91 protein-coding genes and 1 pseudogene (1 of these 92 cut by a window edge) are annotated in these 114,198 nt (G+C 72.8%); 47 read left to right on the forward strand and 45 right to left on the reverse strand.

Annotated elements, in window-relative coordinates; all coding sequences use genetic code 11:
- A protein-coding gene (locus tag ACK8N7_RS24045; protein ID WP_032758494.1) for a carboxyl transferase domain-containing protein crosses the window boundary here: on the reverse strand, positions 1-751 show its 5' portion. 872 nt of this gene lie to the left of the window's left edge; only the first 751 of its 1,623 coding nucleotides appear in the window; it begins with the start codon at positions 749-751; the stop codon falls past the left edge of the window.
- A 138-nt stretch (positions 752-889) separates the two neighbouring features.
- On the opposite strand from ACK8N7_RS24045, the gene ACK8N7_RS24050 reads away from it, so the two are divergent.
- The 3 genes from ACK8N7_RS24050 (at position 890) to ACK8N7_RS24060 (ending at position 3,520) form a co-directional block, all read left to right on the forward strand.
- Entirely contained in the window at positions 890-1,510 is a 621-nt protein-coding gene (locus ACK8N7_RS24050; RefSeq protein WP_403213014.1) for an SACE_7040 family transcriptional regulator, read from the forward strand.
- Positions 1,511-1,625: 115 nt separating this feature from the next.
- Complete coding sequence (locus ACK8N7_RS24055) at positions 1,626-2,291, forward strand: GOLPH3/VPS74 family protein (protein ID WP_500444116.1); 666 nt, start codon at positions 1,626-1,628, stop codon at positions 2,289-2,291.
- On the forward strand, positions 2,288-3,520 hold the full coding sequence (locus tag ACK8N7_RS24060; protein WP_403213010.1) for a DUF418 domain-containing protein: 1,233 nt from the start codon (positions 2,288-2,290) through the stop codon (positions 3,518-3,520). The genes ACK8N7_RS24055 and ACK8N7_RS24060 overlap by 4 nt, the downstream gene beginning before the upstream one ends.
- Before the next feature lie 298 nt (positions 3,521-3,818).
- On the opposite strand, the gene ACK8N7_RS24065 is transcribed toward ACK8N7_RS24060, so the two are convergent.
- Positions 3,819-4,727 carry an NmrA family NAD(P)-binding protein gene (locus ACK8N7_RS24065; protein ID WP_403213008.1) on the reverse strand — a complete coding sequence of 303 codons (909 nt, stop codon included), beginning with the start codon at positions 4,725-4,727 and terminating at the stop codon, positions 3,819-3,821.
- 138 nt (positions 4,728-4,865) lie between these two features.
- On the opposite strand from ACK8N7_RS24065, the gene ACK8N7_RS24070 reads away from it, so the two are divergent.
- The gene (locus ACK8N7_RS24070) at positions 4,866-5,450 is read left to right on the forward strand and encodes a TetR/AcrR family transcriptional regulator (RefSeq protein ID WP_500444117.1); all 585 of its coding nucleotides are present in this window, start codon (positions 4,866-4,868) and stop codon (positions 5,448-5,450) included.
- 50 nt (positions 5,451-5,500) lie between these two features.
- Here the strand turns inward: ACK8N7_RS24070 and ACK8N7_RS24075 are convergent, their stop codons facing one another.
- Both ACK8N7_RS24075 and ACK8N7_RS24080 read right to left on the reverse strand, forming a co-directional pair.
- On the reverse strand, positions 5,501-8,500 hold the full coding sequence (locus tag ACK8N7_RS24075) for an SGNH hydrolase domain-containing protein (protein WP_500444118.1): 3,000 nt from the start codon (positions 8,498-8,500) through the stop codon (positions 5,501-5,503).
- A gap of 14 nt (positions 8,501-8,514) precedes the next feature.
- Positions 8,515-10,236, reverse strand: a complete 1,722-nt coding sequence (locus ACK8N7_RS24080) for a glycosyltransferase family 2 protein (protein ID WP_403213002.1) — start codon at positions 10,234-10,236, stop codon at positions 8,515-8,517.
- Positions 10,237-10,553: 317 nt separating this feature from the next.
- Here ACK8N7_RS24080 and ACK8N7_RS24085 point away from each other — a divergent pair, with 317 nt between their 5' ends.
- On the forward strand, positions 10,554-11,393 hold the full coding sequence (locus ACK8N7_RS24085) for a phosphatase (RefSeq protein ID WP_403213000.1): 840 nt from the start codon (positions 10,554-10,556) through the stop codon (positions 11,391-11,393).
- 61 nt (positions 11,394-11,454) lie between these two features.
- On the opposite strand, the gene ACK8N7_RS24090 is transcribed toward ACK8N7_RS24085, so the two are convergent.
- From ACK8N7_RS24090 to ACK8N7_RS24100, 3 genes are read right to left on the reverse strand one after another with little or no spacing between them, the layout of a single operon-like run.
- Positions 11,455-12,435, reverse strand: a complete 981-nt coding sequence (locus ACK8N7_RS24090; RefSeq protein ID WP_403212998.1) for a cation diffusion facilitator family transporter — start codon at positions 12,433-12,435, stop codon at positions 11,455-11,457.
- Positions 12,436-12,462: 27 nt separating this feature from the next.
- Positions 12,463-13,356 carry an acyl-CoA thioesterase gene (locus ACK8N7_RS24095; RefSeq protein ID WP_403212996.1) on the reverse strand — a complete coding sequence of 298 codons (894 nt, stop codon included), beginning with the start codon at positions 13,354-13,356 and terminating at the stop codon, positions 12,463-12,465.
- A gap of 39 nt (positions 13,357-13,395) precedes the next feature.
- Entirely contained in the window at positions 13,396-14,553 is a 1,158-nt protein-coding gene (locus ACK8N7_RS24100; protein WP_319349036.1) for an acyl-CoA dehydrogenase family protein, read from the reverse strand.
- Positions 14,554-14,823: 270 nt separating this feature from the next.
- Between ACK8N7_RS24100 and ACK8N7_RS24105 the strand changes: the two genes are divergently transcribed.
- Positions 14,824-15,165, forward strand: a complete 342-nt coding sequence (locus tag ACK8N7_RS24105) for a DUF5713 family protein (RefSeq protein WP_403212994.1) — start codon at positions 14,824-14,826, stop codon at positions 15,163-15,165.
- A 52-nt stretch (positions 15,166-15,217) separates the two neighbouring features.
- Here ACK8N7_RS24105 and ACK8N7_RS24110 read toward each other — a convergent pair whose 3' ends face one another.
- Complete coding sequence (locus ACK8N7_RS24110; protein ID WP_403212992.1) at positions 15,218-15,700, reverse strand: MarR family winged helix-turn-helix transcriptional regulator; 483 nt, start codon at positions 15,698-15,700, stop codon at positions 15,218-15,220.
- A 346-nt stretch (positions 15,701-16,046) separates the two neighbouring features.
- Between ACK8N7_RS24110 and ACK8N7_RS24115 the strand changes: the two genes are divergently transcribed.
- A complete protein-coding gene (locus ACK8N7_RS24115; RefSeq protein WP_403212990.1) occupies positions 16,047-16,400 on the forward strand; it encodes a PRC-barrel domain-containing protein in 354 nt (117 codons plus the stop codon).
- 319 nt (positions 16,401-16,719) lie between these two features.
- On the forward strand, positions 16,720-18,150 hold the full coding sequence (locus tag ACK8N7_RS24120; protein ID WP_500444119.1) for an FG-GAP and VCBS repeat-containing protein: 1,431 nt from the start codon (positions 16,720-16,722) through the stop codon (positions 18,148-18,150).
- A gap of 57 nt (positions 18,151-18,207) precedes the next feature.
- Here ACK8N7_RS24120 and ACK8N7_RS24125 read toward each other — a convergent pair whose 3' ends face one another.
- Complete coding sequence (locus ACK8N7_RS24125) at positions 18,208-19,725, reverse strand: PucR family transcriptional regulator (RefSeq protein ID WP_500444120.1); 1,518 nt, start codon at positions 19,723-19,725, stop codon at positions 18,208-18,210.
- 129 nt (positions 19,726-19,854) lie between these two features.
- Here ACK8N7_RS24125 and ACK8N7_RS24130 point away from each other — a divergent pair, with 129 nt between their 5' ends.
- From ACK8N7_RS24130 to ACK8N7_RS24140, 3 genes are all read left to right on the forward strand, one after another.
- Positions 19,855-21,336, forward strand: a complete 1,482-nt coding sequence (locus ACK8N7_RS24130) for a sodium:solute symporter family protein (protein WP_500444121.1) — start codon at positions 19,855-19,857, stop codon at positions 21,334-21,336.
- A gap of 157 nt (positions 21,337-21,493) precedes the next feature.
- Complete coding sequence (speB, locus tag ACK8N7_RS24135) at positions 21,494-22,474, forward strand: agmatinase (RefSeq protein ID WP_319348739.1); 981 nt, start codon at positions 21,494-21,496, stop codon at positions 22,472-22,474.
- The gene (locus ACK8N7_RS24140; protein WP_403212980.1) at positions 22,471-24,153 is read left to right on the forward strand and encodes a thiamine pyrophosphate-binding protein; all 1,683 of its coding nucleotides are present in this window, start codon (positions 22,471-22,473) and stop codon (positions 24,151-24,153) included. The genes speB and ACK8N7_RS24140 overlap by 4 nt, the downstream gene beginning before the upstream one ends.
- Before the next feature lie 22 nt (positions 24,154-24,175).
- On the opposite strand, the gene ACK8N7_RS24145 is transcribed toward ACK8N7_RS24140, so the two are convergent.
- Together ACK8N7_RS24145 and ACK8N7_RS24150 are read right to left on the reverse strand one after the other, a co-directional pair.
- Positions 24,176-24,625: a helix-turn-helix domain-containing protein gene (locus tag ACK8N7_RS24145; RefSeq protein ID WP_500444122.1), complete on the reverse strand. Its 450-nt coding sequence runs from the start codon at positions 24,623-24,625 to the stop codon at positions 24,176-24,178.
- Positions 24,625-25,014: a type II toxin-antitoxin system RelE/ParE family toxin gene (locus ACK8N7_RS24150; protein WP_500444123.1), complete on the reverse strand. Its 390-nt coding sequence runs from the start codon at positions 25,012-25,014 to the stop codon at positions 24,625-24,627. The genes ACK8N7_RS24145 and ACK8N7_RS24150 overlap by 1 nt, the downstream gene beginning before the upstream one ends.
- 219 nt (positions 25,015-25,233) lie before the next feature.
- On the opposite strand from ACK8N7_RS24150, the gene ACK8N7_RS24155 reads away from it, so the two are divergent.
- From ACK8N7_RS24155 to ACK8N7_RS24165, 3 genes are all read left to right on the forward strand, one after another.
- Entirely contained in the window at positions 25,234-28,977 is a 3,744-nt protein-coding gene (locus tag ACK8N7_RS24155) for an ABC transporter ATP-binding protein (protein ID WP_500444124.1), read from the forward strand.
- A 151-nt stretch (positions 28,978-29,128) separates the two neighbouring features.
- Positions 29,129-29,497 (forward strand): hypothetical protein, encoded by a 369-nt coding sequence (locus ACK8N7_RS24160; RefSeq protein WP_403212972.1) that lies wholly within the window; start codon positions 29,129-29,131, stop codon positions 29,495-29,497.
- A 133-nt stretch (positions 29,498-29,630) separates the two neighbouring features.
- Positions 29,631-31,118, forward strand: a complete 1,488-nt coding sequence (locus ACK8N7_RS24165) for a S28 family serine protease (protein WP_500444125.1) — start codon at positions 29,631-29,633, stop codon at positions 31,116-31,118.
- 83 nt (positions 31,119-31,201) lie between these two features.
- Here the strand turns inward: ACK8N7_RS24165 and ACK8N7_RS24170 are convergent, their stop codons facing one another.
- The 8 genes from ACK8N7_RS24170 to ACK8N7_RS24205 form a co-directional block, all read right to left on the reverse strand.
- A complete protein-coding gene (locus ACK8N7_RS24170; protein WP_403212968.1) occupies positions 31,202-33,034 on the reverse strand; it encodes a glycoside hydrolase family 3 protein in 1,833 nt (610 codons plus the stop codon).
- A gap of 124 nt (positions 33,035-33,158) precedes the next feature.
- Positions 33,159-34,427 (reverse strand): beta-ketoacyl-[acyl-carrier-protein] synthase family protein, encoded by a 1,269-nt coding sequence (locus tag ACK8N7_RS24175; protein ID WP_500444126.1) that lies wholly within the window; start codon positions 34,425-34,427, stop codon positions 33,159-33,161.
- Positions 34,424-34,687 carry a phosphopantetheine-binding protein gene (locus tag ACK8N7_RS24180; protein ID WP_403212964.1) on the reverse strand — a complete coding sequence of 88 codons (264 nt, stop codon included), beginning with the start codon at positions 34,685-34,687 and terminating at the stop codon, positions 34,424-34,426. Before ACK8N7_RS24180 ends, ACK8N7_RS24175 begins: the two co-directional genes overlap by 4 nt.
- Entirely contained in the window at positions 34,660-35,793 is a 1,134-nt protein-coding gene (locus ACK8N7_RS24185; protein WP_500444127.1) for a beta-ketoacyl-ACP synthase III, read from the reverse strand. The genes ACK8N7_RS24180 and ACK8N7_RS24185 overlap by 28 nt, the downstream gene beginning before the upstream one ends.
- Before the next feature lie 2 nt (positions 35,794-35,795).
- Entirely contained in the window at positions 35,796-36,638 is an 843-nt protein-coding gene (locus tag ACK8N7_RS24190) for an SDR family NAD(P)-dependent oxidoreductase (RefSeq protein WP_403212960.1), read from the reverse strand.
- Positions 36,635-37,705 (reverse strand): 3-oxoacyl-ACP synthase III family protein, encoded by a 1,071-nt coding sequence (locus tag ACK8N7_RS24195; protein WP_403212958.1) that lies wholly within the window; start codon positions 37,703-37,705, stop codon positions 36,635-36,637. The genes ACK8N7_RS24190 and ACK8N7_RS24195 overlap by 4 nt, the downstream gene beginning before the upstream one ends.
- Entirely contained in the window at positions 37,702-39,549 is a 1,848-nt protein-coding gene (locus tag ACK8N7_RS24200) for an acyl-CoA dehydrogenase family protein (protein ID WP_500444128.1), read from the reverse strand. Before ACK8N7_RS24200 ends, ACK8N7_RS24195 begins: the two co-directional genes overlap by 4 nt.
- A 126-nt stretch (positions 39,550-39,675) precedes the next feature.
- Positions 39,676-40,674, reverse strand: a complete 999-nt coding sequence (locus tag ACK8N7_RS24205) for an acyltransferase domain-containing protein (protein ID WP_403212954.1) — start codon at positions 40,672-40,674, stop codon at positions 39,676-39,678.
- A 313-nt stretch (positions 40,675-40,987) separates the two neighbouring features.
- On the opposite strand from ACK8N7_RS24205, the gene ACK8N7_RS24210 reads away from it, so the two are divergent.
- Together ACK8N7_RS24210 and ACK8N7_RS24215 are read left to right on the forward strand one after the other, a co-directional pair.
- Complete coding sequence (locus ACK8N7_RS24210; protein ID WP_500444129.1) at positions 40,988-42,421, forward strand: NsdA family TPR-like regulatory protein; 1,434 nt, start codon at positions 40,988-40,990, stop codon at positions 42,419-42,421.
- A 149-nt stretch (positions 42,422-42,570) separates the two neighbouring features.
- Complete coding sequence (locus ACK8N7_RS24215; RefSeq protein ID WP_500444130.1) at positions 42,571-43,764, forward strand: 4-hydroxy-3-methylbut-2-enyl diphosphate reductase; 1,194 nt, start codon at positions 42,571-42,573, stop codon at positions 43,762-43,764.
- Between the two features lie 11 nt (positions 43,765-43,775).
- Here the strand turns inward: ACK8N7_RS24215 and ACK8N7_RS24220 are convergent, their stop codons facing one another.
- From ACK8N7_RS24220 to ACK8N7_RS24250, 7 genes are all read right to left on the reverse strand, one after another.
- The gene (locus ACK8N7_RS24220; protein WP_500444131.1) at positions 43,776-44,564 is read right to left on the reverse strand and encodes a sugar phosphate isomerase/epimerase family protein; all 789 of its coding nucleotides are present in this window, start codon (positions 44,562-44,564) and stop codon (positions 43,776-43,778) included.
- A gap of 119 nt (positions 44,565-44,683) precedes the next feature.
- Positions 44,684-45,280: a GAF domain-containing protein gene (locus ACK8N7_RS24225; protein ID WP_032758575.1), complete on the reverse strand. Its 597-nt coding sequence runs from the start codon at positions 45,278-45,280 to the stop codon at positions 44,684-44,686.
- Complete coding sequence (locus ACK8N7_RS24230) at positions 45,264-46,178, reverse strand: S8 family peptidase (protein WP_403212944.1); 915 nt, start codon at positions 46,176-46,178, stop codon at positions 45,264-45,266. The genes ACK8N7_RS24225 and ACK8N7_RS24230 overlap by 17 nt, the downstream gene beginning before the upstream one ends.
- Positions 46,179-46,181: 3 nt before the next feature.
- Positions 46,182-49,397, reverse strand: a complete 3,216-nt coding sequence (locus ACK8N7_RS24235) for an adenylate/guanylate cyclase domain-containing protein (protein ID WP_500444132.1) — start codon at positions 49,395-49,397, stop codon at positions 46,182-46,184.
- 128 nt (positions 49,398-49,525) lie between these two features.
- On the reverse strand, positions 49,526-49,747 hold the full coding sequence (locus ACK8N7_RS24240; RefSeq protein WP_403212940.1) for an aroma-sacti cluster domain-containing protein: 222 nt from the start codon (positions 49,745-49,747) through the stop codon (positions 49,526-49,528).
- Positions 49,744-50,457, reverse strand: coding sequence for an iron-containing redox enzyme family protein (locus ACK8N7_RS24245; protein ID WP_403213398.1), 714 nt, complete (start codon positions 50,455-50,457; stop codon positions 49,744-49,746). Before ACK8N7_RS24245 ends, ACK8N7_RS24240 begins: the two co-directional genes overlap by 4 nt.
- Before the next feature lie 11 nt (positions 50,458-50,468).
- On the reverse strand, positions 50,469-51,539 hold the full coding sequence (locus ACK8N7_RS24250; RefSeq protein ID WP_403212938.1) for a radical SAM protein: 1,071 nt from the start codon (positions 51,537-51,539) through the stop codon (positions 50,469-50,471).
- 338 nt (positions 51,540-51,877) lie between these two features.
- Here ACK8N7_RS24250 and ACK8N7_RS24255 point away from each other — a divergent pair, with 338 nt between their 5' ends.
- The 3 genes from ACK8N7_RS24255 to lanKC all read left to right on the forward strand — a co-directional run bounded on the left by ACK8N7_RS24255 (position 51,878) and on the right by lanKC (position 56,133).
- A complete protein-coding gene (locus ACK8N7_RS24255) occupies positions 51,878-52,036 on the forward strand; it encodes a hypothetical protein (RefSeq protein WP_403212936.1) in 159 nt (52 codons plus the stop codon).
- A 215-nt stretch (positions 52,037-52,251) separates the two neighbouring features.
- Positions 52,252-53,520: an MFS transporter gene (locus ACK8N7_RS24260; RefSeq protein WP_403212934.1), complete on the forward strand. Its 1,269-nt coding sequence runs from the start codon at positions 52,252-52,254 to the stop codon at positions 53,518-53,520.
- A gap of 36 nt (positions 53,521-53,556) precedes the next feature.
- Positions 53,557-56,133 carry a class III lanthionine synthetase LanKC gene (gene lanKC / locus ACK8N7_RS24265; protein ID WP_500444133.1) on the forward strand — a complete coding sequence of 859 codons (2,577 nt, stop codon included), beginning with the start codon at positions 53,557-53,559 and terminating at the stop codon, positions 56,131-56,133.
- A gap of 36 nt (positions 56,134-56,169) precedes the next feature.
- Here lanKC and ACK8N7_RS24270 read toward each other — a convergent pair whose 3' ends face one another.
- From ACK8N7_RS24270 to ACK8N7_RS24290, 5 genes are all read right to left on the reverse strand, one after another.
- Entirely contained in the window at positions 56,170-58,023 is a 1,854-nt protein-coding gene (locus ACK8N7_RS24270) for an AfsR/SARP family transcriptional regulator (protein ID WP_500444134.1), read from the reverse strand.
- A gap of 170 nt (positions 58,024-58,193) precedes the next feature.
- Complete coding sequence (locus ACK8N7_RS24275; protein ID WP_500444135.1) at positions 58,194-61,109, reverse strand: helix-turn-helix transcriptional regulator; 2,916 nt, start codon at positions 61,107-61,109, stop codon at positions 58,194-58,196.
- A 71-nt stretch (positions 61,110-61,180) separates the two neighbouring features.
- Complete coding sequence (locus tag ACK8N7_RS24280; protein WP_403212926.1) at positions 61,181-61,375, reverse strand: hypothetical protein; 195 nt, start codon at positions 61,373-61,375, stop codon at positions 61,181-61,183.
- Positions 61,376-61,467: 92 nt separating this feature from the next.
- Positions 61,468-64,770: a type 2 lanthipeptide synthetase LanM family protein gene (locus ACK8N7_RS24285; RefSeq protein WP_500444136.1), complete on the reverse strand. Its 3,303-nt coding sequence runs from the start codon at positions 64,768-64,770 to the stop codon at positions 61,468-61,470.
- Positions 64,771-64,890: 120 nt separating this feature from the next.
- Complete coding sequence (locus ACK8N7_RS24290) at positions 64,891-65,967, reverse strand: LacI family DNA-binding transcriptional regulator (RefSeq protein ID WP_032758537.1); 1,077 nt, start codon at positions 65,965-65,967, stop codon at positions 64,891-64,893.
- A 109-nt stretch (positions 65,968-66,076) separates the two neighbouring features.
- Between ACK8N7_RS24290 and ACK8N7_RS24295 the strand changes: the two genes are divergently transcribed.
- The 4 genes from ACK8N7_RS24295 to ACK8N7_RS24310 all read left to right on the forward strand — a co-directional run bounded on the left by ACK8N7_RS24295 (position 66,077) and on the right by ACK8N7_RS24310 (position 70,078).
- Positions 66,077-67,228, forward strand: coding sequence for a Gfo/Idh/MocA family protein (locus ACK8N7_RS24295; RefSeq protein WP_500444137.1), 1,152 nt, complete (start codon positions 66,077-66,079; stop codon positions 67,226-67,228).
- Entirely contained in the window at positions 67,225-68,379 is a 1,155-nt protein-coding gene (locus ACK8N7_RS24300; RefSeq protein ID WP_500444138.1) for a dihydrodipicolinate synthase family protein, read from the forward strand. The genes ACK8N7_RS24295 and ACK8N7_RS24300 overlap by 4 nt, the downstream gene beginning before the upstream one ends.
- A complete protein-coding gene (locus ACK8N7_RS24305) occupies positions 68,376-69,227 on the forward strand; it encodes a sugar phosphate isomerase/epimerase family protein (RefSeq protein WP_403212916.1) in 852 nt (283 codons plus the stop codon). The genes ACK8N7_RS24300 and ACK8N7_RS24305 overlap by 4 nt, the downstream gene beginning before the upstream one ends.
- A 260-nt stretch (positions 69,228-69,487) precedes the next feature.
- Positions 69,488-70,078: a hypothetical protein gene (locus ACK8N7_RS24310; RefSeq protein WP_403219832.1), complete on the forward strand. Its 591-nt coding sequence runs from the start codon at positions 69,488-69,490 to the stop codon at positions 70,076-70,078.
- 52 nt (positions 70,079-70,130) lie between these two features.
- Here the strand turns inward: ACK8N7_RS24310 and ACK8N7_RS24315 are convergent, their stop codons facing one another.
- On the reverse strand, positions 70,131-70,787 hold the full coding sequence (locus ACK8N7_RS24315) for a hypothetical protein (protein ID WP_500444139.1): 657 nt from the start codon (positions 70,785-70,787) through the stop codon (positions 70,131-70,133).
- 120 nt (positions 70,788-70,907) lie between these two features.
- Between ACK8N7_RS24315 and ACK8N7_RS24320 the strand changes: the two genes are divergently transcribed.
- The 3 genes from ACK8N7_RS24320 to ACK8N7_RS24330 all read left to right on the forward strand — a co-directional run bounded on the left by ACK8N7_RS24320 (position 70,908) and on the right by ACK8N7_RS24330 (position 73,594).
- A complete protein-coding gene (locus ACK8N7_RS24320) occupies positions 70,908-71,174 on the forward strand; it encodes a hypothetical protein (RefSeq protein ID WP_403219836.1) in 267 nt (88 codons plus the stop codon).
- Positions 71,175-71,586: 412 nt separating this feature from the next.
- Positions 71,587-72,057: a hypothetical protein gene (locus ACK8N7_RS24325; protein WP_500444140.1), complete on the forward strand. Its 471-nt coding sequence runs from the start codon at positions 71,587-71,589 to the stop codon at positions 72,055-72,057.
- Between the two features lie 274 nt (positions 72,058-72,331).
- Positions 72,332-73,594: an eCIS core domain-containing protein gene (locus ACK8N7_RS24330; protein ID WP_500444141.1), complete on the forward strand. Its 1,263-nt coding sequence runs from the start codon at positions 72,332-72,334 to the stop codon at positions 73,592-73,594.
- Positions 73,595-73,609: 15 nt separating this feature from the next.
- Here the strand turns inward: ACK8N7_RS24330 and ACK8N7_RS24335 are convergent.
- Both ACK8N7_RS24335 and ACK8N7_RS24340 read right to left on the reverse strand, forming a co-directional pair.
- Positions 73,610-74,236: pseudogene (locus tag ACK8N7_RS24335) on the reverse strand (DUF8817 family protein); the annotation flags it as partial.
- A gap of 127 nt (positions 74,237-74,363) precedes the next feature.
- A complete protein-coding gene (locus ACK8N7_RS24340) occupies positions 74,364-75,179 on the reverse strand; it encodes a helix-turn-helix domain-containing protein (protein WP_500444142.1) in 816 nt (271 codons plus the stop codon).
- Positions 75,180-75,404: 225 nt separating this feature from the next.
- Here ACK8N7_RS24340 and ACK8N7_RS24345 point away from each other — a divergent pair, with 225 nt between their 5' ends.
- Positions 75,405-75,779 (forward strand): hypothetical protein, encoded by a 375-nt coding sequence (locus tag ACK8N7_RS24345; RefSeq protein ID WP_403219846.1) that lies wholly within the window; start codon positions 75,405-75,407, stop codon positions 75,777-75,779.
- On the opposite strand, the gene ACK8N7_RS24350 is transcribed toward ACK8N7_RS24345, so the two are convergent.
- Together ACK8N7_RS24350 and ACK8N7_RS24355 are read right to left on the reverse strand one after the other, a co-directional pair.
- Entirely contained in the window at positions 75,752-76,258 is a 507-nt protein-coding gene (locus ACK8N7_RS24350; protein ID WP_403219848.1) for a DUF6584 family protein, read from the reverse strand. The two genes, ACK8N7_RS24345 and ACK8N7_RS24350, sit on opposite strands and share 28 nt — an antisense overlap.
- A 45-nt stretch (positions 76,259-76,303) precedes the next feature.
- Positions 76,304-77,950 (reverse strand): MFS transporter, encoded by a 1,647-nt coding sequence (locus ACK8N7_RS24355; protein WP_500444143.1) that lies wholly within the window; start codon positions 77,948-77,950, stop codon positions 76,304-76,306.
- 122 nt (positions 77,951-78,072) lie between these two features.
- On the opposite strand from ACK8N7_RS24355, the gene ACK8N7_RS24360 reads away from it, so the two are divergent.
- From ACK8N7_RS24360 to ACK8N7_RS24370, 3 genes are all read left to right on the forward strand, one after another.
- Positions 78,073-78,618 (forward strand): MarR family winged helix-turn-helix transcriptional regulator, encoded by a 546-nt coding sequence (locus ACK8N7_RS24360; RefSeq protein ID WP_403219852.1) that lies wholly within the window; start codon positions 78,073-78,075, stop codon positions 78,616-78,618.
- Between the two features lie 76 nt (positions 78,619-78,694).
- Positions 78,695-80,920, forward strand: coding sequence for an SF1B family DNA helicase RecD2 (recD2, locus tag ACK8N7_RS24365; protein WP_319348702.1), 2,226 nt, complete (start codon positions 78,695-78,697; stop codon positions 80,918-80,920).
- A gap of 214 nt (positions 80,921-81,134) precedes the next feature.
- Positions 81,135-82,424: a citrate synthase gene (locus ACK8N7_RS24370; RefSeq protein WP_031122682.1), complete on the forward strand. Its 1,290-nt coding sequence runs from the start codon at positions 81,135-81,137 to the stop codon at positions 82,422-82,424.
- A 591-nt stretch (positions 82,425-83,015) separates the two neighbouring features.
- Here ACK8N7_RS24370 and ACK8N7_RS24375 read toward each other — a convergent pair.
- The 3 genes from ACK8N7_RS24375 to ACK8N7_RS24385 all read right to left on the reverse strand — a co-directional run bounded on the left by ACK8N7_RS24375 (position 83,016) and on the right by ACK8N7_RS24385 (position 86,749).
- Positions 83,016-85,370: a heavy metal translocating P-type ATPase gene (locus ACK8N7_RS24375; RefSeq protein ID WP_500444144.1), complete on the reverse strand. Its 2,355-nt coding sequence runs from the start codon at positions 85,368-85,370 to the stop codon at positions 83,016-83,018.
- Between the two features lie 102 nt (positions 85,371-85,472).
- Complete coding sequence (locus tag ACK8N7_RS24380; RefSeq protein ID WP_031122683.1) at positions 85,473-85,796, reverse strand: heavy-metal-associated domain-containing protein; 324 nt, start codon at positions 85,794-85,796, stop codon at positions 85,473-85,475.
- 194 nt (positions 85,797-85,990) lie between these two features.
- Positions 85,991-86,749, reverse strand: coding sequence for a TetR/AcrR family transcriptional regulator (locus ACK8N7_RS24385; RefSeq protein WP_403218983.1), 759 nt, complete (start codon positions 86,747-86,749; stop codon positions 85,991-85,993).
- Between the two features lie 157 nt (positions 86,750-86,906).
- Between ACK8N7_RS24385 and ACK8N7_RS24390 the strand changes: the two genes are divergently transcribed.
- Both ACK8N7_RS24390 and ACK8N7_RS24395 read left to right on the forward strand, forming a co-directional pair.
- The gene (locus ACK8N7_RS24390; protein ID WP_500444145.1) at positions 86,907-89,228 is read left to right on the forward strand and encodes an MMPL family transporter; all 2,322 of its coding nucleotides are present in this window, start codon (positions 86,907-86,909) and stop codon (positions 89,226-89,228) included.
- A gap of 264 nt (positions 89,229-89,492) precedes the next feature.
- A complete protein-coding gene (locus tag ACK8N7_RS24395) occupies positions 89,493-90,239 on the forward strand; it encodes a class I SAM-dependent methyltransferase (RefSeq protein WP_500444146.1) in 747 nt (248 codons plus the stop codon).
- Between the two features lie 44 nt (positions 90,240-90,283).
- On the opposite strand, the gene ACK8N7_RS24400 is transcribed toward ACK8N7_RS24395, so the two are convergent.
- Positions 90,284-90,475: a helix-turn-helix transcriptional regulator gene (locus ACK8N7_RS24400; RefSeq protein WP_010064909.1), complete on the reverse strand. Its 192-nt coding sequence runs from the start codon at positions 90,473-90,475 to the stop codon at positions 90,284-90,286.
- Between the two features lie 240 nt (positions 90,476-90,715).
- Here ACK8N7_RS24400 and ACK8N7_RS24405 point away from each other — a divergent pair, with 240 nt between their 5' ends.
- The gene (locus ACK8N7_RS24405) at positions 90,716-91,240 is read left to right on the forward strand and encodes a DinB family protein (RefSeq protein ID WP_403218977.1); all 525 of its coding nucleotides are present in this window, start codon (positions 90,716-90,718) and stop codon (positions 91,238-91,240) included.
- 56 nt (positions 91,241-91,296) lie between these two features.
- Here ACK8N7_RS24405 and ACK8N7_RS24410 read toward each other — a convergent pair whose 3' ends face one another.
- Complete coding sequence (locus ACK8N7_RS24410) at positions 91,297-92,250, reverse strand: sugar phosphate isomerase/epimerase family protein (protein ID WP_500444147.1); 954 nt, start codon at positions 92,248-92,250, stop codon at positions 91,297-91,299.
- A gap of 145 nt (positions 92,251-92,395) precedes the next feature.
- On the opposite strand from ACK8N7_RS24410, the gene iolC reads away from it, so the two are divergent.
- The 7 genes from iolC to ACK8N7_RS24445 all read left to right on the forward strand — a co-directional run bounded on the left by iolC (position 92,396) and on the right by ACK8N7_RS24445 (position 100,877).
- A complete protein-coding gene (gene iolC, locus ACK8N7_RS24415) occupies positions 92,396-93,448 on the forward strand; it encodes a 5-dehydro-2-deoxygluconokinase (RefSeq protein ID WP_403218973.1) in 1,053 nt (350 codons plus the stop codon).
- Positions 93,445-94,395: a Cgl0159 family (beta/alpha)8-fold protein gene (locus ACK8N7_RS24420; RefSeq protein WP_500444148.1), complete on the forward strand. Its 951-nt coding sequence runs from the start codon at positions 93,445-93,447 to the stop codon at positions 94,393-94,395. The genes iolC and ACK8N7_RS24420 overlap by 4 nt, the downstream gene beginning before the upstream one ends.
- 27 nt (positions 94,396-94,422) lie before the next feature.
- The gene (gene iolB, locus ACK8N7_RS24425; protein ID WP_403218969.1) at positions 94,423-95,433 is read left to right on the forward strand and encodes a 5-deoxy-glucuronate isomerase; all 1,011 of its coding nucleotides are present in this window, start codon (positions 94,423-94,425) and stop codon (positions 95,431-95,433) included.
- Positions 95,430-97,373 (forward strand): 3D-(3,5/4)-trihydroxycyclohexane-1,2-dione acylhydrolase (decyclizing), encoded by a 1,944-nt coding sequence (iolD, locus tag ACK8N7_RS24430; protein WP_403218967.1) that lies wholly within the window; start codon positions 95,430-95,432, stop codon positions 97,371-97,373. Before iolB ends, iolD begins: the two co-directional genes overlap by 4 nt.
- A gap of 18 nt (positions 97,374-97,391) precedes the next feature.
- Positions 97,392-98,894: a CoA-acylating methylmalonate-semialdehyde dehydrogenase gene (gene mmsA / locus ACK8N7_RS24435; protein WP_403218965.1), complete on the forward strand. Its 1,503-nt coding sequence runs from the start codon at positions 97,392-97,394 to the stop codon at positions 98,892-98,894.
- A 142-nt stretch (positions 98,895-99,036) separates the two neighbouring features.
- A complete protein-coding gene (locus ACK8N7_RS24440; RefSeq protein ID WP_500444149.1) occupies positions 99,037-99,702 on the forward strand; it encodes a response regulator in 666 nt (221 codons plus the stop codon).
- Complete coding sequence (locus tag ACK8N7_RS24445; protein WP_500444150.1) at positions 99,699-100,877, forward strand: sensor histidine kinase; 1,179 nt, start codon at positions 99,699-99,701, stop codon at positions 100,875-100,877. The genes ACK8N7_RS24440 and ACK8N7_RS24445 overlap by 4 nt, the downstream gene beginning before the upstream one ends.
- A gap of 87 nt (positions 100,878-100,964) precedes the next feature.
- Here the strand turns inward: ACK8N7_RS24445 and ACK8N7_RS24450 are convergent, their stop codons facing one another.
- Both ACK8N7_RS24450 and ACK8N7_RS24455 read right to left on the reverse strand, forming a co-directional pair.
- Positions 100,965-101,189, reverse strand: a complete 225-nt coding sequence (locus ACK8N7_RS24450) for a DUF2283 domain-containing protein (RefSeq protein WP_403218959.1) — start codon at positions 101,187-101,189, stop codon at positions 100,965-100,967.
- A gap of 45 nt (positions 101,190-101,234) precedes the next feature.
- A complete protein-coding gene (locus ACK8N7_RS24455) occupies positions 101,235-102,179 on the reverse strand; it encodes a DUF4258 domain-containing protein (RefSeq protein WP_403218957.1) in 945 nt (314 codons plus the stop codon).
- A 178-nt stretch (positions 102,180-102,357) separates the two neighbouring features.
- Between ACK8N7_RS24455 and ACK8N7_RS24460 the strand changes: the two genes are divergently transcribed.
- Complete coding sequence (locus tag ACK8N7_RS24460; RefSeq protein ID WP_403218955.1) at positions 102,358-102,963, forward strand: DUF4291 domain-containing protein; 606 nt, start codon at positions 102,358-102,360, stop codon at positions 102,961-102,963.
- 52 nt (positions 102,964-103,015) lie between these two features.
- On the opposite strand, the gene ACK8N7_RS24465 is transcribed toward ACK8N7_RS24460, so the two are convergent.
- Positions 103,016-104,407 (reverse strand): NsdA family TPR-like regulatory protein, encoded by a 1,392-nt coding sequence (locus ACK8N7_RS24465; protein WP_403218953.1) that lies wholly within the window; start codon positions 104,405-104,407, stop codon positions 103,016-103,018.
- Between the two features lie 549 nt (positions 104,408-104,956).
- Here ACK8N7_RS24465 and ACK8N7_RS24470 point away from each other — a divergent pair.
- From ACK8N7_RS24470 to ACK8N7_RS24485, 4 genes are all read left to right on the forward strand, one after another.
- Positions 104,957-107,671: an alpha/beta fold hydrolase gene (locus tag ACK8N7_RS24470; RefSeq protein WP_500444151.1), complete on the forward strand. Its 2,715-nt coding sequence runs from the start codon at positions 104,957-104,959 to the stop codon at positions 107,669-107,671.
- Positions 107,668-108,576, forward strand: a complete 909-nt coding sequence (locus tag ACK8N7_RS24475) for an ABC transporter permease (protein WP_031122698.1) — start codon at positions 107,668-107,670, stop codon at positions 108,574-108,576. Before ACK8N7_RS24470 ends, ACK8N7_RS24475 begins: the two co-directional genes overlap by 4 nt.
- Positions 108,577-108,735: 159 nt before the next feature.
- A complete protein-coding gene (locus ACK8N7_RS24480) occupies positions 108,736-110,370 on the forward strand; it encodes a vWA domain-containing protein (protein WP_403218949.1) in 1,635 nt (544 codons plus the stop codon).
- A gap of 154 nt (positions 110,371-110,524) precedes the next feature.
- Positions 110,525-110,992: an anthrone oxygenase family protein gene (locus tag ACK8N7_RS24485; RefSeq protein ID WP_403218989.1), complete on the forward strand. Its 468-nt coding sequence runs from the start codon at positions 110,525-110,527 to the stop codon at positions 110,990-110,992.
- 18 nt (positions 110,993-111,010) lie between these two features.
- On the opposite strand, the gene ACK8N7_RS24490 is transcribed toward ACK8N7_RS24485, so the two are convergent.
- Positions 111,011-111,886 (reverse strand): peptidoglycan-binding protein, encoded by an 876-nt coding sequence (locus ACK8N7_RS24490; protein WP_500444152.1) that lies wholly within the window; start codon positions 111,884-111,886, stop codon positions 111,011-111,013.
- Positions 111,887-112,282: 396 nt separating this feature from the next.
- On the opposite strand from ACK8N7_RS24490, the gene ACK8N7_RS24495 reads away from it, so the two are divergent.
- Both ACK8N7_RS24495 and ACK8N7_RS24500 read left to right on the forward strand, forming a co-directional pair.
- Positions 112,283-113,452 (forward strand): sensor histidine kinase, encoded by a 1,170-nt coding sequence (locus ACK8N7_RS24495; protein WP_500444153.1) that lies wholly within the window; start codon positions 112,283-112,285, stop codon positions 113,450-113,452.
- Positions 113,449-114,117 carry a response regulator gene (locus ACK8N7_RS24500; protein WP_500444154.1) on the forward strand — a complete coding sequence of 223 codons (669 nt, stop codon included), beginning with the start codon at positions 113,449-113,451 and terminating at the stop codon, positions 114,115-114,117. The genes ACK8N7_RS24495 and ACK8N7_RS24500 overlap by 4 nt, the downstream gene beginning before the upstream one ends.
- Positions 114,118-114,198 lie beyond the last annotated feature (81 nt).

Here is a 114,198-nt window from a genome sequence, read left to right on the forward strand (position 1 = left end):
GGTGGTCGGTGACCCCCGACGTGCGGGAGTGGACCTCGCCGCCGCCCAGCTCCTCCGCCGTGACGACCTCACCGGTCGCGGCCTTCACCAGCGGGGGGCCGCCGAGGAAGATCGTGCCCTGGTTGCGGACGATGACGGCCTCGTCGCTCATCGCCGGGACGTACGCCCCGCCCGCCGTGCAGGAGCCCAGCACCGCCGCGATCTGCGGGATGCCCGCCCCCGACATCCGGGCCTGGTTGTAGAAGATCCGTCCGAAGTGGTCCCGGTCGGGGAAGACCTCGTCCTGCATCGGGAGGAACGCGCCGCCCGAGTCGACCAGGTAGAGGCAGGGGAGCCGGTTCTCCAGCGCCACCTCCTGCGCGCGCAGGTGCTTCTTCACGGTCATCGGGTAGTACGTGCCGCCCTTGACGGTCGCGTCATTGGCGACGATCACGCACTCGCGGCCACTGACCCGCCCGATCCCGGCGATCACCCCGGCTGCCGGGGCGGCGCCCCCGTACAGCCCCTCGGCCGCCAGCGGGGCCAGCTCCAGGAACGGCGAGCCCGGGTCGAGGAGGGTGTCCACCCGGTCCCGGGGGAGCAGCTTGCCGCGCGCCTCGTGGCGGGCCCGCGCCTTCTCACCGCCGCCCAGCCGTGCCGTGGCGAGCCGTGCCGCCAGCTCGTCGGCGAGCGCGTGATGCGCCGCCTCGTTGGCCTGCCAGGCCTCCGAGGCGGGATCGGCCGCGCTCGCCAGGACCGGTGCCTGCTGCATCGTGTCGAGCCCCCTTGCCCGTACCGCGATCATGTGTGTGATGACGGTCTGCTGTTGATGACCGTCTGCTGTTAATGAGCGTTAACGCGTTTCCCTCAGGTTAACGAGCGCTAACGGCCCTGTCTAGAATGAATCCTCATGAGCACCCATGCCGCCGCCCGCGTCGCGGCCCCCACCCGCCGCGAGCAGATCCTGCGGGAGGCCGCGCGCCTCTTCGCCGAGCGCGGCTTCCACGGTGTCGGCGTCGACGAGATAGGCGCTGCGGTCGGTATCAGCGGCCCCGGCCTCTACCGCCACTTCCCCGGCAAGGACGCGATGCTCGCCGAGCTGCTGGTCGGCATCAGCGAGCGGCTGCTGGACGGCGGCCGCCTCCGGGTGGCGGAGGACGCCGCCCGGGGTGACGGTTCCCCGGAAGCCCTCCTGGACGCGCTCATCGAGGGCCACATCGACTTCGCCCTCGACGACCGCCCCCTCATCACCCTCCACGACCGCGAGCTGGACCGGCTGCGCGACACGGACCGCAAGCGGGTGCGCCGGCTCCAGCGCGAGTACGTGGAGGTCTGGGTGGGCGTCGTCCGCGCCCTCTACCCCGGCCTGCCCGAGAACGAGGCCCGCGTCACCGTGCACGCCGTCTTCGGCCTGCTGAACTCCACCCCGCACCTGGCCCGCCCCGAGGCCCGCCCCGGGCGCGAGGCCACCGCCGCACTGCTGCACCGGCTGGCGCGCGGGGCGTTCGCGGCGGCCGCGGACCCCTCCTGAGCAGGAGTTTCGCCTTGTGAGCAACCCCGGGCGGGTTCTTCACGTCTGTCCGAGCAGGACGAAGGGACCGGCCGGGACACCGATCGGGACGAAGAGAGTACGGGGGAGCCTGACCATGGCCGTCTCGCTGGGCGAAGAGATCATGCTGCTGTCGCTGGACGACATGACCGGCGCGGCGAAGGGGGAGTCGGCGGCGCGCTGGGGCGTGGCCGCGGGCATGCTCCTGGAGCTGGTCATGGCGGGCCGCGTCACGGTGAAGGGCGGCCGCGTCGAGGTCTTCGACCCGACCCCCACCGGTGACGCTCTCCTCGACGGACGGCTCGACCGGCTGGTGCGCTGGGTCCACGGGGCCTCCAGCAGCCGCAAGGTGGTCGACTGGCTGACCCGGGAGCACGCGAAGGGCTCGCAGGACGTGGTGGCCGGCCTCTGCGCCCGCGGTCTGGTGACCGAGGAGAAGCACCGGGCCCTCGGCGTCTTCCCGGTGCGCCGCTACCCGGAGGCCGACGGATCCGTCGAACGGGAGCTGCGCGCACGGCTGGCCGCGGTGGTGCTGCACGGGGCCGAGCCGGACGCCCGCACCAGCGCGCTGGTCGCCCTGCTGCACGCCACGGGGATGCACCCGCAGGCCTTCCCCGGCCTGCCGAAGAAGCAGGCGGCCCCGCGCATGGCGGAGATCGCCGACGGCCACTGGGCGGGCGTGAGCGTGCGGGAGGCCATCCGCAACCTCCAGGCCGCGATCTCCACGGTGACCGTGGTGACCGTGCTCTCCGTCGTCCCGTGAAGCATCCGGAGACCATCCGGCCCACGGGGCCCACGTCAGCGGCCGAGCCCGCAGCCGTGATGCCGAGGCCCCACCGCATCGTCGAGGTCGACGCGCTCCGCGGCTTCGCGCTCTGCGGCATCTTCCTCGCCAATGTCCTGGTGATGGCGGGCATCGAAGGGCGGGGCGGCGGCGGGCCGAGCGCCAGTGGTCTGGACCAGGCGGCGCACTGGCTGGTCATGATGCTCGTCCAGACCAAGTTCTACCTGATCTTCTCCTTCCTCTTCGGCTACAGCTCCACCCTCCAGATGGACTCGGCCGAACGCGACGGCGCCCCCTTCGCGCCCAGGATGCTGCGCCGCCTCCTCGGCCTGTTCGTGCTCGGCGCCCTGCACGCGGTCCTGCTGTACCCGGGCGACATCCTCACCACGTACGCCGTCCTCGGCCTGATCCTCTTCGCGGCCCGGGCCGTCGACCCGGCCAGGATGTGGCGCGCCGCGCTCTGGGTGTACGGGGCCGTGGCCGCGCTCTACCTGCTCCTCGGGGCAGCCGTCGCCCTGGTGGACACGGGCGGGGGCGACGAGGGCCTCGCGGCCTCCGCGGCCGAGCTGACCGCCGCGTACCGGGGCGGCCCGGCGGACGTGATCCGCGCCAACATGGATGCCTGGACCGACATCCTGGCCGGGCTCCTCATGATGGGCGGCATGGTCGTCGCGGCGTTCCTGGCCGGGTTCGTGGCGGGCAGGCGCCGGCTCCTGACGGGCACCGGCACCCCGGACCGCGTGGCCCGGCTGCGCCGGATCTGCGGCTGGGGCCTGGCCGTCGGGCTGCCCGGCGGCGCGCTCATGGCGGCGGGCACGGTGGGGCCGCTGGGCGCCCGCTGGGAGATCCCGATGTTCATCGTCGGCATGCTCACCGCACCCGCGCTCAGCGCCGCGTACGCCTGCGGTCTGCTCCTCTGGTTCACCACTCCGCGCGGCGCCCGCCTCGCCGCCCGGCTGGCTCCGGCCGGCCGCATGGCCCTCACCAACTACCTGGTGCAGTCCCTCGTGATGGCGCTCGTCTTCACCGGTTACGGGGCCGCCCTGTACGGCCGGGTCGGCGCGGCGGCCGTGCTGGGCGGGGCGCTGCTCTTCTACGGGTGCCAACTCGCCTTCTCCGCCCGGCTGATGGAACGCCACCGGCTCGGCCCGGTCGAACGGCTGCTGCGTACGGTCACGTTGTGGGGCCGGCCGACGCCTCGCGCCTGAACAGGCTCCTCCCCGACGGGCGTTCTCCCGGAAAAGCGTTCGACCCCTCCTCGGGCGAAAGGCGATACTTCCGGTGCCCGGACACGGCCGCACCATCGTGCGGAACCGGGCCCCGGCCGACCGCGTCGTACGAGCGCGCTCGGCCCGCACGACGGCTCGCGCGGGTCCCCGGGTAACGGGGGAGGGACCCGCGCGTGGCCTATCTGCCCATGCCGCCGGTCTGCCGTGCTGCCGTGCTGCCTTCCCGGACCGGCGCGCCCCGGCCGCCCCGCCCAGCCCCGGCCGGAGGCCGTTCGCCTCAGACCGCCGTCAGGTGCTCGCGCGCCCAGGTGGCGAGCGTGGTCACCCGAATCCCGAGCTCCCGGGCGAGTTCGGGGCGGGCCGGCTGTGTGACGGCGTTGCTCCAGACGTGTCCGGCTCCCCACGCAGGCATGCCCGCCGCGAGGGCCTCGTCGAGGCTCATCGTCGGTGCCTCCACCGGAACGCCCCACGCGGTGGACAGCGTCCGGGCGACCTCCTCCATGGTGAGCAGCTCACCGGCGAGCTCCAGCTCCACCTCGTGGAAGCGGTCGGGCTCCTGGACGGCGTGGGCGGCGGCCGCGCCGATGTCCTCCGTCGCCACCAGCGCCAGGGTCGTGTCCGGCAGAAGGACCGTCGCCAGGCCGCCTTCGGGCCCGTGGGGCGCCAGTTGGGGCAGGTTGTCCATGAAGAAGGCGGGCTTGATCACGGTCCAGCGGGCGAAACCCGCCCCGCGCACCTTCTCCAGGATCGCCTGCTTGGTGTCGAAGTAGCCCGCCATGGCCGCCCAGCGGCCCTCCGCCCACCCAGGGGTCTCCGTGTGCCGGCCGACCCCGCTGGTCGAGGACTGGACGAACTGGGGCACGCCCGCGGCCTGCGCCGCCTCGATCAGGTTGGTCGCCTGTGCCAGCTCCCCGGCGAAGTCGACGCCGGTCTCGTCCATCGGCGGCATCTGCACCGAGAACACGGCACGGGCGTCCGCGCAGGCCGGGTCCAGCGAGGACCGGTCGGTGAGGTCTCCGGTGACCAGTTCCACGCCGAGGGCCTCGACGGCCTTCGCGCGCGGGGAGTGCGGGTCGCGTACCAGCGCGCGCACGGGCACGTCGGCGGCCAGCAGTGCTCGGGTGACAGCCCCGCCCTGGCGTCCGGTGGCACCGGTGACCAGTACGGGGGCGGAACGTGATGCCATGGCGGTGTCTCCTCATGCATGGGGAACAGAGCGGCTCGGGACGGCGCAGCCCGGGAACACAAAACGGCGGGCCCCGCCGTTTTGCCCTCGCTACGATATGGCGGGGCCCACCACTTAGCAAGGAGAGAAGGAGAGCACGTGACCGGTCAGCGCTCGGACGCCCGCCGCAACTACAGCCGCATCCTGGCCGTGGCCGAGGCCGAGGTCGCCCGGCACGGTGCCGCCGCCTCCCTCGAACAGGTCGCCCGCACCGCGGGCGTCGGCTCCGCCACCGTGCGCCGGCACTTCCCCACCCGGCAGGCCCTGCTCGAAGCCGTCTTCCAGGAACGCATCCAGGCCCTCTGCGAGCGCGCGGACCAGCTGAGCCGGGCCGACGACAGCCGGGCCGCGCTGCTGGACTGGCTCCACGGCCTCGTGCGGTACGCCGTCTCGGCCCGCGGGTTCGCGGACGTCCTCACCTACGAGCCCCCCACCGACGTCCCCGCCGACACCTCCACCGACGCCCAGGTGCAGCACTCCTGCGGCGCGGTGCTCGAAAGGGCGGCGGCCCCCCTGCTCCGCCGTGCCCTGCGCGACGAGGTGGTCAGGCCGGGCGTCACCTTCCACGACCTGATCACCCTCGCCGTCGGCATCGCCCTGGCCACCGAGCACCACGCCGAACCGGCCGTCCAGGCCGACCGCCTCTTCACCCTCACCGTCGAAGGCCTGAGTCCCAGCCCCTGACCGGGCGGACAGCCGGGAGGGCTGCCCGGCCGGTCAGGGGTGCCCCGGGCTCAGCCCGCCTTGGCCTTCACGGTGACGTGGTCGACCCGCATCGGATGGCCCGGCTCGGTGGCTGGCCCGGCCGTGGCGCCGTCCGCGACCGGGAGCTTGCCGCCGATCGCCACGTTCAGGATCAGGAACACCCCGTGGTCCACCGCCCGCTTCCAGGTCCCGGCGTCCATCCGCCCGGCGCTCACCCGGTGGTACACCCGGCCGTCCAGATACCAGCGCACCTCCCGCGCGCCGAGGTCGACCTCCACGGCGTACGTGTGGAACTCCGTACGGCAGGTCGCGCACGCCTGCGGACCCGACGTCAGGCCCACGGGCTCCTCGCACGGCCCGCCCTCCAGCACCCCGCAGTGCATCGAACCGAAGACGGTGTCCCGGCCGTTGACGGACTCCATGATGTCCAGCTCACCGACGCCCGGCCACCCTGTGTACCCGTCGCGCAGCGGGGCGCCCAGGGTCCAGAACGCGGGCCAATAGCCCGCCGCCTTCGGCCCGGTCACGTCCGGCAGCGCGATCGACGCCTCGATCCGCAGCACTCCGCCGGGCGGCGGTGCGAAGTCGGAACGTACGGTCTCGATCCGCCCCGAACTCCACTGCTCACCCTCCCTGGTGGGGACGATCTCCAGCGCACCCTTACCGTCCAGACGGACGTTGTCCGTCGAGTCGGTCATGGTCTCGATCTCGCCGGTGCCCCACTGCGGGGCCGGGCAGCCGGGGTAGCAGGTCCCGAGGTCGTACTGCCAGTCGGCGGGGGAGGGGCGGCTGCCCACCGGACCCTCGAAGTCGTCCCGCATCAGCTCGGTCCAGCCCTCGGCACCGGGTGCGGCTGGCGCGGCAGGGGTCGCGGGGGCCGTGGCCGGGGGCAGCGCGCCCGAGTCCGTCAGCAGCCGCTCCAGCCGGGGGGCCAGTACGACGGCCGCCACGTTCGAGAGGTGGGCGTCGTCCCGGTAGAGCAGGATGCGGTCGCGTACGGCCGGGCAGGTCGGCCCGTCCCCCGGGCAGAGCACCGGGTTCACGCTGATGGACCGCACGCCCGGCACCGCCCCCGACGCGATCCGCCGCGCCAGCGGATCGGCCGGAACCGCCTCCGCCCGGCTGAAGGCGCAGGCGGCGGCGTCGTCCGGAGCGCCGGAGACACACGCCGGGATGTCCGTCCCGGGTACGGGGGTGTCCTCGATGTACACGATCGGGGCACCGGTCGCCCGCAGCGGCTTGAGCGTCTTCTCCCAGGCTGAGGTGAGGAGTTGGCGGTTGCTCGTGTACCGGTTGAGCGAGGCGATCACGATGAGCTTGGGCTTGGGCCCCGTACGCAGGCGGTCCAGGGTGTCCGCACGCCAGGTGTCGCACTCCCGGTAGGCGCGGCCCAGTTGGGGGCTGTCCACCGCCAGCTGCGGCAGCGGGCAGCCCTGCTTGACCAACTCCTGCAGTGCCCAGCCGCGTTGGGCGGCCAGTGCCAGCATCGGGGAGAACCACTGGCCCGCGTGCGAGTCGCCGAGCAGCACGATCCGGTCCGGGCTGTCCACCGCGCCGAACAGGCACTCCGGGCTGCGGGTCACCTCCGGCGCGACCTGGCAGTCCCGGTCCGGCGGGAAGTCCTTGCGCGCCTGGGCCGGGTTCGGCACCACCGGGCCGTCCGCTGCGGAACCCCCGAGCAGCGACGGCCCGGAGACGGCCCCCGGCGGCAGGCCCTTGACGTCGACCGGGGTGGCGGGGCCCATCAGGTGCAGGGTCGCGGTGCCCACCACCAGGGCGAGCGCGACCGGCAGCACGATGGCGGAGACGCCCACCGCCAGTCCGCGCCGGGGGAGTTCGGAGACCGTACGGCTGCGGCGCAGCGGCTGCTCCACCCAGCGCATCGTGGCGAGCGCGGGCAGGACGGCGGCCAGCGTCAGCGCGGTCCTCGCGGGCCAGCCGAGCGCGCCCAGCCGGGCCTCGGCGAGGACGAGCACCGGCCAGTGCCACAGGTAGAGGGTGTACGAGAGCCGCCCGACGGCCCGGGGCGCCCGGCCCGCCAGCAGCCGCCCGACCCCGTACGGGCCCTGGACGTTCCGCTCGCCCCGGCCGGGTATCGCCGCGAGGATCACGGCGGCGGTGGCCAGGGTCGGGACGAGCGCCGCGTAACCGGGGTACGGCGTCGAGGCGTCGTACGCCACCACGCACCAGCCGATCGCCGCGGCCCCGCCCCAGCCGCACAGCAGCCGGAGCGTGCGCGGGCCGCGCAGCAGATGCCACGGCAGCAGCGCGAGCAGCGCGCCTACGCCGAACTGCCAGACGCGCGAGAGTGTTCCGAGATACGCGAGCGAGACGGAGTGCTCCGTCCAGTACAGGGACAGCGCGAACGAGCCGAGGACCAGCGCCCCGGTCACGAGCGCCACCACGGACCGCACGGCACGCCCCCGGCGGACCGCACGGGCGGCGCAGAGGACGACCACCGCGAGGAGCGGGGCCCAGAAGAGGTAGAACTGCTCCTCGACGGCGAGCGACCAGAAGTGCAGCAGCGGGCTCTGGTCGTGCCCGGCGGCCAGGTAGTCGGTCCGCTGGGAGACGAACCGCCAGTTGGCGAGGGAGAGCGCCGCGGAGAGGACGTCGTACTCCAGGTCGGTGCGGCGCAGCGGTACGGTCAGCCAGGCCCCGGCCACCGCCACCGCCGCGAGCACCACGGCGGCCGATGGCAGCAGCCGCCGGGCCCGCCGGGAGAAGAAGTCGCCGAGCCGGATCCGGCCGGTGCTGATGGCCTCGCGGACCAGGAGGCCGGTGATCAGGTAGCCGGAGATGACGAAGAAGACGTCGACGCCGATGAACCCGCCCGCCAGGCCCGGGATCTCGGCGTGGAAGGCGAGGACCGCGAGGACGGCGACCGCGCGCAGCCCCTCGATGTCGGGCCGGAACGTGGACCGGTGCGGGCTCGGCCCGGACTCGCCGCCAGGGCGGGAAGACGGGGGCGGTGTGAGCGGTGGTGCGGAGGGCTTCCGGCGGGGGCCGGGAGCAAGGAGGAAGGGCATGGCGAGAAGGCCTTTCAGCTCGACCAGGGGAGCATCGGGTTGACCCACCCCGAGGCGAGCAGACCGGTGAGCAGGAGGACGGCGGATGCGGCGAGGGTCTCGGGCCAGCGGCGGGGCAGCATGCCGGTGGGGGAGCGGAGGGCGGCGAGGAAGGTTCTCCCACCCGCACCCGCACCCGCACTGCGCGGCTTCGGGATCGCAGCGCCCCCGGCCCCCGGCCGCAGCTCGGCCGAAAGGTCCCGTATCAACGGCACATTGATCTGGAGCTGCACCAACAGGTAGAGGAGGAGACCCCAGTTGGGCTCCCACCCGTTACGGGCCACGGCCAGGGCGATCCCGGCGGCGGCAGCCCCGTTGGACAGGACGAGCCAGACCAGCGAGACGCCCACCACCCGGCGGGCCATCGAACCCGAACTCCCCTTGCTCTGCGCCCCCGTGGGCACCCAGGCGGCGCTGCGCCCCCGCAGGGTGTGCCAAAACGCGGTCGCGGCGGCCACGCTGGTGAGGACGTTGGCGCGGATCACCTCCACCCGCCAGCGGGTCCGGCTGATCCGGGGCAGCAGCACGTGCCAGAGCCAGAGCGGGGCGAGCAGCGGCAGTACGTGCCAGGGCCGGATGTGGTCCGGATACCAGAACATCATCACCAGCGGCGGCAGCGGCGCGGCGAAGGTGTTCACGGCCGTCGTGAGGTACCCGACGACACCCTCGTAGAAGCAGAGCCGCATCCGCCAGGGTGCGCGCATCCGCTTCAGTACGGGCGTCCCCAGCAGGTGGAGGTTGCCCATCGCCCACCGGTACTGCTGGTTGACGAAGGAGGTGACCTCGTCGGGCGAGGTGCCCTTGGCGACCAGGACGGGGACGTACTGGGTGCGGAACCCCTGCTCGTGCAGCGCGAGCCCGGTGTACAGGTCCTCGCTGTGGTCGAGCCGGGCGAAGCCGCCCGCCAGGTCGATCGCGGCGCGCCGGTAGACGGCGTTGGAGCCGCAGCAGATGGCGGCGTCACTGGCGTCCCGGGACGGCTGGATCCAGCGGAAGAACCACTCCTGCGCCGAGCCGGCGGCGCGCTGGATCCACCCCATCGTCTCGTCGGTGTCGAAGCACTGAGGGCTCTGCACGATGCCGACGGCGGGGTCGGCGAGGTACGGCACGAGGTGGCGCAGGAAGTCCGGGCGGGGCGCGAAGTCCGCGTCCAGGATCGCGATGAACTGAGCGCTGCTCAGCGTGAGCGCGTGGTTGAGGTTGCCCGCCTTCTTCAGGTGGCCCCGGTCGGGCCGGACGACGTAGGAGTAGCCGTACGAGGCGGCCAGCGCGGCGACCTCGGGCCGGTCGCCGTCGTCCAGGACCCAGACGGTCAGCGCGCCGGGCCAGTCCGCGGCGGCGACGGCGCGGTAGGCGTTGGCGAGAACGGGGAGCGGTTCGCCGCACGTCGGCAAGTACAGGTCCACGGAAGGCAGTTCGGCGGGCTGCCAGGCGTGGACGAGGACCTCGTGCGACTGCCGGGTCAGCCGGCGCTGGCGCAGGCTGTTGACGGAGGAGAGCAGCAGGGCCACGACGTTGAGGCCGAGGATGGCGAGGAACGCCCAGAGGGCGGGCGTCCGCAGTGCGAAGGCGAACATGGTGGCCGCGGTGAAGACGAAGGCGAGCGAACTGCTCACCAGGACCCAGCGGCGCTGCGGCCCGAAATACCAGTAGAGCTCGTCGTCGGACGGTGGTTGCGGCAGGTGATGCACGGTCATAAAGCCCCCCACGGCTGTGTATGTACCCGTTTCCGTACCTGTTTCAGTACTCGTTTCCGGTGGCCACCCTAGCGCCAAAGGTATAGACCACTTGCGTGAGACCGAGGCAACGGACGGAATGAGACAGCGGATTGGCGTGGTTCGATTGGTCCAGACCTCTGGGTGGTTCCATTCGAGCGGCCGGACCCGTCCGGTGAAGGAAGGGCCAGGTCACGCGAGGGTGAACAGTCCCGGAAGACTTGCCGGGATCCCGGCAGGGAGCGTCCTGAGTACGGGACACCGGGCACACCCCGCACCCCGGACGGCACAATGGGTTCATGCCGATACCCAGCCGCGCCGCCCTCGTCGACCACCTCGTCCGTTCGCGCATCGCGGGGGACGTCGCCACCCCTCGCGACAACAACCTCTCCCACTACCGCAAGCTCGCCAACGGGGACCGCCACTACTGGCTGGGCCTGGAGCTCGGCGACCGCTGGACCGACGAGCAGGACGTGCTCGCGGTGATGGCCGAGCGCTGCGGTGTGAACGACGACCCCGCGCACCGGGCGGGCCAGGACACCATCGACCCCGAGCTGACGGTCGACGCCCTGGAGCGGATGGCGGCCCGCCTGCGCAAGGCCGCGGACGGCCGCGAGCGGGTCCTCTTCGCCACCGGCCACCCCGGCGGCCTGCTGGACGTGCACCGGCAGACGGCGGACGCCCTGCGCCGGGCGGGCTGCGAGATCGTCCGTATCCCCTCCGGGCTGATGGCGGACGAGGGCATGGTCTTCCAGTTCGCCGATGTCGCGATGCTGGAGCGCGGGGCGACCCTCTGGCACACCCACTCCCCGGCCCCGATGGCGGCCATCCTGGACGCCATGGCGCACCTGGGCCGCCCGCTGCCCGACCTCGTCGTCGCGGACCACGGCTGGGCGGGCTGCGCGGGCCAGCGCGGGCTGGACGCGATCGGTTACGCGGACTGCAACGACCCGGCCCTGTTCCTCGGCGAGGCGGAGGGCACCCTCCAGGTCACCGTTCCCCTGGACGACCACGTCACCGACCCGCGCTTCTACGACCCGATGACGGATTACCTGCTGCACGCGGCGGGTCTGCTGGAGGAGGAGCCGGTGGAGGCCGTCGAGACCGTGGAGGCCGCGGCGGACGAGTCCGCCGCGTAGGGGCTCGGGGCGTCTCCCCGGAACAACCGGAACAACGGAGCAACCGGGACGAGCAGGGGCTTCAGGGGCTGGGGTGCTCCTGCTGTCGCCGCCGCCGCTGCTCACGCCCCGGCGTCGGGTCCAGATACACCCGCTGGACCGAGGGGAACCGCTCGCGAAGCTGCTCCTCGGCCTCCTCGCAGGCCCACTCGACCTCCTCGGCGGTGGCCATGTCCCGGAAGTCGATCTTCGCGGCGATCAGGATCTCGGCCGGCCCCTGGATGAGCGTGGTCAGTTCCAGTACGTCGACGATGTGCGGGACGGACAGCAGCTCCTCGCGCACCCCCGCCCGCACGGACGCGGGCAGCGGCCGCCCGATGAGCAGCTGCGCGTTGGACCGGCCGAGGACCCAGGCCACGTACACGAGCAGCAGGCCGATCAGGCAGGAGGCGATCCCGTCCCAGACCCCGGACCCCGTCAGCTGCCCGCCGAGCAGCCCGCCCGCGGCCAGCAGCAGCCCGACTAGGGCCGCCGAGTCCTCCATGACGACGGCCTTCACGGCGGTGTCGGGGGTGTGGCGCAGGTAGTACGTGTCCGGCACCCGCAGCCGTGACGCCTCGCGCCGCACCTGTTTGACGCCGGTGCGCAAGGAATAGCCCTCCAGCAGGAAGGCGACGCCGAGGACGATGTACGAGATGAGGGGGTTGCCCAGCTCCTCGCCCGCGATCAGGGTGTGCACCCCGTCGTAGATCGAGAAGACCGCACCGCCGACGAAGGTGGCGATGGAGGCGAGCATGGCCCAGATGTACCGCTCGGGGCCGTAACCCAGGGGGTGGTCCTCGTCGGCCGGCTTCTCGCTCCGCTTGAGCGCGGTGAGGAGCATGACCTCGGTGACGGTGTCCGCCACCGAGTGGGCCGCCTCGGAGAGCATCGCGCTCGACCCGCTGATCAGCCCGGCGACGGCCTTCGCCACGGCGATGGCGAGGTTGGCGAGAGCCGCCACGATCACCGTGAAGGTGGACTCCCCGCCATCAGCTGTGCTGTCCGCTTTCGCGTCACTCATGGTGGGGAGTATGTCCGAATCGGGGCGTCAGATGGCGCTCATCCCGGGGGCACGCGGAACCCGGACGACACCTTCCTGGATGACGGTGATCGCGAGGCGCCCATCAGCGGTGTAGATACGGGCCTGGCCCAGGCCCCGCCCGCCGGAGGCCGACGGCGACTCCTGGTCGTACAGCAGCCACTCGTCCGCCCGGAAGGGCCGGTGGAACCACATCGCGTGGTCCAGACTCGCCCCGACCACGTCCCCGACCGCCCAGCCGCCCCGCCCGTGGGCGAGGAGCACCGAGTCGAGCAGCGTCATGTCGGAGACGTACGTCGCCATGCAGACGTGCAGCAGCGGGTCGTCCGCGAGCTTGCCGTTGGTCCGGAACCAGACCTGCGAGCGCGGCTCGCGCGCCTCGCCCACCGTGCCGAACGGCGGCGCGTCCACATACCGCAGGTCGACGGCGTCCCGCGCCTCGATCAGCCGGTCCACCATCCCCGGATCGCTGAAGCGGTCCGCATACCGGGGCAGCATCTCGGCGGCCGTGGGCAGGGTCTCCGGATCGGGGGCGGCGGGCATGTCCGCCTGGTGCTCCAGCCCCTCCTCGTAGCTCTGGAAGGACGCGGAGAGGTGGAAGATCGGCTGCCCGTGCTGGACGGCGACGACCCGGCGGGTGGTGAAGGACTTCCCGTCGCGGATGCGGTCGACGCTGTAGACGATCGGCGCGCCCGGGTCGCCCGCCCGCAGGAAGTACGCGTGCAGGGAATGGGCGCCCCGGTCCGCCGGGACCGTCCGGCCCGCGGCGACCAGCGCCTGGGCCGCGACCTGCCCGCCGAACACCCGGGGCACGACCGCGCTGCGGCTCATGCCCCGGAAGATGTCCCGCTCGATCTGCTCCAGGTCGAGCAGATCGAGCAGGGAATCGAGTGCTGCGCTCATGAAGAGAACGTAGTCCTTACCGAACCGGCTGTGGGCTTTCTACAGGCCCATGGACTTGGCGATGATCGACTTCATGACCTCGCTGGTGCCGCCGTAGATGCGGTTGACCCGGTTGTCCGCGTACAGGCGGGCGATCGGGTACTCGTTCATGAAGCCGTAGCCGCCGTGCAGCTGCAGGCAGCGGTCGATCACGCGGTGGGCGACCTCGGTGCAGAACAGCTTGGCCGACGCGGCCTCCGCCGCCGTGAGCTCACCGGCGTCCAGGGCCTCCAGCGCGCGGTCGGCGACGGCCTGGGCCGCGTCGACCTCGGCCTGGCAGGCGGCCAGCTCGAACTTGGTGTTCTGGAACGAGGCGACGGTCTTGCCGAAGACCGTGCGCTCCTGGACGTACTCCTTGGCGAACCGGACGGCGGCCGCGGCCTGCGCGTACGCGCCGAAGGCGATGCCCCAGCGCTCGGAGGCCAGGTTGGTGCCGAGGTAGCCGAAGCCCTTGTTCTCCTCGCCGAGGAGGTCCTCGGCCGGGACCTTGACGTCGACGAACGCCAGCTCGGCGGTGTCGGAGGTCTTCAGGCCCAGCTTGTCGAGCTTCCGGCCGACCGAGTAGCCGGCGGACTTGGTGTCGACGGCGAAGAGGGAGATGCCGAAGCGGCGGTCGTCCTCGCGCGGGGCGGCGGTACGGGCGCAGACGATCACGCGGTCGGCGTGGACGCCACCGGTGATGAAGGTCTTCGAGCCGTTGAGGACGTAGTGCGTGCCGTCCTCGGAGAGCTTGGCGGTGGTCTTCATGCCCGCGACGTCGGAGCCGGTGCCCGGCTCGGTCATCGCGAGGGCCCACATCTCCTCGCCGGTCGCGAACTTCGGCAGCCAGCGCTTCTTCTGCTCGTCGGTGGCGAGCATCTTGACGTAGGGCAGGCCGAGCAGCGTGTGGACGCCGGAGCCGCCGAAGGAGACACCCGCGCGGGCGGTCTCCTCGTAGATGACGGCTTCGTACTTGTGCGAGTCGATGCCCGCGCCGCCGTACTCCTCGTCGACCTCGATGCCGAAGATGCCCAGCTCGCCCAGCTTGAGGTAGAACTCGCGCGGCACCTGGCCCGCGGCGAACCACTCGTCGTACACCGGCACGACCTCGGCGGCGATGAAGGCGCGGATGGTCTCCCGGAACGCCTCGTGGTCCTCGTTGAATACCGTACGGCGCACGGGGTGCCTCCTTGGTCGGCTGAAGTGTTCGACGGCTGGTGCTGATGTGTTCGTCGGCTGGGCATTCGCTCACCGGACATGGCTAAGCGCTTGCTCATTCTCCTTCGAAGTTACCGGTCGGTCACGGAGCTGTCCAGGGTGATGCTGAGCACGCGCGAGCCAGGCCGGGCCGGGGGCGTTGTCAGAGGCGTGGTGCAGGATCGCCGGGAGCGGATCGGTACGCGTCCGGGGCGGGGCCCGGGGCGCGCGGAGGGGCATGGGGGCATCAACGTGACGATCACGAACCGGCAGGTGGCGGAGCACGCGTTCCTGCTCCCGCTGTACGAGGACGACTACTTCCCGGATCACGTCCTGGACCGGGGCAGGGCGGTGCTCCTGCGCCTGTGCGAGCGGATCGAGGCCGAGCGGCCCGGGGACCTGGCGGCGCTGTACCGGCTGACGGAGGGGGCGACCGAGGAGTTCAACGCCCTGGAGGCGGATTTCGAAGCGGCGGGCAGCGAGATCGAGACGGTGGCGCGCGAGGAGATAGGCGAGGCGTTCTGGTTCATCGCGCAGGCGTACGGCTTCCCGGACGCGGACGGGGAACAACTGATCGCGGCGCGGGAGTGGTGAGGCCACCCCTGTGACTCCGTACGCCCGATCCGGCCCGTGCCACCGCCGTGATTCACCCCGTACGCCGCTCCGACCCGTCGTCCGGCGGACGCTCCGCCCCGGGGGCGGGCGGTTCCGTATGGGCGACGGTGAGTGCGGCGCGGATGGTCTCCACCGCCTCCATGAGCCTGGCCCGTGAGTCCGGTGCCACCCGCTCCAGGGCGGCCGCCAGCCGCTCCTCGCGCCGGGCCCGCAGCCGGTCGAGGTGCGCCCGCCCCTGAGTGGTCAGGTGCAGCTCGACCTCCCGCCGGCTGGACGGGCTGGAGGACCGCCGCGCGAAGCCGAGCGCCTCCAGCCGGTCGCACAGCCGGCTCACCGAGGACGGCGCGGCGGACAGCTCCGCGCTCAGGTGCCGCAGATTGATGCCCTCCCGGCGTTCGAGCACGTACATGACGCGGAGCTGCGGCGCGGACACGGTGACGGGCGAGGTCACGTCGGGCACCCGCGTCCAGTGGACCTCCAGCAGCTCGATGACCCCGCGCATCGCCTTCGCCACGTCGCGGAGCCTGTGATCAGGCCCGGAACGCTCTACGCCCATGCTGGGCCACCCTTGGTCGAGCTTCGGCCCCGTCCGCGCCTGCGGCAGGTCCTTCATAGCGTTGACGCCCTCGCCGTTCCGAAACCCATGATTCTTCCTCCGGTGCGCGCGGGCGCGGCGCGGGGGCGTCGAATTCCCGCGAAATGGATCGAAAAACGCACGAGTTCTCAGACATGGTGCCGCGGGGGCCGGGCACGAGGCTGTCAGCGGTTGCTCAGGAAGTGAGCACGGCGGAAAGCACACCTTTTACGAGGGACGCGTGCCGCTGAACCAAATTCATTCACGTGCGATCGAAGGAGTTTTTATGACTGAGAACCTGTGGGGCTACCAGCCGACCGCCGGCCACACCACCGGCACCGACCTGATCGGTTACAAGGTCGAGGCGACCGACGGCAGCATCGGCAAGGTCGACAAGCACTCCGACGACGTCACGTCCTCGTACCTGGTGGTCGACACCGGCGTATGGATCTTCGGCAAGCACGTCCTGCTTCCGGCGGGCACGGTGAGCCGGATCGACGCCGATGACAAGAAGGTCTACATCGACCTCACGAAGGACCAGATCAAGGACGCCCCGGAGTTCGACAAGGACAAGCACGTCGGCGACGCGGACTTCCACCGCACGACCGGTGAGTACTACGGGCGCCACCGTCGCGTCTGATCCGACGGCGACGCCGACGGTACAGAGGTGAGCGGGCGGGGCGGGACGCGGAACCATCGCGTCCCGCCCCGCCCGCGTGCGCGGTTCCGGGCGGGTCGTGGGACGTGCTTCACGATGTCCCGGTGACGAGCACCTGGATGACCACGGCCATCGCGATCGTCGGCACGCTGCCTACCAGGGCTTGATGGACGCGGCTCACGAAGCACAGGGAGCGGTCTGGCAGTTGGCACGTGGGCCGGTGACCAGCCACTTGACCGGTAGCGGTCGTGGCCGGGGGCTCGCGTCGACCGACTGTTCGTGCACCTCAGGGGGATGGACCTTGCCCGCTTCTCGCTTCCGTACCGTTTCCGCGATCGTTGTCGCGCTCGCCGCCACCGCCGCGGCCACCCCGCTCGCCCTCGCCGGTACGGCCGTGGCGACCGGGCCCGGGCCTGTGCCCGTACCGCGTCAGCATGTCGACTTCGACGGGGACGGGTTCGAGGACCTGGTCGTCCCGGTGCCCGAGGGGACGGTGTCCGGTGTCAAGAAGGCCGGGTACCTCGTGGTGTACCCGGGCAACGCGAAGGGCGTCGGCCCGGCCCGCCACAAGGTGGTCCACCAGAACACGGCCGGGGTGCCGGGGGCGGCGACGGCGGGCGCCGGGTTCGGGGCGGGGACGACCGCCGACATCGACCGTGACGGGTACACCGACCTGCTGGTCCGGCCCGCCAAGGGGCCGCAGGTCATCCTGTTCGGCGGGACGAAGGGGCTGGGCACCCGGGCCGTCGACTTCAAGGGCCGGGGCGGCGCGGTGGGCGACTTCGACGGCGACGGCCGCACGGACGTGGCCGGGATCGACCACGCCGACTGGGGCGGCAAGGTCGTGGTGAGCGAGAACATCGGCGCGGACGGCTCCGCCGGGACCACCCGCACGGTCCTGCCGGCCGACGGCAGCACCCAAGTCGAGAGCGTGCAGGCCGTGGACATCAACAACGACGGCAGGGACGACCTGCTCGTACGCAGCGGCTGCACCGACGAACCGGACTGCGACGGCACGGGGTTGTACCTGTCGACCGGTACGGGCTTCAAGGAGACCCCGATCGTCGCCGCCCCGGGGACCTATCTCAACCACTCCTCGGTGACGGTCGGTTCGGTCAACGGGGACGTGTACCCGGACCTGGTCTTCACCCGGCAGCCCACCGGGTACGACAGCGACCTGGACTTCCCGAGCAAGGGCGGTGCGGTGGCGGTCGTCCACGGCGGACCCAAGGGCCAGAACACCAAGCTGAAGCCGAAGTGGATCACCCAGAGCACCGCCGGGGTGCCCGGTGCCGACGAGGCCGGCGACGCGATGGGCGCGAGCGCCGCGGTGGCGGACCTCGACGGCGACGGCTACGGCGAGGTCGTGGTCGGCCTGCCGGGCGAGGACGTGGGCAAGGTCAAGGACGCGGGCGGGGTGCTGGTGTTCAAGGGTCGCGCCTCGGGCATCACGGGCGCGGGCACGAAGGTGATCGGCCAGGCCACGAAGAACGTCCCCGGCGTCGACGAGAAGGGCGACCGGTTCGGCGGCGAGGTCCACATCGTGGCCGCCGCCAAGCGCGTACCGGCCACGCTCGCGGTGGCCGCCCCCGGGGAGAATACGAACCAGGGTGCTGTGTGGCTGTTCAAGGGCAGCCGCTCGGGGCCGGTGACCAAGGGCAGCGTCTCCTTCGGGGAGTCCAGCCTGGGGCTGAAGCCGTCGGCTGTTCAGTTCGGGCGGCTGCTGGGCTGAGGGGGGGAGACGGTCCGGCGGGGCGGGGAGTTGTTGCTGCCCCGTGCCGCCCGGCGGCTATTCCTGCCGTAGCGCGAACCACAACTCCGCCCGTACGTCCATGTCGTTGAGGTCCACGCCCAGCAACACCGCGCACCGCCCGATGCGTTGGCGGACGGTGTTGCGGTGGACGGCCAGGGCCACCGCCGTACGGTCCCAACTGCCGTGCAGGGAGAGCCAGCAGCGCAGGGTGTCGGCCAGCGGCGGGGTGAGCGGGGCGAGGAGCGTGCGGGCGTGGGCGGCCGCCTGGTCGGGCGGGATCAGGGCGGCCAGGCCGGTGACCGGGGTGTCCACCGTGAGCGGGGCGCGGGTCGCCTCCGCGTGGGCCAGGGCGCGCGCCGCCCGGAGGTCGGCGGAGCCCAGGGCCGCGAGCGGGGTGGGGGCGGAGACGCCTAGGGTCCAGCCCGGTTGCAGGGCCACGGTGGGGGCTTGTGGGGGTGTCGGGGGCTCCTCGCCGCCGCCCGCTTCCCGGGTCGCTTCCCCGGCGGTCGACGGGAGCAGGACCCGTACCGTGTCGCCGCCCTCCCGCCCCGCGTCCACCAGCGCCGAGCCCAGCGACGCCCCCAGCGCCCCGGCCGTCAGGGCGTCCGCCGTGGTGCCGTCGCTGCGGCGGGCGTGGATCACCGTCCAGGGGTCCGGGGAGCCCAGCAGCGGGGCCACCTCGGCGGGCGTGGCGCCGAGCAGCAGCCGTACCAGCGCCGCCGAGCGGTCCGCCGCGTCCGCGCCCTGGTGCGGGGCGGCCAGGAGGGAGAGCAGGACCACCGCGATCCCGGCCACCGTGTGGTCGCCCGCCTCCCGCCGCCGGGTCGCCAGGGCCAGGGCGAGGCCCTCGCCGCCGCCCAGCGCGTACGCGGCCAGGTGCGTGCCGCCGTGGGTGTCGGTGGCCGACGCGGGGGAGCCGGGGCGTTCGCGGGCGACCACCCGGGCCAGGCGTGCCAGCGCCGCCGCCGCCTCCGGGGGCGGGCGGCGGCCCGCCGCGTGGACCTCCTCGCCCCGCGCCGTCAGCAGCACCGCCCGGCCGCTCAGCTGCGCGGCGAGCTGGTGCAGGACCGCCGGTACGGGGTCGGGGCGGGCCGCCGCCGTCGCCAGGGCCTGCTGGGCCCGGGTCACCCGGCGCAGCTCGCGGTGGCGGGCCTCCGCCATCAGCCGCCACACCGCCCGCGCGATCGTCGTGAACGGGGTCTCCGGCGGTACCTCCAGCAGCGGCAGTCCGTAGCGGTCGCACGCCTCGATCAGGGCTTCGGGGACCGTCTCGTGCACCGGCCGGACGCCGAAACCCAGCGCCGCCGCCCCTGCCTCCACCAGCCGCGCCACGTAGTGGTCCGGGTCCGTGAGCAGCACCCCGGCGCTGAGCAGCAGCTCGCCTCCGAGGAGGTACGGGTAGGGGTCGGCCATCTCCGAGGTGTGCACCCAGAGCAGCTCGGCGTCGGACGGGCCGGCGATGTGGCGCAGGCCCAGCTCCTCCCGGGCCAGGAGTTCGGCGAGAGGGATCGGCGGGGCGGGCGGGCCGGGGGAGGGCGCGGGCGGGGTCGGCATGGATGGTTCGTCCGTTCTCGGCGGTGAGAGTGGAGGAAACGTACACTTCAGCGCCGCCTTTCGGCCACCTACCGTCTTCCTCGCACCTGCACCCGCACTGCACCTGTTGCGCGAGACGGAGGGAAGCCCATGGCTGTCGACTACGCCGTGATCGTCGTCTACCTGGCCGGCATGCTCGCCATGGGCTGGTGGGGCATGCGCCGCGCCAAGTCCAAGAGCGAGTTCCTGGTCGCCGGGCGCCGCCTCGGGCCCTGGATGTACTCCGGCACCATGGCCGCCATCGTCCTCGGCGGCGCGTCCACCATCGGCGGCGTCGGGCTCGGCTACCAGTACGGGCTCTCCGGCGCCTGGATGGTCCTCACCATCGGGCTCGGCCTGCTCGCGCTCTCCGTCTTCTTCTCCGCGCGCATCGCCCGGCTGAAGGTCTACACCGTCTCCGAGATGCTCGACCTGCGCTACGGCGGGCGGGCCGGGATCATCTCCGGCGTCGTCATGTGGGCGTACACCCTGATGCTCGCGGTCACCTCGACCATCGCGTACGCCACCATCTTCGACGTCCTCTTCGACGTGAACCGCACGGTCGCCATCGTCCTCGGCGGTGCCATCGTCGTCGCGTACTCGACGCTCGGCGGCATGTGGTCGATCACGCTCACCGACATGGTCCAGTTCGTCGTCAAGACCATCGGGGTGCTGCTGCTCCTGCTGCCGATCGCCGTCGTCAAGGCGGGCGGCTTCAGCGAGATGAAGGCCCAGCTGCCGACGGAGTACTTCGACCCGCTCGGTATCGGCGGCGAGACGATCTTCACGTACGTCCTCATCTACACCTTCGGCATGCTCATCGGGCAGGACATCTGGCAGCGGGTCTTCACCGCCCGCAGCGACCGCACGGCCCGGTGGGGCGGGACGGTCGCCGGTACGTACTGCCTCGTGTACGCCATCGCCGGAGCCGTCATCGGTACCGCGGCAAAGGTGATGTACCCGAACCTGGCGAGCGCGGATGCCGCCTTCGCGACCATCGTGAAGGACGAGCTGCCGGTGGGGGTGCGGGGGCTGGTGCTCGCCGCCGCGCTCGCCGCCGTGATGTCCACGTCCTCCGGGGCGCTGATCGCCTGCGCGACCGTCGCCAACAACGACATCTGGTCGCGGTTGCGGGGGGCCGTGGTGCGGAGTGGGGGCGGGGACGGTGACGAGCCCCATGACGAGGTCAAGGGGAACCGGGCGTTCATCCTGATCATGGGGATCGCCGTCATTCTGATCGCCATCGCTCTGAACGATGTGGTCCAGGCGCTGACCGTCGCCTACAACCTGCTGGTGGGCGGGCTCCTGGTGCCGATCCTGGGCGGGCTGCTGTGGCGGCGCGGGACGGCGGCGGGGGCGCTGTCGGCGGTGTGCGTGGGGGGTGTCGCGGTGATCGGGCTGATGGCGTACTACGGCATCCTCGCCAACCAGCCGATCTACTACGGGCTGCTGTCCTCGCTGGCCGTGTACGTCGTGGTGTCGCTGGCTACGCCGCCTACGGATGCGGCCGTGCTGGCCGCTTGGCGCGAGCGGTTGGCAGGGCGGGGCGCGCCTGAGGCCGAGGCCCCCGCCCCGGAGCCGGCCACCACCTGACCGGTTCCGTCCTCAAACGCCGGACGGGCTGAAAGGCGCCCTCAATCGCCGGGCGGGCTTGAGGTTGCCGGACGGGCTGGGTTCGCCCGCCGGACCCCGCACACTTGACACCGTACGAAACCCGTACGAATCCTGAAACGAAAGGCACACCACCCCCATGAGCAGCACCGAATCGCCGCGCGGCCCCGTCGACTCCTCCCGCGTCCCGCGGTACGCCGGGCCCGCGACGTTCGCCCGGCTGCCCCGGCTCGACGAGGTCGGGCGGGCCGATGTCGCCGTCGTCGGCGTGCCCTTCGACAGCGGGGTCTCCTACCGGCCCGGCGCCCGCTTCGGCGGCAACGCGATCCGTGAGGCCTCCCGGCTGCTGCGCCCGTACAACCCGGCCCAGGACGCCTCCCCGTTCGCCCTCGCGCAGGTCGCGGACGCCGGGGACATCGCGGCGAACCCGTTCAACATCAACGAGGCCGTCGAGACCGTCGAGGCCGCCGCCGACGACCTGCTGAACACCGGCGCCCGCCTCATGACCCTCGGCGGCGACCACACCATCGCCCTGCCGCTCCTGCGCTCCGTCGCCAAGAAGCACGGGCCCGTCGCCCTGCTCCACTTCGACGCGCACCTGGACACCTGGGACACCTACTTCGGCGCCGAGTACACCCACGGCACCCCCTTCCGCCGGGCCGTCGAGGAGGGCATCCTCGACACCTCCGCCCTCTCCCACGTCGGCACCCGCGGCCCGCTCTACGGCAAGCAGGACCTGACCGACGACGAGAAGATGGGCTTCGGCATCGTCACCTCCGCCGACGTCATGCGGCGCGGTGTCGACGAGATCGCCGACCAGCTGCGCCAGCGCATCGGCGACCGGCCGCTCTACATCTCCATCGACATCGACGTCCTGGACCCGGCGCACGCCCCCGGCACCGGCACCCCCGAGGCCGGCGGCCTCACCTCCCGCGAGCTGCTGGAGATCCTGCGCGGCCTCGCCTCCTGCCACCTGGTCTCCGCCGACCTGGTCGAGGTGGCCCCCGCGTACGACCACGCCGAGATCACCTCCGTGGCCGCCTCCCACACCGCGTACGAGCTGACGACGATCATGTCCCGTCAGATCGCGGCGGCGAAGGCAGACAAGGAAGCCAAGTGAGCCACGACCACGACGACCGGCCGCAGCTCACCGCCGCGCAGGCCGCCGCCGTACTGACCCCGCCGCCCGGCCGCAACGGCGGTGACCTCGTCGTCGAGTCGCTCCAGGGGCTCGGCGCGACCACCGTCTTCGGCCTGCCCGGTCAGCACGCGCTCGGCATGTTCGACGCGCTGCGCCGCTCCACCCTCCGTTACGTCGGACTCCGCGTCGAGAACAACGCCGGGTTCGCCGCCGACGCGTACGGCCGGATCACGGGTGAAGTGGCACCCCTGCTCCTCTCCACCGGGCCCGGCGCGCTCACCTCGCTCGCCGCGCTCCAGGAGGCGGCCGCCGCCTCCGCCCCCGTCCTCGCGATCTCCAGCCAGGTCCCCACGGCGGGGCTCGGCGGCGGGCGCCACGGCTATCTGCACGAGCTGCGCGACCAGCAGGCCTCCGTACGGGACATCGTGAAGTCCGTGCACACCGTGCGTTCCGCCTCGCAGATCCCGTCCGCGATCGCCGCCGCCTGGGAGTCCGCGCTGACCGCCCCGCACGGGCCGGTCTGGGTGGAGATCCCGCAGGACGTACTGCTCGCCGAAACGACTCTGCCGGTCGTCAGCGCCATGGACGCCACCCCGCGCGAGCTCTACCCGCGCCCCGAGCTGACGATCGCCGCAGCCCACCTGCTGTCGAACGCCGAACGCCCGGTGATCATCGCGGGCGGCGGAGTCGTACGGTCCGACGCCTCCGGCAAGCTGCGCGCGCTCGCCGAGAAGCTCGACGCGCCCGTCGTCACCACCTTCGGCGGCAAGGGCGCCTTCCCCTGGGAGCACCCGCTCTCGCTGCGCTCCTGGCTGGAGGACCGGCACACCACCGACTTCCTGGAGGACGCGGACGTCCTGCTCGTCGTCGGCTCGGGGCTCGGCGAGCTCTCCTCGAACTACCACACCTTCCGGCCGCGCGGCCGGGTGATCCAGATCGAGGCGGACGCCGGGAAGCTGGAGTCCAACCACCCCGCCCTCGGCATCCACTCCGACGCCCGCGAGGCGCTGGCCGAGCTGCTGGAGGCCGTGGAGCGGCGCGAGGACGCGGGTGCCGCGGAGCGCGTAGTCACGGTGCTGGAGAAGGTACGGGTCCGGATCGACGCCCAGGAGCTCACCCTGGAGCAGCAGGTCCTGGCCGCCGTCCGCGAGGCGCTGCCCGACGCGTCGCCCAGCTTCTGGGACATGACGATCCTGGCGTACTGGGCGTGGTCCGCGTTCGACGCGCGGCGCCCCAACACCATGCACTCCGCCCAGGGTGCGGGCGGCCTCGGCTACGGCTTCCCGGCGGCTATCGGGGCTGCCTCCGCCGACCCGACGACCCCGGTGCTCGCGGTCTCCGGGGACGGCGGGGCGATGTACTCCATCGCGGAGCTGGCCACCGCGCGCCAGTACGACCTGCCGCTGACCTGGCTGATCGTCGACGACGGCGGCTACGGCATCCTGCGCGAGTACATGACGGGCGCCTTCGGCGAGGCCTCGGCCACCGAGCTGTCCCGCCCGGACTTCGTCGCGCTCGCCGAGTCCTTCGGCGTGCCCGCCGTCCGTACGACACCGGAGTCGCTCGCCACGGACCTGGGCAAGGCGCTGGCGGCCCCGGGGCCGTCCGTCGTCGTGCTCCCGGCCCTGCTGCGGATGTTCGAGCCGACGCATCTTTAGGGCGCGTGGCTGCAGGGGCCCCTCAGCCGGTGGCCGCGGCCCTCTCCGTGCTCGCGTCCGCCTCCGCTTCGGCGGCGGACGCGGGTGCGGGTGCGCGTTCCGCGGAGGGCGGCGCGGCGCCGGCCTCCTCCGGTGAGGTTCCGTCGAGGTCGGTGAAGGTCACCCGGATGCTGCTCCCGAACAGCTCCATCCGGAACATCGCTTCCATGGCACGGGCCAGCCGGGCCAGCAGAGGCACCGTGGGAACCGCGCCGCCGAGCTCCAGCTTCGAGACCTGCGGCTGTGTCATGCCGGCGCGCCGGGCCAGCTCGGTCTGTGAGAGGCCGAGGGCGACCCGCCGGTCGTACACGGCCTGTCCGAGGTCGAACGCGAGAGAGATCTCCTCGCGCCGCCGCTCCACCTCCGGGTCCTCGGCGATTCCCTGGGCGACCTTCTCGTCGCGGGCGAACTTCCAGCGTGCGTGGCTGACCATTACCGCTTCTCCTTCTCCTCGTCGGCTGTACGCGTGTACTCATCGTGAGCCGGTTGGTGCTGGGTCTCGCAGAGCACCTTGGCGCGCTTGGCGCGGGCGACCTCGGCCGTCTCCCGCTGTCGCGTCCTGCGGAAGACGGTAAGCAGAACGATCCGGCGATCCGGTGCGAGCCAATAGGGAATCCGGGTCGCGAACCCCCGCCGCCCGAGGCTGAACCGCAGCTCGCGGACGCCGTCGCCGAGGTGCCGTGAGTACGGCTCCCCGAGAGTCGTGGGGCGCCCCCGCAGCAGCTCGGAGACGTGCTCGACCACGAGGAGGTCGTTGTACGGCAGGTTCATCAGCCACAGCCGAACCTCGGGTTCGATCTCGATCACATAGGGCGTATCCATATATCGGAACGTATAGATACTTCAGTGTATGGCGCCCGTCTTCTCCGCGCAGTCACCCGCAAGGGTGATCCCTTCCGAATGGTTGCCGTAGCCCCTCTTCAGCCCCCGCCACTCCTCCCGTTTGTTGCGGAGGGATGAAATCCGCTCCCCGCCGTGTTGGTGCCTTCCGGAAGATCAGGCGAAAACAGATGGATCAGCGGACAGGCCGGGAGGCAACACGTGACGGGCGCAGAGCAACAGGGGTGGGGCCGACGGCTGACCGGGTACGCGTGGCGGTACCGGCGGAACGTCGTGCTCGCGCTCGGTTCCTCGCTCGCCGGGATGGCCGTCATGGCCCTCGTCCCGCTGATCACCAAGGTGATCATCGACGACGTCGTCACCGACCACACGCGCTCGCTCGCCGTCTGGACCGGCCTCCTCATCGGGGCAGCCGTCCTCGTCTACATCGCCACCTACATCCGCCGCTACTACGGCGGCCGGCTCGCCCTGGACGTCCAGCACGATCTGCGTACGGACATGTACGCGACGATCACACGGCTCGACGGCAAGCGTCAGGACGAGCTGTCCACCGGGCAGGTCGTCGGGCGGGCCACCAGCGACCTCCAGCTCATCCAGGGGCTGCTGTTCATGCTCCCGATGACCATCGGGAACGTCCTGCTCTTCATCCTCTCCCTGGTGATCATGGCGTGGCTGTCCCTGCCGCTCACCCTCGTCGCCCTCGCCGTCGCCCCCGCGCTCTGGTTCATCGCCCGCCGCTCCAAGACCCGCCTCTTCCCCGCCACCTGGTACGCCCAGGGCCAGGCCGCCGCCGTCGCCGGAGTCGTCGACGGGGCCGTCTCCGGGGTGCGGGTCGTCAAGGGGTTCGGCCAGGAGGACCAGGAGACCGGCAAGCTCCGCGAGGTCAGCCGCCGGCTCTTCGCCGGGCGGCTGCGCACCATCCGGCTGAACTCCCGATACACCCCCGCCCTCCAGGCCGTGCCCGCGCTCGGCCAGGTCGCCATGCTCGCCCTCGGCGGCTGGCTGGCCACCCGGGGCGAGATCACCCTCGGCACGTTCGTCGCCTTCTCCACGTACCTCGCCCAGCTCGTCGGCCCGGTCCGGATGCTCGCCATGGTCCTCACCGTCGGCCAGCAGGCCCGCGCCGGTGTGGAACGCGTCCTGGAGCTCATCGACACCGAGCCCTCCATGAAGGACGGCACCAAGGAGCTGCCGGCCGACGCAGCGGCCGGCATCGAGTTCGACGACGTGCGCTTTGGTTACGACGACGAGCGCCCGGTCCTCGACGGCTTCTCGCTCACCGTCGAACCCGGCGAGACCGTCGCCGTCGTCGGCGCCTCCGGCAGCGGCAAATCCACCGTCTCGCTCCTGCTGCCACGCTTCTACGACGTCTCCCACGGCGCCGTCCTGATCGGCGGCCACGACGTCCGCGAGCTCACCCAGGCGTCCCTGCGCTCCGCCATCGGGCTCGTTCCCGAGGACAGCTTCCTCTTCTCCGACACTGTCCGCTCCAACATCGCCTACGGCTTCCCCGGCGCCACCCAGGAGCAGATCGAGCAGGCCGCCCGCGCCGCCCAGGCCCACGGGTTCATCTCCGCCCTGCCCCACGGGTACGACACCACCGTCGGCGAGCACGGCCTCACCCTCTCCGGCGGCCAGCGCCAGCGGGTCGCCCTCGCCCGCGCCATCCTCACCGACCCCCGGCTCCTCCTCCTGGACGACGCCACCTCCGCCGTCGACGCCCGCGTCGAGCACGAGATCCACGAGGCCCTCAAGCAGGTGATGGAGGGCCGTACGACGCTCCTCATCGCCCACCGCCGCTCCACCCTCCAGCTCGCCGACCGCATCGCCGTCCTGGACGGCGGGAAGCTCGCCGCCCTCGGCACCCACGCGGAGCTGGAGCGCACCTCCCCGCTCTACCGCCGCCTGCTCACCGACCCCGACGAGCTCGGCGGTACGTCCCCGGGCCACCGCCCGCAGCGCGGCGAGGCGGACCCCGACGGCGGCCGGGCCCTCCAGCAGGAGCTGGACGCCGAGTTCGACGCCGAGCGCGGTGTCACGCCCCAGCTGTGGATCCGCAAGGAGGAGGAGCGGGACACCACGGTCGCCGGGATGCCCGCCACCCCCGAACTGCTCGCCCAGGTCGAGGCCCTGCCGCCCGCCACGGACACCCCCCAGGTCGACGAGGCACGTGCCGTGCGGTCCGAGGACTCCTACGGGCTGCGCCGACTGCTGGGCGGCTTCGGGGCCGCGCTCCTGGTCAGCCTCGGGCTCGTCGCCGTGGACGCCGGCATGGGCCTGCTGCTGCCGGTCCTGATCCGGCACGGCATCGACGAGGGCGTCACCCAGGTCTCGATCGGCGCGGTGTGGGCGGCCTCCGCGATCGCCCTGGCCGTCGTGGTCGTCCAGTGGGTGGCCCAGACCGGCGAGATCCGGATGACCGGCCGGACCGGCGAGCGGGTCCTCTACTCGCTCCGCCTGAAGATCTTCGCCCAGCTCCAGCGGCTCGGCCTCGACTACTACGAGCGCGAGCTGACCGGCCGGATCATGACCCGGATGACGACGGACGTGGACGCCCTCTCGACGTTCCTCCAGACCGGCCTGGTCACCGCGTTCGTCTCCGTCGTCACCTTCTTCGGCATCATGGTCGCCCTGCTCGTCCTGGACATCCAGCTCGCCCTGGTCGTCTTCGCGACGCTGCCCGTGCTGATCATCGGGACCTACTTCTTCCGCCGCAGCAGCGTCAAGGCGTACGAACTGGCCCGTGAGCGCATCAGCGGGGTCAACGCCGACCTCCAGGAGTCCGTCTCCGGCCTCCGTATCGTCCAGGCCTTCGGCCGGGAGCACGACGGGGCCGCCCGCTACGCCGAGCGCAGCGACCACTACCGCCAGGCCCGGGTGCGCGGCCAGTGGCTGATCTCCATCTACTTCCCGTTCGTCCAGCTGCTGGCCTCGATCGCCGCGGCCGCCGTGATCATCGTCGGCGCGGGCCGGGTCGACAACGGCACGCTGACCACCGGCGCCCTGGTCGCCTACCTCCTCTACATCGACCTCTTCTTCGCCCCCGTCCAGCAGCTCTCCCAGGTCTTCGACGGCTACCAGCAGGCCACCGTCTCCCTCGGCCGCATCCAGGAGCTGCTGCGCGAACCCACCTCCACCGCCGACCCGGACGAACCGCTCGACGTGCTCTCGCTGCGCGGCGAGATCGCCTTCGAGGACGTCTCCTTCGCCTACGGCAAGGAGGAGGAGGCCCTCACCGGCATCGACCTGCACATCCCGGCCGGGCAGACCGTCGCCTTCGTCGGCGAGACGGGCGCGGGGAAGTCGACCCTGGTCAAGCTCGTCGCCCGGTTCTACGACCCCACCAGCGGCCGGGTCACCGCCGACGGCACCGATCTGCGCCGGCTCGACATGACCGCCTACCGCCACCGCCTCGGCGTCGTCCCCCAGGAGGCGTACCTCTTCGCCGGTACGGTCCGCGACGCCATCGCCTACGGGCTTCCCGACGCCACCGACGCCCGGGTGGAGGCCGCCGCCCGCGCGGTCGGCGCGCACGAGATGATCGCCACCCTGGAGGACGGCTACCTCCACGAGGTCGCCGAGCGCGGCCGCAACCTCTCCGCCGGGCAGCGCCAGCTCATCGCGCTCGCCCGCGCCGAGCTCGTCGACCCGGACATCCTGCTCCTGGACGAGGCCACCGCCGCCCTGGACCTCGCCAGCGAGGCCCTGGTCAACCAGGCCACCGACCGGCTCACCGGCCGCCGCACCACGCTGGTGGTGGCGCACCGCCTGACCACCGCCGCCCGCGCCGACCGGGTCGTGGTGATGGACCAGGGGCGCGTCGCCGAGGACGGCACGCACGACGAACTGCTGGCCCTGGACGGGCGGTACGCCCGGCTGTGGCGCACGTTCATAGGCGAGGACATCGGCGAGGGCATAGGGGAGGACGAGCCGGCGGGCGTCTGAGGCGAGCCCCGGCCCACCTGTGCAACCTCCCGGGGGTCTGCTGCGTCGTAGCCAGGGACGCACAGGTGCGTACAGATGTCAGGTGGGGGCGAAAGTGTTCGACAGGGCGGCGGGATCCAGGGGACCGCAGGGGCGGCCTCGACGCGAGGGGGTGGCGGCGCGCCTGCTCGTCCTGCCGCTGCTGGCCGGTCTCGTGCTCCTCCTCGGCGCCCCGGCCACGGCGGCCCAGGCCGCGCCCGCCTGCTCCGGCCGCCCCGCGAAGACCGTCGCGTTCGCGACGGGCGAGCTGCGCGTCTACAAGAGCCGCGCCCACGTGTGTGCCGTCACCGTCACCAAGAAGCCGGGCAAGAAGCGGGCGATGAGCGTCACCCTCCAGCCGCGCGGCGGACGCGTGGTCAAGGACAGCGGCTCGTTCACCAAGATGGCCGGGCCGGTGACGGTGAACGCCCTCAACCGCTGCGTCCGGGCCACCGGAACGGTCGCCGGGAAGTCGGCCTCCACCGGCTGGATCCTCTGCTGAGCGCACTGCGAGGCCCCGCAGGGCCCCGTATGGGAAACGTGTGAGGAACCAGGACACGCGCAACTGGGTCTGGCGCGCAGTGCGTTGCCCTCGCTAAGTTCACGGCGACTGTTGTGAATCAAGGGGAGGGTGCATGCGCAAGGCGCTCACAGGGGTTCTCTCGCTCGCGGTGCTCATCGGCACGGTGGGAGCGGCGGGAGCCTCGGCCGGTGCGGCCACCGCCGCGGAACCGGACGCGAAGAGGAGCGGCCTCACCGCCGTACGCGGCGGCGAAGCGGGCAACGAGGACATCAAGGACCGCATCCTGGCGATCCCGGGGATGAGCCTGATCGAGGAGAAGCCCTACGCCGGGTACCGCTACTTCGTCCTCAACTACACCCAGCCGGTCGACCACCGGCGCCCGTCCAAGGGCACGTTCCAGCAGCGGATCACCGTGCTGCACAAGGACACCGCCCGTCCGACGGTCTTCTCCACCAGCGGCTACAACGTCTCGACCAACCCGAGCCGCAGCGAGCCGACGCAGATCATCGACGGGAACCAGGTCTCCCTGGAGTATCGCTTCTTCACCCCGTCCCGCCCGGCGCCCGCCGACTGGACCAAGCTCGACATCTGGCAGGCGGCCACCGACCAGCACCGGGTGTTCACGGCGCTGAAGAAGGTCTACCCGAAGAAGTGGCTGGCCACCGGCGGCTCCAAGGGCGGTATGACCGCCACGTACTTCGAGCGGTTCTACCCGAAGGACATGGACGGCGTCGTCGCGTACGTCGCGCCCAACGACGTCGACGACCGTGAGGACTCGGCGTACGACCGGTTGTTCCGGAACGTCGGAACCAAGGAATGCCGCGACAAGCTGCAGGCGGTGCAGCGCGAGGCGCTGATCCGCCGGGCCCCGCTGCAGAAGAGGTTCAAGGAGTACGCCGCCGCCAACGGCCTCACCTTCACCACCCTCGGCTCCCTCGACCGGGCCTACGAGGCCGCCGTCATGGACTACGTCTTCGGGTTCTGGCAGTACAGCCTGCTCGCCGACTGCTCCGAGATCCCGGCCGACGCCAAGAACGCCACCGACGACGCGATCTGGGACTCCGTCGACGGGATCTCCGGCTTCTCCTTCTACTCCGACCAGGACCTGGAGACGTACACCCCGTACTACTACCAGGCGGGCACCCAGCTCGGATCGCCGGACATCAAGCAGCCCTGGCTGGGCAACCTGAGCCGCTACGGCTACCAGGCCCCGCGCAGCTTCGTGCCCCGCTCCATCCCGATGAAGTTCGACCGGGGCGCGATGCGGGACGTGGACAGCTGGGTCCGGAACAACGCCCGGCAGATGCTGTACGTGTACGGGGAGAACGACCCGTGGAGTGCGGAGCCCTTCCGGCTGGGGCGCGGTGCCAAGGACAGTTACGTGTACACCGTGCCGGGCGGCAACCACGGTGCCCGGGTCTCCGGTCTGCCCGAGGACCGGAGGGCGAAGGCCACCGCCGCGATCCTGCGCTGGGCGGGCGTCGCCCCGGCGGCCGTCCAGGCGGACCCGGCGAAGGCGAAGCCGCTGGCGAAGTTCGACACGAAGCTCGACCAGCTCAACGGCGAGGTCGAGCGCGGCGAGGGCATCCTGCGCCCGTAGCCGCTGCTCTGAACACCGCGCCCGCCGGCTCCCCTTCGTACGGAGGAGAGCCGGCGGGCGCAGTGCTGCCGGTGCGGTCCGCGCTAGTACGACAGTCCGTGGCCCACCGGGTACAGCACCCGCGCCGGGTCGTCCGCCCGCTGGACCGGGACCGGGAGCCTGCCCTCCGGGCCGGCGCGGCCCGCGATCACCCGGGCGGCGGCGCGGAGTTCGACATCCGTCCAGGAGTAGGTCGCCAGGACCGCGGCGACCCCCCGGCCGGTGAGGTGGGCGGCGTCGTACGGGTTGCGGATCGCGACGGCGACCACCGGGACGCCGGTCGCCACGAGGGCGTCGACGAGGGTGCGCTGGGTGCTGCCCGCCGTGATGTTGTACGTCGCCACGACCACCGCGTCCCTGCCCTGTGCGGCGGCGACGGCCTCGGTGATCTTCGCCTGGTTCGGGGCAGTACCGGTGGACAACGCCGTTGCGGTGAAGCCCAGTTCGGTGAAGGCGCCCGCGAGGGTCGTGGTCGGTGGGCCCGTCGTGCCGGACGGGGACGCCGGGTCGGCGCCCACCACGAGGAGCCGGCGGTGGGTGCGGCGGGAGAGCGGAAGCAGGGCGCCGGGGTCGGCGAGCAGGGTCGTCGTGCGCTCGGCGATCCGGTCGGCGTCGAGGAGGTGCCTGCGGATGCCGACCGTGCGGTCGACGCCCCGGCCGCTGACGAACGGGTCGCGGAACAGGCCCAGTTTCGTCTTCAGCCGCAGGATCCGCAGGATCGATTCATCGACCCGCGCCTCGCTGATCTCGCCGCCCCGCACCGCCTCCAGCACCGCGTTCCAGGCGACGGAGAGGTTCGGCGGGTTCAGCAGCTGGTCCACGCCCGCCAGCAGCGCGAGGACCGGCACGCGGTCGTCGCCGTACTTCGTGCGTACGCCCTCCATGCCGAGCGAGTCCGTGACCACCACCCCGTCGTAGCCCAGCTCCTCGCGGAGGATGCCGGTGAGGATCGGCCGGGAGAGCGTGGCCGGGTCCTCGGACGGGTCGAGCGCCGGGACCACGATGTGCGCGGTCATGACCGAGTCGATACGGGCCCGGATCGCGGCCCGGAACGGCGGCGCGTCCAGCTCCTCCCACTGCTCCCGGGTGTGCCCGATGACGGGCAGCCCGGTGTGGCTGTCGGTGCTGGTGTCGCCGTGGCCGGGGAAGTGCTTGGCGGTGGCCGCGATCCCGGCGCCCTGATACCCCTTCACCTGCGCCGCGACCAGCTCGGCCACCGACTCGGGGTCGGAGCCGAAGGAGCGTACTCCGATCACCGGGTTGGCCGGGTTGACGTTCACGTCGGCGTCCGGCGCGTAGTTCTGGTTGATGCCGACCGCGGCCAGCTCGGCGCCCGCGATCCAGGCCGCCCGCCGGGTGTCCGAGCGTGAGCCGCCCGCGCCCAGCGCCATCGCGCCCGGCAGCAGCGTGGCGGGCTCACCGACCCGGCAGACGATGCCGTGTTCCTGGTCGGTGGAGATGAGCAGCGGGACGCGGGAGCGCCCGGCCTGGGCGGCGCGCTGGATGCCGTTGGAGAGGGCGGCGATCTGGTGCGGGTCGCGGGTGTTGTGCGCCCAGGCGAAGTAGATGATCCCGCCGACGTGGTACGTGGCGACCAGCTCGGCGGCGGTGCGGACCCCGATCTCCTTGAGGTTCGCGTCGATGTCGGCCTGGTCGGGGTCCGTGGCGGAGTGCCCGTACACCCGCATCACGAAGAGCTGGCCGACCTTCTCCTCCAGGCTCATCCCGGCGATGATCCGCCGCAGCCGGCGGTCGGTGGAGGCGTTCGTGGGGTGCGCGGATGCGGTGCCGGTGGCGGAGAGGACGCCGGTGGCCGCGGCGGCCGTGGCGGCGGCGGTGGCGGTGAGGAGGGTGCGTCGTGAGGTGCGGTGGGGCACGTGAGCTCCTTCCCGGGGGTGAAAGAAACTTCCAAGATGATACGGATATAGGGAAAGTAACTTTCGGTCAAGGGGGCGGGAGCGGAACGGGAGCGACACGCGCGCGAAGGAGTGGCCGGGGTCGTCATCCGTGTCGGGCGCGCGTGAACGCCAGGACCGTGTTGTGCCCGCCGAAGCCCAGGGAGTGGCTGAGGGCGAGGCCGACCCGCTGCGGCCTGGCCGCCTCGCGGACGATGTCGATGCCCGCCGTGGTGGCGTCCGGGGCCGTGAAGTTGGCCGTGGGCGGTACGGTCCCGCGGGCGATGCTCAGCACGGTCAGCGCCGCCTCGATCGCCCCGGCCGCGCCCATGGTGTGCCCCAGGACGCCCTTGGCCGAGGTGACCGAGGGGGCGTGACCGGTGCCGTACAGCTCCCGGATCGCCGTGGCCTCCACCGCGTCGTTGAGCGCGGTGCCCGTGCCGTGGGCGTTGATGTGGCCGACCTCGCCCGGGGAGCGCCCGGCCCGGGCCAGCGCCTCCCGGGCCGCCGCGCGCAGGCCGGCGCCCTCGGGGTGCGGGGCGGTGGCGTGGTGGGCGTCGCCGGTCGCCCCGAACCCGGCGAGGTACGCCAGGGGCCGGACCGTACGGGCGGCCGCGTGGTCCGTACGTTCCAGGACGAGCACCCCGCTCCCCTCGCCCAGCACGAACCCGTCGCGGTCCCGGTCGAACGGGCGCGAGGCGGCGCCGGGGTCGTCCTCCCGCCGGGACAGCGCGCCCAGCTTGGCGAACGCCGAGGCGCACAGGGGCGTGACCATGGCATCCGTACCGCCCGCCACCGCGATGTCGCACATCCCCGCCCGCAGCAGCAGAGCGGCCGTGATGATCGCCGTCGCGCCCGACGCGCAGGCCGTGGAGGTCTGCAACGACGGCCCGGTGGCGCCGAGTTCGATGGCGAGATGGCCGGCGGCCATGTTCGGGAGGAAGGCGGGGAGCGTCATCGGGGAGAGCGCGCCGGGACCGGAGGCGAGCAGCTTGCGGTGCTGCGCCTCCAGCGTGGAGACCCCGCCCGCCGCCGTACCCACGACCACCGCCACCCGCGCGGGGTCCCACCGCCCCGGCTCCAGCCCGGCCGACGTGATCGCCTCGCGGGCGGCGGTCAGCAGGAACCGGGTGGCGGGGTCGAACCGCCAGAGCCGCCCCCGTACCCGCTCCTGAGGCTTCTGCGGATCCAGGGGCTTCCGAGGCTCCTGCGGCGGTACCCGGCAGGCCAGGCGCACCGGCGCACCCGCCTCCGCCAGTACGGGGTCGGTGCGCGCGGTCGCCCGCCCGGCGCACACCGCGTCCCAGGTCGCCTCGGTGCCGGTGCCGCCGGGTGTCACCAGGCCGATGCCGGTGACGGCGATGTCGTCGGTCACGGCGCCGCGTCCCCGGGCGTCCCGTTCGCGGCGAGGAGTCCGGCCACCGACCGGGCCACCTCGTCGACCGTCAGCTCGGCGGTGGCGGCGGAGTCGTCGAGCGGAACGCCCCACTCCTCCTGGAGGGTGACGTAGAGCTCCACCACGGCGAGGGAGTCCAGGTCCAGTTCGCCGAGGGTGGCGTCCGGGCGTATGAGATCGGGGGCGACCTCGAACTTGTCGCCGAGCAGGGTCACGAGGTGGGTGTAGACGCGTTCCACTGGGGGCTCCTCACGGGGGCGGAATCAGGGGGCGAAGGGGTGGTGGCCGTACGGGGGAGAGGGACGGTGTCCGGCGGCTCGGTCAGCGGCCTGACGTCGGGCCAGGTCACGGCGGCGGACGCCCAGGTGAAGCCGCCGCCGAAAGCGGTGAGCAGGGTGCGCTCGCCGGGGGCCACCGCCCGGTGCACGGACGGATCGGCCAGGACCAGGGGGACCGAGGCGGCGGCGGTGTTGCCGAGCTCGCGGATGTTGCCGTACCGGTGCTCGGGCGCGATCCCCAGCCGGTCACCGACGGAGTCGAGGATCCGCTGGTTGGCCTGGTGGCCGATGAACGCCCGTACGGAGTCGGGTGTCCAGCCCGCCCGCCGCAGCACGGCGTCGGAGGACTGCGTCATGCGGCGTACCGCGTGGGCGTAGACGGCACGGCCCTCCATGTGGAAGAAGTGCGCGTCCGGGGCGGGCGGCGGCAGGTGGCGGGGGTGCCGGGCACCGCCGCCCGGGACGGTGATGGCGGCCCGGCCGCCGCCGTCCGAGCCGAGGTCCGTGGCGAGGACGGCCCCGGGCTCGTCCTGTACGCCGGGCCGCAGCAGCACGGCACCGGCCCCGTCGCCGAAGATCGGGGCGGTACCCCGGTCGGAGGGGTCGACGATGGAGGTGTACGTCTCCGCCGCGATCACCAGGGGCGCGGTGCACACCCCGCCGCGCACCAGGCCGGTGGCGACGGCCAGCGCGTACAGGAACCCCGAGCAGACCGCCGACACGTCGAACGCGGCGACCGTCCCGAGGCCGAGCCGGTGGGCGACCTCCGGGGCGGTCGCGGGGCACGGGTGGTCGGGGGTGGAGGTGGCGAGGAGCACCAGGTCCGGGCGGGCGCCCCCGGCGGAGGCGAGCGCGGCCCGGCCCGCGCCGACCGCCAGATCGCCGGTGCTCGTACCGGGGGAGGCGTGGCGGCGGCGCTCGATGCCGGTGCGGTCCCGGATCCAGCCCGCGTCGGTCAGCAGGGCGCCGCGCGCGATCACGGCGTCGTTGTCGACCACGCGCGGCGGGAGGCAGGAGCCGACACCGGAGATGACGGCGGTGTCCGCGGTGGAGTCGTCGGCGCGCATGCTCAGGCTGCCGCGAACGGGGAGGGCGGTTTGGGGTGACCGGCCAGCCCGCCGTCCGGCACCGCGAGCCCGCCGTCGACGACCAGCGCGTGCCCGGTGACGAACGACGCGGCGGGGGAGGCGAGGAAGAGCGTCGCCCCGACCACCTCGTCCGCCGTCGCCCAACGGCCCATCGGCACATGGCCGGTGAGCCAGTCCGACAGGGCGCCGGCTTCGCTGGCGAACGCGGTCATGTCGGTACGCGTCCACCCGGGACAGAGCGCGTTGACCCGTATCCCCTGCCGGGCCCAGCCGACCGCCAGACTGCGCGCCAGCGACAACTGGGCCGCCTTCGTGGCCGCGTACGCCTCCATCATCGGAGTGCCGACGATCCCGGCGATCGACGACATCAGCACCAGACTGGCCCGGTCCGACTCCAGCAGATGCGGGTGCGAGGCCCGGCAGACGGCGGCCGTGGCGTTGAGGTTGATGGAGATGACGGTCTCCCAGTCCCGCTGCTCGGCGTGTTGCAGCGGCACCAGCAGCGTGCTGCCGTCCTCGGCGGTGGGCAGGGTGCCCGCGTTGTGCACGACGACATCGAGCCCGCCGAGCGCGGCGGCGGCCCGGTCGACCAGAGCCGCCGCCACCCCCGGTTCGGCGAGGTCACCGTCGAGCGCCACGGCCCTGCGGCCCCGCTCCGCCACCGCCCGGACGGTGGCGTCGAGTGCGGGCAGGGTCCGGGCGGTCACGGCGAGGTCGCACCCCGCGTCGGCGAGGCCTTCCGCGACGGCCCGGCCGATGCCCCGGGAGGCGCCGGTCACCAGGGCGCGGGCGCCCTCCAGGCGGAAGAGGTCCAGTGCGTTCATGGCAGGTTCCTATCTGACACGGCGGTTACCGAGGGGGCGGAAGCTGTCGGTACGGGCATCAGGGCGCGGGCCCCGCTCCAGGTGAGGAGCGCGCTGCCCCAGGTCATACCGGCGCCGAACACGGTGAGCAGCACACGGTCCCCGGGGCGCAGCCCGTGCCGGTCGGCGGCGGCGGCGAGCGCGTAGGCGGCGCTGGCGGCCCCGATGTTGCCGACCTCGTCACCGACGACGACCAGGCTCTCCGGCGGGATGCCGAGCTCGTCGCCGAGCCGCCGCAGCAGTACGGGGTTGGGCTGGTGGCAGACGAAGCACGCGATGTCCTTCACGCCGAGCCCGGCGCGGTCCAGGGCCTCGGTGATCAGCCGGGGCAGCACGTCGACGATGAACCGGCTGACGCTCCGCCCGTCCATGTGGATGTGATGGCTCCCGGCGGCGAGCGTGGCCGGGGCTGCGGGCAGCCGGCTGCCGCCGCCCGGGATCAGGACCAGTCCGGCCTGCGTCCCGTCGGAGCCGAGCCGGAAGTCCGCGAACCCGAACGGCCCGTCCACCGGGCCCAGTACGGTGGCCGCCGCCCCGTCGGCGAAGAGGACCGAGGTGCCCCGGTCGGCGGGGTCCAGGAACTTGGAGTACGCCTCCACCCCGACCACCACCGCGTAGCCGTCCCCTTCGGCGCCGCGCAGCCAGTCGTACGCCACCTTGGCCGCGAACAGCCAGCCGGAGCAGGCCGCGCCGACGTCCAGGGCGACGGCCCGGCGGGCGCCCACGAGGGCCTGGACGCGGCAGGCGGTGGAGGGCCCCAGCTCGTCGGGGGTGGAGGTCGCGCAGACCAGCAGCCCGACGTCCGCGATGTCGATCCCCGCGGCCTCGACCGCCGACCGGACCGCGTGGGCCGCCAGGTCGGAGGCCGCCTCGTCGGGTCCGGCGACATGACGGGTCAGGACGCCGGTACGTTCCCCGATCCACTGCGCGGTCACCCCGGCGTCGCGGGCCACCTCCTCGTTGGTGCGGACGCCGGGCGGGAGGTGGGTGCCCATACCGAGGACGCCGACGCGGCGGGTGCCGGTCATGAGGCGCTCCCGAGCGTCCAGGTGAGCGTGGCGGCCGGCGGGGCGGGGGCGACGCCGGGGCGATCGCCGTACTCGTCGAACACCTCGACCAGCAGCGGCAGTTGCTCCATCACCGCATCGCACAGCCGGTCGGTGGCCTCGGACAGCGCCGCCATGTCCGCCGGGTCCAGCGTTCCGAGGGCGAGCAGCGAACCGGACCAGCGGCGGGCGGAGAGGGCACCGTGCAGCGCGGCCAGCGGAGCCAGGGCCCGTACGAGGCCGTGGTCGCGGAGCCGTCCCAGTACGCGGGTGACGTCGTCGGCCACGAGCAGCGTCGCCCGCGCCTCGCCCAGCAGTCCCGCCTGCTCCAGCAGCGGGTTCCACCGCTCGAAGGGGTCCGAAGCCGGGTCCGCCCCGCCGCGCCGCCTCAACTCCCGTACGAGATAGTCCTGATGGCGACGGAGGAGGGCGGGCCACCAGTGGGGGGAGGTGGGGTCCGGCAGCTGCCGCTGCTCTTCGAGTGATCCGTCGAGTGATTCGACGAGGGAGCGGCCTATGTCGTAGAAGATCAGCTGGCTGTCGCCGCCCGCCGTGTCGAAGGCGTGGTGGAAGCCCTGGTAGGCGGCGAGGCGGTTCGCGGTCAGCTGGCCGGAGAAGCCGCACCGGTGCTGGCACTCGGCGGTGAGGCGGGCGGCGGTGCGGACGGTCACGGCCTTGTAGGCGGCGAGCGGCTGGCTGACAGCGGCCCACGGGGTGAAGCCCATCTCCTCCTCGCCGCTCTCCGGACCGGGCGGGGCGGCCGACCGGCCCTCGGTCCGTACGGTCAGGGCCCCGTCGGCGGCGCAGGTCAGGGCGAACGCGTCGGCCAGGGCGCCGAGGACCACGGTCTGCTGGGTGCGGTACGTGAGCAGCGGCACCCCGGGGGCGAGCCTGCTCCCGGTGCGGCGCCGCCGGGCGTAGCCGACGGCCTGGACGGCGGTGCGGCGGGAGGTGGCGGCGGCCACCGCGGGCATCGCCGCCCACAGCCCCTGGCCCACCCGCAGGGTGCGCTGGAGGCGCTGCTCCGGGGATCCGGCGGGATCGTGAACCGTACCGTCGGGGCCGATCCGGGCCCCGTCGGAGAGCCAGTGTGCGGGCGCCACCCGGACGCGGTGGAACCGTACCTGTACGTAGTCGAGCGGCAGGGCGTCCAGGGCGATCGGTGAGGACAACTCGACTCCGGGGAGCGGGCCCTGATCGTCGGTGAGGCCGACCATGAACGCGAAGACCCCGTGGTCGGCGCCCCCGGCGAAGAGCCTGGCCAGGACCACACCGGTCTGCTCCACGCCCCAGGTGCCGGCACTCCCGAACTTCGCGGCCCCCGGCCCGGGCGTGTGCAGGACGAACGAGCCGTCGGCCGGGTCGAGGTCGGCGCGGGTCGCGGTGGCGAGGTGGCTGTTTGCCTGGCCCGCCTCGGTGATCAGGTAGACGCCCTTGGCCCGGCCCTCCCGCAGCGCCGACAGCCGGGGTTCCAACCCCTCCGGGTCGTCGGAGAGTTCGGTGAGGGAGCCCAGGCAGAGCAGATGGTGGACCAGCCCCGCCAGACAGAGGGACGGGTCGGCGACGGCTGCAGCGGCGTGGACGGCTGCGAGCCGGGCCGGGTCGTCGAGGATCCCGGCCCCGGGCGGCAGCGCGTCGGCCAGCGCGTGCAGCCGGCGCAGCAGGAGCGCACCCCGGCCGGGGCCGTACACCGGCCCGGGGTCGTCGGCGAGCGCCTTGCGCAGGGTGGTGAGGGCGGACAGGTCGGTGGGATCGCAGGGGCCGTGGAGGAGCCGGCGTATCTCTTCACGGGCGCTTTCGGGGACGGAATCGGCGAGGAGCGTCATGTGTTCTCCGGTCGGGAGGGGCGTGGCGGGGGCGTCACAGGTTCGCCGGTCGGGAAGGGACCGGCGGGGAGCGTCATGGGTTTTCGGGCCGGGAGGGGATCGGCAGGGGGTCGGCAGGAGGGAGCGTCACCACGGGAAGCCGGGCTCCGTGAGCGGGGCGCGCACGGGGGGCGCCGGATCGAGGGCGGCGGCGAGCACGCTGCGGGCGCTGGACGCCAGGGCGCTGCCCGTACCGGCCTCGAAGAGGACACCGGGCCGGTACGCCATCACCTGGCGGAGCACGGGGGGCACCGCGGCCGGCCGGACCAGGCAGTCGGCCAGCCGCGCGGCCAGGTCGTCGGTGGGCCCGTAGCGGCGGCCCGCCACGGCCGAGTGGACCGGGAAGCGGGCGCCGGAGCGCGGGTAGGCCCGTACGGCGGCGGCGAACTCCTCGGCCGCGCGGCCCAGCGCGGGGTGGTGGGAGGAGAACGGCAGCCGCAGACGCACGGCCGCCACCCGTCTGTCCGCGGCCGCCTTCTCGACCAGCAGCAGAGCGGCCGTCGGCCCGGCGACCACCACCGACCGCTCGTCGTTGACCACGGCCACCACGGCTTCCGCCGCCCCCGCCTCCTCCAGCAGGGCCTGCGCCGACCGCTCCGAGCAGCTGAGCGCCGTCAGCCCGCCGGGGCAGGAGGCGAGGACGACGGCGAGATCGTGTGCCGCGCGTGCGCCGTCGCCCACGCCGAACACTCCGGCGGCCGTGAGCGCGGCGATCTCACCGAAGCTCACCCCGACGGCCGCCGACGGCACGCCGTACGCCCCGCTGAGCGCCCGGTGCACGGCCACCGAAGCTCCGAAGAGGGCGAGTTGGGCGGTCCCCGTGGCCGCGAGCGCCAGGTCGCGCCCGCTGGGCGGTTCGGGCCCCAGCAGCCGCCGGCCGAGCTCCGGCAGTCCGCGTTCGGCGGCCACGGCGTCGACCTCCTCGAAGACCTCCCGGACGGCCGTCCGCAGGCAGGGCGTGGTGCGGGCGGCGCGGACGAGGGAGCTGACGGAGAAGTCGCCCTGGCCCGGGAAGAGGTGGACGGACCGCCGCCAGGGGGCCGGGCGGTCGGGGACATCGGGGGAGTGGGCTGGACCGGCACGCATGGTGTTCCTCCGTTCGGCCGGGGAGGGGGCTCGTTCGGCGCGGCCACGACAGCGGGGAGTGCACGGGCGCGGGTCGTGCGGGCGACGCGCTACGCAATGCGCACTGTGTGGGGCGGGGGGTTGGCCTTCACGCTGAGTCTGTGCGAGGGGTGGGCCCGAACCGACGTGGGCGGGTCCCAGACATGTTGAACACGCAAGCATGTTGAACGGCGGCGGTCACCAGGGGGGAAGGGGAGAACAGGGTGAAGCAACAGGACACAGGAGAAAGCAGAGGAGCAGGAGCAGGGGCAGGGGCAGGGGCAGGGGCGGGCGGATGAGGAGCGGCCGCGCCCGCCGTACCCCGAACCAGGCCCTGCGCCTCCTCCTGGCCGAGGCCGGGTGGAGCGGCGCGCAACTGGCCCGTGAGGTCAACGCGCTCGGTGCCGTACAGGGAACGGCCCTGCACTACGACCGCACGGCGGTGGCGCACTGGCTGGCCGGCAGCCGCCCCCGCCGGCCCGTGCCCGCCCTGGTCGCGGAAGCCCTCTCCCGCCGCCTGGGCCGCCCGGTGCGGGAGCAGGACACCGGCCTGAACCCCACCGTGGGCGCGCCCCACGGCCCCGGAGCGCCCTCCGGGGAGCGGAGCGCCGTGGAACGCCTCGACGAGGTGCTGCGTACCACCGGTCGGCGCCGGGTCGCCCTCGCCGGGGCCTACTCGCTGGCCGCGCTGGCGATCCCGTACGGGCCTTCGGCCATCCCGCACGTACCGCTCACCGTGCCGCACGGCCCCGCCGCCATACACCGCGGGCCACCGGAGCCCGGGAGACGCTCACCCCTCCCGCCCGGCCGCGTCGGCATGGCCCATGTGGCTGCCGCGCACGAGCTGCTGGCCCTCTTCTCCCGGGGGGACGCCGTCCTCGGCGCCGGACCGGTGTACGAGCCCCTGCGGCAGTACCTCTCCGCCACGGTCCTCCCCTGGCTGCAGCGCGACATGAAACCCGCCGTCCGGCGCGAACTGTTCACGGTCGCCTCCCGGCTCACCTACCTCTGCGCCTTCACCCACTTCGACATGAACCGCCATGCCGCGGCCCAGCGCCTCTACCTCACGAGCGTCGAACTCGCCCGTGAGGCGGGCGACCGGGTCGGATGCGGGCTGGCCCTGCGCGGGCTGAGCGTGCAGGCCCACGCGCTGGGGCACTTCGCCGAGGCCCACCACCTGGCGGAACGGGCGGCGGAGACGGCCCTGCACCAGGTGCCCCCGCACCAACAGGCCTTCTTCCACGGTCAGCTGGCGGTCGCCCGGGCCGGCCGGGGCGACCCCCGGTACGCCCGCCACCTCGCGGCGGCCGACCGCTGCCTGGAGCGCTCGTCGAACGGTGACACCCCCGTCGGCGCCTTCCACCCCGGCTCGCTCGCCCTCCAGCGCGCCGCCGTCGCGACGAGCCGGGGCGACCGGCACGCCGCCGCCCGGGCGCTCGACCTCTCCCTGCGGCACCGCCCCGCCGACGAACGCCGCTCCCGCGCGCTCTCCCTCGCGGAACTCGCGGAGACCCAACTGGCCATCGGTCACCTGGAACAGGCGTGCCGCACGTGGCACGAGTTCCTCGACCTCTACCCGCGCGTGGACAGCGCCCGCGCGGACGACCGGGTGCGGCTGCTGACCGCGAAGGCCCGCCCTCACAGCGGGAATCCGGTCGTGGCCGCGCTGCTCGGCCGCGTACGCGAGATGCGCAGGAGGCGGCCGGCGTCCCACGGGCCCGCCACCTGAGCCTGCGGCGACTCCCGGAGGCCGGCTCACTGCGCCAGAGGAGTGAGGGCGGGCCGCTGCCGGAAGAACCGCCCCGGCCCGCCGGTTGTACGGCCTGCTCCCGAGGATCTTCCGTCTTCGGGCTTTCCGTCGACCACCGGCAGGAACGAATGAACCGCAGCAAGCGCTCCGATGTCTTCCCCTCCGCCTCTCTCCCCGTCGCGCCGGGCGCGCTCTCGGTCGCCACGACGTGGTGGCACCCCGTGCGCGGCCCGATGGACTGTCCCGCCCACCCGCTGCTCTCCGCGCACGCCCGGCGGGCCGGGTTCACCGTCGACGCCCGCCCCTGGGCGGAGGCGGCCGTGAACGGCGACGGCCGGGGCGCGATGGGGACGACCGTCGTCGCCGTCTCCTACGAGCGGCCGGAGGGCGGGCACCGCGGCATCGCGCTCGCGGCCCGCAGCGAGGACAGCGCGGCACTCGCCTTCGCCCATCGGCAGATCGAGTCCTGGCAGGCGGTGTTACGGACCCGGCGGGTGCTGTACGTGAGTGAGGAGACGGCCCCGCCCGGGGATCCGGACACCCGGCCGGCGCCTTCTGCCCCGGCACCGCACGCCGCCGTGCCGCCGCAGGGGCCGGGAGCACCGGGTGGCGCCTGGCTGGCCTGCGGTTGTGCCGCCGGTTCCGGGTGCCAGTCCGCCGCCCTGGCCGAACGCTCGCTGCACCGGTCCGTGGCCCGGGGGGACGAGGTGGTGGTCGTCGGCGCGCCCGCGGCCGGGACCGGTGGCGGGTGGCCGCGCAGGGCGCCCGCCGGAACGGTGAAACGGGCGGCGACCGAGGCGCAGGCCGAGGCCCTCACCGTCGCGGACCCGGAACGCTTCGCGTTCGTGGTGGCGCCCGGTGCCGTGGTCTCCGGGGCGGCCGGAATCCTCCGGGTGCTCCGCCGCCGCTTCCCGCGCCTGCGGGGCCAGCACCCCTGGGAGTGGTGTTACACGACGGACGACCTGGACACGGCGGTCGGCTCCGTCCTCGGCCAGTCCGACGCACTCCTCCTCACCGGCCGGGGCGACAGCCCGCTGGTACGCGGCGCACTCGCCCGGGCCGCCCGCTCCGGGCTCCGGGTCCGCGAGGTCACGAGCCTGGACCGGCTCCGGCCCGAGGACGTCGACGGGGCGACCATCACCGTCCTGCACACCGCGACGGCCCAGGACGGACCCGACCGGCGGGGCGGCGGCAGCCGCGAGGTGGCCCGGGTCCTGGACGGCCTGGGCCCCACCGGCCACATCCGCCGCACGGTCCGCTCGACGGCCCTTCCCTCCGGCCTCGGCGCCCAGGAGACCGCGGGCGAGGCCTCCGCCCCCTGAGCGGCGGGGCGTCACTGCTTCGGCGCCCCCAGCCGCAGCAGGTGGTCCCGGCCCGCGCCCAGCAGGCCCGGGAGCTCCGACGCACCCGGGTGCCAGCGCTTCTCGTACTCCCAGCAGACCCAGGTCTCCGGGTCGAGACCGTCCAGACAGGCCGCCAGCGGCAGCACCCCGGCGCCCAGGGGCAGCGGGGTGAGGTCGTCCGCCGACGCGACGTCCTTCACCTGTACGTAGCCGAGGTGCGGGGCGAGCACCGCGTGGCTGGCTTCGGGGGCCTCGCCGGCCAGCCAGGTGTGCAGGACGTCCCAGATGGCTCCGATCCTGGGGTGGCCGACCGTCCCCACGACCCGGGCCACGTCGGCGCCCGCGCGGTGCGAGTCATGGGTCTCCAGCAGGATGGAGACGCCCATGTCGGCGGCGGCCGGTGCGGCCGCGCCCAGCCGACGGGCGGCCGTCGCGTCGGCGTCCGCCGGGTCCTGGTCGCCGCCGCCCGGGAAGACGCGGACGTACCGGGCGCCCAGGTCCCGGGCGAGCTTCACCAGCCCGGCCAGTTCGGCGGAGACGGCCTCGTCGTCCCCCTCGGAGGCCACCTGGACGTATCCGGCCACGGTCAGGATCTCGACCCCGGCCGCCTTGAACGCCTCGACCACATCGGCCCGTTCCAGTGACGAGAGCCCCGGGTGTACGGGCTCCTCGGGGTGGGCGCGCAGCTCCACGCCCCGGTAACCGTGCTCGGCGGCGAGCCGTACGACCTCGGCCACCGGCATCCCCGGCACCCCGAGAGTGGAGAAAGCGAGCTTCACGTGCGTTTCCTTCCATCGTCACCGCGCGGGAGCGTGTCCGGCGCCTTCCCCCGGCTCCTGCCCGCCGCACCGGCCGCTACGCACGGCCGGCGGGCCCGGGCCCGTACGGCAAGGGTGTCTCAGCCGGTGCCCCGCAGCACCTGCTCCAGGCTACCGAGCAGCCGCAACGCGTCCTCCCGCTGCGCCCCCTCCAGCGCCCGTCCGGCGGAGGCGGCGGCCAGTGGATCCGGGGTGATCACCCGCAGGGCGGCCGCCGCCTGCCGGGCGAACATCGCCAGCAGGTCCAGCTCCCGCACGCTGGAGCGCGCCTGAGGCGAGGCGTCCAGCACCTCCAGGACGCCCAGGACGCGGGCGTCACTGATCAGCGGGGCCGCCATCAGGGAGTTCGGGACGTACGCGGTCGACTCGGCCAGCGAGCGGTCGAAGGACGGGTCGGCGGCCAGGTCGTCCACCACCATCGGCTCGCCGGAGGTCGCCACCCAGCCGGCGATGCCCCGCCCGGCGGGGAACCGGCGGCCCACCAGGAACTCCTGGCCCTCCCCGGAGACCGCCCGGAACACCAGCTCGTCCGCCTCCTCGTCCAGCAGGAGGACGGAGCTGGCCGCCGCGCCGAAGATGGCCCGGGCCACATCGACGACCGACTGGAGCAGCTCGTTGCGGGGTGCGTCGGAAGGGGCGGGGGCGGGCACGGGGGCGGATTCAGTTCTCGGAGTCATCGCGGTCATCTCCTGTATCTCCTACCGCTGTTGAAGGACGCGGGCTGTGCCGCACATTGGCCGCGGACAGGTAGAGGGCGTTCTTGAGCTGGAAGGCCGTCATCCGGGGATGCTCCGACAGGATCCGCGCGCAGAGCCCGGCGACGTACGGCGTGGCGAAGCTGTTCCCGGTGGTGCGGATCGTCCGGCCGCCCAGCCAGGGCACGGACACGTTCTGGCCCGGCCCGAAGAACTCCACGGGCGGGTCAGGGTTGTAGAGGTGGAGGTCGGGGTCGTCCTCCTGGTGGCTGCCGACGGAGATCACCGAGGCGAACCGCCAGGGGAAGCTCTCCACCGGGGTGTTGTGGGCCGAGGCGACGATCACCGTACGGGCGAAGTAGGCGCTGTCCGCGAGGGAGTGCAGCTCCTGCGCGAACCGGGTGCGGGTGGTCGACAGGCTCAGGTTCACCACGTCGAAGCGCTGCTCGACCGCCCAGCGCAGCCCGGCCATCAGGATGTCCCCCGTGCCGGAGAACCGCTCCCCGAGCACCCGGACGCTGTGGATCTCGCACTCCGGCGCGGTCCGGCGGATGATGCCCGCGCACGCGGTGCCGTGCCCGCAGGTGTCGCCGGTGGTCGTCGGCTCGACCGTGATCTCGCCGCTCTCCGCGTCCTTGACGACCACCCAGGAACCGGCGGGTTCGCCGACCAGGGGGTGGTCGCGTTCCACTCCTGAGTCCACCACGCACACGCGTACGCCGCGTCCGGTGGCGGGCCCGGCGGGGTGTCCGCCCGGTGGTCCCGGGTCGCCCAGGACGGGCACGTCCTCGGGGCCGCGCCCGCGCAGGCTCCAGGTGAGGCCCAGCCCCGGGCCGGGCCTCGTTCCGGCTGCCGTTGTCGTCTCCGCCGTGGTGCCCATCGGTCAGCTCCCTTCCCTCGTCGTGACCATCGCTGCAGGTGTGCGCCCCGCTCGTGCCGTGAGGAAGACCGCCACGCGGCGGGCACCCGGCAGGTGCCCCTTGCCCGCGAAGTGCTCCCCGGCGCTCCGGGCCGCTGCCTCGGCGGCCGCCGGGCGGCCCAGCGCGGCGAGCGTGCGGGCCCGGTCCAGTTCGGCGGACGCCTGCACCAGCGGCGAATCGGTGAGCAGGGAGGCGCGTACGGCCCGTTCGGCATGGTGGAGCGCCTCGTCCGGGCGGTCCCGGGCCGCCAGCCGGCCCCGCAGCCCCTCCAGGTCGACCGCGTCCGCACGGCTCAGCTCCGATGCCCCGCCGATGCCCGCCAGCCAGGTGGCCGCCCGGTCCTCGAAGCCCGCGTCCAGTTCCAGCCGGGCCGCGTCCAGCGCGACGGCCGTCCGCATCCCCGCCGCCCCGGTGCGCCGGGCCGCCGCGTCCGCCAGGACCAGCAGGTCCAGCGCCTCCGCCTCCCGGCCGAGCAGCGCCTCCACGGTCGCCCGGAACACCGGCAGGAACACCTCCGCCTCCGCGAACCCGAGCTTCCCCGCCAGCCGGTCCGCCTCCGCCAGGCACCCGTACGCCTCTCCGGACCGGTCCTGGAGCGCGTACAGCACGGCCAGCGGGCAGTTGAGGGTGACCCGGACCGTCGGCCGGCCGGACCCGTGCGCCGCCAGCAGCGCACGGCAGCGCTCCACCGCCCGGTCCACCGGGACCGGGCCGCGCCAGAGCGAGATTCCGATCGCCCCCAGGGCCCCCGCCCGCTCCGGTTCCGCCCCGGCCGCCACCGCGTGCTCCAGGGCCCGCGCGTGGTCGCGCTCGGCCTCCTCGTGCCGCCCCGACCGCTGGAGCTGCTGGGCGAGGCGCAGGTGGGCCCGCGCCCGGCCGCGCGCGTCCCCGGCCGCCTCGAAGACCGGCAGCACCGCGCGGGCCGTGGCGGCGGGGCCGGGTCCCGCCGCCGGGTCCAGTACCGCCAGCGCCAGCCGGGCGTGGGCCGCCGCCACCGGTGCCGTGTCCAGGTCCCTTACCTGGCGCAGCAGTTCGGCGCCCTCCTCGACCCGGCCGAGCGCCACCCGTACCTCACCGAGCCCCAGCACCGCCCCCGCCTCCTCCGGCCGCAGCTCCACGGCCCGCTCCAGCAGCCCGTGCGCCCAGTGCAGGTCGGACCGGGCGGCGGCCTGCGCCCCGGCCCGGCCCAGCGCGGTGGCGGCGCGGTCCCGCAGCAGCCGGGCCCGGTCGTCCAGCAGCCCCAGCTCGGCGCGGTAGCGGTAGGCGCGCTCCAGGTGGCCCCCTACCGCGCCGTCCCCGGTCCGCTCCACACTCGGCAGCTCGGCCGCCCACGCGTGGCGCTCCGCCTTGGCCCGCTTGGAGAGCGAGGCGTAGGCGACCTCGTGCACCAGCCCGCTGCTGAACCGGTACGCCGAGGAGTCCCCGGCCCCGGACGGCGCGGGCTCCACCAGGCGCCGCCGGGTCAGCGCGGCGAGGGCCTCGTCGACGCGGCGCCGGTCCGGGGAGCCGTACCCGGTGCCGGGGGCCTCCGGGGCGGGCCCGGGCTGCTCCGTCCTTACGGACACCTCCAGCCGTACCAGCTCCGCCGCGGCGAACTCCCGGCCGATCACGGCGGCCAGGTCCACCACAGCGCGCTCGGTCCGGGCCAGCGCCCCGATCCGTGCGCCCAGCAGGGCCTGGAGCGTGGGCGGCAGCTCGCCTTCCGGCCCCGATGCGGCGGCCCGGTCGCCGACCAGGAGCTGTTCCAGGTAGAGCGGATTGCCCTCGGAGCGGGCCAGGAGCCGGTCGTCGGCCGGGGCGGGACGGCCGTCGAGCCGCGCCAGACCGGCGGCGAGCCGGGCCGCCTCTTCGCGGGGGAGACCGGTGAGCTGGAGGTGCCCCTGCTTCTTCTCCGCCGCCCCGGTGCCGTCCGCTCCGGTGCCGTCCGCCCCCGTGCCGTCCGCCCCCTCCGGGCGGCCCGCGCAGATCACCAGGACACGGCCCGGCCCGGCCCCGCCGGTCAGCCGGTCCACCGTCCGCACCAGCAGGGGCGCAGCCGCATGCCAGTCGTCGAGGACCAGGACCACCGGCCGGGCCAGGGCCGCCCGCTTCAGGACCACGGTCAGCGCGGCGCACATGTCCTCGAAGGAGGCGTTCGGCGTGCCGTCGCGCAGCAGGCCCCCGGAGAGCAGCGCCATCGCGTCGTCGGCCGCCGGGTCCCGGGGCCCGGCCGGGACGTCGTCCGGGTGGGGCAGCAGGGGGCGTACGGCGTCGGCGAGGGGCGCGAGCGTGCCGTGGTCCCCGTAGGTGCGGCAGCGGCCCGCCCCGTACACGAGCGCGCCGGTGCGGCGCGTCAGCCACTCCCGTACGAGCCGGGTCTTGCCGATGCCCGCCTCACCGGTCACCCCCAGCAGACCGGACCGGTCCCCCCGTACGGTCTCCGCCAACGCGATTTCCAGGGAGTCCAGTTCGGTGGTGCGGCCGACGAAGGGGGCGTCGAAGCGGCGCAGCAGCTCGGGGTCGTCCGCCCCCAGCGCGAGCAGCCGGTACGCCTCCACGCTCTCCCGCTTGCCCTTGAGTTGCAGGGGTCCGGTGGGCTCGGCCTTCACCGTGGGGCCGGCGGCGAGGAGGGTCTGCGGGCCGATCAGGATCTCGCCGGGGCCCGCGTTCTGCTCAAGGCGGGCGGCGATGTTGACGACCTCCCCGGAGACCAGGGCCTGCCGGGCGGTGGCGTCCGAACCGGCCACCACTTGACCGGTGTTGACCCCGACCCGGGTGGTCAGCCGGATACCGAGGGAGGCGTCCAGCTCCTCGTTGAGGGCGTCCAGCGCCCGGCGCATCCCGAGCGCCGCCGCCAGGGCCCGCCGGGCGTCGTCCTCACGGACCACCGGCACCCCGAACACCGCCATGACCGCGTCCCCGATGAACTTCTCCGGGGTGCCGCCGCGCGCCACGATCTGGGCGCTCATCGCCTCGAAGTACCGCAGGGTCACCGTGCGCAGGGTCTCCGGGTCCAGCACCCCCGACAGCGCGGTCGAGCCGACGAGATCGCAGAACAGCACGGTCACCGGCTTGCGTTCGTCCTCCGGGGGAGGCTCCGGGGCCGCCGCCACCGCCGCCGGACCGGTGCAGGGCGTCCCGCAGGACGAGCAGAACCGGGCCGTGGAGGGAAGCTCCTGTCGGCACGAGGGGCAGGTCATGGCGGGTCCTCAACTCTTCCGGTCCAACTCTTCCGATCCGGGGCGGAAGTCGCCCTCGTCCGGTCCGGGCGGAAGGCGCTCGCGCCGGACCCCCGTCCTGGCGCGGGCGCCTTCCGCCCGGGCGCTCCCTAGAACAGCGCGCCGCCCGCGATCTCGCCGTGGGCCTGGACCTCGGGGCCCACCGCGTCCAGCCGGCTCTTGACGTCGAGCAGCACGGTGAGCTCCTGCGGTGTCAGCTCGCTCAGCACCAGCCGCTGCTCCTCGGTGAGGAGGTCCACGGGGAACCCCGCTTCGTACAACACCGCGTCCATGGGGGGAGGTTCAGGGGTGCTCGGTGGTGGTCCGGTCATCGGGTGACTCCCGTCGGTTGGGTGGGTCCGGCTCCCCGCAGCGACGGCGCCGGTGCGGAGCGCCCGAGCCGGACGAACAGCCGGGTGAGCGCGTCGAGGGAGTGCAGCGCGCTGACCGCGAGGGCCGCTTCCTGGTCCCGGGTCAGCGGCAGCCGGTCCAGCAGCGCGTACAGCTCGTCCAGGTGGTCCGTGTCGAGCGCCGCGTGCTCCCGTACGGTCCGCAGGGCGGCGGCGGGCAGCCCGGTCGTCCCGGCGATGCGGTCGGTCAGCCCGGGGGCGGGCGCGTACCCCTCCAGCACCGCGATGTAGCCGAGCAGGGCCACCGGGTGGTGGTGCTCGATCCAGTAGTACTGGGGGCCGACGAGGGCGGCCACGTCCGGCGGCGGCAGCGGGCCGAGCGCGTCCCCGGGCAGTGCGCCCGCCGCGAGCAGATCCTCCAGCAGCCAGGCGTCGTGCCCGGCCTCCTCCTGGATGTGCTCCGCCAGATACGCGGCCAGCGGCTCCGACAGCGGATCGCCGGGCCTCTCCGAGGTGCGGCGCAGGGCAAGTTCCATCAGCGGCACGGAGGCCCGGATCACGGCGTGCATGGTGCACAGGTAGGACCGGTAGCGCGGCAACAGCCACTCGGGGCGCCACATGTGCGCGGTCGCACCCCGCAACTCCGGTTCCAGCAGCTGCAGTTTGGTCCGCAGCCGTGCCGAGACACCCATGACGGCGGTGCTCACCGTGCGCTCCGGGCGCCCACCAGCGGGGCGTACGCCGAGCAGCCGTGCCGCCGGACGACCCCCTCCGGCCCGCCGAGCGCACCGCGCCGGGCGGCGGCCAGGTCGAGCAGCGCACCCGCCGGGCCCGCTGCCACCGCACCGGCCGCCGCCGTCACCGCCTCGTCGCCGCCCAGCGCCCGGCACCCGTCGCAGTAGGAGCCCGGGTGGGGCGCGGCGCCGGAGCGGGCGGCCAGATGGGCGGGGCCCACCGTACGGATCATCCGCAGCACCGGGGATTCCAGGGCCCGTCGGCGTACCGTCCCCCAGTCGTCGGAGGCGATGTGCCCGAGGTCCAGATGGGCCGGGGCGGGCCGCCGGTCGACGGTGTCCTGGTTGCAGCAGGCCAGCACCGTGCCGTCGAACGCGACCACCGGCCAGGCGGCCATCGAGCAGGGCGCCGCCGCCGACGGGTCGGGGCCGGTGCGGGCGGGTCTGGCCCAGGAGGCGGCCCGGCCGAACGGCCGCACCTCGTTGACCAGGGACGGCACGCGGCCGCCGAACTCCTTGTCGATGGCCCGGGTGATGTCGGCCAGGTACGGATCGTCCGCACCGGTCCCGGTGAGGTGGAAACTGACCGGGACCCCCGAATCCTGGATGCGGTGCAGGGCACGGAACACGTCGGCGCGCGCCACCTCCCGCTCGTGGTGCACGTCCAGGCTCGCGGAGAAGTGGTCGACCTGGGCGACCGCGCGCAGGATCGCGGGCGGGATCTCCTTCGAGCGGGCGAAGAACATGCCGCTCAGCACCGCCGTACGCGATCCGGCGCGGCGCGCCAGGAAGCTCAGCTCGCCGGCGAGCGTCGGCAGGAGCAGCGGCTCCCCGCCCGTCAGCATGACGACGTCCGGCCGGTTCTCCTCGGTGAACGAGCCCACGAACCGAAGCAGTTGCCCGGCGTCCGGCTCCTCCCGCACGGTCAGGTCCGACCCGGTGGAGCAGTGCCCGCACCGCAGGGGGCAGCGGCGGGTGAGGCCGAGCAGCAGACCGGCGGCCGGGAAGGGCCGGAGTCCGACGAGTTCGGCGAGTTCCATACGGGCCGCCTCCTTCGGGGGCTGGGGCGTGTCCGGACTTCAGGGGCCGGTGCGCGCCCGCCCAGGCTGTGCCGTACCGGTTCACCGGCGGTCTGTCATCGCTTCGGCGGCGGTATGGGCGCAGGTCAGGGAGGGGGCCGGAGGGCGGTCGGCGGCCCCGGGGCGCGGGTCCCGAGCCGTCGAGCTGGCCCCATACCGCCGCCATACCGGCGCCGAAGCGTCCCCGAGGCCGGCGCTCCTAACTTTCTCGGCAACGGCAGGCAACGGCCCGCCGCCGGAGACCGCGGTACGCATCCGAGGATTCCGGGCCCAGCAGTGACGAGTGGACGGAGACCACCATGTCCGAGAACACGAAGCCCGCGGCCGACGACAACAACGAGACCGAGACCGCCGAGGTCGAGGCGCACTCCGTACTGGACCTCCAGGAGACGTCCGTCGACAAGGTCGTCGCCCCGGGCAGCTGCGTCAGCGTGCTCAGCGTCGTCCTGGAGAACTGACCGGACGCACCGGGGCGGCGCCACGGAGGCCGAGGAAGCCCTCCCCGCCGTGGCGCCCGGCCGGCCGGTGATGTGGGGCGGTTCCGTCACGACGGAGCCGCCCCGCCGCCGATTCCGGCACCGCGGGGGAGCGACGCCCGCGGCCGATTCCGGCACCGCGCAGGAGCGACACCCGCCGCACGGACCACGACCCCGCCCACCACCGGGAGAGCACGATGACCGAGCCGCTACGCGAAAACCGGGACTTCCGGCTGCTCTGGCTGAGCGGCCTCTTCGCGGTCCTGGGCGGGCAGATGAGCGCCCTCGCCCTTCCCCTGCTGGTCCTCAAGGAGACCGGTTCCGCGGTGCAGGCGGGAGCGGTCGGGACGGTGTCCGTGGGAGCCGTCCTGATCACCATGCTGCCCGGCGGGGTGATGGCGGACCGGATCGAACGCCGCCGGCTGATGAGGCTGTGCGATGTCGGCAGCCTGACCGTCGTCACCGCCCTCACGATCGCCGTGTTCTACGGGCACGCCCCCATGCCCCTCGTCCTGCTCGTCGCCGCGGCGGGCGCGGTGATCAGCAGCGTCTACGCGCCGGCCGTCTTCGGCCTGATGCGCGCGGTCGTCCCGGCCGACCAGATGGGCACCGCCACCGCACGGCTCCAGGCGCGCACACAGACGGCCCGGCTGGTCGGACCGCTCGTCGGGGGCGCCCTGTTCGGCATCCACCCGGCCCTGCCCTTCGCGATCGAGGCGCTGGGCCTGCTCGCCTCGACCGTCTGCGTGGCCCTCGTCCGCACCCGCTCCCGGGCCAGGAAGACGGCGGGCTCCGCGTTCAGCAAGCGCGAACTGACGGCGGGGCTGACGTTCCTGTGGAAGATCCCCTATCTGCGGACGGTCCTCCTCATCTTCGGCCTGGGCATGAACTTCGCGTTCGGGGCCCTCACCTTCATCGCCCTGACCGCGTTCTCCGACGGAGGCCGTTCCGGTATCGGCGGCGGCTTCGTCATCAGCTGTGTCTCCGCCGGGGCCCTGGCCGGGGCGCTGTTCGCGCCGAGGATCAGCCCCGCCCGGCACTCCCGGGTCCTGATCGTCGCCACCTGCTGGACCTGTGTGGCCGCAGCCGGGGTGATGGCGTGGCTGAGCCGGCCGGTGGTGGCCGGGCTCATGTGCGCGCTCTGCATGTTCCTGTCGACGGTCGCCAGCATCGGATTCCTGTCGAAGCTGCTGGTCGTGACCCCGGAGGAGAAGGTGGGCCGGGTGCAGAGCGCGGCCGGATTCCTCTCCTCCATGGTCCAGCCGTTCGGGCCGCTGGCCGGCGGAGCCCTGCTGATGGCCTTCGGCCCCCGGTGGGCCTTCGCCCTCACCGGCTGTGTGCTGGCCGCCTCGGCCCTCGTGGTCACCTTCGCCGCCTCGGCGCGCAGGGAGCCGGCCCCGCCGCAGGAGGCGGAGCCCGCCGACCCGGTGGAGCCCGAGGCCAAGCGCGTCACCCCCGGGGCCTGACCCCCTTCGAGCCCCTTCGAGTAGAGAGAGCCGAGCGTGCCAGGCGTCCAGGAAACCCAGCTCTACTGCCTCGCCGACCGTACGTACTTCGACACCCCGGCCCGGCTGCCCGACGCGGACTCCCGCTACCGGCTCGACACCGACCCGCCCCCGGCGGGCTGGCGCCGCGACGCCGTGGGCCTGTGGACCTCCCTCGTGCCCGAGCGCGCCGAACTCGCCGAGCAGGGCTGGAAGATCCATGTGTCCACCGTCCCCGACGAGGCGGAGGCCACCCTGCGGGACACCGCGCGGATCTGCCTGGGCCACGGTGTGCCGTTCAAGTTCCTGCGCAGCACCCGGGCGCTGTCGCTCATGGCGGACAAACACATGAACCGCAGCGGCGCGGGCAAGTTCATCGCCGTCTACCCGCCCGACGACACCGTCTTCCAGGCGCTGGCCGAAGAACTGTCCACGGCCCTGGCCGGGCGCAGCGGCCCCTACGTCCTCAGCGACCTGCGGATCGGGGACGCCCCAGTGTACACGCGCTACGGCGCCTACGTGCCCCGCTGGTGCGCCGACGCCGACGGCAGCCGGGTCCTCGCCCTGCGGGACCCCTCCGGGCAGCTGGTCCCCGACGAACGCGGGGTCGTCTTCCGTACGCCCTCCTGGGTCGAGGTGCCGGCCTTCCTGCGCCCGCACCTCGCGGCGCGCGCCGCCGCCCGCGACGACACCTTCCCCTGCACGGTCACCGAGGCCCTCCAGTTCTCCAACGCGGGCGGGATCTACCTGGCGAAGGACCGGGGGACCGGCCGGCGCGTGGTACTGCGGGAGGCCCGTCCGCACTGCGGCCTCGACGGCGCGGGCGACGACGCCGTCACCCGCCTGCACCGCGAGCACCGGGCGCTGACGACGCTGGCCGGGCTGGACTGCGTACCCGAGGTGCACGGCGTACGGACCGTCTGGGAGCACCACTTCCTGATCGAGGAGCACATCGAGGGGAACACCCTCCTGGAGGAGATCGTCGCCCGCTTCGCCCTCGTGCGCGGGGCGGTGACGGCCGGGGAACTCGCCCCCTACGTCGCCTGGACCGACGCCATGGTGGGCGAGCTCTCCCGGGCGCTGGAGGAGATCCACGCGCGCGGTCTGCGCTTCGGCGACCTGCACCCGTCCAACATCATCGTCCGGCCCGACGGACGTATCGCGCTGGTCGACTTCGAGTACGCCACCGCGCTGGACGACCAGGACACCCCGCTCGCCGGTGCCCAGGGCCTCCAGGCACCCCCCGGAACCCCCGGCGCGGAGGCCGACGCCTACGCGCTCTGGGCGACCTGGCTCACCATGCTGATGCCGCTCACGGAGATGGCCGGCCTGGAGCGGGCGAAGGCCCTCACCCTGGAGAGCTGGGCCCGCCGCAGGTACGGGCTCCCCGCCGGGGCGGGACCGGCCAGGCCCGCCCTGCTGCACGGCCTGGACGCCTCACGGCGGCGCGAGGCCGAGGTGGCCGCCCTGTTCGAGCCGGACGTGGACTGGGCGGAGATCCGCACCCGTCTGCTGGCCGGGATACACGCCGGAGCCACCCCCGAACGGACGGACCGCCTCTTCCCCGGCGGCCCCGGCCTCTTCGCCACCGGCGGGACCGACCTCGCCAACGGCGCCGCCGGTGTCCTGTACGCCCTGCACCGCACGGGCGCCCCCGTCCCCGAGGAGTGGACCGACTGGCTCGCCGCCGCCGGGCTCCGCAGGGACCCCGCCGAGGCGGGCGGCCTCTTCGACGGGCTGCCGGGAACGGCCCTGGTCCTCACGCTCCTCGGCCGCGCCGAACAGGGCCGGGAGCTGTGGGACCGGGCGATGTCCGCCGCGTCCCCGGCCCCGTCGGCGGACCTGTTCACCGGGCGCGCGGGCATCGCCCTCGCCGCCCTCCGCATGGCCCGGGCCTCCGACGGCCGGGAACCCGGCGCCCGGCTGATCGACACCGCCCTGAGCACCGCCCGGGATCTGGACCTGCTGGCCCGGGGCGAGGCGGTGGACGGGATGCGCCTCCCGGAGTCGGCGGGGCTGCTGCGCGGGCTGAGCGGCGCCGCCCTGCTCCACCTGGAACTCCACGCGCTGACCGGCGAGGACTGGCTGCGCGAGGCCGCACGCACCGCCATCGAACGCGAGGCCGGACACCTCGTCACCCTGGACGACGGCACGCTCCAGGTCCGGGACGGCGGGCGGAACCTGCTCTACCTCAACCAGGGCAGCTCGGGCGTCGCACTGGTGGCCCAGGCGTACACGGCCCGCCACGAGGACCCGGCCCTGAGCGCCCTGATCCCCGGGGTGCGCAAGGGCTGCGCCATGGAGTTCGTCCGCGAACCCGGCCTGTTCACCGGGCGTGCGGGACTCGTCGCCACGGCCGGACAGCTGTCACCCGGCGGCCGTACGGGCCCCGAAGTCCTGGCCTCCGTAGGCAACCTGACCTGGCACCTGCTCGCGGACGAGGACCGGCTGCTCGTCCCCGGCGCCACTCTGCGGCGGTGCTCCGCCGACCTGGCGACGGGGGCGGCCGGACTGCTGCTGTCCCTGGACTTCCTGTCGGGCGCCACGGACGCCACCGCGAAGACCGGACTGCTGGACCTGCTCACCCTGGGGTGACCCCCGGGGCGAGCGGGCCGGGGGATCACGCCCCCCTCACGACCCCTCGCGCTCCCGGGCGTACAGACAGAGCAGTCGCGGCACTTCGTACAGCGCGGCGTGCGCGGTGACCTCCCCGGTCGGCGAGGTCACCGCCCCCGCGTCGATCAGCGACTCGACGGTACGGATCGCGGCCCGCTCCCCGCACCCCAGCGCCTCCATCGCCCCGTCCAGCGTGAAGCCGCCCTCCTGCGCGGGACCGGCCAGCCGCCCCAGCGCCCGCCGGTCGTCCGCCGCCAGGTCCTGCCAGCCGGACGCCATCCGCAGCCGTACGGAGACATCCCCGGCGACCAGTTCGTCCAGGGCCGCCGACGGATCGCCGAGCCGGTCCGCGTACTCCGCCAGCGGCAGATGGCGCAGCACCGCCAGCCGCATCCCGCCCACCCCCACCGCCAACGGCAGCGCACCGCAGGCCCGGACGATCCGCAGGGCCGCCGCCGGATCGGTCCGCAGCCGCCCCGGCCCGATCAGCTTGCCCAGCAGCTCCAGGGCCTCGCCGTCCGCCAGCGCGCCCAGGGCGATCCGGTGCACGGGGGCAAGACCCGCCAGCTGCCCGCGCGCGGTGAGCACCACCGAGGACGGCCCCGACCGGGGCAGCAGCCCCCGTACCGAAGCCTCGTCCGGTACGTCGTCGAGGACGATCAGCGCCCGGTGCAGCGACAGCCACTCCTGCCAGGCGTCCTCCGCGTCCTGCGACACCGCCGCGGCCGGCCCGCCCTCCGCCCCGGCCGGCCCCGCCGGAACCACCGGCACCCGCACCCCGCACAACCGCCCCAGTTCGGCCAGGACATCGGCGGGGGTACGGGCCGTGCCGTCCTCCCGCCGGACCTGGACGTGGAACCGCCCGTCGGGGAAGCCGTCGCCGAGCAGATGGGCCGCCCGCAGGGCCAGCGCCGACTTGCCGGAGCCGGCGGGCCCCGAGACGACCACCACACGTTCGTCCGGGGAGCCCAACAGGGCCAGCACGTCCCGCAGTTCCTCGCGGCGACCGGTGAAGTCCCTGGGGGCGGCAGGCAGCGCGGCACCGCGCACGGTGTCCCGGTCGGCCGCCGGGGGCCGGGGCGCGCGGCCCCGGCCGAGCATCGCCCGGTACAGGGCCGCCATCGCCGGACTCGGCTCCAGGCCCAGCTCCCGGGCGAGCAGGAGCCGGTAGTCGTCGTACACCGCCAGCGCCTCGGCCTGCCGCCCCGACTGGTGCAGCGAGTTCATCCAGGCCGCCCGGAGCCGCTCCCGCAGCGGGTGGCGCTCCACCAGATCGCGCAGGCCGTCCACCGCGACGGCGGCCCGGCCGAGCTCGATCTCGGTCTCGGCCCAGTCCTCGTACACGGTCAGGCAGCGGGCCTCCAGCCGCTCGGCCTCCTCCGCCACCCCGGTGGAGTCCCGCAGATCGTTCAGCGGCGGCCCCTCCCACAGGTCCAGCGCCTCGCGCAGCAGCCGGGCCGCCGTCCGCAGATCACCGCGTTCACCGGCGTCCCGCCCGGCGCGGGCCAGGGACCGGAAGCGCAGGGTGTCCAGCTCGCCCTCGTCGATGCGGAGCCGGTAGCCGCCGCAGCCGTGGACCACCCGGTCGCGGTTGTCGCCGTCGGTGCTGCCCAGCAGGGCGCGGGCCGCGCTCACATAGACCTGGAGGTTCTTCCGCGCGGTCCGGGGCGGGTCGTCGGGCCACACCGCGTCGGTCAGCACATCGACGGGGACGGGGGTGTTGGGGCGGGAGAGCAGCGTGGCGAGGACGAGGCGCTGTTTGCGCGGGCCGAGCGGGAGCGGGCGGCCGTCCCGTACGGCGGTCAGCGGACCGAGCAGCGAGAAGTACACCGCACCGGCGGGGGCCGGTCGGGCGGGAGGTCGGATCATCAGCGGGCCTCCGGAAGCGGGGACGGGCGGCAGACTGCCGTACGCACGTTTCTGATCCTGTCGCCGTCACGGCACGCGCACATCGGGGGACTGCCCGTATGTTCCGCCCGCACACCCGACCGAAAGCGCCCCGTGCCCCCATGTTGTGGGGGCACGCCCCCCCGGCCCCCTCAGGCCGGCTCGACCGCGCACTCCGCCGCGAACTCGCACAGCGCCGAACGGTCCGCGCGCCCCGTCTTGCTGAGCAGGCTGGCCATGTGCTTCTCCACCGTGCGTGGTGAGATGGAGAGCCGCCGGGCGATCTGCTGGTTGCCCGGACGCTCCGGGAGCAGCACGAACACCTCGTACTCGCGCGGGGTGACCCCGCTGGTCCGCAGCGACAGCGGGATGCGGTCCCAGCCGCCCCGGTGCTGGGTGACGCTCGCCCCCGCCTGCCGCAGGGCCGCCCGGCACGCCGAGGCGACCGGCTGCACCCCGACCCCGTAGAAGAACTCCTCGGCCCGCCGCAGCCAGGCCACCGGCTCACCCCACCCGTCGGCGCTGGCCGCGTCGGCGACCAGCCGCAGGCCCAGGTGGCGGGCGACGGGGAAGGGGGTGGACCGGGCGTCGAAGGAGGCCACCAGACGGGCGGCCCCGGCCCGGTCACCGGCCCGGCCCAGCAGCACCGCGTCCGCCAGCTCCAGGAACTGCCCGTTCCACGCCAGAGCGGCCCCCGGCGAGGCGCGTACGGCCACGAACTCGGCCCGGTCCGCCGCCCCCGCCAGCACCCGCAGGAAGGGGCGCAGCCCGTAACTCCCGCTCAGGTAGAAGTAGCTGGGGTGGTCCCGCTCCCAGGCCTGCACCGCGTCCAGCCCCGCCAGGGCCCGCTCCCGGTCCTCCTCCAGCAGCGCACCGATCGCCTTGCACAGCCCCAACTGGTGCGGCACGAGCAGGGATTGCTCACCGCCCGCCCGCCGGAACGTGGCAAGGGAGCGGTCCATGTCCCGTCGCCGCCCCCGGTGCGCGGCCATCGTGGCGGCGGAGAGCAGCAGATAGCGGTGGGCGGAGAGATTGCCGACCCGGGCACTGGCCTCCAGCGAACGGTCGATGATCTCCTGCGCCTCGTCCCAACGGGCGCACAGCACCGCGTTCATGGCGAGCAGCCCGTCCACCGTCTGGGTCAGCAGCAGCGCCCCCAGCTCCGTGGCCGCGGCCCGCGCCGACCGCAGCCGGGAGGCGTCCCCGGTCCGCATGAAGGCATTCGCGCCCAGCCGCACCAGTGCCTCCACCCGCCAGACGGGAAGGGCGTGTTCGGTGGAGAGGGAGAGCATCCGCTCCAGACAGGCATCCGCCTCGTCGAACCCCTTCTCGCGCAGCAGCAGCGCCAGCAACTGCCAGGCCTGGCAGGCGACCACGGGCAGCCCCTCGGCCTCGGCGATCTCCGCGGCCTCCCGGGCCGCCGCCTCGGTCTCGGCGGGGCACCGGTGCTCCTGGCCCGGCAGCAGGGCGAGATGGGCGTCGGCGACACCGAGCGCGGCCCGGCGACCGGGGGCAGGTTCCTGCCCGAGCAGGGCGCGGGCGGCGTCGATCTGGCGGGCCGCGTCGGCCGCCCGCTCGGCCATGACGGCCACCCAGGCGATCTTGATGTGGACTTCGCCGCGCCGGTCGGCGGCCTCGCTACGGGCCGGCACGGGAGGAAGCGTCTCGGCCAGCTCCAGCGCGCCGTCCAGATCACCGCCCTCGGCCCGGGCGACCGCCAGGGACTCGGCGATGGCGGCCCGGTCGGCGTCGGCGGCCAGGGGGCAGGCCCGCTCCAGCAGCACCACGGCCGAACCGTGGGCCCCTGAGGCGAGCATCCGTCTCCCGGCCTCCGCGAACCGCAGCGCCGCCCCCGAACGGTTGCCGGCGGCCAGGTGAAGGGAGGCGACGAGCTGCTGTCCGTCCTCGTCGAGCGGGTGGCCGGAATGCTCCACGGCCCCGGCGGCACGGCGGGCGAGCGAGGCGCGTTCGGCGGGGGCCAGCGAGGAGATCAGGGCCTCGGCGGTCAGCGAGTGCCGGAAGGCGTAGCGGTCGGGGGCGGCGCCGTCGGGGGCGATCACGCCCGCCTCGACGGCGGACCGCAGATGGGTGAAGAGGGCCCGGTCCTCGAAGCCCGTGACGGTCTGGAGCACGGAGACCGAGAACTGGCCGCCCAGGGTGGCCGCCGCGAGTAAGAGGTCCCGGACCGGCTCGTCCAGCCGGTCGAGTCTGCGCGTCCAGCTCCGCACGATGCCCGAGGGGACCGGGCCGCCGGGATCGTCGGCCGCCACCCAGCCGCTCTCCGTCCGGCGCAGTTGGCCGGTGTCGAGCAGATCAGCCAGCAGCACCTCCACCAAGTACGGATTGCCGCCGGCGCGTTCGGCCAGCCGCTGGTGCACCACCGGGGGTATCTCCTCGGGCGCCGCCTCCAGGCACGCCCCCGTCAGCGCCCGCATCTGATCGTCGGCGAGCGGCTTCAACTCCCTTACGGTGGCGGCCTGGCGGCGCTCGGCGGACCGTACGAGGTCGAGGGCGGCCCCCGCCTCGGGGCGCAGGGTCCCCAGCAGCAGGATCGGCAGGTCGGCGAGGTTGTCGATGACGTACTCGACCACCGCGATGGTCTCCGTGTCGCTGTCGTGGAGATCCTCCAGCAGGATCGCGCAGCCGGACTCCCGGCCCAGCACGGACAGCAGCCGCAGCAGCGCCTCCGCCAGTTCCACGACGGTCTCCGGATAGCCGGGGGACGCCTCCTGGCGCCACTCGGGGACCAGCCGGGCCAGCGCGGGATGGTAGGGCGCCAGCTCGGGGTCGGTCGGCGTGCCCGCGGCCCGGAAGCGGGAGGAGAGCGCTTCGACGAGTGGCCGGAACGGGACGACGAGACCGGTCGACGTGGCCCGGCCGCGCAGCACGGGCATGCCGAGTCCATAGGCCCGGTAGGCGCATTCACCCACCAGCCGGGATTTCCCGATCCCCGCTTCGCCCAGGAAGAACAAGGCGCGCCCCGAACGCCGTTGCACGGCGTCCAGGGCGCTGCTCAGCAGGCCGATCTCCTCGTCCCGCCCGACGATGACCGGCGAAGTGGCTCGCATGGCCGCAGGCTACTGGAGTCGTAACTCATGCGGCAGTGGCCCAATGCGCCACAATGCGGGCGGAGCCGCGGTTAAAGGGGAATCATGGTGGTCCACGGCAGGTCGATGGTGTTGCCCGTCTCGCCCTCCGAAGCGCTGAGGAGCCTGCTGCGCATCCCCAGCCCGCCGCCGATACCGAGGGAAATCTGCCCGGCCGGGTGGTCGTAACTGCCCTCGTGCGCGAGCTGGCCGGATCCCTGCATCGCCGATTCGCTGATGTGCGTCATCTCTGCCTCATTCTCTGCTGGGGTTTCTGACGGTAGGTCAACAAATGATTCGGTACGGGTCGAAAGGCTGAAACAGGCCGCAGGCCGACGGATCACGCGGCCCCTGCGGACGGGTTGAGCAACAGCGCGGAGCCGATCCGGTCGGGGAATCCCGCCCGCAGCAGTCCGTGACCCACCCCCGAGAGGCCGGTGAGCAGCCCCGGGTGCGGTACGTGTCCGGGAGTTCCGCAGCGCGGTCCCGCCCGGTCGGCGGCGGCCAGCAGGGTCCCGGCCCGGCGCACCCACGGGGTGCGGTCACCGGTCAGGGCACTGTGGCCGAGCAGCTCCAGCAGCCCGAGCTCGCCGTGGCAGAGGCTGTCGTCGGCGAGCGGGGCGGAGTCCGCCAGCTCACCGGCCTGCTCCGCCAGCCAGCCGGACAGGTCGGGGTCGGCCAGCGCGTCCGGGCTGTCCGCGACCGCGAGGGCCACCCCGGCGGCGCCCTCGCACCAGGCCCGGCCCGCGGTCACCTCGACGGCCGCCCGGCGCAGGGCCCGCAGCCCCGCCGTACGGTACTGCTCACCGCCCCCCGCCGCGGCGAAGCGCAGCAGCGCCCAGCCGATGCCCGCGGCCCCCTCCGCGAAGCCCCCGGCCACCGGCAGCGGGGCGACGGAGATCCGCTCGGCGCAGCGCTCGGCACCCCGCCAGGCCTCGGCCCGGCCGGTGGTGCGGTGCACCGCGAGCAGGGAGACCAGTCCGCCGGCCGCCCCGCCGCGCACCCCGTACCCGTCCTCGGCCGCGCTCGCCGCGCAGGCCAGCCGGGTGGCCGGGCCCGCCAGGTCGAGCACCGCACGGTCGCCGAGCAGCGAACCCACCTCGGCCAGGGCGTACGCGATACCGCCGAGACCCGCGAAGGCCCCCGAACCCAGCACCGTGAGGTCGTCCGCCCGGCCGTGCAGCGCGTCCAGCAGTCCGGGCACCGGGGCCAGCGCCTCGCGGGCCGTCTCGGCGTACCGCTCGGCGCCGGTGAGGGCTGCCAGCTGGGCGAGGAAGAGCGCGGGGCCGGTGTAGCCGCTGGCGAGGTCGGCCGCCATCGGCGCGAGCCGCCAGTAGCGCTCGCCGAGCAGCTCCAGGCCGATCCAGTTGGTGCGGTCCTTGTGCCGGTAGGCGAGGGAGACCAGCTGATCGCCCACCGACCGTGCGGCGGAGAGGAGTTGCTCCGGCTCCGGGGCCGTCGCGGCCGTCCGGGCCCGCGCGCCGCCCTCCGCCCGGTGCGGCGGCTCGGACGAGGTGGACACCATGGCGGCCCGGATGATCCGTTCCTGGTCCTGGCGGTCCACCGTGTCCATGGCCCGCACCTTCTCCTCGACCCGGGCCAGCCCGGTGGGCCCCGGCGCGACCGGCACCGCGCGCCCGGTGCCGCTCCACAGCTCCGTGGAGCCGGGACGGGTCAGGAAGACCGGCACATCACCGGCCCACAGCTCCTCGATCTCCTCGTCCTCCAGACCGGGCAGCGCGGGCACGCCCAGGGTGGGGGTGCGCAGCAGGGAGAGGACCTGGTGGCGTTCGGCGGCGTCCCGCATCAGGTCGGGGTGGGTCGACTCGTCCAGCAGTGTGGTGTAGGTCCAGGTCGGCCGGGGCACGACCCGTACCTCGTCCTGTGCGAAGTCCGTCAACAGGCCGCGCCTGCCTAGCAGTTCGTCGCGGTAGTCGCTGATGGAGGTGTAGCCGGCGCGGAAGCCCTCGCAGAGGGAGTCGGTGTACGCGGACGGATCGGCCGGAACCCCTTGCAGCCGGGGCCGGTTGGCGGACTCGGTGAACCGCGCGGAGCGCCGTACCAGCCGCATGGTGTCCGTACCCGCGTCCGCCCAGTCGGCGGTCTCGATGGGGGAGGAGGCGGCCCGGCCGCCGCCGATGGCGGAGACGTCGAGCGCGGCCGAGTCCCCGACCAGCAGCTGGGGCAGCAGCCCGACCCGGTGCACCGAGTCGTGCAGGGCACGGGCGGCGGGGTCGGCGGAGTGCGCCTGGGAGAGCGGCGGATGGAACAGGGTCTCCACATCCACCAGGACCGGGTGCGGCCCGCAGGCGATCAGGTTCTCCTGGTGCAGATCGGTCCCGTCCAGCAGGTGGAGCAGGGCCAGCAGCGCGCCCTGGCGCCGGTAGAAGAGATGGGTCTCCGCCGTGGACGAGCAGGGCCGCTCCTCGACGAACTCCACCCACCCGTAGTCACCCCGGTCCAGCACCCGCAGCGCCCGCAGGGAGGGCGCCCCGGGCAGCGAACCGAACCATTCCACCAGGGTGTTGAAGTGCCGGTGCGCCGCGAGCGGGCGCGGCTTGTAGACCAGCCGGGTGCCGTCGGTGAACCGCAGGATCATCACCGAGCGGCCCCCGCGATGGCTGTCGCCCGCACCGGCCTCGACCCCGGTCAGCGCCCTCGGCCCCCGCCCGGCGGCCAGCGCCCCCGGCGCGGCTCCCGGCGCCCGGTCGCCCAGCACACCGGAGGTGTCCAGCAGCTCCCGGTCGTCGGCGAGCCTGCCGAGCATCTCCGTGAGGGCGTCCGCCGCGGCCAGGCTCGTCCGCGCCAGGATGCGGGCCAGTACGGGATAGGCGGTGAGGAAGGCCGCGAGCCCGTCGCGCCCCGCCGTCAGCCGCAGGAAGTCCCGGAACCGCGCCTCGGGCCCGTCCCCGGACAGCCGCCCGGCCCGCCGCGCCTTGTGCAGCTCCAGCACGAGCGTCCGGGCCGCGAGCCGGGAGAGCCGCCGGGTCAGGTGGGACCGGAAGTCCTCCAGTACGGGGGCGAGCCCGACGGCGGTCCCGGCCCGTACGGCGTTGTTCGACGGCGAGGTCAGCAGCCGCCCGGCGGCCCGCTCGGCGAACGGGGCGACGACGAGGGCGAACCCGGTCAGCCCCGGGTAGCCCCGCTCGGCGACGACGGCCTCGGGCGGCGCGTCGGCGATGACGTCCCGGACGAAGGAGACCCAGTCGGGCTCCCCCATGGGCAGCTCCCCGACGACACCGGGAAGCCACCAGGGGCCGGTGCCGGCAGCGGCGCTGCTGGTACCGGCGGCGGTGTGCCGTCCGCCCGCGCCGTTGGTCCGGCCTGCCCCGTTCGCACGTGGCGCTCCGGGGGCCCCGGCGGCTGCTGTGGGGCCGGCGGCTGTGAGACCGGACGCGGGGGCGACCGCGTTCGTCCTGGCGCTTCCGGGGGCGGCCTGGAACGCGCCGGTGAACCCGGCGGAGGCGGTGATGCCGGTGACAGCGGCGGAGGCGTTCGCGCCGGTGACCCCGGCGGACCGGGTGGCCCCGGCGGACGTGTTCGTGCCGATGCCCGTGGCCGGCCCGGTGACCCCGTCCGTGCCCGGGAGAGCGATCCGGGCAGCAGCCCCCGTACCGCCGCTGCCGATCAGTTCCTTCTCCACCGCACCTCCCAGGTCGGGAGCGGCCCACCGGACCGCCCGCGACCATCCTGTCGGGGGAGGGTGCTGGGGCACATGGGGGAGTTGCCCCCATCTTTCGCCGCACGGCCCGCAGTTGGGGCCTCAGCCCACCCGGGGCGGAGCCGTCGACCCCCGGATCATCAGCTCGGCCGCGATGGTGGCGATACCGCCGGGCGGCGGGTTCTCCTTGCCCATGGCGAGCCGCCCCGCCCGCGCGCCCGCCTCGAAGAGCGGCAGCCGTACGGTCGTCAGAGCGGGTACGGCGTCCACCGAGAACGGCAGGTCGTCGAAGCCCGCGACCGAGATGTCCTGCGGGATGCGCAGCCCCTGGTCCCGCACGGCGGCGCAGGCGCCCAGCGCCACGGTGTCGTTGGCGGCGACGACGGCGGTCACGCCCGGCTCCCGGCGCAGTATTTCGAGGGTGGCCTCATACCCGGAGCGCCGGTCGTAGGGCCCGTGCACGGTGAGCCGCTCCTCGTCCGCCGGGTCCGTGTCGAGCCCCGCGCCCCGTAGGGCCTCGCGGTGGCCCTCCAGCCGGTGCCGGGTGGTGGTGCGCTCGGGGGGCCCGGCGACGTACCCGATCCGGCGGTGGCCGAGGGCGATGAGGTGCTCGGTGAGGCGCCGCCCGCCGCCCCGGTTGTCGAAGGCGAGCGCGGCGACGAGCGCGTCCCCCTCGGGCAGCGGTGGCCGCCCGCAGAAGACGATCCGGGTGCCGGCGTCGGCGAGCTTGGCCAGCTTCGCGGCCATCGCGGCCTGGTGCGCCGGGTACTCGACCGCGCCGCCGGTGAGCACGACGGCGGCGGCGCGCTGGCGCTGGAGGAGGGTGAGATAGGTGAGCTCGCGCTCGGGGGAGCCGCCGGTGTTGCAGATGACGGCCAGCTTCTCGCCGCCCGCCCGCCCGGAGCCGTCCCCGGGCCCGCCGATCTGGGTCTGCGCGGCCCCGGCCATGATCCCGAAGAAGGGGTCGGCGATGTCGTTGACCAGGATGCCGACCAGGTCCGATGTGGCGGCCGCGAGCGAGCTGGCGGGCCCGTTGAGCACGTAGTCCAGGTCGTCCACGGCGCGCAGGACCCGCTCCCGGGTCGACGCGGCGACCGGGTAGTTCCCGTTCAGCACGCGGGAGACGGTGGCCGGGGACACCCGGGCGCGAGCCGCCACGTCCGCCAGGGTGACTGTCATCGCTGTCCTCCGTGAGGTACCGGGCGGCCACCTCTTGTCCGGCCGCTGTCGGCAGGCTAGCGTCATCTCGTATAGAAAGCGCTTGCTACGGCTGTATGGAGGGAACTTCGTGACACGCAGGACAGTGCGCATCGCCATGAACGGCGTCACGGGTCGCATGGGATACCGGCAGCATCTGGTGCGTTCGATCCTCGCGATCCGCGAACAGGGCGGCCTGGACCTCGGTGACGGCGAGGTGCTCTGGCCCGAGCCCGTCCTCGTCGGCCGCCGCGCCCACGCCCTGGAGGAGCTGGCGGCCCGGCACGGCCTGACCGAGTGGTCGACGGACCTGGACGCGGTGCTCGCGGACGACACGATCGACATCTACTTCGACGCCCAGGTCACCTCCGCCCGGGTGGAGGCGATCAAGAAGGCCATCGCGGCGGGCAAGCACATCTACACCGAGAAGCCCACGGCCACGGATGCCGCGGGCGCCCTCGAACTGGCCCGCCTCGCCCGGGACGCGGGCATCAAGCACGGCGTGGTCCAGGACAAGATCTTCCTGCCGGGCCTGCTGAAGCTGAAGCGCCTGATCGACGGCGGCTTCTTCGGCCAGATCCTCTCCATCCGGGGGGAGTTCGGCTACTGGGTCTTCGAGGGTGACTGGCAGGAGGCCCAGCGCCCCTCGTGGAACTACCGCGCGGAGGACGGCGGCGGCATCGTCGTGGACATGTTCCCGCACTGGGAGTACGTGCTCCACGAGCTCTTCGGCCAGGTCACCTCCGTAACGGCCCATGTGCAGACGCACGTTCCGCAGCGCTGGGACGAGCACGGCAAGCCGTACGAGGCGACCGCCGACGACGCGGCGTACGGGATCTTCCAGCTGGCGGGCGGGGCGGTCGCGCAGATCAACTCCTCCTGGACGGTCCGGGTCAACCGCGACGAGCTGGTCGAGTTCCAGGTGGACGGTACGCACGGCTCCGCCGTGGCGGGCCTGCGCAACTGCCGCGTACAGCACCGGTCCGCAACCCCCAAGCCGGTCTGGAACCCGGATCTCCCGGTCACGGAACCGTTCCGCGACCAGTGGCAGGAGATCCCGGACAACCATGAGTTCGACAACGGCTTCAAGGCGCAGTGGGAGCTGTTCCTGCGCCATGTGACGCTGGACGAGCCGTACACGTGGGACCTGCTGGCCGGCGCGCGGGGCGTCCAACTCGCGGAGCTGGGACTGAAGTCGTCGGCGGAGGGCCGCCGCTTCGAGGTCCCGGAGCTGACGCTGTGACGGCGGCCGTCCCCCTGCCCCAGGGCCCTTACACCCCCCGCGCCACCCCGCTGGACCTGGCCCCCACCGGGCTCCCGCCCACCTCCCGTACGGTCTTCTCGGCGGCCCATGTGGTGGCGGACCCGTACGCGGACATCAGCCCGGACGACCCGGCGGCCGTCGACTGGGAGTCCACGCTCGCCTTCCGCCGCCACCTCTGGGCGCACGGCCTGGGCGTCGCGGAGGCGATGGACACGGCACAGCGGGGGATGGGCCTGGACTGGGCGGGCGCGGCCGAACTGATCCGCCGCTCGGCGGCGGAGGCGAAGGCGGTGGGCGGGAGGATCGCCTGCGGAGTGGGCACGGACCAACTGCCGCAGACCACCGAACCGACCCTCGCCGAGGTCCGATCGGCGTACGAGGAGCAACTCACCCTCGCCGAGGAGAACGGCGTACAGCCGATCCTGATGGCGTCCCGCGCACTGGTGAAGGCGGCGAAGGGCCCGGAGGACTACCTCGCCACGTACGCGCACCTCCTGCGCCAGGCGTCGGAGCCGGTGATCCTGCACTGGCTGGGCCCGATGTTCGATCCGGCGCTGGAGGGCTACTGGGGCAGCACCGACCTGGACGAGGCGACGGACACGTTCCTGAAGGTCATCGCCGAACACCCGGACAAGGTGGACGGCATCAAGATCTCCCTCTTGGACGCGGCACGCGAGATCGACGTACGCCGCCGCCTCCCGGGCGGGGTGCGCTGCTACACGGGCGACGACTTCAACTACCCGGAACTGATCGCGGGCGACGAACGGGGCTTCAGCCACGCGCTGTTGGGCATCTTCGACCCGCTGGGCCCCTTGGCGGCACACGCGGTGCGGGTACTGGACACGGGGGACGTGACAGGCTTCCGCGCCCTGCTCGACCCCACGGTCGAACTCTCCCGCCACCTCTTCCAGCAGCCGACCCGCTTCTACAAGACGGGCGTGGTGTTCCTGGCCTGGCTGGCCGGCCACCAGAGCCACTTCACGATGGCGGGCGGCCTGCAGTCGGCGCGGTCGCTTCCGCACCTGGCGAAGGCGTACGAACTGGCGGACGGCCTGGGCCTGTTCCCGGACCCGGACCTGGCGGCACACCGTATGCGAGCGCTCCTGGCGATCAACGGAGGAGCAGCATGAACACCCCTCTTCCCCCTCTTCCCTCCCTCTCCCGCCTCTCGCTCAACCAGGAGACGATCAAGCAGTGGTCGCTCCCGGCTCTGACGGAGGGCTGCGTCAAGGCGGGCATCGGCCAGGTGGGCCTGTGGCGGGCACCCGTCCAGGCGTACGGCGTCGAGCGCACGGCAAGGCTCCTCGGCGACGCCGGGCTCACCGTCACCAGCCTCTGCCGGGGCGGCTTCTTCACCGCCCTGGACCCCACAGAACGGGCCCGCGCCCTGGACGACAACCGCCGGGCGGTGGACGAGGCGGCGGCCCTGTCCACGGACACCCTGGTCCTGGTCTCCGGCGGCCTCCCGCCCGGCAGCCGTGACCTCTACGGGGCACGGGAGCGGGTGGCCGACGCACTGGCCGAACTCGCCCCGTACGCGGCGGAGCGCGGCGTACGCCTGGCGATCGAACCGCTGCACCCGATGTTCGCGTCGGACCGCTGCGTGGTCTCGACCCTGGCCCAGGCCCTGGACATCGCGGAACGCTTCCCGGCCGAGCAGGTAGGGGTGGTCGTCGACACGTACCACGTCTGGTGGGACGACCGGGCCCCCGCCGAGATCGCCCGCGCAGGGGCGGGCGGCCGCATCCACGCCTTCCAACTGGCCGACTGGATCACCCCGCTCCCGGCGGGCGTCCTGCTGGGCCGGGGCCAACTGGGCGACGGAAGCGTGGACTTCCGCTCGTTCCGTACGCAGGTGGAGTCCGCCGGATACGACGGCCCGATCGAGGTGGAGATCTTCAACGAGGCGCTCTGGGCCCGCGACGGGGCGGAGGTGCTGGCCGAGGTGGCGGAGCGCTATGTGCAACATGCCTGCTGAGAGCCCTGCTCGAAACCGAAAGTAAAGAGATCGTAAAGGGCTGCAACCTTTACGTACCCTCCCGGGTCACACATGGCGTCGGGACTTCCGGGGAGGGGTCCGGGGGGAACGGGAAGGCCCGACGGGGGGAAAGCGAGGGGGGTCCGGCCGCGAGGCCGGGCCCCATTCCGCTTTCCGGGGACGCCCTTCGGGAACGTGCCACCTGCTCTGACAAGATCGCGCAGGCAGCAAGCACGTCCAACGGGGAGAACGAACAAGACATGCGTACGCCTACGCGCGCGGTCCCGGCGGTACTGACCGCCCTGGCACTGACGATGACACTGGCAGCCTGCAACGACACATCCTCCGGCGGGGGGAAGGGCGACGGGGCGGCGAGCTCCGACGACCGGAAGACCTTCCGCCTGGGAGAGGCGAGCCCTCCGCAGGACAGCCAGAAGACGGACTCGGACGGCGCCACTTACACGGTCACGCCCACCAAGGTCGTGACCGGCACAGCGGCCGACGTCGACAGATCGGGCCTGGACAAGAGCGAACTCCCGGGCCCCAGGATCCCCGTCCACGTCTGGTCCACGCTCACCCACAAGAGCGGAAAGCCGATGCGCATCGGCGACATGGACAGCGACCTCGTCATCCGGACGGACCGGGACGACCGCACCAAGGCCCTGCTCGTCATGTGGGGCGACGTGACATGGCCGAACTGCCCCGAGCCGGAATCGGAGAAGAGGGTGGGGAAGGGCGGGTCGGAGGAGATCTGTACGACCTTCCTGATCACCCGGGGCGAGAAGCCGGCAGCGGTCGAGCTCGAACAGGGCTTCCACAGCGAACCGCTGGAGTGGACGGTGGAAGGCTGATCCGTCCGGGGGCCGCCCCGCGCCTTGCGGCGCGGGGCGGCCCCCAAACGAATCAGCAGGCGGAGACGTCGGCCGGGGGCTGCAGGTCGTGGCGGACGATGTCCGCGTTCTTCTTGAAGGCGATCCCCACATTCCCGAGGCCGCCGTTCTCTTCGTACTGCGACCAGCTGATGGTCTCGATGTCGCCGGGCCCGACCTGCTTGCCGAGCGACATGGTCATCAGCCGCCCGGTGCATGAGAAGCCCGAACTACCGCTGCCGGAGGGCGGTTTCGCCTCGACCGTCTCGGTGCCGTCGACCGTGAACCGCTGCCGGTCGACCGTATCCACCGTGTAGCCCTGCTTCGGCTTCGCCCCGTCCATGACGGTGGTGAAGGAGACATCGAAATAGCCGACGTACACGGTCACGGGCTTGCAGAGCTTCGGCGGCCCGCCGAACTCGATGGGCAGGTAGTTGGTCACGCTGTTCCCGAGCAGATTGCTGTCCAGCCAGTCCTTGTCGCCGCGGACACAGGAGGGTGTAGGGGACGGAGAGGCGGGGGTGGGCGCGACGGAAGCCGCCGGAGTCGCCGAGGCGGTGGCCGGTGCGGCGTCGTCGCTGTCACCGCTGCCGCTCCCCCCGCCGCCGCATGCGGAGAGGCCGAGTGTCCCCGCCATGACGGCGAGGAGCGCGATGACGCGTAACAGTGATGGTCCTGCCCGGTCTGTCACCGGACAAGGCTGACCGAACACCGAAGGCCCGTCAACGGGTCCGCCCCTCCGCCAGGAGACCTTCGGACAGATACACCACCGGTCGCGACTGGTCGGGCGCCCGCGGGGTATCCGCCGCACATGGCCCTCATGAAGCGTGTAGCTCTCGCCCCTCGCGCTGTACGGCAGCTGCGGCGGGTCCGCTCCGTATACACCGGCGGGATGGTGCTCTCCCTGCTGGGGCTGGTCCTCCAGCTGGACCGCGACGCGGCCGGCCGGCAGACGGAGATCGCGGCGGTCCTCCTGGTGGCGTTCACCGCCCTGTTCGGGCTGACGGTCGTCCAGCTGTGGCGGCACACGAGGACGAGCCACTGCAGCACGGCGAAGAGGCTGACTCCGTCCGCCTGAGGACACCGAAGGGCGTCCACGACTGACCACGGCCCCTGAACTCGCCCTTCAGGCAGTCAGTCGCGCGACGCGATGTGTCATCACGCCCTCGCAATGGGCCTGCGCGGGGGGCTCCCCCCTTGCGGGTACGTCGCTCACCCTTACATGGTGACAGAGCGAAAACTGTCAGCCTCAGATGGGCCGCGCGATGCCGAGTGAGCCGCCCGCATCGGCCGGCGGAAGGCGCTACATAGGCCGGCGCACTCGTCTCCCAGGTCCCGTGTCGATCAGCCGGTCATCCGGTGTTCCGACCGCCCGCCGAACATGGCGCTGGACAGCACCGATCTGTACGGGTGAAGGAATGGCCGATCGCAGCCATGGGCCACAACACCCGGCCCTACGCTGGATGTCCGCGCCGATCCTGGGAGCCATCGTGTCGGATCACACCCCGGACCATCCGCCGAAGACCCCGCCCCCACCCAAGCGCCCGATCTCCCCGCCCCGCCCGGAGACGAGCCTTGCGGCCACGGCGCGCGCCCAGATGCTGGTTCGGAGCCGGCGGTCGGCGAACTGGCAGCTGGAGGCCGCCTCTTGGTCACCCAAGAAGGCAGCGGCCCACGTGCTGCATCGACTGCACGAGTGGGGCTACCGAGAAGCGGACCGAGCGGCGGGGGAGTTGACGGAGCTGCTGGTGCGCACTGCGGTGGCCGACGGCGGTCGCCGGGTGTCCGTGCACCTCGCGGACCAAGGCCGGCAGGCGTTGATCGTGGCTCTCTCCCACCAGCCGGTGCACGAGGTTGCCGACGATGCGGTGCTGCCGGAACTCACCCGGCTGGGCGCGGCGTCCTGCGGGTCGGACACTGCGGAGGACGGCCGACGGGTCTGGGCGGTACTCGACCTGTAGACGACCAGCCTGCCCGGCCGGACCCGGCCGGGCAGGGCAGCAGGCGGCCGTGCCGTACACCCCCGCGAGGGTGCCCGTGGGTGCCCTCGGGTCTGCACTCGCGGCCCTTCACTACCGCAAGGGAGCCTGATAGAGCTGGATTCCGGGCAGCCGCGGGTCGTGCGGGTGCCGCGACGGGCAGGAGAGTCTTGTGCACGGTAGGGCGCATAATCCGCGCAACGACGAGGCGTCGCCGTCCAAGGCGCCCGACAGCAGGACCGGTCGCCTCCCGTCCGTGACGGATCACGAGGTCCGGGCCGACACGCCCCTGACTCCGGCAACGACTGACATTCTCCAGCGCTCCATCGGCAACGCGGCGGTCGCCCGGATGATCGAGCAGGAGCGGCACGTCCACGAGCCCTCCTGCGGCCACCAGGACACCGCGACGGGTACGGAGTCCGAGGCCGCCCCCGTACAGCGTTCCAGCGTGCACGATGTGCTCCGCTCCCCGGGGCGGCCACTGGACGAACCGGTGCGCACGGAGATGGAGTTGCGCCTGGGTGGGACATTCGACTCCGTGCGCATCCACGACGGCGCCTCGGCCGCCCGGTCCGCGTCCGAGATCGGCGCCCGCGCCTACACCTCGGGCGACCACGTGGTGCTCGGCCGTGGCGGCACGGACAAGCACACCCTCGCGCACGAACTCACCCACGTGATCCAGCAGCGCCAAGGCCCGGTGGCCGGAACCGACACCGGATCGGGGCTGCGCGTCTCGGACCCCTCGGACCGCTTCGAGCGCGCGGCCGAGGCGAACGCCACGGCGGCCCTGAGCCGGCCCCTGCCCACCCCGGCGGAACGCCTCGCCCCGGGCTCCGCCCCCGTACAGCGCGCCGGAGCGAAATCCGCGGGCCACCCACACCCGGCGGTCCAGCGTGCCCCCGCCACGACGACCGCCGGCGCCACCGTGGCGTCGCAGGCGGCCCTCACCAACCTGCCGGCGGACGAGCAGGAAGGCGAGTGCGGCTACTTCGAACGCAGGCGGCAGCTGAGCGTCAACCCGCCCCAGCAAGGGCTGATCATTCAGGAGATCACCCGGGTCTTCGCCGTTGAGCAGTGGGACGGCTCGGCATGGACGGCCCTGCCTGCCGCGAACATCGACGCCTACGTCACGGCCAAGGGGTCGGACGTGTTCGCCACCGTCGGACGCTATTGGGAGCTGTGGCTCGTCGACGCACAGGGCAACGTCTCCGACGGAGGGGAGGACACCTTCTCCCTCGCCTCCATCATCCCGGGAAGGAAGCGCAAGGACACCACCCGGGGCACGTACACGATCACGGGTGACGCGGCGTTCTATCCCACTGCCGTGGCGCCGGCCACGCTCGGATTCACCCGAGGCGGTGCCGGTCCCGCCGGGGGCCTGTTCAGCACCCTGAGCGACCCGTCGGGCGCCATTGCGGCGAACGGACTCACTGCGACCGGCCAGCCGGTCCGCTGCCGGGTCCAGACCGCGTGGGACAGCTCGGCGGCGGACCGGTACTCGGTCGTCACCATGACCTGACTCCGCCCGCCCCGTTCACCCCCGCAGATCACCCAGCCGGGCAAGGGCATCGCGAGCCGTCTCCTGTTCCTCGGCGCCGAGTTGGACCGCTCCCGCCTCCTCCAGCCAGGCCCGGGCCGCCTCCGCATCCCCGACCCGCTGCGCGATGTCCCCGCGCAGGACGAGCAGTTGCACCCGCTGCACCGGAGTCGGCTGCTCGTCCTCCAGGTTCAGGACCCGGTCGATGATCTTGGCTGCCCCGGGATAGTCCTGCTTGGAGTCCGCGAACAGGTCCGCCATGTGCAACGCGCGGGCGAAGGTCTCCTTGGGTGCGGAGGGGGCCTCCTCGGCGCTTATCACCTGCCCCACCCGAATGGTGTTCCCGGTCGGGTCGGTCGTCAGGAACTGCCGTACCCCGTAAGACATGTCCTTCAGCGGCCCGATACGCGGCAGCCCGCGCGTCGGAATGCGCCCGTACGCCGCCTTGAGGCCCGAGCGGAACGCGGTGTGCAGGCCGTCGACGTCGTCGGTGAGCACGTAGCAGCCGGAGTGCGATGCGGCGGGGTCGTAATCCTTCATGCCGTACAGCTGGATCTCGACGGCTCCGCTCTCGACCACCGCGTACGCGTACGGGCTCTTCTGCAGGTGCGTCGTCTCGAAGGCAGCAGAGGGATGGTCTTCTCGGCCATGACCCCGAACCTAGTCAAGTTTGAGTAGTCGGGCAATGGGGCATGACAACGGCCCCGTCAGGTCGGTGACCGTGACGGGGCCGCTGGAGAGTCGTCGTACGTCAGGCGGAGAGCCCGCCGTGCTTGACGGCGGTGACGAACCGGGTCCAGCACTGGGGGGAGAAGGTCAGCGCGGGGCCGGCGGGGGTCTTGCTGTCGCGTACGGGGATGGCGGCATGGCCGTCCGCGACCTCAAGGCACTCGGCGTTTGCCCCGCCGCTGTAGCTGGACTTGCGCCATTCGGTCACGGTCGCGCCGTCAGCGATGGTGGCCTCGGTGTTGTGCATGTTCGTGCTCCTCCGCGATGCTTCTGACGAGCGCCGCCGACTCCTGTCGTGAGGCTGCGTCGCTCGCGCCATCACCTGCGGCCCGCCGACGCGGCGCCTGAGGGCGGCCTCGTCCAGCAGTGTCCACGCTACTGGTGCTGATGGCTTGTCGAGCAGCAGGGCGCGCTTGGCGCGGCTGACAACGAGTTCGTCAAGTTCCTCCGCGCAATGGTTCGGGCGGTACGCCTGGAACACGGCACGGGAGTACGCCTTCGTCTGAAGCAGCCCCGGAATGAGGGCGGCGCCGTACTGGCGGATCTCCGTGGCCTCCCGCTCCAACTCCGCAACCTCCGTGAAGTAGCGAGGGAACGCCGGGTCCAGATCCTCCAACCATCGCGCGAAGAACCCGTCCGTGCCCAGGGCCCGGTCGATCCGCTGAGCGTCGTCCGGACTCGGCAGACGCCGACCCGCTTCGTAATGGCTGATGAGCGTCGGCGAGCAGACCACCTGGTCGGCCAGTGCCTCCTGCGTCAGCCCGGCGGCCATACGTCGCAGCTTCAGCTCCTCGCCGTACTTCTCCCGTGCCGTACGCGGCCTTCCGTTCGCCCTCATGCGCGCCCAACTCCTCGACCTGACCGGTGTGCTGTCATGCCCGACCCCCTAGAAGCGTAGTTACTCACGACCCCACTCTGTGATGGGTTCGCTACGGAAAGAAGCGAGCCCCATCCGCCCGAGGACCAGAAAGCAGGCCCCCATGAACCACACCATCGCCCGCCCCCCGAACCGGCTGCCGCCATCCCCGGGCCTTCGTCACCGCCTTGGAAGCGAGGCCGTCGCATGAGGGTGGTCGGTGGGCTGGATGCCTCCGTCGCGCGGCTGCTGCCGTGGACGGGTACGGGTGGCAAGCCCTGCTACGTCTTGGGGGACGGCACCGGATACGTGTCGCGGAGGGCCGACGAGGTGGAGGACATCCAGCTCGACATGGCTTACGAGCTGCTCGGGCACGCCGACGGTCTGCTGGCCGAGCCCGGCGCAACCGCGCCGCAAATCCACTTCCTGGCCAGTCGGCTGAAAGAGTCTCTGGAGCAGGTCCAGCGGATCGCGGAGAGCAGGGGTTCCCGATTGGAGGCGGCGCTCTCTCCGCCCGAACCGCCCCAGCCCCAGTCCCAGCCCCAACCTGAGCCTCAGTCGAACAGCGAGACCAGCCCGTAGACCCAGATCCCCAGGAAGACAACGGTCAGCAGCAGACACCCGCCGCCCGCCAAGGCGTCGGCCAGCCGCCCGCTCTCCCGCGCGTCCCCCTTCACCTCCGCCAAGCCGTCCCACGCGACCGGCCGCCCCAAGGTCTCCGAGGCGGCCTCCCGTACGGCAGCCAACTGCCCGGCGGCGAAAGGTGTCGGCGCGTCCGACTCCGTGTCTCGCCAGGCAACAGCCCGCATCAGGCGTACGGCGTTGGCGTACCGCTCCTCGAAGGCCGCCGTCTCCTCCGGTGAGCGGTCCTCCTCCAGGTACATCCAGCGGCCGGCCTCCGCCGCATCCCCGTACAGGCGGTAGACCTCGGCCAGGCGGCGGCGGGGTGCGGGCTCGTGCGGGTAGGAGGAGACCAGCCCGCGCAGGCGCTGCCTCGCCACCGGTATGCGTCCGGCGGCGAGGTCCGCGTCCACGCGGGCCAGGGTGTCGTTAAGGGCCATGCGCTCATGATGGGGGCGGGGAAGGGGGACGTACGAGTGAGTTGTTCACCGGGCCGGTCCGTCCACCGTCTGCCGCTCCCTCCGTTCCTCCTCCGCCCGGTCGCCCTTGGGGGCCTTCGGCGACATGAACAGCGTCGCCGCCAGCGCCAGGAGCAGCAGCCCCGCGCAGACGTACCCGCAGACCTGCACACCCACCGCCATCGCCTCGCGCGCCGCCTCCGCCGCCGACGCCGTACGCGGGTCCTCCGCGAAGGCGCCGATCACGGAACCGGCGCTCTCCGTGACGACATCGCCCAGCCGCTCCGCCTCCTCGGCGGCCACTCCCTCCCGGGTGAGGCGGTCGGTCATGCCGGACGCCAGCGTGCTGAAGAAGAGGGTCGTGAGGAGCGCGATGCCCAGCGCCGAGCCGAGTTCACGCGCCGCGCTCTGGATGCCCGAGCCCTGGCCGGCGCTTCGGGACGGGACGTCCACCAGCACGATGTTGGTGACCTGCGCCGTGGCGAAGCCGACCCCCACCCCGTACACGAACAGCGCGATCGCGATCAGCCACCAGGCGCTGTCCGTCGAGGCGATCAGCGCAAGCATCGCCAGTCCCGCCGCCTCCAGCACCAGGCCGATCCGTACCTGGGCGAGGGCCGGGACCGTGGCCGACATGGGGAAGCTCGCTCCGGAGGCGGCGAAGCTGCCCGCGGCGAGGGCGACCAGGGCCAGGCCCGCCTGGAACGCGCTGTAGCCGAGGGCGAACTGCAGCCAGAGCGGCAGCACCGCGATGATGCCGAACTCGCCGAGCCCCACCATCAGCGTGACGAAGTTGCCGTTGCGGAACGAGCGGATGGAGAACAGGCCGACGTCCATCAGCGGCTCGCCTCCCGACCGGCCGAGCGCCGCCTGCCGCCGCCAGAACGCCCCCAGGGCCAGGGCGGACGCGAGGAAGGCAACCAGCACCGGTGAGGGGCCGTCGCTCCACGAGAAGCCCCCGGCCTCCAGCGGCTCCGTCGTCATCAGCCAGCCGTGCGTGCGGCCCTCGATGAGGGCGTACGCGAGCAGGCCGAGGCCGGCCGCCGACAGCGCGGCTCCGACGCCGTCGATACGGCCCCGGGTGCGCGGCGACACGTCCAGATACAGCAGTCCACCCGCCACGATCAGCGCGACGAGCGGGATGTTGATGCCGAAGGCCCAGCGCCAGGAGAAGTCCGCGAGCCAGCCGCCCAGCAGCGGACCCACGGCCGCCGCCGCTCCGATGGTCGAGCCCCAGACGGCGAACGCCTGGCCGCGGGCGCGGCCGGAGAACGTGGCGTTCAGCAGGGCCAGGGAGGTGGGCAGGATCATCGCCCCGCCGACGCCCTGGGCGAACCGGGCGAGGATCAGCAGCCCGCCGCTGGGCGCGAGGGCGGCCAGCATGCTCGTCGCGCCGAACACGACGAGGCCCAGCAGGAAGATCCTGCGCGCGCCGTAGAGGTCGCTGAGGCGTCCGGTGACCAGGAGCAGGGCCGCGAAGGTGATCGCGTACGACTCCTGGATCCACTGGGCCTCGGACGAGCCGATGGAGAGGTCCTCGATGATCGGCGCGAGGATCACGTTGACGATCGTGATGTCCACGACGATCAGCGCGACGCCCAGGGCCACGGCGACGAGGCCGAGCCACTGGCGTACCGAGGGAGGGGTTTCCGCGGGCTCGGAAGGTTCGGGCATGGTGCTTCGACTCCCAAAGTTGCTTTGCCACAAAGATAGATACCTTTGTGGCAAAGATAAATAGGGCGCGGTAGGTTGTCAAAGCGCGTGAGAACGCGTGGGAGAGAGAGTGGGGCGGAGTCATGGCCAACGCCGATGCGGGCGCCGACGGAAACGGCACGGACAGGACGGACAGCGGCGGCGACGGGCCCCGCGTCGATCACCTGATGGACGGCCTGCGCGCCTTCGGCGCCAACTACACCGAGTTCACCCGCCGCTTCGCGAGCTGGCTCGGGCTGCACTCCACCGACGCCGTGGCCCTGGTGGAGATCCTGTACGCCGAGGACAAGGGCACGCCCCTCTCGCCCGCCCGCCTCAGCGAGCGCGTCTCGCTCTCCTCCGGCGCGACGGCCATCCTCCTCAAGCGGCTCGAACAGGCCGGGCACGTCGTCCGCACCCGCGAGAACACCGACCGCCGGGTCGTCACCCTGCGCAGCAGCCCGGACATCCGGCCGCGCGCCGAGGCGTTCTTCGGCCCGTACGCGGCACGGATGGCGGAGGTGATGGCCGCGTACTCACCGCAGGAGATCCGGCGGTTCGAGGACTTCATCGGCCATCTGAGCTCGACCATGGACACCCTGCTCGACAACGAGTACCGGGACGGCGGACCGGCTCCCCACACCGCGTGACGGGGTTCCGTATGGCGTTCCGGACGGGTTCCGGGGCGCGAACGGCGTTGTCAGTGGCACCCGGTACCGTCGGGTCATGTCCAACATGGCCGTCCTCGAAGGGGTCCTGGAGAGGATCACGTACGCCAACGAGGAGAACGGGTACACGGTCGCCCGCGTCGACACCGGGCGCGGCGCCGGCGACCTCCTCACGGTGGTCGGTGCGCTGCTCGGCGCGCAGGTCGGTGAGTCGCTGCGGATGGAGGGCCGTTGGGGCTCGCACTCCCAGTACGGCAAGCAGTTCACCGTCGAGAACTACACCACCGTCCTGCCCGCCACCATCCAGGGCATCCGCCGCTATCTCGGCTCCGGGCTGATCAAGGGCATCGGGCCGGTGATGGCCGACCGGATCACCACCCACTTCGGCGTCGACACCCTCGACATCATCGAGAACGAACCGAAGCGGCTCGTGGAGGTCCCCGGCCTCGGCCCCAAGCGCACGAAGATGATCGCGGCCGCGTGGGAGGAACAGAAGGCGATCAAGGAGGTCATGGTCTTCCTCCAGGGCGTCGGCGTCTCCACCTCCATCGCCGTCCGCATCTACAAGAAGTACGAGGACGCCTCGATCTCCGTCGTGAAGAACCAGCCCTACCGGCTGGCCGCCGACGTCTGGGGCATCGGGTTCCTCACCGCCGACAAGATCGCCCAGGCGGTCGGCATCCCGCACGACAGCCCCGAACGGGTCAAGGCCGGCCTGCAGTACGCCCTCTCCCAGTCCTCCGACCAGGGGCACTGCTACCTCCCCGAGGAGCGGCTCATCGCGGACGGGGTGAAGCTCCTCCAGGTCGACACCGGGCTCGTCATCGAGTGCCTGGCCGAGCTGGCGGCCGATCCGGAGGGTGTCGTACGGGAGAAGGTGCCTTCGCCGGAGGGCGGTGAGCCGATCACCGCCGTCTATCTGGTGCCGTTCCACCGGGCCGAGCTCTCCCTCGCCGGGCAGGTGCGGCGGCTGCTCCGGACCGGGGAGGACCGGATGGCGGCCTTCCAGGACGTGGACTGGGAGAAGGCGCTGGCCTGGCTCGCCACGCGTACGGGGGCCACGCTCGCGCCCGAGCAGGAGGAGGCGGTACGGCTCGCGCTCAGCCGGAAGGTGGCCGTCCTGACCGGCGGGCCGGGCTGCGGGAAGTCGTTCACCGTCCGGTCCATCGTCGAGCTGGCGCGGGCCAAGCGGGCGAAGGTGGTGCTGGCCGCGCCCACCGGGCGGGCCGCCAAGCGGCTGGCCGAGCTGACCGGGGCCGAGGCGTCCACCGTGCACCGGCTGCTCGAACTGAAGCCGGGCGGGGACGCGGCGTACGACCGTGACCGTCCGCTGGACGCGGATCTCGTCGTCGTGGACGAGGCGTCGATGCTCGATCTGCTCCTCGCCAACAAGCTCGTGAAGGCGGTGGCACCCGGTGCCCACCTCCTCCTCGTGGGCGATGTCGACCAGCTGCCCTCGGTCGGGGCGGGGGAGGTGCTGAGCGACCTGCTCGCGGAAGGGAGCCCGGTCCCGGCCGTCCGGCTCACCCGGATCTTCCGCCAGGCCCAGCAGTCGGGTGTTGTCACCAACGCCCACCGGATCAACGCCGGGCAGCAGCCGCTCACCGAGGGGCTGAGCGACTTCTTCCTCTTCGTGGAGGACGAGACGGAGGACGCGGGCAAGCTCGCCGTGGATGTGGCGGCCCGCCGCATCCCGGCCAAGTTCGGCCTCGACCCCCGCCGTGACGTGCAGGTTCTCGCCCCGATGCACCGAGGCCCGGCGGGTGCGGGGAATCTCAACGGGCTGCTCCAGCAGGCCATCACCCCGGGCCGCCCCGACCTCCCCGAGAAGCGGTTCGGCGGCCGTGTCTTCCGGGTCGGCGACAAGGTCACCCAGATCCGCAACAACTACGACAAGGGCGAGAACGGCGTCTTCAACGGCACGGTCGGCGTCGTCACCGCCCTGGACGTGGACGAACAGAAGCTCACCGTCCGCACCGACGAGGACGAGGAGATCCCCTACGACTTCGACGAGCTGGACGAGCTGTCCCACGCCTACGCCATGACGATCCACCGCTCCCAGGGCAGCGAGTATCCGGCCGTCGTCATCCCCGTCACCAACAGCGCCTGGATGATGCTCCAGCGCAACCTGCTCTACACGGCCGTGACGCGGGCCAAGAAGCTCGTCGTCCTGGTCGGGTCCCGTAAGGCGATCGGCCAGGCCGTCCGCACGGTTTCCGCAGGCAGACGCTGTACGGCGCTGGATTTCCGGCTCCGGGGCGGCTCAGGAGAAGACTTCGCGTGACCCCTGCACAAAAATGATCGATCAAATCGGTGGGAAACATCACGGAGGTCTTCCGGAACCGCAGTCAAGGGGGCAGGATGAGTAAGTTGGCGGCACTCAGTGCCGCCAGTAGGTCCAATGGACGACCCCGAGTGCACTCTCCTGAGCCGAATGGGGGAGGGTGGAGACAGTCAGGGCACCTCGAAGAAGAGGCACTACGTCGGTGAGGGATGACGTGAGCGACAACTCTGTAGTACTGCGGTACGGCGATGACGAGTACACCTACCCGGTGATCGACAGCACCGTCGGCGACAAGGGCTTCGACATCGGGAAGCTCCGGGCCAATACCGGCCTGGTGACGCTGGACAGCGGATACGGCAATACCGCCGCCTATAAATCCGCCATCACGTACCTCGACGGTGAACAGGGCATTCTGCGCTACCGCGGATACCCCATCGAGCAGCTCGCCGAGCGCTCGTCGTTCCTCGAGGTCGCGTACACGCTGATCAACGGCGACCTTCCCAAGGTCGACGAGCTGGCGACCTTCAAGAACGAGATCACCCAGCACACGCTGCTGCACGAGGACGTCAAGCGGTTCTTCGACGGCTTCCCGCGTGACGCCCACCCGATGGCCATGCTGTCCTCGGTCGTCAGCGCGCTGTCCACGTTCTACCAGGACAGCCACAACCCGTTCGACGAGGAGCAGCGCCACCTCTCGACGATCCGCCTGCTGGCGAAGCTGCCCACGATCGCGGCGTACGCGTACAAGAAGTCGATCGGGCACCCCTTCGTCTACCCGCGCAACGACCTCGGGTACGTCGAGAACTTCCTGCGCATGACCTTCTCGGTCCCCGCCCAGGAGTACGAGCTGGACCCGGTCGTCGTCTCGGCGCTGGACAAGCTGCTCATCCTGCACGCGGACCACGAGCAGAACTGTTCGACCTCCACCGTGCGTCTGGTCGGCTCCTCGCAGGCGAACATGTTCGCCTCGATCTCCGCCGGCATCTCGGCGCTGTGGGGCCCCCTGCACGGTGGCGCCAACCAGTCGGTGCTGGAGATGCTGGAAGGCATCCAGGCCAACGGCGGCGATGTCGACTCCTTCATCCGCAAGGTGAAGAACAAGGAGGACGGCGTCCGCCTGATGGGCTTCGGCCACCGGGTGTACAAGTCCTTCGACCCGCGCGCCAAGATCATCAAGGCTGCCGCGCACGACGTGCTGTCGGCGCTCGGCAAGTCCGACGAGCTGCTCGACATCGCGCTCAAGCTGGAGGAGCACGCGCTCTCCGACGACTACTTCGTCTCGCGCAACCTCTACCCCAACGTGGACTTCTACACCGGTCTGATCTACCGGGCCATGGGCTTCCCGACCGAGATGTTCACCGTGCTCTTCGCGCTCGGCCGCCTTCCGGGCTGGATCGCCCAGTGGCACGAGATGATCAAGGAGCCGGGTTCCCGCATCGGCCGCCCGCGCCAGATCTACACCGGCGAGGTCCTTCGCGACTTCGTCCCGGTCGAGGGCCGCTGATCCGGACCTCGTACCACCCGGTCGAGGGCCGCTGACTCGGACCTCGCACCACCGCACCACCGGGTTCCGCACCACCCCGTAGTGCCCGGCCTCTTCGGCCGACTGCCTTCGCCCCGCGTACCGCGCTTCGCACAGAGCGCGGTGTCCGGGGCGATTCGGCGTTCAGGGCCCGTGGCGCCGGATGGGGCTCCATGGCACCGGACGGGGGCCGGGGAGCACCGGACGGGGAGCGGGACGCCGTCCTGAGCGGCTGTATATGCGAGAAACGCCCTGCCGCCAATCCCCCCACGGGTTGACGGTCAGGGCGCTTCCCATATCCCGGAGCGGATTCCCCCCACGGGATCCGGCCGGGCGTCTGCGGGGAGCCGAAGCTCCCGTTGTTGTGCTGCGGTCTGCCGGGGTACGTACGCACGGGAGGGCCGCTCAAAGCTCCCCGGTGCACGTGCCCCGGCTCAACGCTTGCCACAGGAGCGTCCCCCAAGACACTCCATCGGACGTCCCCCAAGACATCCTTGGCATCGCACTCTAAGACTCACGAACCCACCGGATGGTTACCCTGAGAACGGTGTGATCTAAATCTCTTTGTGGAAGTTACGTGAAGGCACGCAACCGAAGGCTGTTCGTGACGACGAACACGGACGAAAACGCCATGGCGGCTCCCGCGATCATAGGGTTGAGCAGGCCACTTGCAGCCAGAGGCAGTGCCGCGACGTTGTACCCGAAGGCCCAGACGAGGTTGCCCCTGATGGTGGAAAGAGTACGCCTGGAAAGGCGGATTGCGTCAGCGGTCACCTTGAGATCTCCACGAACCAGCGTGAGGTCGCTCGCCTCGATCGCCGCATCCGTCCCGGTGCCCATCGCCAGCCCCAGATCTGCCGTCGCGAGGGCGGCGGCGTCGTTTACCCCGTCGCCGACCATCGCCACGCTCCGGCCCTCCGCCTGAAGGCGCTTCACGACGTCGACCTTGCCCTCGGGCATGACCTCCGCGTACACCTCGTCGATGCCCACCTCGCGGGCCACGGCATCGGCCACCGCCCGGTTGTCGCCGGTCAGGAGGACGGGCCGCAGCCCCAGGGCCCGTAGCTGGGCCACAGCTGCCGCGCTGCCGTCCTTGACGGCGTCGGCCACCCCCAGCACACCGCGCGCCTCCCCGTCCCAGGCGACGGCCACCGCTGTACGCCCCTGCTCCTGGGACTCCGCCAGGGCGGCGGCCAGTTCCGGAGGGAGGTCGATGCCCGCGTCGGCGAGGAGGCGGGGGCGGCCGACGAGGACGCTGTGTCCTTCGATCACGCCCTGGACGCCGAGTCCGGGGATGTTGGCGAAGTCCTCGGGGGTGGGGAGGGTGGTCGTTGCGAGGCGGGCGGCTGCGCCTGTGGCGACGGCTTGGGCGATGGGGTGTTCGGAGGAGTGCTCCAGGGCTCCGGCCAGGCGCAGGACGTCGTTCTCCTCCGAGCCCTGGGCTGTGTGGACGGTGAGGAGGGTCATCTTGCCGGTGGTGACGGTGCCGGTCTTGTCGAGGACGATGGTGTCGACGCGGCGGGTGGTTTCGAGGACTTCGGGGCCTTTGATGAGGATGCCGAGCTGGGCGCCGCGGCCGGTGCCGACCATGAGGGCGGTGGGGGTGGCGAGGCCGAGGGCGCAGGGGCAGGCGATGATCAGGACGGCGACGGCGGCGGTGAAGGCGGCGGTGAGTCCGGCGCCGCTGCCGAGCCAGAAGCCCAGGGTGCCGAGTGCGAGGGCGATGACGATGGGGACGAAGACGGCGGAGATGCGGTCGGCGAGGCGCTGGGCTGCTGCCTTGCCGTTCTGGGCGTCCTCGACCAGGCGGGCCATGCGGGCGAGCTGGGTGTCGGAGCCGATGCGGGTGGCCCGGACGACGAGGCGCCCGCCGGCGTTGATCGTGGCGCCCGTGACGGAGTCGCCGGTGGTGACCTCCACGGGCACGGACTCACCGGTCAGCATGGACGCGTCCACGGCCGAGCTGCCCTCGACGACCGTGCCGTCGGTGGCGATCTTCTCCCCGGGGCGCACGACGAATCGGTCACCGACGACGAGCCGGTCGGCTCGGACGCGTACCTCCGTACCGCTTCTGAGTACCGTGACGTCCTTGGCGCCCAGGTGCATCAGCGCCCGCAGCGCGGCCCCGGACCTCCGCTTCGCGCGCGCCTCCAGGTAGCGGCCCAGCAGGATGAAGGTGATGACGCCGGCCGCGACCTCCAGGTAGATCGTGGAGCTCGCGTCGGCGCGCGAGACGGTGAGGTCGAACCCGTGCTGCATGCCCGGCATCCCCGCGTCCCCGAGGAACAGGGCCCAGAGCGACCAGCCGAAGGCGGCGAGGGTGCCCATCGAGACGAGGGTGTCCATGGTGGCGGCGCCGTGCCGGAGGTTGGTCCAGGTTGCGCGGTGGAAGGGCAGGCCGCCCCAGACGACCACGGGGGCGGCGAGGGTGAGGGAGAGCCACTGCCAGTTGTCGAACTGGAGCGCGGGGACCATGGCGAGCAGGACGACGGGGACGCTGAGCACGGCGGAGACGATGAGCCGCTGCCGCAGCGCGGCGAGGGAGGCAGCCTGTTCCGCTTCGGCGGCTGCGACCGATACGTCGGCGGGGGTGGGGTCGGTCGCCTGCTCGGGCTCCTGCCGGTACTCGGGGTTCCGCTCCGGCTTCCCTCTCAGCTCCGCTTCCGGTTTCCGCTTCGGGGGTGCGATGGGGCGGGCTGTGTAGCCGGTCTTCTCGACCGTCGCGACGAGGTCCGCCAGTTCCAGACCCTCCGCGAAAGTGACGCGCGCCTTCTCGGTCGCGTAGTTCACCGTGGCGGTGACGCCGTCCATCCGGTTGAGCTTCTTCTCGACGCGGGCGGCGCACGAGGCGCACGTCATGCCGCCGATCATGAGCTCGGCCCCGGAGGCGTTCGCGGCCGGGGTCCCGGCTGCTGCTGTGCTGGCCATGTCCGAACTCCTGGGTAACGCAGGTCGGGCCGTACCTCACCAGTATCTGCTGGTGGGCCCGGCCCGACGGTAAAAGGGTGGAGCGATGTGGAGCGCGGGCGCTCAGGCGGCCCGGCCGACGAGCTCGTAACCGGCCTCGTCGACGGCGGCGCGTACGGCGTCCTCGGCCAGCGGGGCCTTGGAGGAGACCGTGACGCGGCCGGTGGAGGCGACGGCCTCGACGGACGTCACGCCCCCGAGGGCGGAGATCTCCTCCGACACGGCGCCTTCGCAGTGGCCGCAGGTCATGCCCTTCACCTCGTACACCGTGGTGACCGAGTCCGTCGCCTCGATCTGGACGTCGGCCGCGCCGCCGTCGTGGCAGGAGCCGGTGGGCGAGCAGCAGGAGCCGGTGGACTGGGTGGTGGTCTCGGTCTCGGCGGTCATGGCGTTCTCCTCTTCGGCGGACACGAAGTTCGTCAACGTTCGTCAGCGCGTCTTCGGTCGACACGTTCTGTAGGTATACGAGTGTGGCGCAAGGGGCCACAGGGGAGCCCGGGGCGCCTCACTCGCTCCATACTATACCCCTAGGGGGTATTGATGGGAGCCGGGCGCGCAGGGTGCTGCCGACGGTGTCCGCTCTAGGGGGTGCGGCCCCGGTGGGAGTGCGGGGCCTGGCAGTTCTTCGTGGCCTGGTGGGGCGAGTCGTCGCCGAGCAGGGGGTCCAGGTAGCGGAACATGATCGTCTTCAGCTCCCGGATGTAGGCGTCGCGCTCCTCGCCCTCGTGGGCCATGATCAGGTCGAGCCCGGCCTTGAACACCATGAAGACCATGTCGGCGACGCGGTGGACCTGGGCGGCGGGCACGTCCGGGAGGTAGCCGGCGAGGATCTCCTCGACCCGGCTCAGCATGGTGGCGTGCAGGGTGTCGTGCTCCTCGGTGATCCGGCCTGGGATCTCCGAGCCGTGCATGAGGACGAAGAACGCCGGGTTCTCGCAGTTGAACGCGATCAGCGGGTCGAGGACGGCGTCCAGCATCCGGTCGAGCGGCAGCTCGGTGTGGGTCTGGTCGAAGGCGGTGCCGTACGTGTGGCGCCAGCGGTTGAGGAGCTGGTCGCCGAGCTCTACGGCGATGGCCTCCTTGTTCGGGAAGAACTGGTAGAGCGTGCCCGGTGAGACGCCGGCCTCGCGGGCGATGGCGTTGGTGCTGGACGCGGTGTAGCCGCTGGTGCAGAAGACGCTGGCCGCCGCCTGGAGCAGCTGGGCGATGCGTGCCTCGCCGCGGGCCTGGCGGCGGCGCGGGCGGGTCGTCCCCGCGCTGCCCTCCGCCGTCCCGTCGGCCGCGGGTTTTCCGGCTGCGCCGCCCCCTGCGGCGCCCTTCTTGGCTCTGGCCTCCGGCACGGCAATCCCCAGCTTTCATGATGCGTTTGACAAACGCGAGTGTTCGCTCGCATTCTTGTGAAACGCGAGCGACTACTCGTGTTTGCCAGTGTAAGTGGCAATGAATGACCCATGCTGCCTTGTGCTGCCCGGGTCTCGGTGAAGGGGACACCGCACCATGTCCGAAGTCAACGGTCCACCCGGTTCGACCGGTCCGAAGCCTGTCGGGCCCGGTCCGCAGCGCGTCGGGGGCTGGACCCGGTTCGTCACCGCCAGGCCCCGGCTCGCCCTGCTGGCCGCCCTGATGATCACCGCCCTCGCCGTGTTCGCCGGGAGCGGGGTGGCCGACCGGATGGGCAGCGGCGGTTGGCAGGCCCCCGACGCCGAGTCGTCCTACGCGACCGAGGCCCTGGAGCGGGAGTTCCCCGCCTCGCAGCCCAACCTGCTCCTGCTGGTGGACAGCGGCACCGCATCCGTCGATGATCCGGCGGTGGCCGCCGAGGCCGCACGGCTCACCGAGCGGCTCGCCGCCGAGCAGGGCATATCCGGAGTCACCTCGTACTGGCAGACAGAGTCGCCCGCCCTGCGCGCCGAGGACGGCCGCGAGGCGCTCATCGCGGCCCGGATAGGGGGCGACGAGACGGAGGCGGGCGAGACGCTCGAACGGATCGCTCCCGCCTTCGCCGGGGAGAGCGGGCCGGTGAAGGTCTCGATCGGCGGGCCCGTCGCCGTCCAGCACGAGATGCAGACGATCATCCAGGAGGACCTGCTGCGGGCGGAGCTCATCGCCCTGCCGGTGACGCTCGTGCTGCTGGTCATGGTCTTCGGCAGTGCGATCGCCGCCATGCTGCCGCTCCTCGTCGGCATCGTCGCCATCCTCGGCACCAACGCCGTGCTGCGCGGTCTGACCGAGTTCACGGATGTCTCGGTCTTCGCCATGAACCTCACCACGGCCCTCGGCCTCGGACTGGCCATCGACTACGCGCTGTTCATCGTCCGCCGCTTCCGCGAGGAGCTCGACGCCGGAGCCGAGACCCGGACGGCCGTCGGCACCACGCTGCGCACGGCCGGACGCACGGTGCTCTTCTCCGCGCTGACCGTGGCGGTGTCCCTGTCGGCGATGCTCGTCTTCCCGCAGTACTTCCTGCGGTCCTTCGCCTACGCCGGGATCGCCGTGGTCCTGCTGGCCGCGGCCGCCGCACTGATCCTGCTGCCCGCGGCGCTCATGCTGCTGGGCCCCCGGGTCAACGCGCTCGACCTGCGCCGCCTGCTGCGCCGCGGGAAGAGGAAGGCGGCCGCGGAAGCCGCTGCCGAGGAGACCGGCAAGGGGTGGGCGCGCTTCGCCGAGCTGGTGATGCGCCGGGCACCTGTCTTCGCCATCGTCACCACGGTGGGCCTCGTCCTCCTCGGACTGCCCTTCCTCGGCGTCAAGTTCGGCACGGCGGACGACCGCCAGCTCCCCGCCGGCGCCGAGTCCCGAGTCGTCCAGGAGCACATCCGCGACGGCTTCCCCGGCAGCCCCGGCGGCGGCCTGGAGATGCTGGTCGAGGGGGAGGGGGCACCCGCCGCGTACGCGGCCCTCAAGGACCGGATCGAGAAGGTCCCGGGCGTGCTGCGCGTCGAGGGCCCGGTCACGGCGGACTCGGCCGCGTATTTCAGCGTGCTGCCGGACGGCCGGCCGGTCGGTGAGGAGACCCAGCAGCTCGTACGGGACCTGCGTGCGATGCCCGCCGACTCCTTCGACACCTCGGTGACGGGCACGGCGGCAGTCCTGGTCGACTCCAAGGACGCCATCGCGGACCGGCTGCCCTGGGCGATCGGCATCATCGTGGTGGTGACGCTGCTCCTGGTCTTCCTGCTCACCGGCAGTGTGCTCATCCCGATCCAGGCCGTGCTGCTCAACGCCCTCAGCCTGACGGCGATGTTCGGGGCGGTCGTCTGGGTCTTCCAGGACGGGAATCTCTCCGGGATCCTCGCCTTCACCAGTACGGGGGACATCGAGACGACCCTGCCCGTCCTGATGTTCTGCGTGGCCTTCGGGCTCTCCATGGACTACGGGGTCTTCCTGCTCTCCCGCATCAAGGAGGAGTACGACCGGACCGGCGACCACGAACGCTCGGTCACCTTCGGACTCTCCCGCACCGGCGGTCTGATCACCGCGGCCGCCGTGATTCTCGCGGTCGTGATGGTCGCCATAGGCACCTCACGGGTCACCAACACCAAGATGCTGGGGCTCGGGATCGCCCTCGCCGTCCTCATGGACGCCATGGTGATCCGCAGCCTGCTGGTCCCCGCCGTGATGAAGCTGACGGGCCACGCCACCTGGTGGGCGCCCAAGCCGCTGCGCGCCTTCCACCAGAGGTTCGGCCTCAGCGAAGGGGAGTCGGCCCCGGCCGCCTCCGGTACGAAGGGTGAGCCCGGCGGCCCGGGGGAGCCCACGGCCGACGGGGAGATACCCGAGGCCGCCCGGGGCGGGGAGAAGGTCACCACGGGGGCATAGGCGAGCGGCTCCTCCCGGGCCGTCCTTCCGGGGCACTCCTCCCGGGCTGCCCGTCCAGGGCGACTTGCTCGGCCGGGCGGGAGATGCCTCCTGACGACTCGTGGCGGGTGGGCGTAGCGCCTGGCCGCCAGGGGGCAGGGGGATGGGGGCCTCCTGCTCGGGCCAGCCCTCTCAGGCACCCCCTGAGGCGAGCGGCGAACAAGCTCTGACCTGGTCTTTCTTCAACCGGCTTCCTAAGATTGGCGCATGGGGAAAGGGGGCCGGATGGACCGGAACATCCGCACGACGGACGACGTACTGACGCTTCTGGACGGCCTGTTCGTACCCGAAGCGCACCGCTGGACCGCCGACGCCGCTTCGTGGTGGGACGGCTTCTACGGGGACCGCTCGAAGCCGGTGCCCTTCTTCGTGGACAAGCCCGACGAGAGCCTCGTCTCGTACGTCGACCGGGGGCTGATCACCCCGGGCCGCGCGCTCGACCTGGGCTGCGGACCCGGACGCAACGCGCACGCGCTGGCATCGCTCGGCTTCGACGTCGACGCGATCGACCTCTCGCCGGAGGCGATCGCCTGGGCCGGGGAGCGGGCCCGTCCCTCGGGGGCCGAAGCCCGGTTCCACTGCGGGGACGCCTTTGTCCTGACATCGGAAGGGGCGGAGCTGGCGGGCCCGTACGACCTGATCCATGACTCCGGGTGTTTCCACCACCTGCCGCCCCACCGGCGTATCAGCTACCTCGCTCTCCTCGACCGCTGCCTCGCCCCCGGCGGCCATTTCGCGCTCACCTGCTTCGCGGCGGGGGAGGGCGGCATGGGCTCCGAGCTGCCGGACGAGGAGCTCTACCGGCAGGGGAGCCTGAAGGGCGGACTTGCCTATACCCCCGAGGAGTTGCGCCGCGTCTTCTCGGACCTGTCGGAGATCGAGCTGCGCCGCATGCACGACGAGGCGCCCGGGTCCCCGGTCTTCGGTGAGTCCTTTCTCTGGGCGGCGCTGTTCCGCAAGGCGCCCCGGTAGAGGCAGCGGTTCTCCGTCGGATCTTCGGGGCGGGGGGGCGGGTGTCAGCGGCCCCGGTTGCGGGGGCGGGAGGCGACCCAGGCGCGGACGGTGTCGCCGTACCAGTACGGCTTTCCGTTCTTCACCTGGTCGGGCGGGGGGAGGAGGCCGTGCTTGCGATAGGAGCGGACGGTGTCCGGCTGGACCTGGATGTGCGCGGCAATGTCCTTGTAGGACCAGAGTGTTCTGTCCGTCATCCGTGACACCTCTCTGCGCTGTTCTGTTCTGACCGGTACTGCTCCGGTGATCACTCAGCCTGCGCCCGGTTGAACGACCCCGAACGGGAGGCGGGGTGGGGCTGTTGTACGCCTGTGACGGAAAACCCGCGTAACGGAGATATGTGTGGCGAAACAGTGACTGCCGTTACAGAAGGGGCGAACAGCTGGCTGTGGTGAGGAACCGGGGCGATGTCAGACCCGGATGCCACGATGATGACCATGAGCACTTCCGGACGCCCGATGCCCCCGCTGGTCGCCGACGAGCGCACCTCGCTGGAGGGCTGGCTCGACTTCTACCGCGCCACCCTCGCCCAGAAGTGCGAGGAGTTGCCCGAGGGGCAGCTCCGTGAGGCGTCCGCGGCGCCCTCCACGATGACGTTGCTCGGACTGGTCCAGCACGCTGCGGCGGTGGAGCGGAACTGGTTCCGGCGGGTTCTCGCGCAGGAGGACGTTCCGCCCCTGTTCGCCCCGGCGGACGGGGACGGGGGTGGGGGCCGGGGCCATGACGGCGGGTTCGAGCTCGCCGAGGACGCCACGTACGGCGGCGCGGTGGCGGTGTGGCAGGCCGAGGTCCGGCGGGGCCGGGAGAACTGCGCGGCCCGCGGGCTCGACGACACCAGCCCGTTCATGGGCGGCGAGGTGACGCTCCGCTGGATCTACCTCCACATGATCGGCGAGTACGCGCGCCACTGCGGGCACGCCGACCTGATCCGCGAGCGCATCGACGGGCGTACGGGGGTCTGAGAGGGATCTGAGAGGGGGGCTGACAGGGGATCTGGCAGGGGCCCGGCGGGGCGGTTTCAGCTCGCCGTTCCGGGAGCGCCAGGGGCTCCGGGCCTGCCAGGTGTTCCGCAGGAGCGGAGGAACTCGCGGGTGCGGCGGGCGATCGGGAGCGGCTTGTCCGGGTCGCACGGGTACATGTCCTGTTCCACGATCGCGAACAGGTCGACGTCCAGGGCGCGTGCCGCGTCCAGGACCGGTTCCAGGGCGGGTACGCCCCCGGGCGGTTCGCACATCACGCCCCGGGCCACGGCCGGGCCGAACGGCATCCCGTCCGCCACCACCGCCGCCAGGATCTCGGGGTCGACCTGCTTGAGGTGCAGGTAGCCGATGCGCTCCCCGTAGGTCTCGATGAGCTTGACGCTGTCGCCGCCGCAGTAGGCGTAGTGCCCGGTGTCCAGGCAGAGCGAGACCAGGGAGGGGTCGGTGGCGTCGAGGAAGCGGTTGACGTTCTCCTCGCTGTCGATATGGGTGTCCGCGTGCGGGTGGACGACGATGCGGAGCCCGTACCGCTCCCGGACCTCCCGGCCCAGCCGCTCCGTCTGCGAGGTCAGGTCACGCCACTGCGCCGGGGTGAGCGTGCGGTCCTCCAGGACCTCGCCCGTCTTGTCGTCGCGCCAGAAGGAGGGGATGACCACCAGGTGTTCCGCACCCATGGCCCGGGTCAGTTCGGCGATGTCGGCGACATGCGCCCAGGTCCGGTCCCAGACGTCGGGGCCGTGGTGCAATCCGGTGAAGACGGTGCCGGCGGAGACGGTCAGCCCACGGCTGCGGGTCTCGTCCTTCAGCCGGGCCGGGTCGGTGGGCAGATAGCCGTACGGACCGAGTTCGATCCACGCGTACCCGGCCTCGGCCACCTCGTCGAGGAAGCGCTGCCAGGGCACCTGCTGCGGGTCGTCGGGGAACCACACCCCCCACGAGTCGGGTGCCGAGCCGATACGGATGCGGGCCGGAGAGGGTGCGGAGGGGGTCATATCGCCCAGCGTCGCGGCCCGCACGGACGAGTGTCAAGAGTTCGTCCGAATGTCCGGACAAAATGTTGACAGGGCTACCGGGAGAGGGCTAGACCTGGATCGGCCGGCCACCGGTGGGTCGCGCCGGTGGGTCGAAGGGATGCGTATGCCTGAGCCGTACGACGTGATCACCATGGGGCGGATCGGGGTGGACATCTACCCCCTGGACATCGGGGTGCCGCTCGCCCGGGTCGAGACGTTCGGCAAGTTCCTCGGTGGCTCCCCGGCCAACGTCGCGGTGGCGGCGGCGCGGCTGGGGCGGCGGACGGCTGTGATCACCCGGACCGGCCGGGACCCCTTCGGGGAGTACCTCCACCAGGAGCTCAAGGGGTTCGGGGTGGACGACCGGTGGGTGACGGAGGTCGAGGAGTACCCGACCCCGGTCACCTTCTGCGAGATCTTCCCGCCGGACGACTTCCCCCTCTACTTCTACCGGCAGCCCAAGGCGCCCGATCTGGAGATCCACCCGCCGGAACTCGACCTCGACGCGGTGCGCGAGGCCCGGATCTTCTGGATGACGGGTACCGGGCTCAGCGCCGAGCCCAGCCGGGCCGCGACACTGGCGGCCCTCCGGGCCCGCAGCGAGAGCGCCCGCAGCGAGAGCGCGGCCAGCGGCGAGGACCCGGCCGGGAAACCCCGTACCGCGACCGTGTTCGACCTCGACTGGCGGCCCATGTTCTGGGACGGCGGGGACCACGGCTCGGTGGCGCCCGCCCGTTACCGGGAAGCGCTCGCCCACGCCACCGTCGCCGTCGGCAACATCGACGAGTGCGAGATCGCCACCGGTGAGCGCGAACCGCACGCCGCCGCCCGCGCCCTGCTCGCGGCCGGAGTGGAGCTCGCCGTCGTCAAGCAGGGGCCGAAGGGTGTCCTCGCCGTCCACCGCGACGGCTCCACCGCCGATGTACCGCCGCTGCCCGTGGAGGTCGTCAACGGGCTCGGCGCCGGGGACGCGTTCGGCGGGGCGCTCTGCCACGGGCTGCTCGCCGGATGGGGCATCGCCCGGATCATGCGGTACGCCAACGCCGCCGGGGCCATCGTCGCCTCCCGGCTCGCCTGCTCCTCCGCGATGCCCTTCCCGGACGAGGTCGAGCGAGCGCTCGCGGAGGGGGCGGTCACGGAAGACATCGCCTCCGGGCCCACCGGAGCGGCCTCATGACCCCCGCCGCTCCCGCCGCTCCCGCCGCACCCTCCGTCCGCGACCTCGTCCGGCTCCGCGCCGAGCGCCCCGAAGCCATCGCCGAAGCCGCCGCCCGACGGAGGCGGCGCCCCCTGCTCCGTACCGCCGACACCGCCGACACGGCCTCGGACCGTGCGCGCCCGCCCCACCCCGGCCGGCTGATGATCATCGCCGCCGACCACCCCGCACGCGGCGCCCTCGCCGTCGGGGACCGGGCCCTCGCCATGGCCAACCGGTTCGAGCTCCTCCAGCGGCTCCGCCTCGCGCTCTCCCGCCCCGGTGTCGACGGCGTCCTGGCCTCCGCCGACGTCCTGGACGACCTGCTCCTCCTCGGCGCCCTGGAGGACAAGGTCGTCATGGGCTCCATGAACCGGGGCGGGCTCGCGGGTGCCGCCTTCGAGCTGGACGACCGGTTCACCGGGCACCGGCCCGAGGACCTGGTCCGCCACGGGTTCGACGCGGGGAAGCTGCTGCTCCGCATCGACCACGACGACCCCGGCTCCCTGGACACCCTGCACGCCGCCGCCCGCACCATCGACGCCATGGCCGCCCACCGGCTGCCCGTCTTCGTCGAGCCGTTCCTCTGCCGGCGCGTCGAAGGCCGCCTCCGCAACGACCTGGGCGCCGCCGCCGTGATCACCTCCATCGCCATCGCGTCGGGCCTCGCCGGGACCTCCGCGTACACCTGGCTCAAGGTCCCCGTCACCGAGGACCCGGACGACATGGCCCAGGTCATGGAGACGTCCACGCTGCCCGCCGTGCTGCTCGGCGGGGAGGTGGGCGACGACCTGGACGGGGCGTACGGGAAGTGGCGCGAGGCGCTCCGGCTGCCGACCGTGCGGGGGCTGGTCGTGGGGCGGTCGTTGCTCTACCCGGTCGACGGGGACGTGGCGGGTGCCGTCGACACGGCCGTATCGCTGCTGTAGCCGGGAACGGGCGGGTAGGGAGTGGGTATGGACATGCACCAGGAGCGCCACGGCGCACGCCACCACCTGCCCTCCGGCAGTGCCGGGCGAGGGCCCTATGCCGTGGACATCGATCCGAAAATGGCCGGATGGGACCGGTCCAGTCTGCGCGTTCTGGAGCTGGAGCCGGGTGGAGTTCATACGCTCGTCACCGGGGAGTGCGAATGGATCGTCCTGCCGTTGACCGGTGGCTGTACGGTGCATACGGCAGGTGACACCTTTGAACTGCTGGGCCGGGAAAGCGTGTTCAGCGGGGTGAGTGATTTCGCCTACGTGCCGCGCGACGACCGAGCGCAGATCGCCTCCGGCGCAGGAGGCCGCTTCGCCCTGGCAGGAGCGAAGTGCGAGCGACGACTCCCCGCTCGCTACGGCCCCGCGCCGGAGGTACCCGTCGAACTGCGCGGCACCGGGAACTGTTCGCGCCAGGTCAACAACTTCGCCGCCGCCGACACTTTCGACTGCGACCGCCTGATCGCCGTCGAAGTCCTCACACCCGGCGGCAACTGGTCCTCCTACCCGCCCCACAAGCACGACGAGCACGTCCCGGGCGAGGAGTGCGAGCTGGAGGAGATCTACTACTTCGAGGTGGAGGGCGGCGGCCTCGGCTACCACCGGGTCTCGCCGTCGCGCGAGGGCGGTACGGATGTCCTCGCCGAGGTCGGCAGCGGCGACGCGGTCCTCATCCCCGACGGCTGGCACGGCCCGTCCATCGCCCCGCCCGGCCGGACGCTGTACTACCTGAACGTGATGGCGGGGCCGGGGGAGGAGCGGGCCTGGCTGATCCGCGACCATCCGGACCACGGATGGATCCGCGACACCTGGCGAGACGAGCCGGTCGACGCCAGACTGCCGCTGTACACGGCGCAGCACACGCCGTCCAAGCACACGGCGCAGCAGCGCACAGCACAGGAGCACTTGGCACGGCACCGCACGGCGCATCCGCAGACGGCCCGCCCGGACACGGCGCATCCGTCGCCCGGCCCGGAGGTAACAGGTTGAGCCCGACGAGTCCCGCGAACGCACGGCCCGCCCCCACCCGCCGCCTGACCACCGCTCAGGCCCTGGTCGCCTTCCTCGCCCGGCAGTACACCGAGCGCGACGGCCGCCGGCACCGCCTGATCAGCGCCACCTGGGGCATCTTCGGCCACGGCAACGTCGCCGGGATCGGCCAGGCCCTCGTGGAGGCGGGCAACGGGAACCGGACCGCGCACCGCATGCCGTACCTCCAGGGCCGCAACGAACAGGCCATGGTGCACGCGGCCGTGGGGTACGCCCGCCAGTCCGGCCGGCTCTCCGCCCACGCGGTGACCACCTCCATCGGCCCCGGGGCCACCAACCTCGTCACCGGCGCCGCGCTGGCCACCATCAACCACCTGCCGGTGCTCCTGCTGCCCGGCGACACCTTCGCGGCCCGTCCCGCCGATCCCGTGCTCCAGCAGCTCGAAGTGCCGTACGCGGGCGATGTGTCGGTCAACGACTGTCTGCGGCCCGTCTCGCGCTACTTCGACCGGGTCAGCCGCCCGGAAGCGCTGATTCCGGCCGCGCTGCAGGCGATGCGGGTCCTCGCCGACCCCGCCGAGACGGGCGCGGTCACCCTCGCGCTGCCGCAGGACGTGCAGGCGGAGGCGTACGACTGGCCGGAGGAGTTCTTCGCCGAGCGGGTCTGGCAGGTCCGCAGGCAGGCGCCCGACGTGGCCGAACTGGAAGCGGCGGTAAGGGCGGTGCGCTCCGCCCGCCGCCCCCTGATCGTCGCGGGCGGCGGGGTCCGCCACAGCGCCGCGGAGGAGACCCTCGCCGCCTTCACCGCCGCCACCCGCATCCCGGTCGCCTCCACCCAGGCGGGCAAGGGAGCCCTGCGCCACGACCACCCGGCGGACGTGGGCTCCATCGGCCACACCGGCACCGCGACCGCCGACGAACTGGCCCGCACCGCCGACCTGGTGATCGGCATCGGCACCCGGTACACGGACTTCACCACCGCCTCCGGCACGCTCTTCGAGAACCCGGCCGTCCGCTTCCTCAACCTCAACATCACCGGCTTCGACGCCCACAAGCTCGCCGCTCTCCCCCTGGTCGCCGACGCCCGCACCGGCCTGGAGGCGCTCACGAGCGCGCTCGCCGGACGGGCGTACCGGATCGACCCGGCGTACGAGACGGAGTACACCGGTGCGAAGGAGGCGTGGGAGGAACGGGTCGAAGCGTCCTTCACCACCCCCGACCCGGCCGCGCGCCCCACCCAGACCCAGGTCATCGGCCTGCTCGACGCCCTGGTCACCGAGGACGACATCCTCATCAACGCCGCCGGTTCCCTCCCCGGCGACCTGCACAAGCTCTGGCGCACCCGCTCCCGCGACCAGTACCACGTCGAGTACGGCTACTCCTGTATGGGCTACGAGATCCCGGCCGCGATCGGCGTCATGCTCGCGACCCGAAACCACGAGCGGCCCCGCCCCGTCTGGGCCCTCGTCGGCGACGGCACGTACCTGATGAACCCCACCGAGATCGTCACCGCGGTCCAGGAGAACCTGCCCCTGAAACTGCTGATCCTCCAGAACCACGGGTACGCCTCCATCGGCGGACTCTCCGAAGCGGTCGGCGGCGAACGCTTCGGCACGGCCTACCGCCACCGCGACGCCGACGGCGGCTTCACCGGCCCGCCGCTCCCCGTCGACCTCGCCGCCAACGCGGCCTCCCTCGGTATGCACGTCCTGCGCGCCACCACCGTCGACGACCTGCGCAAAGCCCTCTCGGAGGCCCGCAGCGCGGACGGCCCCACTTGTGTCTACGTCGAGACCGAAACGCCCGACACAGTGTCGGGCCCCCCTCCGGCACAGGCGTGGTGGGATGTTCCGGTGGCCGAAACCGCGAGCCGACCTGCGGCGGTCAAGGCCCGGGAAGAGTACGACCGGCAGGTCGCTGCCCGACGCCGTCACCTCTGAAGCCTGAAGGAGAACGTCATGACGAAGACCGTCAACCACTGGATCGGCGGCAAGACAGTGGAGGGCACGTCGGGCGCGTACGGTCCGGTCACGGACCCGGCCACCGGCGCGGTCACCACCCAGGTGGCGCTCGCCTCGGTGGAGGAGGTAGACGCGGCCGTGGCGGCGGCGAAGGCCGCGTACGCGACGTGGGGCACGTCCTCCCTCGCCCAGCGCACCACGATCCTCTTCCGCTACCGCGCGCTGCTGGACGCCCACCGCGACGACATCGCCGCGCTGATCACCGCCGAGCACGGCAAGGTCCACTCGGACGCGCTGGGCGAGGTCGCCCGCGGTCTGGAGATCGTCGAGCTCGCGTGCGGGATCACCACCCAGCTCAAGGGCGAGCTCTCCACCCAGGTCTCCAACCGGGTCGACGTCTCCTCGATCCGCCAGTCGCTCGGCGTCGTCGCGGGCATCACCCCGTTCAACTTCCCGGCCATGGTGCCGATGTGGATGTTCCCGCTGGCCATCGCGTGCGGCAACACGTTCGTGCTGAAGCCGAGCGAGAAGGACCCGTCGGCCGCCGTCCTGCTGGCCGAGCTGGCGTCGGAGGCCGGGCTTCCGGACGGCGTCCTCAACGTCCTGCACGGTGACAAGGTCGCCGTCGACGGCCTGCTCAACCACCCCGACGTGGCCGCCGTCTCCTTCGTCGGCTCCACCCCCATCGCCCGCTACATCCACGCCACCGCCTCCGCCAACGGCAAGCGCGTCCAGGCCCTCGGCGGCGCGAAGAACCACATGCTCGTCCTCCCCGACGCCGACCTGGACGCGGCGGCCGACGCGGCGGTCTCGGCGGCGTACGGCTCCGCCGGTGAGCGCTGCATGGCGATCTCCGCGGTCGTCGCGGTCGGCGCGATCGGCGACGAGCTGGTCGCCAAGATCCGCGAGCGCGCCGAGAAGATCACGATCGGCCCCGGCAACGACCCCGCCTCCGAGATGGGCCCCCTGATCACCGCCGCCCACCGCGACAAGGTCGCCTCCTACGTCACGGGCGCGGCGGCCCAGGGCGCGGAGGTCGTCCTCGACGGCACGGGCCACACGGTCGAGGGCTTCGAGAACGGGCACTGGATCGGCCTCTCCCTCCTGGACAAGGTCTCCACCGACTCCGACGCGTACAGGGACGAGATCTTCGGCCCGGTGCTGTGCGTGCTCCGCGTGGAGACGTACGACGACGGTGTCGCCCTCATGAACGCCTCGCCGTTCGGCAACGGCACCGCGATCTTCACCCGCGACGGCGGCGCGGCCCGCCGCTTCCAGCTGGAGGTGGAGGCGGGCATGGTCGGCGTCAACGTGCCGATCCCGGTGCCCGTGGGCTACCACTCCTTCGGCGGCTGGAAGGACTCCCTCTTCGGGGACCACCACATCTACGGCAACGACGGCGTGCACTTCTACACCCGCGGCAAGGTCGTCACCACCCGCTGGCCGGACCCGGCGGACGCGCCGTCGGGCGTCGACCTGGGGTTCCCGCGCAACCACTGACAGCCTGATCCGGGCCCCCGCCCGCCCGTAGCCATGACACCGGTCATGACGCTGCGGGCGGGCATTTTGGTGATTGTCGTACCCTTCGTGGACTTGTGGTGCACGGGGCGAGGGGGGAACACAGGTGATTCGGGTCGTCGTCGTGGATGACGAGCCGCTGGTCCGGTCGGGCCTGCGGGCGATCCTCGGCTCGGTGGCGGACATCGGCGTGGTGGCCGACTGCGGCGGCGGGGACGCGGCGGGAACGGTCGCGCGCCACCGGCCGCACGTGCTGCTGCTGGACATCCGGATGCCCGACGTCGACGGTCTGACCGTGCTGGAGGAGGTCGCCGCCATGACACCGGCCCCGGCGGTCGCGATGCTGACGACGTTCGACGCGGGGGAGTACGTGGAGGCGGCCCTGACGGCCGGAGCGGCGGGCTTCCTGATGAAGAACTCCTCGCCCGAGCAGCTGATCCACGCCGTACGGGTGCTGGCCGGCGGCGGCCGGATCCTCGCCCCCGAGGCCACGGCCCCGGTCATCGGCGGCTACCTCGCCGCCGCCACCGCACGTGACGCGGCCCGCCGGGTGGAGGCCCTGACCGAACGGGAACGCCATGTGCTCGCCCTGGTGCGCCGCGGCCTCTCCAACCGCGACATCGCCGGACGGCTGCATCTGGCCCACTCCACGGTGAAGGACCACGTCAGCTCGGTGCTCGCGAAGCTGGGCGGGGTCAACCGGGTCCAGGCCGCGGTGGTCGCCGACCGCGCGGGGATGACCGACCCGCCGGTACGGGGACGGGCCGAGCCGCCGGTACGAGGACGATGACCGCCGAGGGCCCGGCTTGCGGCGCCCCGCGCCCGGCCTCCGATGCCCCGCTCCCGCGCCCGGCCCCCGCAGCACGCACCCTGCGGCGGCTCAGGTCGGCCGCGCTCCCCGTGGGGGTCGCGGCCCTGGACGGGCTGGTCGTCAACGCCGTCCACGCGGGACCGGTGCTGTGGGGCGCACTCGCCGCCGCCGGGGCGCTCGTCCTGCGGCGGCGGCAGCCCGAACTGGCCCTGGCCGCAGGCATCCCCGGGCTCTACCTCGGCCATCTGGCGTTCGCGCCGCTCATCGCCCTGTACTTCCTGGCCGTCCACCGCCGCAGCGCCGTTCCCGGAGCCGTCGGCGCGGTGCTGGTCGCGCTGGCGCAGTTCCTCCCCCTCCCGCTCGGGGACGTCACGCTGCTCCGCCTCGACCACGACACCGTGCTGGACGCGCTCGACTCCTGCGCGCTCGGTGTCGGCGCCTTCGTGCTGGGCCGGTCGGCGCGGTACCGGCGGGAGAGACTGCGCGAGATCACGGAGAGCCGGGAGCGTGAGAACCGCCTGCTGGCGCAGCACACCCTGGCCACCGAACGGGCCCGGCTGGCACGGGAGATGCACGACGTCGTCGCCCACAAGGTCAGCCTCATCAGCCTCCAGGCGGGGGTGCTCCAGGTGACGGAGCCCGGCGCGCGGGCTGTCCGGGAGACCGCGGGTGTGATCCGTGAACTGTCGGTGGACACCCTCACCGAACTCCAGCACCTGGTAGGGGTGTTGCGCGCGGACGGCGGGAACACCGGTGACCTGGCGCCGCAGCCCCGCCTCGCCGACCTGGGCCGGCTGGTCGAGGAGAGCGCCCTGCCGGTCGAGCTGCGCCTGGGAGACCTCGGCGATCTCGCCGGCCCGCTTCCCGAGGCCGTGGAGCGTGCCGCGTACCGGACGGTGCAGGAAGCGCTCACCAACGTACGCAAGCACGCCCCCGGGGCCAGGGCCGAGGTGCGGGTGGGGCCGGCCGGCGGGCGGCTGCACGTGGAGGTGCGCAACACCGCCGCCGACGGGAGAGCCGTTCCGCCGGGGCTGCCCGCCGGCGGGAACGGGCTGGTCGGCCTGCGGGAACGGGCTCAGCTCCTCGGCGGCTCGTTCACCTCGGCACCGCTGCCCGGCGGCGGATTCCTCGTCCGCGCCGAGTACCCGGTCTGACCGGCCCCACGGCCGTACGGACTGCCGTACGTAGCCCCCCGGTACGTACGGCAGTCCGGTCCGTGCGACCGGTACGCACGGCTGTGGCTACCGGTCCGTGCGCGAGGCCTGCCGGAGAACCTCCTCCGGCAGCCCGGCCCGTGCTCCGATGACCTCGAAGCCGAGGAGCCGCCCCGCCTCGTCGAAGTCGAGGTTCAGGTCCGCGCCGCCGGGGGTCTCCAGGGTGAACTGCCGGCCGGCGGCCCCGTCGGCGATCTGCGCGACGAGGGAGACGTACGCGACGTCGTTGTCGTGGTCGTACTCGATGTGCATGGTTCCGTTCCGTTCCGCTCTGTTCCGCTCAGCGAGGGTGGGGGGTCAGTTGCGGCCGACGGAGACGACGTTGCCGGCCTTGTTGACCACGACCCAGATCTTTCCGCTGACGTACTTCCAGGTACCGGCCGACTTGCCCTTGGTCTTCTTGCCGTTCTTCACGGTACGCGCGACCATCTCCTGGCTGATGCCCCGCTGGGCCATCCGCTGGGCGGCGTGCTTGGAGATGCTCTTGACGCCGGTGGAGAGCAGGAGGCGCCCGGCGACGATGGCGAGCGGGATGAACCACGCGGGGTCGGCGACCACGGGGTACGCGGTGTTCGGCCCGGGGCGCACGGTCTGGACGAGCGCGCCGCCCTCGACGCGGTACCCGGTGGGCACGGCCTCGCCGTTCGCGTCCTTCGCCCAGGGGGCGTCGAAGGTGCCGAGGTACGTGTCCCCGTGGCTGACCAGGACGCTCCCGTCCTCCAGGTGCTCGGTCACCGCGTCGGCGGGCAGGTCGAGCGGGAAGCGGTACTCGGTCGGCGCCTGTGCGTCCCGCAGGGTGATCAGGGCCCGCACGCCGTCCCGGTTCGGCTGCACCGCGAGGTCGAAGCCCTCCTCGGCGTCGGCGTACACGACGGTCCCGCCGGTGCTGCGCGCGGCGGACGAGTGCGCCCCGCCGGGCAGCCCGAACCGCACGGTGTCCTCGCCGTAGGTGGACTCCACCGCCCCGTCGGCGGTGGCGGGAGCGGTGATCCGCGCGGTGTGCGCGTCGGCGGGCACCTCGAAGCGGGTGGCGCCGCCCGCGAGCGCGGTCCCGGGGACGAGGTCCGCGGTCCCGGTGACGCGCTCCACCGCTTCGGCGGCCTGCACGACCCGCGCGGTGGACACGCCGTCGGCCCGGGCGGCCGTCCCGGTGAGCAGTACGGCACCCGCGGTGCAGCCGGCCACGAGTATCCGGGCGGCGCTGCGGTGACGTCGGATGGATCGATCGGTGGTGCGAGACATGTGCGTCCTTGCTGCCGGCCCGAGAACGGGCCCGTGGTGAACAACAACGCCCAGAAGCCTGGCAGCGGCCCCGCGCCCGGGGAATCCGCCGGGCGCCGGTGGCCGCCCCCGCCGGTCGGCGGGGTCACCCGGCGAAAACGGGATGCCGGACCCCGGACCCGTCCCGCATCCTGGCTCCATGAACGCCCCCGCCCTCCCGCCCCGTTACGAGATCCGCGCGCTCCACACCGCCACGACCGTCACCGTCTACCAGGCCTACAGGCCCGCCATCGGGCTCCCCGCCGCGCGCGACGGGCGGTTTCCCGACGTCTGGAAGCGGGACCGGATGACGTGGATCAAGCCCAGCTTCCTGTGGATGATGTACCGCTGCGGGTGGGGTACCAAGGAGGGGCAGGAGGTCGTTCTCGCCGTCGAGATCGACCGGAGCGGGCTGGCGTGGGCCCTCGCGCACGCCGAACTCTCGCACTACGTAAGCGATGTGCACCCGGACAAGGCCGCCTGGAAGCGCGGCCTGCGCGCCGCCCCCGCCCGGGTGCAGTGGGACCCCGAGCGCGACCTGGACCTGAACCCGCTGCCGTACCGCTCCCTGCAGCTGGGGCTGAGCGGGGAGGCGGCACGGCGGTACGCGGACGAGTGGACCGTCTCCGTACGCGATGTCAGCCCGCTCGCCCGCGAGGTGCACGCGGCGGTGCGGGCGGGGGAGCGGGAGAAGGCCGCCGCCCTGCTGCCGGTGGAGACGCCGCTCGATCTCGCCGCGCCCCGGCCGGTGCCCGCCGGGTCCTGACGTGATCCCAGCGCCCCCCGGCCGGTCCCCGCCGACCGCTGAGGAGCCCCTCTCAGGCCGCCGCCGCGGCCAGCGTCCGCGTCGCCCTGCGTACGTCCGCCAGGTACGTGACCACCTGCGGGTCCCTCCGCCACGGCTCCAACGACCGGCCGTAGACGCGCAGATACTCCATCCCCCGCAGACTCCCCAGCCGGGTGAAGAGATTCAGGGACTCGCGGCCCAGGTGCAGGCTCTGGGCGAGGTCGCCGTTCTGGGCGTGGGCGGAGGCCAGGACCGACAGCCGTACGCTCCGGGAGCGGGCGAACGCGTCCGACGGCATCGGACCGGCGGCGTTCCACGCGAAGGTCGCCCGGTGGTTGCCCAGGTCGCGGAAGGCCTCGGCCGCGTCGGTGATGATGCGCTGCTGGTTGAAGAACCCGATCCAGGCGGGCCCCTCACCGTCCGCGCCGCGTTCCGCCAGCCGCTCCGACTGCGCGATGCACGCGCTCGTCGACCGCTCGTCGCCCGCGCGGGCGTGCGACCGGGCCTCGATCAGCTTCGCGAACCCCGCCACGCGTGGATCGAGGGTCTGTCCGCGCCGGTACGCGCCCTGGGCCATGTCGATCGCCTCGGACGTGAAGCCGCGCATCAACGACTGCATCGCCATGGTGGCCAGGATGTACGAGCCCAGATCGGCGTCGCCGCCCGCCCTGGCCAGCCTCAGCGCCTGGATGAAGTGGCGCTGGGCGATGCTGTGCCGGCCCGCGTCGAACGCCGTCCAGCCCGCCAGCCGCGCCATCTCCGCCGTGACCCGGAACAGATCGCGCCCCACGGCCTCCGAATAGCTGCCGCGCAGCAGCGGCGCGACCCGTCCGTACAGGTACTCCGTGAGGGACGCCGACTTCCGGTTCGACCCGCCGAAGCGCGAGTCCCACAGCCGCGCACTGTCGGCGGCCTCCCTGAGCTCCGCGATGTGGCCCCGGTCGACCGCGGGCCCGGACTCGCGCGCCCGCGTCTCTTCCGCCGGATCGATGAGCCAGCGGCTGAACGGGGTGGCGAAGGCCGAGACGGCGAAGGTCTGGTGGGTGAGGAACTGACGGCGGTTCACTGCGCTCCAATAGGCTGCTGCTTCGGTCACGGCGTCGTCCTGTCGCCGGGCGAACTCCAGGCCCAGCTCGCTCGCGTCGCGCTCCCCTCCCCGCATCCCGATCTCCGCGAGGGACACCGGTCTGCCCAGGGCCTCGGACAGCGAAACGCAGATGAGCCGGGGGGTCGGCCACTTGGGGACCATGCCACGGCGACACCAGTTGGCCACGGACGTATGGGTGTACCGGCCCGACTGCCCTTCGCGGGCGGCGAGTTCGTTCACCCGGTGAGCAAGTCTTTTGTGGCTCATGCCCGACATGGCCACGATTTCTTCGAGAAGTGAATTCTCCTGGCGCTCCGATATCCGGGTGTCCGTCATACCGCCCCCTCCTTCTTTCGCAGAGTACCCACGCCACGCCTTCGTGAGCAGGGGCCGCGATGTGTGAGCCCCCCTTGTGGGCCCTGTGCGTACCGGTCTGCCGCGCTGTCATGAGGGGAGCGGGGACTGTCGGCCGGGGACGGCCCGAAGGCAGCGCGCGTATCGGTGAATTTCGAGAAGGAGGTCCGAAAGTGTTCGACCTGATCCAGTTATCGGTGATTCTCTCTCCGGCGGTGACTCTGGAAGTTCACCTACCGGTGGGATTCCTCCTCTATGTGATCTTCTCGCGCGGCTCCCGAAAATAGTTCCGCCGGGTGGCGCGGGTGATGCGGGTGGCCCCGGCGTCACACCAGGCAGCCAGGCAGCCGGGCGATGTCCCACCGCTCCACCGAGCCCGTTGCGCGCCGAATGTCCGCAATGGCCTTCGGGAGGGACAAGGCTCGTACCGCGTCCGGAGTACGGGGAGGGCGCACCGTACCTCTCAGGGAGGCTGCCCACCTCACCCTGGCGGCACTTCGGCCGGTGGCATCCTCCGTTTAGGGTCGAGGGATGGAGACCCCTACTGTTCGATGGCGGCGCCTGCTGCCCCGCACCCCTGTCCGGTGGGCCGCGGCCGTCGCCGTGCTCGCCGTGCTCGTGGGCGGCGGCACCTGGACCGCTGTCGCCGACGACGGCCCGCCCGCCGTGCAGCGCGAGGACCGGATGCTGCGGCCGGGCGGGGTGCCGATCGACACCTCGTACTTCACCGCCGGAGGTTCCGGTAAGCGGCCCGCCGTGCTCATCGGCCACGGCTTCGGCGGCAGCAAGAACGACGTACGGGCGCAGGCCGAGAAGCTGGCCGCCGACGGGTACGCGGTGCTGACCTGGTCGGCGCGCGGGTTCGGGAAGTCCGGCGGGGCTATCTCGCTGAACGACCCCGAAGGCGAGGTCAAGGACGTCTCCGGGCTCATCGACTGGCTCGCCGGGCGGCCCGAGGTCGAGCTGGACAAGAAGGGCGACCCCCGGGTCGGCCTCACCGGCGCCTCCTACGGCGGGGCCGTCTCCCTGCTCGCCGCCGGGCACGACCAGCGGGTCGACGCCATCGCCCCCGTGATCACGTACTGGAACCTGGCCGACGCCCTCTTCCCCGACGGGGTCTTCAAGAAGCTCTGGGCCGGGATCTTCGTCACCTCCGGCGGCGGCTGCGAGAAGTTCGAGAAGAAGCTCTGCGAGATGTACGAGCGCGTCGCCGTCAGCGGCAAGCCCGACGCGGCCGCGACCGAGCTGCTCACCGAGCGCTCGCCGTCCGCCGTCGCCGACCGCATCAAGGTGCCCTCGCTCCTCGTCCAGGGCCAGTCCGACTCCCTCTTCCCGCTCGGCCACGCCGACGCCATGCAGAAGGCGATCAGCGCCAACGGCGCACCCGTCTCCGTCGACTGGATCTCGGGCGGGCACGACGGCGGCGACAGCGAGACCGCGCGCGTCGAAGGGCGCGTCGGCTCCTGGTTCGACCGGTACCTGAAGGAGGAGACCGGCACCGACACCGGGCCCGCCTTCCGCGTCACCCGTACCGGAGGCATCGACTCCACCGACGGCGCCGCCCTCAAGCGCGGCGCGAGCAGCGACACCTACCCGGGACTGCGCAGCGGCGGCCGGGAGATCCCGCTCCGGGCGACAGGCGGAGGCGGCGCGTCCGCCGGAGCCGGAGCCGGAACCGCCACCAAGTCCACCGGCTCCGCGGAAACGTTCCGCAACCCGGCCGGCGCCGTGCCGCCCGCCATCTCCGCCGTACCGGGCGTCGGCGGCGGACTCTCCCAGCTCTCCTCGCTCGGTGTCGGGCTCTCGCTCGACTTCCCGGGGCAGTTCGGCCGCTTCGAGTCGGCCCCGCTGGCCACCTCCGTACACGTCACCGGCACGCCCACCGTCCGCGTGAACGTCAAGGAGGCCGCGGGCCGCGACGCGGTGCTCTTCGGCAAGGTGTACGACGTGTCGCCGGACGGCAGGCAGCAGGTGCTGCCCTCCCAGCTCGTCGCCCCCTACCGGATCACCCCCGACCAGCAGGGCAAGCCGATCGAGCTGGCGCTGCCCGCCGTGGACCACGAGTTCGACGCCGGCCACCGGATGCGGCTCGTCTTCTCCGCGACCGACCTCGGGTACGCGTCCCCCGCCGAGCCCGCCACATACACCGTGACCGCCGACGGACCGCTGACCGTCCCCACCGCACCCGCCGTCGCCACCGCGGCCGCCACCCTCCCGTGGTGGACCTGGGGCCTCCCGGCCGCCGCCCTCGTCATCGCCGCGGGTCTGCTGATCACCGCGCGCCGACGCACCGCGACCCCGGCGCCGGACCCCGCGCTCACCGACGTACCGCTCCAGATCACCGGGCTCTCGAAGAAGTACGCGAAGTCCGTCGACCGGTACGCCGTGCGCGAGCTCTCCTTCCGGGTCGAGAAGGGCCAGGTCCTCGGGCTGCTCGGCCCCAACGGTGCGGGCAAGACGACCACCCTGCGCATGCTCATGGGGCTCATCACCCCCGACGAGGGCGAGATCCGCGTCTTCGGGCAGGCCATCCGGCCCGGCGCGCCGGTGCTCTCCCGGGTCGGGGCGTTCGTGGAGGGGGCCGGGTTCCTGCCGCACCTCTCCGGGCGCGCCAACCTCGACCTGTACTGGCAGGCCACCGGCCGTCCCGCCGAGGACGCCCACATCGAGGAGGCCCTGGAGATCGCCGGTCTCGGCGACGCGCTCGCCCGTGCCGTACGGACGTACTCCCAGGGCATGCGGCAGCGGCTCGCCATCGCCCAGGCCATGCTCGGCATGCCGGACCTGCTCATCCTCGACGAGCCGACCAACGGGCTCGACCCGCCGCAGATCCGCGAGATGCGTGACGTGATGATCCGTTACGCGGCCGGGGGCCGGACCGTCATCGTCTCCAGCCACCTCCTCTCCGAGGTCGAGCAGTCCTGCACCCACCTGGTCGTCATGGACCGGGGCCGGCTCGTGCAGGCCGGTCCGGTCGCCGAGATCACCGGCTCCGGCGACATGATCCTGGTGACCGTGGCGGAGACCGTGTCCGAGCCGCTCGCCGAGAAGGTCGCGTCCCTGCCCGGCATCGGCTCCGCCGTCCCCACCGACGACGGGCGCGGGCTCCTCGTCCGCCTCGACGGGGCCACCACCTCCCGGCTCGTCGCCGACCTGGTCCGGCTCGACGTCCCGGTCACCGGCGTCGGACCGCACCGCCGCCTGGAGGACGCCTTCCTCACCCTGATCTCCGGAGGAGCAGCATGAGCGCCCCCACCCAGCCCCCCGAGGCCCGCGTGGCGGCCGAGCACCCGGAGGCCGCCGGCTACCGCGCCGGGCGCACGCTCCCCCTCCGGGTCGAGGCCATGCGGCAGCTGCGGCGCCGCCGCACCCTGCTCATGGGCGGGATCCTCGCCGCCCTCCCCTTCATCCTGATCGTCGCCTTCGCGATCGGCGGCACGCCGGACGGAGAGGACGGCGGCGGCGGCCGGGGCGGCGGCCGTATCAACCTGATGGACGTGGCGACCGAGTCCGCCGCGAACTTCGCCGCCACCTCCCTGTTCGTCTCGGCCGGCTTCCTGCTGGTGGTGCCGGTGGCCCTGTTCTGCGGGGACACCGTCGCCTCCGAGGCCAGCTGGGCCTCGCTGCGCTACCTGCTCGCCGCGCCGGTGCCGCGCGTGCGGCTGCTGTGGTCCAAGCTCGTCGTCGCGCTCGGCTTCAGCCTCGCCGCGATGGTGCTGCTGCCGCTCGTCGCGCTGGCGGCGGGCACGGCGGCCTACGGATGGGGCCCGCTGAAACTGCCCACCGGGGGAGCGCTGGCCGCCGGGGACACCGTGCCCCGCCTCGCGCTCGTCGTCGCGTTCATCTTCGTCTCCCAACTGGTCACCGCCGGGCTGGCGTTCTGGCTCTCGACGAAGACGGACGCCCCGCTCGGCGCGGTCGGCGGTGCGGTCGGCCTCACCATCGTCGGCAATGTGCTCGACGCCGTCACGGCGCTCGGCTCCTGGCGCGACTTCCTGCCCGCGCACTGGCAGTTCGCCTGGGCGGACGCACTCCAGCCGGAGCTGGAGTGGGGCGGCATGATCAAGGGGGCGGCGATCTCGGTGACGTACGCCCTGATCCTGTTCGCCCTGGCCTTCCGCGGGTTCAGTCGTAAGGACATCGTGTCCTGAACCTGATGTTCCGTGGGTTTGCCGACCGCAAAGGCTCTCTGCCAGGCCTCTGTTGCCGCATCGAGATGGTTCCGCAACGCTTTCGTCGACTCCGGCGAGCGGCTTCGTACGTCACATTCACAGGTGTCGGAGACACCGTGATGACGTGGGGGGTTACGGATGAACCAGCGAAACGGCAAGCGAACAGGGGCACGGGCAGGGGGCCGGGCCGGGGCGGTGGCGCTCCTGCTCGCCGGCGGGATGCTGCTCACCGCGTGCGGCGGCTCCGGGTCGTCGGACGGCTCCACCGCCGCGGACAAGCGCTCCGGCGCACGCCCGCCGCAGGGGGCGACCGGCGGCGGACAGCCCGCGCCCGACTCGGTGGCGCCGGAGGAGGGCCGGCAGCCCGAGGAGAGCGGTGACACGGCCCGGCCGGACGTCGCCGCCCCGGACTACCTCTCCACCTTTGCCCTGGACGTGGACACCGCGAGCTACGGCTATGCGCGCAGCACCCTCGGCGACGGCGCACTGCCCGACCCCGTGAACATCCGGCCCGAGGAGTTCGTCAACAGCTTCCGCCAGGGGTACCAGCGGCCCAAGGGCAACGGGTTCTCCGTGAGCGTCGACGGGGCGCGGACCGGTGAGGGCTCCGGGGCCTCCGACTGGTCGCTGGTGAGGGTCGGGCTGGCCACCAAGGCGGCCCCGCCGGACAGCGAACGGCCGCCCGCCGCCATCACGTTCGTCGTCGACATCTCCGGTTCCATGGCGGGCCCCGGCCGCCTGGGGCTCGTCAAGCAGTCCTTGAACATCCTTGCCGACGAACTGCGCGACGACGACTCCGTCTCCCTGGTCACCTTCAGCGACGAGGCCGAGACCCGACTGCCGATGACCCGCCTGAAGGGCAACCGGAACAAGATCCGGGACGCGGTCGACGAGATGGATCCCGCTCAGTCCACCAATGTGGAGGCGGGGATCAAGCGCGGTTACGAGGAGTCCGTCAAGGGCCACCGCAAGGGCGTCAACAACCGGGTGGTGCTGCTCTCCGACGCCCTCGCCAACACCGGCGACACCAACGCCGACAGCATCCTGAAGCGGATCGACTCCGCCCGCCGCGAGTACGGCATCACGCTCTTCGGGGTCGGCGTCGGCAGCGACTACGGCGACGCGTTCATGGAGCGGCTCACCAACCGGGGCGACGGCCACACCACCTACGTCGGTGACGAGGAGCAGGCCCGCAAGGTCTTCGTCGACCAGCTGCCCGCCCACATCGAACTCACGGCGCGCGACGCCAAGGCCCAGGTGGCGTTCGACCGGAAGACGGTGGAGCAGTTCCGGCTGATCGGCTACGAGAACCGCAAGGTCGCCGACGAGGACTTCCGCGACGACAGCGTCGACGGCGGCGAGGTCGGCCCCGGCCACACGGTGACCGCGCTCTACGCCGTACGGCTGCGCGAGGGCGCCTCCGGCACGGTGGCCGAGGCGACCGTGCGGTGGCTCGACCCCAAGACCCGTAAGGCGTACGAGGAGAGCGGGTCGGTGCGGACCGGGGCGATCGACGGAGACCTCTGGGGCGGCGCGCCGCAGCGGCTCCAAGTGGCGGCCGTCGCCGCCTACTTCGCTGACACCCTGCGCGGCGGCGACCTGCCCGGCACACCGGCACTCGGTGAACTGGCCTCGCGGGCCACGAAGCTGGCGGGCGAGACCGATGACGGTGCCGTACGGAAGCTGGCGACGGCGATCGGCCAGGCGGATGCGCTCAGGAACGGCACCGAACCGGAGGCCGGGGGAGACACGGGCGAGGGGGAGATCGGCTGAGCCGGCGGGCCCTGCCAGTCGGCTGAGCGGTGGATCCCTGACAGCCGGCTGAGGGGCGGGGCCCCGGCCGTCGATGGCGCGGCGGGCATCCTGACAGCGGGCGATGTTCGTACGGTCGGGCGAAATGCGGCTGTGCGAACGGCTGTCACCGGTCATGATGTCCGCCATGACCTCCCTCCTCCTGGTGCTCTCCGTGATCGTCACCGGCCTCTACGCGGGCTTCATGCTGACGTTCCTGATCGCGATCATGCCCGGCCTCGCCGAACTGACGGACGAACAGTTCACTGCGGCCATGCGCCGCTTCAACGAGAAGGTCCCCGGACCTCTCTTCCTCGTCCTCTTCCTCGGCGTGGTCGCCCTGCCCGCCGCCGCGCTCCTCACCGGACTCGGCGAGCACGACAAGGTGGCAGGCCCCGCGATCGTGGGGGCGCTCGTCTGCGCGGTCGCCGGGCACCTGATCACGATCGCCGGGAACATCCCGCTCAACAACGCGCTCGCGAAGTCGGAGGGCGGCGACGACAGCGCCGCCCGCAAGGCCTTCGAACCCCGCTGGAACACCCTCCACCAGGTCCGCACCGCGCTCGCGCTGGTGGCGTGCGTCCTGCTGGCCGTCGCGCTGTAGGCCCGGGGGCGGCGGGACTCACACGTTCGGGACCTTGAGCCGGTCCCAGCTGGTCTTCCCCGGGGTGCCGTCCGCGTCGGTGCCCGTGTAGCCCAGCTTGCGCTGCCAGGCCGCGTACGAGCTCCGGTCGGCTGTGGACCAGGCCGGGCCGGGGCCCACCGTGTACCGGCCGCAGCCCTCGGCCACCAGGCGCTTGCCCATCGCCGTGACGACCGGGCTGTTGCGGCCCACCGCGAAGAAGGACGACCCGGGGAACGGCTCGTACGTCGGTCTCGGCGGCGGCTGCGAGGGCCCGTCCGGCGAACCGTCCAGCCGCTTGCCGATCCTGGTGCGCATCGAGTTCATGGTGAAGCCGCGCGGGTCGACCTTGCCCGGCTGCCACTCCAGGTGCCCGATCACCGACCGCTGCGACCAGTTGTGCGCCCGGCAGACGGCCGCGGCGGCCCGCTCGATCGCCACCAGCTGGGCGGCCGGCCAGGGGTCCTTGCCGTCGCCGAGGTTGACGCACTCGAAGCCGTAGAAGTAGCGGTTGCCGTCGGTGTTGGCCTCGTTGTCCGGCGGCAGGGCCTTCTCCGCGATCACGGCACGCAGCACGTCGTCGTCTCCGAGCCCGGCGTGGTTGGCCCGCCCGTTCCCCACGAGGTGGATGGTCCCGTCCTTGGCGATCACCCCGTGACAGAGGGGGCCGGGGAGGGCGGAGTGGCCGTTGTAGCAGAGCTCGACGGAGGAGGCGGTGCCCGATGTGACGGTGTGATGGATCATGACGCCGTGCGTCGGGCCCCAGGGTCCCTTGTGATTCCGGTTGTTCGTACGCCAGCTCCGGTGTTCGACGACGTGGACGCCTTCGTCGCGGAGGGCTTTGAGCAGCTTGTCGGCGGACAGCGGTGTCGCCATCGTGGCGCTCCTTTCCAGGTGGTGCGTCGGTTCGCAGGGGTGTTCGGCGGGTGGAGGGCAGGCTCGGATGCCGGACGGCACAACGAAGTTGCGCTCGCCCGAACGGGTTTGCGGAGAGAGTGGGGGCGCCCTGCGGCGGGATTGCGCCGTCGGGCCGTACAGGATCGATTTGCCCGTTCTTGCGCCGTCCTGAACGTCGTCCCGTACCGAACGTTTCGTCGGTCCGCCACTCTTGTGCCACGGATTCCGCTTAGTGGGGTGCGAGGGGCGGAGGGGGCCGTAGTTCCGGCTGCGGGGACCCGTACGCGCGTGCGGGGACGCGAGTGCGTCTGTCCGCGCCGCGCCCTACTCCCGCTGTCGTATGCGTCCGGCGACCCCGGCTCCTACGGTGAAGGGGTGATGACCTTCGACCGCCTCGCCGCCCGGGTGCGCGCCCTGCCGCCGCTCGTCGCGGATCTGCTGGTGGTGGCGGTGGTGGGCCTGTTCACCGCGTCCGACGCGGCGGTGAACGACCCCGGCTACCGGCAGGACGACGCGCTCACCTGGGCCCTGCTCGCGGTCTCGCTCGTGGCACTCGCCTTCCGCCGCCGCCGGCCCGTCGCGGTGCTGTGCCTGACCGGGGCCGCCTGCGCCGGATGGGCGCTGCACGGGCACATCGGCGAGCTGCTGAACCTCCCGGTCATCGTGGCGCTCTACACCGTGGCTGTCCTCGGCGACCGCCGCCGCACCCTGTGGACCGGCCTGGTCGCCGCCGCCGTCTCGGGGGTGGTCGCCCTGGTCGTGGGACGGGACGTGGTCAACCCGCAGGGGCTGCCGGTCCTGGAGATGGTCTGGCCGCTCGTCCCGCTGCTGCTGGGCGAGGCGGTGCGGACCCGGCGGGAGCTGCTCGCGGAGTACGCGGCGCGGGCGGCGCGGGCGGAGGAGGAACGGGAGCGGGAGGCGGACCGCCGGGTGCGGCAGGAGCGGGTACGCGTCGCCCGGGAGATCCACGACATCCTCGCGCACACCGTGTCCGCGATGACGGTGCAGGCCGGGGTGGCGCTCGACGCGCTGGACACCGCGCCGGAGGTGTCGCGCCGCGCGATGACGCAGGTGCGCGCCTCCGGGAAGGAGGCCGTACGGGAACTGCGCGCCACCCTGTCCGTCCTGCGCGAGACGGAGTCCACCGCCCCGGCGCCCCGCCTGGACCAACTGGCCGAGCTGGTGGCGGGGGTCGAGGCCGGCGGCGTACGGGTGCTTCTGCGCCGGGCCCCTGCGGGCGCCGCCTACCCGGCGGTCGTCGAGACGACCGCGTACCGGATCGTGCAGGAGGCGCTGACCAACGTGGTGAAGCACTCGGGGGCCGAGCGGGTCGCGGTCTCGCTTACCTGCGGGGACACGCACCTGTACATCGAGATCGTGGACGACGGCCCACCCGGCTCCGAGCCCTCCACCGGCGAGGGCTTCGGGCTGATCGGCATGCGGGAGCGGGTGCTCGCGGTGGGCGGGACGCTCGCGTACGGTCCGGTGCCGGGCGGGGGATTCCGCGTCCACGCCCAGCTGCCCACCGAAGGAGCGGCCCCGTGACCGTGCGGGTGGTCCTCGCGGACGACCAGACCGTCGTACGCGCGGGGTTCCGCGCCCTGCTCGACCTCACCGACGACCTGGTGGTCGTCGCGGAGGCGGCCGACGGTGCCCGGGCGGTGGAGGCGGTCCGCACGACCCGCCCCGACGTCGTCCTCATGGACATCCGGATGCCCGGCGTCGACGGCCTGGAGGCCACCCGCCGGATCGCCGGGGACCGCTCGCTGGACGGGGTCCGCGTGGTCATGCTCACCACGTACCAGGTGGACGCGTACGTCTTCGAGGCTCTGCGGCACGGCGCCGCGGGCTTTCTGCTCAAGGACATCGAGCCCGACGACCTGCGCGCCGCGATCCGGACGGTGGCCGAGGGCCGGAGCCTGCTCGCCCCGGCCGTCACCCGCCGGGTGATCGAGGAGTTCGCACGGCTGAAGGCCCCCGAGGCGGCGGGCGCCGAACGGCTCGCCGCCCTCACCGGCCGGGAGCGCGAGGTGATGGCGCTCGTCGCCGCCGGGCTCACCAACGAGGAGATCGGCCGGGAGCTGATCATGAGCCCGCTGACGGCGAAGACCCACGTCGGCCGGACCATGACGAAGCTGGGCGCCCGCGACCGGGCCCAGCTGGTGGTGCTCGCCTACGAGACGGGCCTGGTCAGGGCGGGCGAACGCTAGGGCGCACCCGCCCGGTCATACCTGCCCCTCATACCTACTCCGGCGGGAGTAGGGCCCGGCTCCCGCCGGAGGATTCGCGAA

It is taken from the genome of Streptomyces griseobrunneus (genome assembly GCF_046713465.1).
Taxonomy (GTDB): domain Bacteria; phylum Actinomycetota; class Actinomycetes; order Streptomycetales; family Streptomycetaceae; genus Streptomyces; species Streptomyces microflavus.

Excerpts from the sequence above, each read along its gene's own strand:
- ACK8N7_RS24050 (WP_403213014.1), top strand. The coding sequence starts at position 890 with ATGAGCACCCATGCCGCCGCCCGCGTCGCGGCCCCCACCCGCCGCGAG.
- ACK8N7_RS24055 (WP_500444116.1), top strand. The coding sequence starts at position 1,626 with ATGGCCGTCTCGCTGGGCGAAGAGATCATGCTGCTGTCGCTGGACGAC.
- ACK8N7_RS24065 (WP_403213008.1), bottom strand. The coding sequence starts at position 4,727 with ATGGCATCACGTTCCGCCCCCGTACTGGTCACCGGTGCCACCGGACGC.
- ACK8N7_RS24075 (WP_500444118.1), bottom strand. The coding sequence starts at position 8,500 with ATGCCCTTCCTCCTTGCTCCCGGCCCCCGCCGGAAGCCCTCCGCACCA.
- ACK8N7_RS24080 (WP_403213002.1), bottom strand. The coding sequence starts at position 10,236 with ATGACCGTGCATCACCTGCCGCAACCACCGTCCGACGACGAGCTCTAC.
- ACK8N7_RS24085 (WP_403213000.1), top strand. The coding sequence starts at position 10,554 with ATGCCGATACCCAGCCGCGCCGCCCTCGTCGACCACCTCGTCCGTTCG.
- ACK8N7_RS24090 (WP_403212998.1), bottom strand. The coding sequence starts at position 12,435 with ATGAGTGACGCGAAAGCGGACAGCACAGCTGATGGCGGGGAGTCCACC.
- ACK8N7_RS24095 (WP_403212996.1), bottom strand. The coding sequence starts at position 13,356 with ATGAGCGCAGCACTCGATTCCCTGCTCGATCTGCTCGACCTGGAGCAG.
- ACK8N7_RS24115 (WP_403212990.1), top strand. The coding sequence starts at position 16,047 with ATGACTGAGAACCTGTGGGGCTACCAGCCGACCGCCGGCCACACCACC.
- ACK8N7_RS24125 (WP_500444120.1), bottom strand. The coding sequence starts at position 19,725 with ATGCCGACCCCGCCCGCGCCCTCCCCCGGCCCGCCCGCCCCGCCGATC.
- ACK8N7_RS24130 (WP_500444121.1), top strand. The coding sequence starts at position 19,855 with ATGGCTGTCGACTACGCCGTGATCGTCGTCTACCTGGCCGGCATGCTC.
- speB (WP_319348739.1), top strand. The coding sequence starts at position 21,494 with ATGAGCAGCACCGAATCGCCGCGCGGCCCCGTCGACTCCTCCCGCGTC.
- ACK8N7_RS24145 (WP_500444122.1), bottom strand. The coding sequence starts at position 24,625 with ATGGTCAGCCACGCACGCTGGAAGTTCGCCCGCGACGAGAAGGTCGCC.
- ACK8N7_RS24150 (WP_500444123.1), bottom strand. The coding sequence starts at position 25,014 with ATGGATACGCCCTATGTGATCGAGATCGAACCCGAGGTTCGGCTGTGG.
- ACK8N7_RS24165 (WP_500444125.1), top strand. The coding sequence starts at position 29,631 with ATGCGCAAGGCGCTCACAGGGGTTCTCTCGCTCGCGGTGCTCATCGGC.
- ACK8N7_RS24185 (WP_500444127.1), bottom strand. The coding sequence starts at position 35,793 with ATGCGCGCCGACGACTCCACCGCGGACACCGCCGTCATCTCCGGTGTC.
- ACK8N7_RS24190 (WP_403212960.1), bottom strand. The coding sequence starts at position 36,638 with ATGAACGCACTGGACCTCTTCCGCCTGGAGGGCGCCCGCGCCCTGGTG.
- ACK8N7_RS24195 (WP_403212958.1), bottom strand. The coding sequence starts at position 37,705 with ATGACCGGCACCCGCCGCGTCGGCGTCCTCGGTATGGGCACCCACCTC.
- ACK8N7_RS24200 (WP_500444128.1), bottom strand. The coding sequence starts at position 39,549 with ATGACGCTCCTCGCCGATTCCGTCCCCGAAAGCGCCCGTGAAGAGATA.
- ACK8N7_RS24205 (WP_403212954.1), bottom strand. The coding sequence starts at position 40,674 with ATGCGTGCCGGTCCAGCCCACTCCCCCGATGTCCCCGACCGCCCGGCC.
- ACK8N7_RS24210 (WP_500444129.1), top strand. The coding sequence starts at position 40,988 with ATGAGGAGCGGCCGCGCCCGCCGTACCCCGAACCAGGCCCTGCGCCTC.
- ACK8N7_RS24215 (WP_500444130.1), top strand. The coding sequence starts at position 42,571 with ATGAACCGCAGCAAGCGCTCCGATGTCTTCCCCTCCGCCTCTCTCCCC.
- ACK8N7_RS24225 (WP_032758575.1), bottom strand. The coding sequence starts at position 45,280 with ATGACTCCGAGAACTGAATCCGCCCCCGTGCCCGCCCCCGCCCCTTCC.
- ACK8N7_RS24230 (WP_403212944.1), bottom strand. The coding sequence starts at position 46,178 with ATGGGCACCACGGCGGAGACGACAACGGCAGCCGGAACGAGGCCCGGC.
- ACK8N7_RS24235 (WP_500444132.1), bottom strand. The coding sequence starts at position 49,397 with ATGACCTGCCCCTCGTGCCGACAGGAGCTTCCCTCCACGGCCCGGTTC.
- ACK8N7_RS24240 (WP_403212940.1), bottom strand. The coding sequence starts at position 49,747 with ATGACCGGACCACCACCGAGCACCCCTGAACCTCCCCCCATGGACGCG.
- ACK8N7_RS24245 (WP_403213398.1), bottom strand. The coding sequence starts at position 50,457 with ATGGGTGTCTCGGCACGGCTGCGGACCAAACTGCAGCTGCTGGAACCG.
- ACK8N7_RS24250 (WP_403212938.1), bottom strand. The coding sequence starts at position 51,539 with ATGGAACTCGCCGAACTCGTCGGACTCCGGCCCTTCCCGGCCGCCGGT.
- ACK8N7_RS24255 (WP_403212936.1), top strand. The coding sequence starts at position 51,878 with ATGTCCGAGAACACGAAGCCCGCGGCCGACGACAACAACGAGACCGAG.
- ACK8N7_RS24260 (WP_403212934.1), top strand. The coding sequence starts at position 52,252 with ATGACCGAGCCGCTACGCGAAAACCGGGACTTCCGGCTGCTCTGGCTG.
- ACK8N7_RS24270 (WP_500444134.1), bottom strand. The coding sequence starts at position 58,023 with ATGATCCGACCTCCCGCCCGACCGGCCCCCGCCGGTGCGGTGTACTTC.
- ACK8N7_RS24275 (WP_500444135.1), bottom strand. The coding sequence starts at position 61,109 with ATGCGAGCCACTTCGCCGGTCATCGTCGGGCGGGACGAGGAGATCGGC.
- ACK8N7_RS24280 (WP_403212926.1), bottom strand. The coding sequence starts at position 61,375 with ATGACGCACATCAGCGAATCGGCGATGCAGGGATCCGGCCAGCTCGCG.
- ACK8N7_RS24290 (WP_032758537.1), bottom strand. The coding sequence starts at position 65,967 with ATGACAGTCACCCTGGCGGACGTGGCGGCTCGCGCCCGGGTGTCCCCG.
- ACK8N7_RS24305 (WP_403212916.1), top strand. The coding sequence starts at position 68,376 with ATGAACACCCCTCTTCCCCCTCTTCCCTCCCTCTCCCGCCTCTCGCTC.
- ACK8N7_RS24310 (WP_403219832.1), top strand. The coding sequence starts at position 69,488 with ATGCGTACGCCTACGCGCGCGGTCCCGGCGGTACTGACCGCCCTGGCA.
- ACK8N7_RS24320 (WP_403219836.1), top strand. The coding sequence starts at position 70,908 with ATGGCCCTCATGAAGCGTGTAGCTCTCGCCCCTCGCGCTGTACGGCAG.
- ACK8N7_RS24340 (WP_500444142.1), bottom strand. The coding sequence starts at position 75,179 with ATGAGGGCGAACGGAAGGCCGCGTACGGCACGGGAGAAGTACGGCGAG.
- ACK8N7_RS24345 (WP_403219846.1), top strand. The coding sequence starts at position 75,405 with ATGAGGGTGGTCGGTGGGCTGGATGCCTCCGTCGCGCGGCTGCTGCCG.
- ACK8N7_RS24350 (WP_403219848.1), bottom strand. The coding sequence starts at position 76,258 with ATGGCCCTTAACGACACCCTGGCCCGCGTGGACGCGGACCTCGCCGCC.
- ACK8N7_RS24355 (WP_500444143.1), bottom strand. The coding sequence starts at position 77,950 with ATGCCCGAACCTTCCGAGCCCGCGGAAACCCCTCCCTCGGTACGCCAG.
- ACK8N7_RS24360 (WP_403219852.1), top strand. The coding sequence starts at position 78,073 with ATGGCCAACGCCGATGCGGGCGCCGACGGAAACGGCACGGACAGGACG.
- recD2 (WP_319348702.1), top strand. The coding sequence starts at position 78,695 with ATGTCCAACATGGCCGTCCTCGAAGGGGTCCTGGAGAGGATCACGTAC.
- ACK8N7_RS24375 (WP_500444144.1), bottom strand. The coding sequence starts at position 85,370 with ATGGCCAGCACAGCAGCAGCCGGGACCCCGGCCGCGAACGCCTCCGGG.
- ACK8N7_RS24380 (WP_031122683.1), bottom strand. The coding sequence starts at position 85,796 with ATGACCGCCGAGACCGAGACCACCACCCAGTCCACCGGCTCCTGCTGC.
- ACK8N7_RS24390 (WP_500444145.1), top strand. The coding sequence starts at position 86,907 with ATGTCCGAAGTCAACGGTCCACCCGGTTCGACCGGTCCGAAGCCTGTC.
- ACK8N7_RS24395 (WP_500444146.1), top strand. The coding sequence starts at position 89,493 with ATGGACCGGAACATCCGCACGACGGACGACGTACTGACGCTTCTGGAC.
- ACK8N7_RS24400 (WP_010064909.1), bottom strand. The coding sequence starts at position 90,475 with ATGACGGACAGAACACTCTGGTCCTACAAGGACATTGCCGCGCACATC.
- ACK8N7_RS24405 (WP_403218977.1), top strand. The coding sequence starts at position 90,716 with ATGAGCACTTCCGGACGCCCGATGCCCCCGCTGGTCGCCGACGAGCGC.
- ACK8N7_RS24410 (WP_500444147.1), bottom strand. The coding sequence starts at position 92,250 with ATGACCCCCTCCGCACCCTCTCCGGCCCGCATCCGTATCGGCTCGGCA.
- iolC (WP_403218973.1), top strand. The coding sequence starts at position 92,396 with ATGCCTGAGCCGTACGACGTGATCACCATGGGGCGGATCGGGGTGGAC.
- ACK8N7_RS24420 (WP_500444148.1), top strand. The coding sequence starts at position 93,445 with ATGACCCCCGCCGCTCCCGCCGCTCCCGCCGCACCCTCCGTCCGCGAC.
- iolB (WP_403218969.1), top strand. The coding sequence starts at position 94,423 with ATGGACATGCACCAGGAGCGCCACGGCGCACGCCACCACCTGCCCTCC.
- mmsA (WP_403218965.1), top strand. The coding sequence starts at position 97,392 with ATGACGAAGACCGTCAACCACTGGATCGGCGGCAAGACAGTGGAGGGC.
- ACK8N7_RS24445 (WP_500444150.1), top strand. The coding sequence starts at position 99,699 with ATGACCGCCGAGGGCCCGGCTTGCGGCGCCCCGCGCCCGGCCTCCGAT.
- ACK8N7_RS24450 (WP_403218959.1), bottom strand. The coding sequence starts at position 101,189 with ATGCACATCGAGTACGACCACGACAACGACGTCGCGTACGTCTCCCTC.
- ACK8N7_RS24455 (WP_403218957.1), bottom strand. The coding sequence starts at position 102,179 with ATGTCTCGCACCACCGATCGATCCATCCGACGTCACCGCAGCGCCGCC.
- ACK8N7_RS24460 (WP_403218955.1), top strand. The coding sequence starts at position 102,358 with ATGAACGCCCCCGCCCTCCCGCCCCGTTACGAGATCCGCGCGCTCCAC.
- ACK8N7_RS24465 (WP_403218953.1), bottom strand. The coding sequence starts at position 104,407 with ATGACGGACACCCGGATATCGGAGCGCCAGGAGAATTCACTTCTCGAA.
- ACK8N7_RS24470 (WP_500444151.1), top strand. The coding sequence starts at position 104,957 with ATGGAGACCCCTACTGTTCGATGGCGGCGCCTGCTGCCCCGCACCCCT.
- ACK8N7_RS24475 (WP_031122698.1), top strand. The coding sequence starts at position 107,668 with ATGAGCGCCCCCACCCAGCCCCCCGAGGCCCGCGTGGCGGCCGAGCAC.
- ACK8N7_RS24480 (WP_403218949.1), top strand. The coding sequence starts at position 108,736 with ATGAACCAGCGAAACGGCAAGCGAACAGGGGCACGGGCAGGGGGCCGG.
- ACK8N7_RS24485 (WP_403218989.1), top strand. The coding sequence starts at position 110,525 with ATGATGTCCGCCATGACCTCCCTCCTCCTGGTGCTCTCCGTGATCGTC.
- ACK8N7_RS24490 (WP_500444152.1), bottom strand. The coding sequence starts at position 111,886 with ATGGCGACACCGCTGTCCGCCGACAAGCTGCTCAAAGCCCTCCGCGAC.